Below are 115,343 nucleotides of genomic sequence, written 5' to 3' on the forward strand. Positions count from 1 at the left end.
ACGACTGGACCGTGTGAGGTCTTAGGCGACGCGTAGAAAAAGGGGCCAGAGCCAGAGCCAGAGCCAGAGCCAGAGCCAGAGCCAGAGCCAGAGCCAGAGCCAGAGCCAGAGCCAGAGCCAGAGCCAGAGCCAGAGCCAGAGCCAGAGCCAGAGCCAGAGCCAGAGCCAGAGCCAGAGCCAGAGCCAGAGCCAGAGCCAGAGCCAAGCAATGAGCGTGACTATGAGTTTGACTCCTTCTCACTTGATGAGTTGGGCGAGTTTGGCGAGGATGACGCACTAAGCGCTGCGCTTGAAGAGCAGCGCGAGCTAGAATCTTATTTAGATGAGCAGCAAGAGGGTGACGCCGCCAAGGAAACGGAAACGCCTGAGCGTGATGAGCGAGATATCAGTGATCTCGACGATGACGATCACCAAGTGGGTGGCTTAAACATGGAGGCACTGCTCTCCGAGTCAGACGATGACACGCCACTGGACCTTTCCTCACTGTCCGATGAAGAAGCGGCAGTGTGGCAGGCTGATAATGAACCTGAGCCTGAAGCAGAGAGTGAAGACTGGAGTCAGCAACCCGCAATAGATCCTGCCTCACTGGAAACCTTTGAACTCGAAGAAGCCTTAGACGAGGATCTACTGGGTGAGGGGGAAGCAGAAAGTGAGCTGATTGGTGAAGAGCAAGAAGAAGATGACTACATCAGCATTGAAGAGCTTATGCGAGATGATGGTTCTACGCCAGATATCGATCCTGATAAAGCGGAAATGAACCTGAATGTGGGTTTAGATGAGTTTCCTGATGTGTTAGAAGATATTAGTGCCATTGATGTGGACGGTGATACTGCAAGTACTGAAGCATCAACGAATCTTGACCTCGCCAAAGCGTATTTGGAAATGAACGATGTCGATGGGGCGATTTCTTTGCTCGAAAAAGTGATGCAATCGGGCAACAAGACCTTGCAGCAAGAAGCGCGTCAGTTGTTAGAACAGCTGAGGTAGTGAAAAAACAGGTAGCGAGAGCTGCCTGTTTCTTTATGACGGCAGTGATGGCGAAGCACGCGCTTTTAACCTGCAACTCGAAGGCTTTATGGGTATAATGCGGCGCCTTATTGACGAGTAACGAGAAGGCAGGGCATGAGATTCGCGTTAGGCATTGAGTATGATGGTGCTCAGTTTTACGGTTGGCAGAGGCAACGAGAAGTCACCAGTGTGCAGGAACACCTCGAGCGTGCTTTATCGACGGTTGCCAATCACCCTGTCGCCGTACAGTGTGCGGGACGTACCGACTCTGGCGTGCATGGAACAGGACAAGTGGTGCACTTTGACACTGACAATCAACGTCCTTTAAAAGCTTGGACGATGGGTGTCAATGCGAATTTACCGGATCCGATTGCAGTGCGATGGGCTAAGCCCGTGACAGACGAGTTTCATGCCCGTTTTAGTGCCACTGCGCGACGCTATCGTTATGTCATTTATAATCATCCCTTGCGCCCGGCGATCTTAGCCAAGGGAGTCAGTCATTATCACGCTGAACTTGATGAAACCTTAATGCACCGAGCCGGTCAGTATCTACTTGGGGAGAATGATTTTTCCTCATTCCGTGCCGCTCAGTGTCAATCGAAATCCCCTTGGCGGAATTTGATGCATTTATCGGTCAACCGTCAAGGGCGCTTTATCGTGATTGATATTAAAGCCAATGCGTTTGTGCATCATATGGTGCGCAACATCGTGGGGAGTTTAATGGCGGTCGGTCGTCAAGAGCAGCCTCCTGAGTGGGTGGCTTGGCTGCTGGCACAAAAAGATCGAACCCAGGCTGCTGCGACCGCGAAAGCTGAAGGCTTGTATTTGGTTGAGGTGGACTACCCCGAAACATTTGGGTTGCCTCGCTCACCCATTGGCCCCTTGTTTTTGCCGGATTAGGTGATTGTGTCGGCAAGTACGCTGTACGCATACAGCACGGAGACAGAATAGGTAGTACCAGTTTTTTATCCCAAGTCTGACGGACTTGTGATTTAATTCGGTCTAATTTGTTACGAATCCAAGATAGCTGTCCGTTCGCGAGAGTTATCACTAAGTAAAGGTTGTCCATGAGCTGGCTAGAAAAAATATTAACCAAAAGTAATATTGGTTCATCACGCAAGGCGTCGATTCCAGAAGGTGTGTGGACCAAGTGTACGTCGTGTGATCAAGTCCTCTATCACGCTGATGTCGAGCGTAACTTGGAAGTCTGTCCAAAGTGTGAACACCATATGCGCATGCCAGCACGCCGCCGGCTCGACGTGTTTTTGGATAAAGACGGGCGTGAAGAGATTGCCAGTGAGCTTGAACCTAAAGATGTGTTGAAGTTTCGCGATTCGAAAAAGTACAAAGATCGCTTAGTGTCGGCGCAAAAAGCGAGTGGTGAAAAAGACGCCCTTGTGGTCATGAAAGGCAGCGTGTTTGATGTACCCGTGGTGGCCTGTGCCTTTGAATTTAAATTCATGGGCGGCTCGATGGGGGCCGTTGTGGGCGCTCGCTTTGTTAAAGCGGTGGATGCTGCGATCGAAAACAACTGCGGTTTGGTGTGTTTTTCTGCCAGTGGCGGTGCGCGTATGCAGGAAGCGCTAATGTCACTGATGCAAATGGCAAAAACAAGTGCCGCATTGGAACGCCTTTCTCGCCACAACCTGCCGTTTATCTCGGTATTAACTGATCCGACATACGGTGGTGTGACGGCAAGTTTTGCCATGTTAGGTGATATCAATGTGGCCGAGCCTAAAGCGATTATCGGTTTCGCGGGGCGTCGAGTCATTGAACAGACCGTGCGTGAGAACCTCCCTGAAGATTTCCAAACTAGTGAGTTCTTGCTTGAGCATGGCGCGATTGACATGATTGTCGACCGCCGAGAAATGCGTCAACGCTTAGCGGGTCTGCTTGCCAAATTGAATAATCGTCACTCACCACTGGTGGTCGATGTAGAACAAGGCAAGCCTGATCTTGAGCCTGAAGCGGCACCGCCTTCTCAAGAGCAATAATTGACCGTGTCCCACGGCGCTATCCTTGGTATCATTTACCCATCATGGAGTAACTGACCAAGCCAATGTCTGAACAACAACACCCAACAGCCACGTCCTATTTAACGACGTGGCTGTCTTATCTCGAAAGCATCCATACCAGTGCCATCGATCTTGGCCTTGAACGCGTCGCGGCAGTGGCCGAAAAAGCGCAACTGACTAAGCCAGCGCCGACAGTGATTACTGTCGCGGGAACCAATGGTAAAGGCACAACCTGTGCGCTGCTAGAATCGATTTTGCAGCATGCGGGTTATCGCACAGGTGTCTATAGCTCCCCGCATCTCATTCACTATAATGAGCGAGTACGCATTAATGGCAAATGGCTCGACGATGCTGCGCACAGTAAAGCGTTCGCGACGATTGAAAAAGTGCGTGGTGAGACCAGCCTGAGCTTTTTCGAGTTCGGCACCTTGGCTGCATTGCAGCTGTTCAAGCAGCACGCATTGGACGTCGTGATTTTAGAAGTTGGCCTTGGTGGACGCCTTGATGCTACCAATGTGGTTGAGCATGACGTATCGGTGATCACCAGCCTTGCGCTCGATCACTGTGATTGGTTAGGTGATGATATTAACCAAATCGGCCACGAAAAAGCAGGTATCTTCCGAGCGGATAAACCTGCTGTTTGCGGTCAGCCTTCTCCACCGGCGAGCGTGGCTGCACACGCTGACAGTATTGGCGCCGAGCTACACCAGCTGGGTTATCAATATCACTATACGCTCACTGATGATACCTGGTGTTGGGCGGCAGGGGCGTTTGAACTGACTGCGTTGCCTATCCCTGCAATACCATTACAAAATGCCGCCACTGCATTGATGGCTTTGGGCGTTGCCGATTTGGAGATTGCAGACACGCACATCTCTGACGGGTTAGCCTCGGTGTCGGTACCGGGGCGAATGCAGGTTGTCGCCAAGGCGCCTTACACTGTGTTTGACGTTGCTCATAATCCGCACGCGGCCGCTTATTTGGCAGAGAAGTTGGCTGAGTGCAAAGCGGAACGCGGCGGGCACGTGCATGCGGTGGTGGCCATGTTATCCGATAAAGACATGGCGGGTACCTTAGCCTGCCTGGACGGTATCGTGGATCACTGGTATCCCGCATCGTTATCTGTGCCCCGAGGCGCCCCCGCCGACAGCTTGCCTGTATCGGCATCACAACAGTTTGCGTCACCCAGCGAGGCCTATCAGCAGGCGTTAAAACACGCTGAACCTGCGCGAGACTGTGTGGTCGTATTTGGGTCGTTTCATACCGTTGGACAGGTAATGAGCGAGCTTAACTAAAACGGAGTCATTGTGGCCAGTAAGTTACAAAAAAGAATCGTTGGTACCTTGGTGTTGGTGTCTATCGGTGTGATAGTGCTGCCAGATGTGCTTGATGGCAAAAAAGAGCATTATCAAGAGAGCTATGAGAGTATCCCGCTACGGGATGATTTTGACAGTGAGGTGAGCCAAACACCGATTCAAGCACCACAAGTGGTTGAGGTCGAGGCGCCAGACACCAAGGTTAAAGAGCATCAAACAAACGCAACGGACAGCGAGCCTGCGTCTAAACCGGTGTCTAGTGAAACAGCCTCTTCGTCAGTCAGTGACCAAAAAGGGGCGTGGATGATCCGGCTCGGTACCTTTCGCAACCAAGACAACGCACGACGTTTGGTCAAACAATTACGCGAAAAAGGTTACCAAGCACATATCTTACCCAAAGACATTCAGCCAGATGACTTAGCCAAGGTGGTCGTAGGGCCTCACGTCTCCAAATCGGCGCTAGAATCGCAACTGACTGATTTGCAATCTTTGACAGGATTGAAGGGTCAATTGCGTAAATTTGACCCACTCACCCAATAAGAAAACGTTTGCGTGAGCATTTTTTCTGTTAGAATGCGCACGTCTCGAGCAAGTGAATACGATGAATTGGATTGATTACCTCATTATTGGCGTCATTGGTTTTTCGGCGCTAGTTAGTGTGATTCGAGGCTTTGTTAAAGAAGCATTGTCATTGGTGATATGGTTTGGTGCGTTTTTTATCGCCAGTCAGTTTTATACGCAACTGGCGGTTTACCTGACCAATATCGAAGATGCCGTTATTCGTAATGGTAGCGCAATAGCCTTGTTGTTCATTGCCACCTTAATTGTGGGGGCGGTGGTCAATTATGTGATTGCTCAGTTGGTAGAGAAAACCGGGTTGTCTGGTACCGATAGGGTGCTGGGTATGGTGTTTGGGAGTGTGCGTGGTGTACTCATTATTGCCGCGATGCTCTTCTTTCTGGATGCCTTTACGTCGGTGGCTCACACCCAAGCATGGGGGCAGTCGCAACTTATTCCTAACTTTGCGGTAGTGATTGAATGGTTTTTCCACTATCTCGAGAACAGTTCCAGTTTCTTACCTGAGATCGCCGGATCTTAGGATGATATTCGCGTAACAAGGAATCGCTGACATGTGTGGTATTGTTGGAATCGTTGGTAACACCCCGGTCAATCAGTCCATTTATGATGCACTGACGGTGCTACAACACCGGGGACAGGATGCAGCCGGGATTGTCACTATTGACGACAATCGTTTCCGGCTTAGAAAAGCCAATGGCCTCGTAAAGGATGTGTTTCAACTTAAGCATATGCAGCGCTTACAAGGCCAAGTTGGCATTGGGCATGTGCGTTATCCAACCGCGGGGAGTTCGAGTGCGTCAGAAGCGCAGCCTTTTTATGTGAATTCTCCTTACGGTATTACCCTGGCGCACAATGGCAACCTCACCAACGCGCAAGACTTGCGTCAGTCGCTATTCGAGAAAGATCGTCGCCACCTTAATACCACCTCTGATTCTGAAATCCTTCTTAATGTCCTTGCCCACCAGTTATCAACCGCGACATCGCATCCATTAACGGTTGACGATATGTTTGCCGCGGTAGCGTCCGTGCATCGACAAGTGTCGGGGGCTTATGCGGTCGTGGCCATGGTCATTGGCCACGGTGTGATAGCGTTTCGTGATCCTAAGGGCATTCGGCCACTTTGTTTAGGTAAACGCGATACGGAGGCCGGCACTGAATACATGGTGGCGTCGGAGACAGTGGCGTTGGATGCGGTCGGGTTTGATTTTGTCCGTGATGTGGCACCCGGTGAAGCTATCTATATCACGCTGGATGGACAACTGCATACCAGTCAATGTGCGGATGCGCCGAGTTTAAACCCCTGCATCTTTGAATTTGTCTACTTCTCTCGCCCGGACTCCTTTATAGATAAGGTTTCCGTATACGGTGCACGCATCCGTATGGGACAAAAACTGGGGGCTAAAATCCAACGAGAGTGGGATGATGTTGATATTGATGTGGTGATCCCCATTCCAGAGACCTCCTGTGACATCGCCTTGGAGATTGCCCAAGTGCTCGGTAAGCCTTACCGCCAAGGCTTTGTCAAAAACCGTTATGTCGGTCGGACCTTTATTATGCCCGGGCAACAAATGCGTCGGAAATCGGTGCGCCGTAAACTCAATGCTATTCGTTCTGAATTTAAAGACAAACGCGTTCTGTTAGTCGATGATTCGATAGTCCGCGGCACCACCTCGGAGCAAATTATCGAAATGGCGCGCGAGGCCGGGGCAAAAGAAGTGTATATGGCATCAGCCGCCCCCGAAGTGCGTTTTCCTAACGTCTATGGCATCGACATGCCCAGCGTTAACGAGCTGATCGCCCATGGTCGTGAAGTCGATGAAATTGGTCAATTGATTGGTGCGGATGGCTTGGTCTACCAAGATCTTTCTGACTTGGTGACAGCGGTTGGCGAAGCGAACCCGGCTATTGAGCGCTTTGAGACGTCCGTATTCAGCGGTGAATACGTCACTCAGGATGTCGATCAAGCTTACCTCGAGTATATACAAAGTTTGCGGAACGACGATGCGAAAACGGTACGCGAGCAGCAGCAAGAGCTGGCTAACTTAGAGATACATAACGAGGATTAATTGAAAACGCCGCGATATCTATCGCGGCGTTTTTCAGTGTTAGCCCGTTGAGTGTATGTCGATTAATGGGTAAAGACTGGGCCCATGCCGACATTCCAAAGGATGACAGAGGCAGCAAGGATCGCGACCAGCAGTACTAACCCGCAAGTGACGACAGAGCTCGCATAGATAAACCCTCGTTCTTCAGGGATCTCCATCAATATCGGTACCCCCGTGTAGAGGAGGTAGACAGAGTAGGCAATGCCAATCAAGCCGACGATCATCACAAACCACACCACCGGGTAGAGCGTGGCCAGTCCTACCATAAAAATGGGCGTCGCGGTATAGGCGGCCAGTTCAAGACACTGAGTGTAAGTTGGGGCAGAACCGAACGTGCGACTCATCCACAATGTGAGATAGGCCAACGCGGCCACACCACCCAATAACGCGAGATACATGGCACTGGCGATGAACAGTGCGCTTTGCGGGGTCATAAAGATGGGATCCCCTGCGCCGATCTGCCAGCCAATATGGACGCTCGCGTAATAGGCACAAACAGGCGGGATTAACCCAAGTAACAACGCGTGACCAATGCTGTTTGAGGCGGCCTCGTGCCGCTCGCCAATCGCTTTCCATTCCTTTTTGGGATGGGTATATAACCCCAATAAATGACTCAATATCATAGTAACCCCGCTCGTTATTCCCTCAGTGAAGTCAGGTGCAACGGTCGGCGCACGACGCCTCAAGTAAAACGTCTTCTCTGCTGGCGTGCGGAGACAGATGCCGTATACACTCTTCTTTAATAAGGAATAGTTGTTGGTGTCTCAATTGGCAAGTTTTCCTCCCGACAAAAAATCGCCTTGCTGCGCTTTTCTGACTGGCTCGATATTAAGACAATACCGATATACATTCTTGTGATAGACATCATGTATTAATTGTTATAAGTCTTACTTTTAATACAGAGTAGCGTACTCTTATAGTGTCATTGATTTTCAAGCCTTTTTTATGCTGCCGATAAATGGCTTTGACGATTCACCTGCTTGAATGCTAAGAAAATTATTATTTTAAACAGCTGTTTATAGAGCGCTACTGAATTAAATCTCATTAGCGGTCACAGGTGTGTCTGAATTCAACTACGATTAGTGCAGTGAGAATGAAAACAGCCGCTGCTTTGCAGTCCTGGAGGAGAGCGTCGTGTTGCATAATAAAGAGATCTTAATCGTTGAAGATGATCCCGTCTTCAGTCGGATGATTGCGTCTTTTCTCGAAAGAGAGGGAGCGGTAGTACGTGAGGTTGAAAATGGTTTAGAAGGGTTGCAAGCGCTAAGACAGTCGATTCCTGACCTATTGATCAGTGACCTGTCGATGCCAGTGATGACAGGCTTAGAATTCGTTGAGGAGGTGAGCCTTGAATATCCAATGCTACCTATGATCGTGATCTCTGGCACCGGGGGGATGGCTGATGTCGCCCAAGCGCTTCGCTTTGGGGTGAAAGACTTTCTGATCAAACCGATTGAAGATATTAATGTGGTTAAAAAAGCCATCGAGACGGTGGTTGATGATGCGAACGACGATGTTCACGCCAGCGATGATTTTAGTCAGCAATGGTTTAAAGTGAGCGAGGATACGGATCGCGGGGCATCAGAGACAGAGCTCAAGTGGCACCTTGATGCCTTACGCCATAACCCAGGCAGCGCACGTGAGTTATTAATGGGGCTGATGCCAGAGCCCGATTCGCAACAAGGTGCTTGGCGTCTTTCTTACCATTCACTGCAATCGGCAGATGCCAACCCCATTGTATTGGATTATGCTTGGTTGATGGGCGGGAAAATGGCCTTTTATGTGGTCGACTCTGCCTCCGCAGAGGAAGACGGCACCGCGACCACCTTGATGATCCGTGCGTTTTTTAATGATTTTGTCCGCTCAGGTGATGTCAATGAAAGAGGATTTCTCACCTTGGTAAAACGGATCGAGGATGCGATTCGAGCCTCAGCCTACACATCGCCGGTTCGTGCGATGTTCGGTGTATTAAACACCACCGATAATCAGCTTGATATTTTACCGGCGGGGATAAAAGCCACGGTCGATAGCTGTGGAGCGACAAGCCTTGTTCACAGTGATCATTGGTTGGGGCGCGATGCGTTCTCGAGCCAATTTCAAAGCGTCGATCTTCAATCAGGTGATGCGCGTGTGTCGCTGAATGAAGTTGGCTTGAACAGTTTTAGCGTCGATATTCAAAAAATCGCCTAACGATTCAGCGGTACCATGTCGAATCGTTAACCCTAAGCAAAGGTGAGTGGCTTTGATTGGCGCTCGCCTTTGTTGCTGTGTGGGCCTAACATCCGTATACTCTCGTCGCTCTGGACAGGCTGCCACTGTCGATAGACATCAGGGACAGAACGACATGAAACATTGGTATTTACTTTATTGTAAGCGCGCGGAACAGCAACGCGCAGAGCAAAATTTGAAGCGCCAAGGCGTTGATTGTTACTACCCGACCGTGACGGTGGAAAAGTTGCGTCGAGGCAAGTGTCAGCAAGTTGAAGAGCCACTCTTCCCCAACTATGTGTTTGCCTGCTTTGATCCCGACCTTGTGCAGTACACAAGTGTTCGCTCCACGCGTGGTGTGGTTGATTTCGTTCGCCAAGGTGCGTACCCGGTCAAGGTCGACTTGGCGTTGATCCAACAGCTGATGACGATGGAAGATTGTGACGAACAACGTGACGCACTCTACCAAGGCTTCAAGCCTGGACAGTCGGTGATGATTGAGCAGGGGCAGTTTGCTGGAGCGGAAGCGATCTTCAAAGAAAAAGACGGCGAGAAACGCTGCATTTTGCTGATAAATATACTTAGCAAGCAAACTGAACTTTGTATCAATAACTCCGATATCAGCGCCTCCAGTTAACACGCTCTCCCGGTTTGGCTGCTACACTCATCAAGGTATAGCTTTGAATGAGGGAGGCAGTCGTTGGAGTCGGTGCTTATCGTTGAAGACAGCCGGTCGTTTCGCATGCTGGCTGAACAACAGGTGAGAAAAGCGGGTTTTGCCACTGTGACCTGTACCTGCCTAGCAGAAACGAGGGATGTGCTAGATCACCACACAACCTTTCTCTGTGCGATCCTCGACTATAATTTGCCGGATGCTCACCACGGCGAAGTCATCGATCTCTGTTTAGCCGTCGGGCTTAAAGTGGTTGTCCTCACCGCCTCGCAAACAGAGAAAACGCGTGATGAGATACTATCAAAGCCCGTTATCGATTATATCCCCAAAGACAGTAGTCATTGTATTGATGCGGTTTGCCGACTCGTTAAGCGATTGGCTGACAATCAAGGGCACCGTGTGCTGGTGGTTGATGACTCTGCCTCGATACGTAAACGCATCTCTGCGTTGTTAGCGCGTCAGTATCTAACCGTATTGGAAGCTGAAAATGGTGAGCAGGCACTTGACGTGCTGGAAAAAACGCCAGATATATCGCTGATTATCACTGATTACGAAATGCCGAAAATGGATGGCCTTCAGCTTGTGTATGCGCTTCGTAAGAAAGATACCGAGTGCTCACAGGCAATCATAGGCTTGTCTGGACATAATGATAGTGCGCTAACGGCACGTTTTCTCAAAGCAGGGGCGAACGATTATCTGCCCAAACCGTTTAATCAGGAAGAGTTCTTCTGCCGCGTGCATAGCTGTTTGAATGCGATTGATACCGAATGGCGGTTATTTCTCTTGGCGAATACAGATTTTCTCACGCAGCTTTGGAATCGACGCTATTTTTTTGAGCGGGGTGACCAGCTTGCAAATGAAGCGCGTAAGCATTTGGCGATTATTGATATTGATTACTTTAAACGTATCAATGATGACTTTGGTCATCATATCGGTGACGATGTGTTGGTTGAGGTCGCGCAAATGCTGGCAGACGCGTTTCCGGAAGACACGGTCGCCCGATTGGGAGGAGAAGAGTTTTGTGTATTATCGCTTCGTGATTTGACGGTGTTTCAGCAATCGCTAGACTCTTATCGCCAATCATTCGCCGAACGCCCCGTACGAGTGTCAGATCAGACGCTGAAAGTAACGGTGAGCATTGGCGTGGACTCTCAAGCGGCCTCTCTCTCACGCCTTTTACACACTGCAGATCAAGCCTTGTATCAGGCAAAAGCATCTGGCCGGAATCAAATGGTGGTGCATCAAGGGTAAATGTCTATTTTGTCTAAAAAGTGACACGAAATAACGCATAAAGTGTGCGATCGGTTGTTGGTGTTGCGTCAAATATCTGCGAGATGTGTGTCATTGTTGAGAAATTTGCGCAATTTCTGTCTACACGCACTCAATTGCCCTTACCCTGTACCGCTTCTTGCCCCGTTGCGTGCATTGTCGCGCAAAATTAACGTGAAGACGTGGTGCGTTGCAGATGGAATATAAAGTGTTGGTTGTGGAAGATAGTCGACCTTTCAGGCGGTTACTTGAAGCCGAGATACGAAAGGCCGGATACATCCCATGTATAGCAAACTCAATCGAACAAGCAGAGACGATCCTCAACCAAGAGACCGACTTTCTTTGTGCTATCCTCGACTACTGCCTGCCTGATGGGCAGGACGGTGAAATCATTGACGTATGTTTGTCGTTGGACATAAAAGTGATTGTACTCACTGCGATGATGGATGCTCGGACTCGGGAACGTGTGCTAGCCAAAACCGTGATTGATTACATCCCCAAAGATAGTCCCTCGTGCGTGTCATCGATAGCGCCGTTACTCAACCGCCTAGAAAAGAACCATCAGCACCATGTGTTAGTTGTGGATGATTCGCTGACAGCCCGTCGTTACGTGCGCAGCTTATTAGAGCGGCAATACCTCAATGTCCTTGAGGCCCAAAATGGCCAAGAGGCATTGGCTATGGTGCGGCGCGATAAGCGAATTTCTTTGGTGATTACCGATTACACCATGCCAGAAATGGATGGAGTGAGTGTGGTTAAGGCATTACGCAAACTGAAAACAGACGGCCAGTTGGCGATTATAGGCTTATCGGGTGAGGAAGATCCCAGCTTAACGGCGCGGTTTTTAAAAGCGGGTGCGAATGACTTTTTGGCCAAACCGTTTAACCAAGAGGAATTTTATTGTCGCTTGCACAGCACACTGAATGCGCTCGATACCGAGCGTCGCCTATTCAATATGGCCAATACGGATTATTTAACCCAAGTGTGGAATCGACGTTACTTTTTCGAGCACCCTCACACACGCTCACACAAGGGACCGAGGAGTTTGGCGCTGGTCGACGTCGATCATTTTAAAAAGATCAATGATCAATTTGGGCATCATATCGGCGATATTACGCTGATTGAGCTGGCAAAGATGATGAAACGCTATTTTCCGGAGGACATGGTCGCTCGCTTCGGTGGGGAGGAATTCTGTATCCTCTACGGCAATGACGAGCAGAGCTTTGTGCGCCGGCTTGAGGCGATGCGAGAAGAATTGGAAAAGACCGTTTGGTCACCCTATGATAAGGCGTTTTCAATCACCATCAGTATAGGGATGGTCCATGCCGATGCCCGTATTGATGAACTTGTTCAGCGCGCAGATAGGTGTTTGTACCAAGCCAAGGCAGGGGGACGAAATCAGCTCATCCAAGATGGACAAACGGATTTAGTATCCTGAAAAAAAAAGAGGGCCAGTTTGACCCTCTCTCATGCTAGTGACCATCGTGGTATTGCTCACAGGCCATGAGCGTATTTTCAATCAAGGTCGCGACAGTCATGGGGCCCACGCCACCTGGGACAGGGGTAATATGGCTAGCCTTTTCATAGGCAAGCTCATATTCGATGTCGCCGATAAGCTTGCCGTTTTCCATGCGGTTAATGCCCACATCAATCACAATGGCGCCGGGCTTGATCCAATCGCCAGGAATAAACTTAGGCTTACCGACCGCCACAACCAGCACATCGGCTTGTCGAACATGGGCTTCTAAATCCTGGGTAAACCGGTGGCACGTTGTGGTTGTACAGCCCGCCAATAGCAGTTCTAACGTCATCGGGCGGCCAACAATATTGGAGGCACCCACGATCACCGCATGTTTACCACGAAGAGGGACATTGTAGCGGTCTAGGAGGGTAATAATCCCTTTTGGTGTGCAAGAACGCAGGGTTGGCATGCGTTGACACAAGCGACCGACATTGTAGGGATGAAACCCATCGACATCTTTGTCTGGGCGGATGCGCTCCAATACGGACGTGGCATCAATCCCTGCAGGTAAGGGCAGTTGGACGAGAATGCCATCAATGCTGTCATCCGCATTTAAGGTGTCAATGAGTGAGAGTAACTCTTGTTGAGAGCACGAAGCCGGGAGGTCGTAAGACCTTGACACAAAACCGACTTCATCGCAGACACGACGTTTACTGCCAACATAAACCTGGGAGGCAGGATCGTCTCCGACCAGAATTACCGCCAATCCGGGGGCTCTACGTCCCGCTTGAGTGCGAGCGGAAACGCGGGCGGCAACCTCTCGACGCACGGTTTGCGCGATCAGCTTTCCATCAATGAGTTGTGCGGCCATAACTATCCTTCGGCTAAAGCAATGTTGGCAATAGTGTGACAAAAAACGCACCTAAAAGCTATTACGCAAACGTTTGCTAATGCAGTTTAATGAGGGGGAAGGCAAAAAAAAGCACTCAGCCGATCATGCTCGCACGATGCTTGACGAAACTGAAACACGAAAAGCATCAATTTCGCGTTCTCGCCTCACCGCGTCGCATGAATACATAGCCAGTAAATGATGTGGTTTTGAGCAACCACGTCAAGATTTTAGGGAAAAGCGTTGACGACGCCTAACGTCGCTTTATAATCCACGCTGCGTAAAGACAGTGCGCCCTTAGCTCAGTTGGATAGAGCAACGGCCTTCTAAGCCGTGGGTCACAGGTTCGAATCCTGTAGGGCGCGCCATTCTGCTTTTTTCCCTGTTTGTCTCACCGAACTGCTCTGAAAATAACCAAACACACATAAAACCGTAAAAAGTGTGATCCCACGCGGTTGAATTGTGAGATATCACCCCAATTTTGATATTGAAACGCCATCGGTCGCCCCTTGTCTCGACTCAGTTGACGGGTGCCGCTATAATAGCGCGTCTTAATTTTCAGTCTCGGATGAGATAGCTCGATACGCCATTTGCGTGTATCCGGATTCGCAGGGGCTATGACGGATTCATAGCTCAGATGATGCCACCAGTAAAACTGGTAAACATCACTCAGTACCCCTGAGTAAATTTGAGGTTAAATTTATAATGCAAGTTACCGTTGAAACCACCGAAGGCCTTAAGCGCCAAATGACCATCACAGTGCCTGCTGCCAACATCGATGACGCAGTCACTAAAGAGCTACGCAATATCGCTAAGAATCGTCGTTTTGATGGTTTCCGTAAAGGTAAAGTTCCATTGAAGATGGTGTCACGCATGTACGGTGACACAGTACGCCAAGACGTGCTGGGCGAAGTGATGCAGCGTCACTTCATCGAAGCCATGATTCAAGAAAAAGTGAACCCAGCAGGGGCGCCAAGCTTTACACCCGTTGAAAACGAAGCGGGTAAAGATTTGGTCTTTAAAGCTGACTTTGAAGTGTACCCAGAGGTTGAGCTTCAAGGCCTAGATGCTATCAGCGTTGAGAAGCCAAAAGCAGACGTTCAAGAAAGTGATGTGGACGAGATGCTTGATACCCTGCGCAAGCAACAAGCGAGCTGGGTAGAAGCAGACGGTGAAGCGAAAGACAACAGCCGTGTCACCTTAGACTTTGTGGGTACCATCGACGGTGAAGAGTTTGAAGGCGGTAAAGCTGAAGGCTTCCAACTAGAAATGGGCCAAGGTCGTATGATCCCAGGCTTTGAAGACGGCCTAGTGGGTAAAAAAGCGGGTGAAGAATTCACTATCGATGTGAACTTCCCAGACGACTACCACGCTGAGAACCTAAAAGGTAAAGCGGCGCAGTTTGCGATTAAACTGCACAAGGTGGAAGAGCAAGAGCTACCTGAGCTGACAGAAGAGTTTGTACAGCGCTTTGGTATTGCCGATGGCAGCGTAGAAGGCCTGAAAGCGGAAGTGCGTAAAAACATGGATCGCGAGCTCAAGCAAGCGATCAAGAACAAGGTGAAAGAGCAGGTACTTGACGGCTTGGTTGAGCAAAACCAAATCGACGTACCGTCTGCGCTGATTGAGCAAGAAATTGGCACCTTGCGTCAGCAAGCGGCACAACGCTTTGGCGGCAACATGGATAGCGCTTCTCAGCTACCACGTGAGCTGTTCGAAGAGCAAGCTAAACGCCGTGTAAGCGTCGGTCTTCTGCTTGGGGAAGTGATCAAGTCAGAAGAGCTTGAAGCTGATGATGAGCGTGTTAAAGCACTGATCGAAGAAATGGCATCTGCGTATGAAGATCCAGCAGAAGTTGTCGCTTACTACGAGAAAGACGAGAAGCTGATGGAAAACATGCGCAACGTCGCGCTAGAAGAGCAAGCGATTGATGCGCTACTGGCAAAAGCCACTGTCACCGAAGCTGAAGTCGGCTTTAGTGACTTGATGAACGCTTCTCAGCAAGCTTAATCAAGGTTAAAAAACGTTTGTGTCGCATTGACACTGCGTAAATGGATTTGCTTACAATGGCCCTAATGACTTGTCATTTGGGCCATTTTTTCCATCTACTGCGTCGCTATATTGGCCGCTTAACCGTCAAGAGTGCGAGACGTTTTAGCCATAAAAAACCTCGCTGGATCATTAAGCTGCGTGCATCGATTTAAGATTTTAGTGACCTGTTACAGCGTTTTGTGCTAAACCTTGGTTAAGGCAAGAGTTATAACGAATTCGATTAGGGATATTACGCTATGAGCCAACAACACAATAATGCCATGCCGCCAATTATGGACGCCCTTGTTCCTATGGTGGTGGAACAAACCTCGCGCGGCGAGCGCTCTTACGATATATACTCTCGCCTGCTAAAAGAACGCATCATCTTCCTCACTGGGCAAGTGGAAGATCAAATGGCAAATTTGATTGTGGCGCAGATGCTGTTCTTAGAGTCAGAAAACCCAGAAAAAGACATTTATTTGTACATCAACTCGCCAGGTGGCGTGGTCACGGCAGGCATGGCGATCTATGACACCATGCAGTTTATCAAGCCTGATGTCAGCACCCTGTGTACGGGCCAAGCGTGCTCAATGGGATCGTTCCTGTTGGCGGGTGGAGCCAAAGGCAAACGTTATTGCCTACCGAATTCACGGGTCATGATTCACCAGCCGCTGGGGGGCTTCCAAGGCCAAGCGTCTGACATTGAAATTCATGCCCAAGAAATGATCAAAACCAAGCACCGCCTCAACACCCTGTTGGCTGAGCACACAGGCCAGCCGATGGAAGTGATTGAACGTGACACCGACCGTGATAACTTCATGGCGGCACAGGAAGCGGTGGACTATGGCTTGGTTGACGCCGTATTAAGTCAACGAGACTAAACCCAACATGCCTTAGGGCGTTGAAATCAAGCAAGCTGCGTGAACAAGCGCAAAGCTTGTCAGTGGTTGGGTCGGAAAAAGTGGCCGATTTGTTGTAAACTCAACATAAGGCAACGACGGGCAAAGGCCCCAAAGAGGTTAGCGAATGACAGACAAGCGAAAAGACGGTGGAAGCGGAAAGCTGCTTTACTGCTCATTCTGTGGTAAGAGCCAACACGAAGTTCGTAAGTTAATTGCCGGGCCATCGGTCTACATTTGTGATGAGTGTGTTGACCTGTGTAATGACATTATCCGTGAAGAAATTAAAGAAGTGATGCCAAAGCGCGAGGGAGATAGCTTACCCGCGCCGAGTGAAATTCGTGCACACCTTGACGATTATGTCATTGGCCAAGAGCAAGCGAAAAAAGTGCTCTCGGTTGCAGTCTACAACCACTACAAACGCTTGCGAAACGGTGACAAAAGCGCAGATGGCGTGGAGCTGGGCAAGAGTAACATCTTGCTGATCGGCCCTACCGGTAGTGGTAAAACATTACTGGCCGAAACGCTTGCGCGCTTTTTGGATGTGCCATTTACCATGGCAGACGCCACCACATTGACCGAGGCCGGTTATGTCGGTGAAGACGTGGAAAACATTATCCAGAAGCTGTTGCAAAAGTGCGATTATGATGTCGCCAAAGCGGAGCGTGGTATCGTCTATATCGATGAGATTGACAAGGTCTCTCGTAAATCCGACAACCCGTCTATTACCCGAGACGTTTCTGGGGAAGGGGTGCAACAAGCACTGCTTAAATTGGTAGAAGGAACAGTCGCGTCGATTCCTCCTCAGGGAGGACGTAAGCATCCACAGCAGGAATTTTTGCAAGTAGACACGTCGAAAATCCTGTTTATCTGTGGCGGTGCGTTTGCGGGGCTCGATAAAGTGGTTGAGCAGCGTGTCGATACAGGCTCTGGCATTGGCTTTGGTGCGCAGGTTAAAGGCGCCACGGACCGTTCAGCCGATGAGTTCTTCGGCAAAGTTGAGCCCGAGGACATGGTGAAGTATGGCCTGATCCCTGAATTTATTGGCCGTCTACCCGTCACCGCGGTGTTGAGAGAGCTTGACGAAGATGCCTTAGTGCAAATTCTGCGCGAGCCGAAAAACGCGTTGACCAAGCAGTATGGCGCGTTGCTTGAACTCGACGGGGTGGAGCTGGAGTTTCGAGACGACGCACTGCGTGCTATCGCCAAAAAAGCGATGGAGCGTAAAACGGGTGCACGTGGCCTACGCTCGATTGTCGAAGCTGTGTTGTTGGATACCATGTACGACTTACCGTCAATGAAAGACGTGAGCAAAGTGGTGATTGACGATTCAGTGATCCGAGGCGAATCTGCACCTCTACTGATGTATGAACACACGGATAACCAAGCGGCGGGTGGCGAGTAATATCGTTACACAAGGTTATCAGTGATATAGAAAAAGGGAGTGACAACTCCCTTTTTTATTTTCTGACGGTTGAGCCGTTGAAACCTGTCCAACAGACCCCATATACTCATAATCAGATTGAACGGAAGAGAGAAGCATATGAACTTGGAGCGTTCCGAGCGCATTGACATTCCGGTGCTGCCACTTCGGGATGTGGTGGTTTATCCTCACATGGTGATCCCGCTTTTTGTGGGAAGGGAAAAGTCGATACGCTGCCTTGAAGCGGCGATGGACAACGACAAACAGATTCTACTGGTTGCGCAAAAAGATGCCGCCACTGATGATCCAAGTATCTCAGATTTATACACCGTTGGGACGGTGGCAACCATTCTCCAGCTTCTTAAACTTCCAGATGGCACGGTGAAAGTGCTGGTTGAAGGGATGCAGCGTGCGCGCATCGATCAGTTTAGTGAAGATGATTTCTTCACTGCGCAGGCCGAGTATTTGACCACGCCAAGCTTGGATGAGCGTGAGCAGGAAGTGTTGGTTCGCACGGCGATCAGCCAGTTTGAAGGCTTTATCAAGCTCAACAAAAAGATCCCGCCAGAAGTACTGACATCCTTAAATGGCATTGAAGAGGCGGCGCGTCTTGCTGATACCATTGCTGCCCACATGCCGCTTAAGCTTGAAGACAAGCAAAACGTGTTGGAAATCGTTGATATTTCCGAGCGTCTCGAATACCTGATGACCATGATGGAGTCTGAGATTGACTTGCTTCAGGTTGAGAAGCGCATTCGTGGACGCGTTAAAAAGCAAATGGAAAAGAGCCAGCGCGAGTACTACCTCAATGAGCAAATGAAAGCCATTCAGAAGGAGCTGGGTGAGCTGGATGATGCGCCGGACGAGTTTGAAGCGCTGAAGCAGAAAATCGAAGAATCAAAAATGCCGCAGGAGGCGCGGGAAAAAACCGAGCAAGAACTGCAAAAGCTGAAAATGATGTCTCCGATGTCGGCGGAAGCCACCGTGGTACGCAGCTATATCGATTGGATGATTAGTGTGCCATGGGCAAAACGCTCAAAAGTGAAAAAGAATTTAGCCCGCGCGGAAGAAGTGCTCAATGCCGACCACTATGGCCTTGAGCGCGTCAAAGACCGTATTTTGGAATACCTCGCGGTACAAAATCGGATGAAGAAGCTGAAAGGCCCGATTCTTTGCTTAGTGGGACCGCCAGGGGTGGGTAAAACCTCGCTAGGGCAGTCTATTGCTCGCGCCACTGGGCGTAAATATACCCGTATGGCGTTGGGTGGCGTACGTGATGAAGCGGAAATCCGTGGCCATCGTCGCACCTATATCGGCTCATTGCCTGGCAAGCTTATCCAGAAGATGTCGAAAGTGGGCGTCCGTAACCCGCTGTTCCTGCTCGATGAAATCGATAAGGTGTCGTCTGACATGCGTGGCGATCCCTCATCGGCGCTGCTTGAGGTGCTTGATCCTGAGCAAAACAATGCGTTTAACGATCATTATCTAGAGGTTGACTACGATCTCTCGGATGTGATGTTCGTGGCCACATCTAACTCGATGAATATCCCCGGCCCACTGCTGGATCGGATGGAAGTGATCCGCCTGTCTGGTTACACCGAGGACGAGAAGCTCAACATTGCTAAGCAGCATTTGATTGACAAGCAAGTGGCTCGTAATGGCTTGAAACCGCATGAGATCACGATTGAAGACTCGGCCATTGTCGGCATTATTCGTTACTACACACGCGAAGCGGGCGTGCGTAACCTTGAGCGCGAGATTTCTAAACTTTGTCGCAAGACGGTCAAAGAAATTCTGCTTAATAGCGAGCTCAAGCAAGTGACGGTGACGGATGAGAACTTGCAAGATTACTTAGGCGTCCGCCGCTTTGATTATGGTAAAGCGGATGAGCAAAACCGGGTTGGCCAAGTGACTGGGCTTGCTTGGACCGAAGTGGGTGGCGACTTGCTCACTATCGAGACCGAAGCGATGCCAGGTAAAGGCAAACTGACGCACACAGGCTCGCTGGGCGATGTGATGCAAGAGTCGGTGCAAGCGGCGATGACCGTGGTGCGTAGCCGTGCTGACAAACTGGGTATCAATAGCGACTTTTACGAGAAGCGTGATATTCATGTCCACGTCCCTGAAGGCGCTACCCCGAAAGACGGACCGAGCGCAGGTATCGCGATGTGTACCGCGTTAGTTTCAAGCTTAACCGGTAACTCCGTGCGTTCCGATGTGGCAATGACCGGCGAGATCACCTTACGTGGTGAAGTGCTCCCGATTGGTGGCTTGAAAGAAAAACTATTGGCTGCGCGTCGTGGGGGTATCAAAACCGTTGTCATTCCAAAAGAGAACGAGCGCGATCTGGAGGACATTCCTGCCAACGTCAAAGAGGACTTATCTATCCATCCAGTGCGCTGGATTGATGAGGTTTTAACCATTGCGCTAGAGAATAATCCGCTCGGTATTGAGCTGGTTAACGCCGAAAAGAGTGACATGCAGCAAAATTAAGCAACGTAAAACGCTGACAGGCAGTAAAAGGCTTGTCAGCGTTTTTTTTGCTCGCTAACGTTGCTTTGACGCATTGCCTGCATGGGGCGGGCAAGCGCGCTTTCAACGTCTTTCGTCGACAAAGCGTCTGTTATTGAATACCGCAACATTGATAGGTTTGCGGAGATGTAATCTAAGGGGATGAAAAAGTGAATAAGTCGGAACTGATTGATCATATTGCAGAAGGTGCGGATATTTCTAAGGCCTCAGCGAACCGTGCATTGGATGCCTTCGTCGAGGCGGTGTCTGACACGTTGAAGTCAGGCGACCAGGTCGCGCTAGTGGGCTTTGGCACCTTCTCTGTACGCGAACGCGCTGCACGCAAGGGCCGTAACCCACAAACGGGCGCTGAAATTGATATCGCGGCGGCCAAAGTACCAGGCTTTAAAGCGGGTAAAGCGTTAAAAGACGCCGTTAACGAGTAATCCTCGTGACTCGCTGCCGAATTATTCGCGTTTGACGGGGCGCTAGAGCTGCAAAGCCACTAACAACCGCGTATAATTCGGCGCACAAGAGCGTAAAGGCGCATCACATGATGCGCCTTTTTAGTTGAAAGACAACCAGCCCAAACCAGTTGGAGTACCGGCCAGTTATGATGGAACGTATACGCGAAGGCACCAATAGTCTTGCGGTGAAGATCATTTTAAGCCTTATCATCTTTTCCTTTGCTTTTGCCGGTGTCGGCAGCTATCTGGCAGGCGGTTCCAACCCGCCCGCTGCAACCGTCGGTGATAAAGAAATCAGCCGTGCAGAGCTCGATCGAGCTTATCAAAACGAACGTGCTCGTATGCAGCAACAAGCCGGAGAGCAGTTTAACCAACTGCTGGGCAACCCAGAGTATGTGAAGCGTTTTCGTCAAAATATCTTAGATCGAATGATCAATGACTTGCTGTTAGAGCAGGCGGCTAGCGAACTCGGTTTACGTGTGAGTGATGCGCAAGTCAAAGCGGCGATTAGAGCGATGCCACAGTTCCGTCAAGGCGGACAGTTTAATAACGATCGTTATCAGGCCGCTCTGCGCCAAACGGGCATGAGTGCCGATGAATTTGCCAACTATATGCGCACAGACTTAATGCGTCAGCAGCTGGTTAATGGCCTACAAGGCTCAGGCTTTGTCTTGCCCAGTGAGTTAGAGAATCTGTATCGCTTAGAGGCGCAAAGCCGCCAAGTGCGCACCATCACGCTCCCAGTGGCTGATTTTGCAGAGCAGGTATCGCTAACGGACGACGAGCTGGAAGCATACTATCAAGCTAACCGAGACGATTATATCCAGCCTCGCATGGTCAAAGTCGCTTATGTAGAGCTCACGGGGGAGGGGCTGGCTAATGAGGTTCAGGTCTCGGATGAAGCCATCGCGACTTATTACCAAGAGAACCAGTCTCAGTATGGCTCACAAGAACGTCGTAAAGTGAGCCACATCCTGATTGAAGGGACAGGTGATGAGGCTAAAGCCAAAGCCCAGCAAGCGCTAGAGCGCCTGAATCAAGGCGCCGCATTTGCTGCTTTAGCGAAGGAAATGTCTGATGACACCTTCAGTGCTGAGCAGGGTGGGTCGCTGGACTGGATTGAACCTGATGTGATGGATCCGGCGTTCGAGAACGCGGCGTATGCGCTGTCAGAGAAAGGCGATGTCTCTGGGCTCGTTCAATCTGACTTTGGCTATCATATTATCCGTTTAGACGATATTGATCCGGCGGATGTGACACCGCTTGCAGAGGTAAAAGACGATATCCGAGCCGAATTGCAACAAGCGCGCGCGGCGGATCGTTTCTACGCGCAGTCTACCACACTGGCTGAAGTCGCTTTTGAAGAGGCGAATGGTTTGGAGCCTGCGGCTGATGCGGTGAACAGCAAGGTGCAGTATACCGATTATTTTGCGTTAGACGCGGCGACTGGCTTGATGGCTCGTCCTCAGATCCAGCAAGCACTTGACAGCTATGACGTACGTGAAAACGGGCTTAACTCAGAGTTGATTGAGTTGTCTGGGGAGCATGCGATTGTTGTGCGCCTTGATGATGTGAAGCCGGAAAAACAGCTTAGTTTTGCGGAAGTGAAAGACCAAGTTCGCGAAACGCTCGCCGCCGAGAAAGGCCAAGAGCAAGCAAAAGAAACCGCCGGTGACTTGATTGCCCAACTCGAAGAAAGCGGTGAGGTAACGGGGAGCGATTACACCTTCAGTGCCCCCATCACACTCAACCGTGTTTCTCAGCAACAAGCCGTCGCTGAGCTGGCGTTTTCTCTGCCACAGCCAGCATCTGACAACGCCAGCTATGGCGTGACGCAAAACCGTCAAGGTGATGTGGTGGTTGTGGCACTGGATAAGGTGATGGTGCCTGAGGTGCCAGATATCAGCCCGCAAAGCCAAATGGCGGCGCGTGTTCAACGCGCGATGAGTAACATGTCACTGTCTGCGACCTTACAAGCGTTGCGCGAAGAGGTGGATGTGACTTACGCGGAGTCAGATACCCAGTAAGCGAGTGGGCAGCAGGAGTTCGATCTCTCTCGCACCCTCTTTGCTTGAGTAAGAAAAACGGCGCTAGGACTTTGTCCTGCGTCGTTTTTCTTTTATCGCTCACATGCAAATAGGCGAGCGCAGACTTAGGGTAAGGCTGACATTTCTACAAGGAGTGAAATCATGAAACACCTTTTATCCTGTCTGTTCTTTGCCCTTGCGTTGGTGACGGCGCCGGTGAGTTGGAGTGCTGATGAAAACGCCGCTCAAGCGACTGAGCAAGTTGAACGTCTTTCCGTTAACATCAATACCGCGAGTGAGCAGCAGTTATCAGAGCAACTCAAGGGGATTGGCCCGGCGAAGGCCAAGGCCATTATTGAGTATCGCCAAGCCCACGGTGAATTTAGCTCGCCAGACGCACTGATGGAGGTCAAAGGCATTGGTCCCTCAACATTGGATAAAAACCGAGACCTCATAAAGGTGTAACCATACTCGCGCAAAGTGGTGTTTGGCGCTTTGCGCGAATAATACTTGTGTCTGCTGGCTTGAATGCACACAATGACAGCGATGTGTAGCATGGTAGCAGGATGCGATGACTCAAAAACAAAGCCACTTTTTTGCCCACCTTGCGCGAATGAAGCTGATTTATCGTTGGCCACTGATGCGCAATGTTTCCGCCGAAAACATCTCTGAACATAGTTTACAGGTTGCCTTTGTGGCGCATGCGTTAGCGTTAATCAATAACAAACGCTTCAATGGTCACTATCAACCCGAGCGTATCGCGGTATTAGCGATGTTCCATGATTGCAGCGAAGTGATCACGGGTGACTTGCCTACCCCAGTAAAGTACTTCAATCCATCCATTGCGGGGGAGTATAAAAAAATAGAGAAAATGGCCGAGAAAAAGCTTATCGCGATGCTGCCGCCTGAGTTACAAGAGGAATATAGCGGGCTAATAGACTCAGACCACATCGCGCCGGATGATTACCAACTGGTGAAACAGGCCGACACCTTATGTGCTTATTTAAAATGCCTGGAAGAGATTGCAGCAGGGAACCATGAGTTTGAGCAAGCGAAGAAGCGGCTGGAAGCCTCGTTAGAGAAAAGGCGCTCTCCGGCGAGCGATTACTTTATGGCCACTTTTGTGGATAGTTTTACACTGTCGTTGGATGAGATCAGTGATGATGGATTTTGACCTATCTGACGCCTGGCAAATTCGCCAGATGACAAATGAGCAGAAAAAGCGTCGTCATGATAAACGCACGGCGTACCAACGCGATCGTGCGCGGATTCTGCACTCAGCTGCCTTTCGACGCTTGCAAGCAAAAACCCAGGTGCTCGGTGCCGAGCACAGCGACTTTTATCGGACTCGGTTAACCCATTCACTTGAGGTCTCGCAAATTGGTACCGGCATCGTCGCGCAGCTCAAAGAGAAACAACCAGCATTTCGCCCACTACTTCCGTCGACCGGTTTGATGGAAAGCCTCTGTTTGGCTCACGATATCGGTCATCCACCTTACGGCCATGGGGGCGAAATCGCATTGAATTACATGATGCGCAATGACGGAGGGTTTGAGGGCAATGCGCAAACTTTTCGCATTGTTACGCTGCTTGAGCCCTATACACAAGCTCACGGGATGAACTTGGCGCGTCGCACCTTACTGGGAGTGATGAAGTACCCTGCGTTGATCAGTGCCGCTCACAATGGCAATCAGCCTGCGCCGGTTAATGACTTTCGCCATCTTAAAGCGCGGGAGTGGCAACCTGCTAAGGGCATTTATGATGATGATAAAGCGCGGCGAGATTGGGTGCTTGCGCCGCTTAATGAAGCGGATCGCGCGTTATTTTTAACGTTTCGTGATCACACGGCCGCCGACCAACACCGCAAAACACGCTATAAATCTCTCGATTGCTCCATCATGGAGCTGGCCGATGATATCGCTTATGGCGTCCATGACTTGGAAGATGCCATCGTGATGGGCCTAGTGACGAGGGAGCAATGGCAAGAGTCAGTAGCAAGCCATTTGGCAGAGTGTGGTGACCCATGGCTCGAGGCCAACATTGGTGAGCTAAGTGAGCAAATGTTTGGTCCTCCGTACGAGCGTAAGGACGCGATTGGCGCCCTGGTCAATACGTTATTGACCTCAGTGGAGGTCGCGCCGACCAATCAAGATGGCACCCACAGTTTTACCTCTCCGCTATTGGCGTGGAATGCCTATTTGACTGAGGTCATGGCCGGTGTTTTGGAGGTGCTAAAGCGCTTTGTCAGTGAATTTGTGGTTAAACAGCCAGAGCTTCAGGTGGTGGAGTACAAGGGCCAACAGTTGGTCATGGAGTTGTTTGATGCCTTTGCCTCTGATCCCGAGCGTTTGTTGCCGACGGATTATCGACGCGACTGGCTGGCCGCCCGAGCGAACGGCCAATCAGGGATGCGAGTGATTGCCGATTACCTGTCGTCGATGACTGACAGCTTTGCGCAAAAGCTCCACAGCACCATGTTTACCGCTGCCAGTAATGGTCCGCTGTACGCGATTCGCTAGCGATCGGGGACGAGCGTGGGTGATGACGCCCTCAGTGTGCGGGACACTAAGCCAGTCGCTCTCTCAGTCGTGGCGCTTGCTCGCATTGGGTATAAAGGCGAGCTGGCGCTGAACGAGAAGGTCAAAACTGTCGAGCAACGGCTGATAGGGTGTGGGGTCGCCACTGAGTTGACTCAGTGCCATATAGCCGGCCTCGAGGGTGGACAGGGCACCCGGCTTCCGACTTTTACGAATCTGATACTGGCTTGGCGCACAGGCGTCAATACGGATACTCGGAAGTGCCTGTAAATTGGTCGACAACTGATACATTTTGTAGGCTTTTTTCCAGGTCCCATCCAGCAAAATAACCCCTTGTTTGGCACTCGCACCTTGGGCCGTCATCTCACTGAGTACCATCGCGTTTTCACCGGGGTAGAGCACGGCATAAGTAATGTCCGGGTCCGCCAATAACGCATTCAGCGGGGAATGCTGGCTAAAATCTTCTCCGACGAAGGTCACGCTATGTTGTAGCGAAAGGCTCAGCAGGCAGGCACTGTTCTTTGGGTGCGAGACTTCATCAGGGTGCTGAAGCAGGATCACGGGATTGGGATTATCAATCTTGGTGATGGCATCGCAAATGCAGATGGCGTGGGCTTTATGGCAGCGAGAGCAGTATCGAGACATACGAATAAGGGCGTTATAAACGGAATACGGTGATCAATAACATAACGCAAGCCGTGTCGCACGTGCTTGCGTTATCGACAGGTAACACCCACTAGCTCTCTTGGCTGTACCCGCTGAGAAAGCGTTCAAAGCGACTGATAGCCATCTCCAAGTCATCGACGCGCGGCAAGGTGACAAGCCGGAAATGGTCGGGTTGGTGCCAATTAAAGCCCGTTCCATGCACCATGAGCACTTTCTCTTGCAATAAAAAGTCGAGCATTAACTTTTCATCGTTATGAATGTTATACCGTTTGGTGTCGATTTTCGGGAAGAGATAGAGCGCGCCTTTCGGCTTTTTACAGCTCACCCCTGGAATTTGGTTGATAAGCTCATAGGCTTTGTCGCGCTGCTCCAGCAACCGACCGCCGGGTAAGATAAGCTCGTTGATGCTCTGGTATCCCCCCAACGCCGTTTGAATCGCATGCTGCATCGGGACATTAGCACAAAGCCGCATCGATGCCAGCATCTCAAGGCCTTCGATGTAACCGCGTGCATGTTGTTTCGGCCCTGTGACCAGCATCCAGCCGGCGCGAAAGCCACAGACTCGGTAGGCCTTGGATAAGCCATTAAAGGTCAAGCACAGTACATCCGGTGCTAAGGTGGCGATAGAGTAGTGCTGCGCCCCGTCGTAGAGAATTTTATCGTAGATTTCGTCCGCAAAAATGATCAGATTATGCTGGCGCGCGATCTCCACCACTTGCAACAAAAAGTCGCGACTATAAACAGCCCCCGTTGGGTTATTGGGGTTAATCAGGACAATCCCGCGGGTGCTGGGCGTGATTTTACGTTTGATATCGTCTAAGTCTGGATACCAGTCCGACTCTTCATCGCAAAGGTAATGGACAGGCTTGCCCCCTGATAAAGATGCCGCCGCCGTCCAAAGTGGATAGTCGGGTGAGGGCACCAGTAACTCGTCACCATTATTAAGCAGGGCTTGCATGGCCATCACGATAAGCTCGGAGGCACCGTTGCCCAAATAGACGTCTTCAACGTCTAAGTCCATCAAGCCGCGCTTTTGGTAGTGTTGCACCACGGCTTTACGGGCGGAGTAGAGCCCTTTTGAATCGCAATATCCTTGCGAGGTGGGGAGGTTGCGGATCACATCCACCAAGATTTCATCGGGGGCATCAAAACCGAACGGGGCGGGGTTACCGATATTCAGCTTAAGAATGCGGTGGCCCTCTTCTTCGAGGCGTTTCGCTTCTTTCATCACTGGACCGCGAATGTCGTAGCAGACATCATCCAGCTTGGCGGACATTCCAATAGGTTGCATTAACGTTCCTGTAAATAAAAAGGTGAAAATTGTTATTAGGCTTTTTTGGTAACTTACACTATTTGTTTGCCAATTCGAAAGACTTGGGCAGATAAAGTTTCACTGCTAGGAATGGCGCAAAAAAATCGACCAAGTTTGACAGATAACTGATCTAGCGCATATTTGTAAAAGACGCTCACAGGTAGACTGATAAGCAAGAATAACGTGCTACATAAAAGAGTACGGATTGACTTGCAAAGAGCACTGCCGCCTAGGCGGTTGGAGGATGTCGTGACTACCTTGATTCAAGCGGCTAATCATTTACAAAGCCAAGTAGCGATCAGTCAAGCGCCTGCACAATTGACCATGGCGTTTACTTGGCCAGGTGATTTGTCGCCCGTTGCTTGGTTGGATGCACAGCCTATTTACCCGAAAACCTACTGGCAATCACGCGATGGTCGTGAAGAGGTATTGGCACTGGGCGCTAGCCATCAGTTTTCTCAGCTTCATGCGGCCCAAGCCAGTCTGTTGCCTGACCAGCGCATTTGGGGCTGTGTGGCCTTTGATGATGCACCCGGCTGTGGTGATTTTTTCTTGCCAGTGGTTGAGCTCGTCAGGCGTGACCAGCAATGGCAGCTGAGTATTAATCTCACCACGGCGTGTGACAGCCAAGCGGTACTTAATCAGGTGATTTGGCAAGGCCGTCCTTTGGCAGCAGGGCAAGCGGTTGTCCGTGAAGAGACACATACCCCCAACCACGCTCAGTGGTGTCAATCTGTCCGTTGTGCGTTGACACACATGGAGCAGACCGCACTACAAAAAGTGGTGCTGGCACGTCAAACGCGTCTGTCGCTCAATGCGCCGATCAGTGCCGGCCAGCTGTTACAGCATAGCCAACAGCACAATGTCGAGAGTTTTCACTTCCTTTTTGCAACCGGCCCTGATGACGCTTTTGTTGGCTCAACCCCAGAGCGGCTATACCGCCGTCGCGATTGTCGTGTGACCACAGAAGCGGTAGCAGGGACAGTTCGTCGTGGCGCAAGCTTTAGTGAAGATCATCATCTTGGCGAGTGGCTATTAAGTGACACGAAAAACGTGCACGAGAATCAGCTGGTGGTGGACGATATTTTCGCCGGACTTCGCCGTCATGCGTTAACCATTACGGTTGACCCTGAACCGCATCTGATTGTGCTTCGCCATCTTCAGCATTTACGTCGTCGAATCAGCGCCATCATCGGGCCTGGTGTTGATGATACTGTGCTGCTCAGTGCCTTACAGCCCACCGCCGCGGTGGCCGGATTGCCCCGTGAAAATGCGCGTACCTTTTTAGCCGAGCAAGGCATTGCTCGTGGCCGTTATAGCGGTGCGGTCGGTTATCTTTCTCAGCGTGAAAGCCAGTTTTGTGTGGCAATACGCAGTGCACAAGTGACAGAGAATACCGTGGACTTATATGCCGGCGCCGGTATTGTCCCTGGCTCGGATCCGGATGCTGAGTGGCAAGAGCTGGACAATAAGCTCACGACTCTCCGTCAGTGTTTGCCTGCTTGCACGGTGCCTGAAAAAGACGCCATCAGACTCGGAGCCTGCTAATGTCGCTTTCTCTCACACACACCTGGGCAGAGGTTGTGATAGAAGAGCTATCGCGCCTAGGCATCAGGCATATTTGTGTCGCGCCCGGTTCACGCTCCACACCCTTGACGCTGGCCGCGGTGAAACAAAGTCAGCATCCCCAACGTCCGGTGACAATCCACCGTCACTTTGATGAGCGCGGGCTGGGTTACCTTGCCCTTGGTTTGGCCAAGAGTATCTGTGAGCCTGTCGCGGTGATTGTGACCTCAGGCACTGCGGTGGCAAATTTGCTGCCTGCCGTGGTAGAGAGTGGCTTAACCGGTGAACCGTTAGTGATTCTTTCTGCTGACCGCCCGTTTGAATTAATGGATTGTGGCGCGAACCAAGCGATTACCCAATCAGGCCTGTTTTCTTCTCATGTGACCGCTGAATTGGCGCTTCCGGCGCCGACCGCTGAGATCCCTTTGCCGGCGTTACTCACCAAAGTGGATCAGCTACTTGCACGTCAGGCTGAGCAAGGGGGGAGCGTCCATATTAACTGTCCGTTTCGTGAGCCTTTTTATGGCAATCGCGATGAGACAGAGGAGGAAAAGCTTCGCGAGTCTGTTGCCCACTGGTGGCAAAGCGGCCAGCGTTATACCCGCCACCATCAAGCTCGCTGTTCTGCGATGCCTGAATGGCCGCCTTGGTGGACGCCGACTGATGGAGGACCACGAACGGTAATTGTACTTGGTGCCGTGCCAGAGGGGCTGTCCGAGGCCGTGGAGCGGTTAGCGAATTCGCTTCATGCCATTATCTTGGCCGATCCACAGGCAGGGGTGGCGAGCAGTGCACCTGGCTACGATCTGTGGCTTAACCATCCCGATCTTTTCCAGCAATTGAATCAAGCCCAATGGGTGATTCAGCTCGGTGGGCGGTTGGTGTCTAAACGCCTTGGCCAATGGCTGGCGCAAACGCAAGCTCACTACTGGCTGATCAGCGAACACACACAGTCACTTGCCCCTCATCATTTGTCTGTCGAACAGTTTGTCGTGCCGCCGTCCCAGTGGCGGTTGTGGTTAAATGCACTGACTGATGCCGTCGACAGTGCACATTCTGACGCGATAGCTGATTCGACGCATGTGAGCGCGTGGCAATGCGCCCTAGTCAACGGTGCCAAGTATCAAATGCAACTGGCGGCCGCCGCCATACCGACTTCCCCTTTGTCGGAACACAATGTCTTTCAAACTCTGCCGGCGATGTTGCCTCACCACGCGGATGTTTTTATCGGTAACAGCTTGGCGATCCGCTTAGCGGATATTTGGTCTCACCTTGCTCACCATCGGGTATTTGCCAACCGTGGCGCCTCGGGCATTGATGGTTTACTCGCCTGTGCCGCTGGGGTGCAGCGATACCGCGCTCAGCCAATGTTAGTGGTGTTGGGTGATACCAGTGCACTTTACGATCTTAATAGCCTCGCATTATGGCGGGAGACGTCTGCGCCGGCCGCCATCCTTATCCTGAATAACAATGGCGGTGGCATTTTTGATGCGCTGCCGGTTGATCAAACCCTTTGTGATACCTACTACCGGATGCCGCATGATCTAGGTTTTGAACACATCGCGGCGCAATTCTCTTTGGGTTTCCATCAACCCGTGACCCCAGATGATCTCGTGCGAAGCGTGAGTCAGGCACTCACCACCCCTGGGGCTGATGTGATTGAAGTGGTGACACCGGCCGGAGAAGCGGGACAGGTACTCAGCGAGTGCTTAGCTGCCATGGCAGCCAGGGGGACACATGCTTAGTTACCAACAAGGCGGCGATCGGCATGGAAAGAAAGTGGTGTTTCTCCATGGTTTTTTAGGTAGCGGAGAAGATTGGCGTACGGTGACCGATAAAATGCACCATTGTCATTGGCTGTGCATTGATTTGCCTGGTCATGGTAGCAGTGTGAGCTATCAAGCCGTTGACTTTGCCACGACAGTCGCAGCAATACGACAAACGTGTTACCAGGTGTGGGGGCATCAAAAGGCATGTTTAGTCGGATACTCGCTCGGCGCGCGCCTTGCCATGCATCTTGTCTGCACTCAACCCAGTCTTTGGCGCGCGGTCTTCTTGGAAGCGGGTCACCCAGGTTTGGCGGATAGCCACCAACGACGCAAGCGGCTGACACAAGATAGCCAGTGGGCGGCGCGCTTTGCGCATCAAACCCTGTCAGAGGTGTTAAATGATTGGTACCAGCAAACCGTCTTCCAGTCACTCACGTCTGACCAGCGTACCGCTTTAGTGCTTGAGCGGGGAAATAATCACGGCCCCGCCGTGGCGAAAATGCTATTGGCGACCTCTTTGGGTCGCCAGGCGAATTTACGCGCGGGGCTGGGTGAAGCCTTTCGACAAGGCGTCACGATTGACTACCTTTGTGGAGAGCACGACAACAAATTTACCTCACTTGCACATTCACTATGGCAACACACCGGGATCCCCGCCACGCCGATAGAAGGGGCAGGGCACAACAGCCATGTTGAAAATCCAGATAGGTTTGTGCAGGTACTCACGCAAAGTCACGCACTCGCTTGACTTTTTATCTTTATGACGGGCTTTGTCCCAAGCAACCGAGGAAGGGGAGACACTATGGCTGTCACGCCGGGAATGACAGAAAAAGAGCTTTACGCGCCGATTGAGTGGGAACCGACTGAGCATGCGTTTAGCGATATCCTATACCATAAATCCACCGATGGTATCGCTCGGATCACCATTAACCGCCCTCAGGTACGCAATGCATTCCGGCCTCAAACGGTAAAAGAAATGATGCAAGCGTTGGCTGATGCGCGCTATGACAGCCGAGTGGGCGTGATTATCCTCACTGGGCTGGGAGAGAAGGCGTTTTGTTCCGGCGGCGATCAGTCCGTGCGGGGCGACTACGGCGGGTATCAAGATGATGAAGGCACGCACCATTTGAACGTGCTGGACTTTCAGCGTCAGATCCGCACCTGCCCCAAACCCGTCATTGCCGCTGTTGCAGGCTATGCCGTCGGTGGTGGCCACGTATTGCATATGATGTGTGATTTAACCATCGCCGCCGACAACGCTCAGTTTGGGCAAACGGGTCCCAAGGTCGGCAGCTTTGACGGTGGCTGGGGGGCGTCTTATATGGCACGGATTGTGGGGCAGAAAAAAGCCCGTGAAATCTGGTTCTTGTGCCGTTTCTACAATGCGCAAGAAGCCGTAGACATGGGATTGGTGAACACCGTCGTGCCACTGGATGAGCTTGAGCGAGAGACAGTGCGTTGGTGCCGGGAAGTGCTCCAACACAGCCCCATGGCGTTGCGCTGCTTAAAAGCGGCGTTGAATGCAGACTGCGATGGGCAGGCGGGTCTACAAGAACTGGCCGGTAACGCCACCATGATGTTTTACATGACCGATGAGGGGCAAGAAGGGCGCAATGCCTTTAATGAAAAACGCCGCCCTGAATTTGATCGTTTCCCACGTAATCCATAGAGGTCACTATGAGACAGGCACGGATTTATCACTACACCTTGCCAGTCAATGCCGGTTTATTTGTCCGTGATCAGCCGTTAACGGAGAGAGAGGGCTTGGTGGTTGAATTAAGCGAGGGAGCACAACGTGGTTGGGGCGAAGTGGCGCCGCTCCCCGGTTTTAGCCAAGAAACCTTTGCTGAGGCACGTCATGCGTTAATTGCTGCCACCGCGGTTTGGTGTGATCATCGTAATATTGCCATGCCACAACTGCCTCCTTCTGTGGCATGGGGGCTAAGTATCGCGCAAGCCGAGTTAGACAAGCGTTTGCCCACTCAGTCAGGCTTTCGTCATGTGCCCGTGTGTACGGGGGATCCTGATGCCTTGTTGGTGACGCTGGGGCAACAACCGGCGGGCCAGCCTTATGAGGCAAAAATTAAAGTGGGGGAGTATGAGGTCGCCCGCGATCGGTTAATGATCGCGACCATGTTAGAGGCGTTGCCGGATTTGAGGCTGCGCCTTGACGCGAACCGTCGTTGGCAACCTGAGCAACTTGCCAGCTTTTGGAATGGGCTCAGTGAAGCCCACCAAGCGCGAATTCACTGGATTGAAGAGCCTTGTCGCGATCCTAACCAATCGCTCGTACAAGCACAGGCATTAGGCTACCCCCTGGCGTGGGACGAGAGCCTAATCGATAGCCAAAATATGGCGTTGCTTGAAAACGATCGGGTCTCGACCTGGGTGATTAAGCCCAGTTTACTCGGCGATCTGGCCACCATTGAGCAATGGGTGAGTCGGGCGCATGCGTTGGGCAAAACGGCGGTGATTAGCTCGGCATTAGAAACCAGTTTGGGCTTAACGCAATTATCACGATTGGCCGATTGGTTGACCCCAGGTGTCGTGCCAGGACTTGATACATTGGGGATTTATCAGCATCAACTCGATCGCACCTGGCCAGGGGCGTCGCAGCCCTTGATCCCACTCCACGATCAGCCACTCGTGTGGATAAACACCTTGTGAGTCAACGCATGTTTGGGTTTGATACGTGGCCATGGCGCCATTGGGCGGCTGTAGCACCGAACGCGAAAGCGATTGATAGCGAGACGCCGCTCACATGGGATGCACTCAGTACGCTCGTGGATGGCCAGCAAGATCTACTGGGTGAGGCGCCCATTGTGGTGCTCGACAGCGCATTGTCACAAAGGGAGCTGATTGTGGGGATGCTCGCGGCTTGGCAGGCGGGGAAAAAAACGCTGGTATTGAATCAAGCTTTAAGTGACGAGGTGCAAGCCTCCGTGCTGAGTCAACTTGGCGTCTATCAATTTTTGCCTGACCGCTCGCGCCAACCGCGTGTCAATGTGCTGCCCATTGCAACCCATTGGCAACCCGATAAGCCTCTAACCTTAACCTTAACTTCCGGGTCAACCGGTACGCCTAAGGTGATTGCTCACGCGGCTCATCAGCATCTCGCCAGTGCTGCCGGTTTAACCCAAATGCTGCCTTTTTTGGGCTTGGCGGATAAGACGACCTCTCTAGAAAACCGCGTCGATCGTTGGCTCTTATCGTTGCCACTGTTTCATATATCCGGCTTAGCCATTGTATGGCGTTGGTTGTATAAAGGCGCACAGCTGGCTATCTATCCATGTCGTGGGGAAAGCATGGCATCGGCGCTCACACATGTTAGCCACGCCTCGTTAGTGCCCACGCAGCTCTATCGCGTGTTGCCTGCACTGAGAAAATGCCCAGATACTTCCACCTTATCTCACGTGTTGCTCGGTGGCGCTGCTATTTCAAGTGCACTGACGGAGCAGGCAGAACAACAAGGGATAAGCTGTTGGTGTGGGTATGGGATGACGGAAACGGCATCGACGGTCACTTTAAAGCGAGCCGATGGACAGGATGATGTGGGCACCACCTTGCCGTATCGCGATGTGATGGTGGCGGATGACGGTGAGGTAATCCACCGCGGGGAGACGTTAGCCTTAGGGGTTTGGCAAGCGGGCGCATTGCAACCGCTTGATGCGTCCAAAGGGCTGGCCTCGCGCGATTTAGCGAGTTGGTGTACAGACGTTCACCCGCCGACGCTACGTATCATCGGGCGTAAGGATAATCAATTTATCTGCGGTGGGGAGAACGTTCAGCCCGAGGTGATTGAGGCACACTTGCAACAGTGTGCCGAAATTCGTCAGGCCATGGTCGTTCCGGTTAACGATCGCGAATTCGGGGCGCGTCCGTTGGCGATTATCCAGAGTCGGTGCCTTCTCAACGCCCAGCAGCTGGCTGACTATTGTCGGCGCTTGCCCGCTTATCAACGCCCGGTCGCGTTCTTACCTTGGCCATCGTTATCGCCCGAGGCGGGGATTAAACCGTCTCGAGCGCAATTAACCCAATGGGCTCAACGCCAAGCGATTAACTAAGGCCGGTCGGCGCGCAGGCGAATGACTTCATTGCGCATATGCTCTGAGGTCGCTTGCTCAGGCTCAACGGCTGGACCGGCGACGACGGTGACTTTAGACCAAAACCGCTTGGGCAGTTTTAACATGGCTTTCCCGCCATGACGGCTAAAGTAGCTGCCCCAAAGGCCCTGTAACGCCATCGGTACCACAGGCACCGGAGAGCGTTGCAAAATCATATCCATCCCGCGGCGGAATTGGTCGATTTCGCCGTCATAACTAAGATGCCCTTCTGGGAAAATCAGTACCACTTCGCCATTATCAAGCGCCTTTTGAATCTCGTTCATGGCGGCCCGGATCGTGCGGCCCCGATGGCTAATGGGGATCACTTTTGAGGTACGGAAGAACCAATGTAGCACGGGCAATTGATATAAATCTTCAAACATTACAAAGCGGATAGGGCGATGACACGCGCCAGCTAACAAGAGCGCGTCCATATAGCTGACATGGTTACAAATCAGCAAGGCACCGCCTTTTTCAGGAATATGGTGTAAGTCTTGGTGTTTTACTCGATACAGGGTATGGGTGACCATCCAGGTAAAAAAGCGCAAGGCGAAAATCGGTACCAGTTTGCTGACATAGATAGCCACCAAGAAGTTGAGCACCGCCAATACTAAGAAGAATTCCGCGATAGATAACTCAACCACGACCAAGAGAGTGATACCGAGTATCGCACTGGCCACCATAAACAAGGCATTGAAAATATTGTTGGCGGCAATCACACGCGCACGCGCGGCTTTATCGGCGCGTTGTTGCATCAGACTGTACAGTGGCACAATAAAAATCCCGCCACACACGCCAATCATCAATAGGTCGATAAACACCCAGGTCAGGGCTGGATCAGTGATAAAAGCAAGCAGGTTGCTATGAAGGGTCGGGGCCGCCGGCGTGGCAAAAAACAAATGTAAGCCAAAGCCGGTTAATCCTAAACTGCCCAAGGGGACAATGCCGGGCTCGATACGATGACCAGAAAGCTTATCACACAGCAATGCCCCCACAGCGATGCCAACAGAAAACAAGGTGAGCAGAAATGATACGCCAATTTCACCGCCACCGATCGAGGCGGTGAATTTGGGAAACTGGGTTAAATAGCTGGCACCTAGAAACCAAAACCAGCTGATCCCGAGAATCGCTTGTAAGGTGACCTTGTCTTTACGCGCGAAACGCAGCGTTTGTCGCATTAAAGCAACGGGTCGGTAACGTAAATTGAGTCCAGGGTTACCCGCGGGGGCGGGAGGGATGGCATGGGCAGACATGACGCCGAGCAACGCAAAACTAAATACGGCTATCCCAGATATCAGGTTAGAGTCAGGGTGATGGGCAATAAAGCCCGCCAGCAAGGTACCGAGCAGAATCGATAAGAAGGTGCCGGTTTCCACCAAGGCATTGCCTGAAACAAGCTCTTTGTCATTGAGCGTTTGTGGTAGTAATGCGTATTTCACCGGGCCAAAAAAAGCCGATTGGGTGCCCATCAAAAAAAGTAAGCCGAGTAACACATTCCAAGCGTGAAAATACAGCGCGACAGCGGCACTCGACATGATCACCACTTCTAACCATTTCACCCGTCGCATAATAAGGGCTTTGTCGTATTTGTCTGCAAGCTCGCCAGCAAAGGCAGAAAACAAGAAAAAAGGCAGAATAAACAGCCCAGCAGCGGCGTTGATAAACAGCGTGGCGTCCATCGGCAGTTGATCGGCCGAGGCGAACGCGACCATGATCACCAACACATTCTTATAAACGTTATCGTTAAACGCGCCCAATGCCTGGGTAATGAAATAAGGCAAAAAACGTCGCTCGCGTAAAAGCTGAAACTGTTGGCTCATTTAGGCAGATCCATTTCGCGTTGCAATAAGCGACTTATACTAGCAGCGAGCGAGGTATGCGCAACCTTGAATACGTTGCGCATCATTCAGTTAGTTGTCAAACAAAGAGGACTAAGAGAATTTTTGCATGTTTTTAATCGACACTTGCTCATTGAGTGTCCAAAAATCATACAGCACACCAATTAAGAAAAAGCCACCGGTAAATAGATAGATAAAGCCGGTGATCCATTTACCCATGTACATACGGTGAATGCCAAACACACCCAGAAAGGTCAGTAATAGCCAGGCAATGGTAAAATCCGTGGGGCCACTGCGAAAACGGAGATCGGCTTCTTTATCCATGGAAGGAATCAAGAACAAATCCACAATCCAGCCAACGAAGAACAGGCCTAGGGTGAAAAACCAGAGGGTGCCAGTTACCGGTTTTCCATAGTAAAACCGGTGGGATCCGAGAAAACCAAAGATCCAGAGTAAGTAACCAACAAATTTACTGTGGGTATCATTCATGGCTTGGTCCTATTGCAGTGAAAAGAATACTAATGGCTTGGAGTGCCTGCGTGGCAAATGGTTCCTACTGACGCCAAAACAGTGGTGTTTGGATGACGTTTGGTAACAATTATTCCCGCTCTGCCAATTGACTTCACCACCAGAGACTCTAGCATGATAACGGTCTTAAACCACAGATGATGCGATGATGAAAAAATTACTCTCTGTTGCAGCCTTGATGGTTGTCTTTGTTGTGACAGCGCCTTACGCAGAAGCGAAACGCTTCGGCGGCGGCAAGTCTTTTGGTAAAAGCTTTAAAACCGCGCCTGCGCCAAAAAATACCACCACTAACACCAACACCCTCAAACAGAATACCTCGAAAACAAGTAAAAAAGGGCTCGCCGGTGGTTTACTCGGCGGTTTGCTCGCCGGTGGTTTGTTGGCCGCATTCTTCGGCGGGGCGTTTGAGGGTATCCAATTTATGGATATCTTGATTCTAGGCCTGATCGCCTACTTCGCCATGAAGTTTCTCCGCGGGCTCACCCAAGCCAAAGCAGGGGCTCAGGCGCAAGGGCCGGCCTACGCGGGGCAACACAAAGGTTATTATCATGAAAAGCCTCATGCATTTCGACAAAACGCGGCAGGCACAGGCGCGACGTCAGGTGGATTTGGGGGCATGCAAAACGATGTGCCATTTAACTTTCCGCCTCAGTTCAACATGCAAAGTTTCTTGAGCGGAGCCCGTGAGCATTATCGGATTTTGCAAGGCGCATGGAACCATAACGAGCTTGAGAAAATTCAAGAGTATGTGACGCCTGAGCTTTATAACGATCTCGCCGCCGAGCGTGCACGATTGGGCAGTGAGCAACACACTGAAGTCATGTATGTGGATGCCGAGATTGTTCGCGCCGATTATGACAGCCGCAGGGCACAATTGAGCTTAAAATTCACCGGTCGTTATTGTGACCGCGTGGAGGGGGTCGAAGAAGACATTACGGATATTTGGCACTTAGAACGTGACTTAAGCCAGCCCAATGCGCCTTGGTTGATTGTGGGGATTCAAAGCTAACAAGCTCGCGGTGAAAACACGCTGATAGATAAAGCGCTGGCTAAGATAAGCCAGCGTTTTTTATGTCGCCGCTTCCAGATAAATAAGGTTATCGAGCGCTTGCTGGTACGTATCACCACATACCTCGGGATCTGCATCGAATGCGGCACACACCTCGGGGCGGGCGTCGGATCCAAACAGCTGACAGAGGTTGCGTTCATCCAGCTGTACACAACGGGTGTTAGCAGGTTTACCGTTTGGCATACCAGGGATCGGTGACGAAATGCTAGGCGCGATACAGCAAGCGCCACAGCCAAGACGGCACGAAAATGGCGATGCAGTTGGCATAATCATGGCCTCCGTCAACGTGCAAAGTCGGGCACTCTACCACTCACTTTTGGACTATCCAACCCACACAAAGGCTTGCTTGCACTTTACGGCTATGATGGTTATAACAAGCGCGCAATGTCGTTGCCGTGAAAAGGCGGCAATAAAAAAGAGATTAAACACCATGAGCACGCCTTTTTGGCAACAAAAGACCCTGGCACAAATGAGTGATGAGGAGTGGGAATCACTCTGTGACGGCTGTGGCCGCTGCTGCCTACACAAATTGATTGATGAAGAGACAGACGAGCTTTACTACACCAATGTCGCCTGTAGTTTGCTCGATGATAAAACCTGCTCGTGCAAAGATTATCCCAACCGCTTTTCGTATGAAGAGTCATGTTTGAAGCTTACCCGCGATAAGATTGATGAGTTTTATTGGTTGCCGGAAACCTGTGCCTATCGCTTGCTGGCTGAACATAAACCCTTACCCGAGTGGCATCCGCTGATCACAGGATCAAAGGCGGCGATGCATAAAGCGGGGATCTCGGTAAAAGGCAGCGTGGTGTACGAAATCGATGTGATTGATTGGGAAGATCATATCCAGCTGACTCAGCAACTGCGGTAACCCCAGCACATTGTCACCCTATGGCGCAGACTCCCCATTGTTTAATTTCTGTTGTTGGGCATAATGATGGCCAACTCGACAGGAGGTGACATGCAAAGGTACACGCGTCGTTCAAAAGCTGGCTGGGCCCTCGCCATTGCGCTTTGGGTACTGGCCGTGTGTGCTTTGCAAAACCAACTGAGTTGGCAATCAGGGGTACAAGCGACTTGCCAAGCAGTCAATATTGGTGACGCCGAGGAAGCAAAAAGCGCACTGGGTAAAAAATGTTCGCTTTCTGAGCAGTTGATGCATCCGTCTGCGTTGGCGTTAGACTGGCTACCGTCACCACTTTGGTGGCTGATTGTGCTACTTGCGGTGATGGCGACCGTTAGTGTATCGATCACCTTACCCACTCACGATCCACCGACCTATCGACGACGGCATCTTTGCTTTTGTGTGTTCCGAGAATAAAGCGCCTGCTTCCTAAATAGCGTATTTATTCTTAACAAGGAACAGACTTATGAATCGACTCAATGACTATTGGCACGCTTTTAAACACGGTCATGTTTGGCAAGGCGTTGCTTTACTGCCGCTTTTGTTTTTGTGCTTACTGCTACTCAGCCCGGCGGTACGGGCCACTGCGCCTGATACAGGTTGGCTCAGTAACCCCGACCATCCACCCGTTAAGGCGCGCCTCGCCTTAACCGGACAAGGTCATCCACAGACTCAGCATCTCGATGGGTTGCTCTCTATCCGTTTACAAGGTGACTGGAAAACCTATTGGCGCTCGCCAGGTGAGGGCGGAGTCGCACCGGAACTTATCATCAACGACAGCCAAAACCTGGGTGATATTACCTGGCACTGGCCGGCCCCTAGTCGACATGAGCTACTTGGCCTGACCATGCTGGGCTACAAAGGGCAGGTGACTTTCCCGCTGACCTTTGAGGTTGAAACCTGGCAACAGCCGGTTTCGCTCGATGCCACCTTGCGCTTGTCCTCGTGCACCAGTGTGTGTGTGATCACTGATTACCCTATCTCGCTCGACTTTACCCCGAGCACGCTTGAGGCGGATGGCGAGCGGATGTATCAGTTCAACCAAGCGATGAGTCAGGTACCTAAGCCACTTCCCAGTGTGCAGATTGAATCCGCGGTGTGGGATGCCAACCAGCAACAGATCGCGGTCACTGTGACTGGGAGCCAAGCTTGGCAGCAACCCGATATGCTGGTGGATGGTGATGCCGTTATCGATGATACCTTTGGCGTGCCCAGTATCCACCGTGATGGCGATACCTTGACCGCCACGTTTGACGTGACCAATTGGATTGAGCCCCCCAACCTTACCGATAAACCCATTCAAGTGACTGTCATGGATAAGCAGCTGCTGGCTGAGCACAGCACTACCGTGCGGGCGGGGAGTGTGGTTTCGCAAAGCGGATTATCGTTCTGGATGATTGGCGGTATCGCACTGCTAGGGGGATTGATCCTTAACGTGATGCCCTGTGTGCTCCCGGTGCTGGGCCTTAAGCTCAACAGTATCGTTGCCAACCCAGATGCGACACGTGGCACCATTCGTGGTCAGTTTTTGGCGTCAGCCGCTGGGATTCTGGTGTCCTTTTGGGCGATTGCTGGGTTGTTGATGATCTTAAAACTGACGGGGCAAGCCGTGGGTTGGGGGATCCAGTTCCAAAGCCCGATATTTATTGGGGTGATGACGCTGGTGATTTGGCTGTTCGCCCTGAGCTTATTTGATGTGCTGCGTATTGATTTACCGCCCAGTTGGCAGACGTGGCTAGCGACACGTGGTGGTCACACCCGTAGCGGGCATTTTGTTCAAGGCGTGTTTGCCACATTACTGGCCACACCGTGTTCGGCCCCTTTCCTCGGCACGGCCGTGGCGTACGCGCTGGGTGGGTCGTTGACGCAGCTTTGGCTGATCTTTACCGCGCTCGCGGTTGGTATGGCGCTACCGTGGCTGCTGGTCGCCGCTTTTCCAGGGCTGACGCGCGTATTACCCAAGCCTGGCCCGTGGATGAATCATGTCAAACGGGTCTTTGCGCTGTTGCTGGCCGGCACCACGGTGTGGCTATTCTGGCTGTGGATGCCGTACCTCGGTGTGTTAGGCGCAATCGTAATGGGGACGCTGTTGCTGGCTGCCAGTATCTGGCTGACGTATCGTGCCCTCGGCAAGATGGCTGCGATTAAAGGCGCGGCAGGACTGCTGCTGGTTATCGTGCTGGGGCTTATCGGTGCATCATTGACAGCACAGCGGTGGGCAACGCCGCTCAATCCTGACCCGGATTGGGTGAGCCTGGATGAAGCCGCGATCGATCAAGCGGTGGATCAGGGTAAGTTGGTGTTTGTTGATGTCACTGCGGATTGGTGCATTACCTGTCATGCCAATAAGGTGGGGGTGATTTTACAATCGCCCGTGTATGACACCATTACCGGAACGAATGTGGTGACGATGCAAGGAGATTGGACCCGTCCGAGTGATAGCGTGACTCAGTATTTGCAAAAGCACCAGCGTTATGGCGTACCGTTTAACATTGTCTATGGTCCCGGTGCACCAGAGGGGATCCCCTTACCCGTCATTTTGACTGACAAGGCGGTGATGGCGGCCATTGAGCAGGCGAAAACGCCATGACGGCCAAGCAAACAAAACGGTCTTGGCGTATGCGGGTCAAACGCGGTGCCCGTGACCTGTGCTGGCTCACCGTGTTTGTACTGATATCTAGCACCACGGTGGATTGGTGGCGAAGCCGCGATATCGATACCAGTGAGGTCCCTGTCGCGTCAATGCGTCTGCTGGATGGCCGCCAACAGGATTTGGTGGCGATGTCGCAACACGAACCCGTGCTTGTCTATGTATGGGCAACCTGGTGCGGTGTATGCCGTTTTGTGACCCCCTCGGTAGATTGGTTAAGTGGTCATGCGCAGGTGGTCTCGATCGCGTTACGCTCAGGCTCAAACAAACACATTGCCGGATACCTTGCGCATCATGGTTATGATTTTCCTGTAGTGAACGATCAAAGCGGGGCGCTTTCTAACGCATTTGCGGTGAAAGTGACGCCTACCGTGATGGTGGTCGAGCAAGGAGAAATCACATCAATAACAACAGGCTTCACAACACCGTTTGGCCTATGGTTAAGGCTGGTGTTATGAATTTACATTTATCAAAAGGAAACCCAATGTCCTTATCTCGCTATATCGCCCCAATGTGGGCTCTACTGCTTTTAGCGCTGCCGGTCAGTGCCCACGCGTTGTCGGATACGGAGCAAGCACAACTGGATGAGATTGTCAGCTTGTTAGAAGAGAACCCCAAACTGATCGCCAACCTCAACCAGAGTTTGCAAAAGTTTGTTGAACAGCAAAAAACGTTAAAGGAAAACCTTGCCGCACGTCGTGACTGGTTTGAATCGGACACCCACAGCTGGATTGGTGCTGAGAACCCTGAGGTCACCGTGGTGAACTTTATGGATTACAACTGCCCATACTGTAAAAAACTGGAAGAAGAATTGCAGAAACTGGTGGCCGCGCATGACGATGTCAAGGTGATTAATATTGCTGTACCACTCAAACAGCAGAGTATCGAATCGCTCGGCACTAATTCCGCGGTGTATGCGATGAACGTGTGGCTAGAACAGCCACAGACATTTGCGCAGGTCCATGAATTATTGATGAAAAAGCGCGGTATGCATGATGCGCGCTCGTTAGAGAAAATCGCGCAGAAAACCGGTACCGAAGCATTGCTTGCCGGCAAAGAAATGACCGGAAAAGCGGTCGCTGAGAACTATCGCGCGTTTGTTGAGCTAGGGCTAAGAGGTACGCCCGCGATGATCATTGGCGATCAGGTCGCGCCCGGCTATTTGCCGTACCCACAGCTCGAAGCCATGGTTGAAGCGGCGAGAGCTGAAGGCTAAGCCCTTATCGGCGTCGCTAATGCGTTGAAAGCCAGTCCTATTGCGACTGGCTTTTTTTGTTAGCTGCGCTTTGGTGGAAAAGCTGGCAAAATAGCGCGCCTTAACGGTAAAGGTACGGCATGAGTCACACGAATTATCAATCCCCACGCATTGTATTAGGCCCGATGGAAGGTGTCCTGGACCCCTTAATGCGCAAGCTGCTCACGGAGATTAATCACTACAGCCTCTGTGTCACTGAGTTTGTGCGCGTGGTTGACCAACGCTTGCCGGAAAAAGTCTTTCATCGCTTTTGTCCTGAGTTAGTGCATGGGGGCACCACGACGGCGGGGACCCCGGTTCGTGTACAGCTATTGGGCCAAGATCCAACGGCGATGGCGAGCAATGCCGTCCGCGCGATCCAACTGGGCTCGCAAGGCATTGATATCAATTTTGGTTGTCCGTCGAAAACGGTGAATGGCAACCGTGGGGGCGCGGCGTTGCTCAAAACCCCGGAGCACATGTTTGATGTGGTTAAAGCGGTGCGCGATACGGTGGATCCTGCCTATACGGTGAGCGCCAAAATACGTCTTGGCTTTAATGATCTTGATGATTACTTGTTCATTGCCGAGGCCGTGGCAAAGGCAGGCGCTGATGAGTTAGTGGTTCACGGACGTACCAAGCGCGATGGTTACAAAGCGGGTACCATTCGTTGGGATTTAATTGCTGACATTAATCAACACGTGCCCATCCCAGTCACGGCCAATGGCGATATTTGGCACCGTGAGGATGCACTGCGCTGCCAAGCAATGACCGGCTGCGACACCTTAATGGTGTGCCGTGGGGCGTTAAACATGCCCAATCTGGGTCAGCATATCCGTGATAACGTCGTGCCCATGCCTTGGCCTGCGGTGCTAGCATTGCTGATTCGCTATACCGATCAAGAACGCCAAGGTGATAAGGCGCAGTATTTCCCCAACCGCATCAAGCAATGGTTCAAGTATTTGCGCCAATATTATCCCCAGGCGGATGCCTGCTTTAAGGTGATTCGCGTTCTTAATCGCGCCGATGAGATAGTGCGTGCACTCGATAAAGCACGTGAACAAACAGAATTGATGACACAGGAAAGTTTATGTCAACACTAATGACGCTCTCTGAGCACTGGGACGGTATGCCTGCCAGCTTTGTGGAAGGTGCACTGCTGGCCGCGAACATTTGTCCGGCTCCTTTAGACCCTGACACTTGGCTGTCGGTATTAGTGACCGCAGGGGTAGAAGACGACGAGGAGGCGGCCGGTCTCCATCCAGACGATAAACAGTCAGTGCTGGCGCACCTCGAGCAGCAATATCACGCCTTGATGCGTAATGATTATGTATTGCCGGATAGCTTAATGTTGTCGATGCGCGGTGAGCACGCCCAAGCTTTCGCCGAGGGTTTTTTAGCGGTGTGGCCCTATGTTGAGCCGCACTGGCACGATGTGAGCATGAATGATGGCAGTCGCCGGATGCTATCCGCCTTAGTCACTAGCATGCTGCTGCTACACGATGAAGCAGGCACGTTAGCGCAGATGAAAGAGGTTGGCATTGATGTTGAGCCGGGCCAATATATGGATCAACTGGATTTAATGATCCAAGACGTGGCGAAAGCGGCGGATGAAGCGCAACAAGGCACGCATGGTGCGCACCAGGTTAACCCATTTAAGTCGATAGGTCGCAACGATCCTTGCCCATGTGGCAGTGGTGCCAAGTTCAAAAAGTGCTGTGGGCGTTAATGACATGAAATCGTTAAAACAATCCTCGCCAATACGTGTTGTGGCCGGCGTTGCCATGCGCGACAAGCAAGTGCTGGTGGCCCAACGGCAGCCAGATGGGCAGTTTATTAGTTGGTGGGAATTTCCCGGCGGCAAAGTCGAGCAAGGCGAGACTGACCAGCAGGCTCTCAAACGCGAGTGGCGTGAAGAATTTGGGGTAGAGATCCATGTCGGGGCACCGATTGTGGAAACCGAATTCGATTACGGCGACAAGGTGATCTTATTGTGCAGTTTTTGGTGTGACATCCTTGATGGGCCGCCCGTGCTACACCAACATCAGGCCATCTATTGGAGTGAGCCTCATCGCCTTGATGCTGGGGTTTTTAGTGGCGCAGATCGCCCTTTAATCAAGGTGCTTTGTGAGCGGTTCAACCACGTCGCAAGGAGCGAAAGCGCCGATGAAGTCGACGCTATCTTGCACGATCCGTCACCCGCCATTATGAAAAAATGCGGCGTGGGGGACGGCCAATAAACTGGGCAATTACCACTAGCGTCCAGACAACTAACATCGCGGAAAAGATCCCCACTAGCCATTGGGGCATCGACCAGCCTAGCCACTGCCACACCACTTTGCTGCAATCACCGTAGGCTTCAAAGACGGATGGCAGCCATTGGTTGAGTGGCGCCCAAGTAGGGAAGTTCACCGCCACATCGCAGGTGGCACCGAACAGTTGGTTCGGATCAGGAAATTGATAACTGACGTGCTCTAATGAGAGCTTGAGCGCCCATCCAGCTGTGACGCCATAGCCAAGCAAGCCGAGAGTACGCCAAAAAGGGTCGTTGGGCGCGATTAAACCAAGCAAGGCAGCCACGCCAATTCCAAATAGGGCAACGCGTTCATAAATACACATCACACAAGGTGCCAGCCCTTGATAATGTTGAAAGTAAAGCGCGGTGGCTTCCAGCCCCACAACGCATAGAAGCAACAACAGCCAGGACGCTCGGCTGCGAGAAAACTGGTTTAAGGCGCGCCACATAACTCACTCCTGATAAAAAACAAGGCCCTATATTGAGAGCCTTGCTATTCAATCGTTTGTTGAGACGAAGGTCAATGATAGAAGTGCGTTAGTGAGCGCTCGGTATGGCTTGCTGGCCCATGTGGATGGTTTCGGAAATCCAACCTTGGTGTAGCATCCACTCGGTAGCGGGCACCAAGAAAAACTCAATGCCAATCACCCCCAGTACCCCCATGACAATGGTATAAGGCAACGCCATATATACCATGCGCCCGTAAGAAAGGCGCAGCAGCGGCGCGAGTGTGGAAGTCAGTAAGAATAAGAAAGCCGCTTGGCCATTGGGCGTGGCGACCGAGGGTAAGTTGGTGCCCGTGTTAATCGCAACCGCCAACATATCGAATTGCTCGCGGCCAATCACGCCATTGAGCAGGGCGGTTTTCACCTCGTTGATATACACGGTGCCGACAAACACGTTGTCTGACACCATGGAAAGCAGGCCATTGGCGATATAAAACATGGTCAGTTGCAGGTGACCTTCCAGCGACAACACCATGTCGATGACAGGTGCAAACAGGTGTTGGTCGATGATCACTGCCACCACAGAGAAAAAGACCGCCAATAGCGCAGTAAACGGTAGCGCTTCCTCAAAGGCTTTGCCGATATGGTGTTCATCAACAACGCCCGTAAACGCGGTGGCAAGGATAATGATACTTAGGCCAATTAAACCGACCGCGGCCAAATGTAAAGCCAATGCGGTGATTAGCCACACCGCAATCAGCGCTTGCACCACCAACTTGGCGATGTCTTGAGGCGTGCGTTTTGCTCGCTGTGCGTTATCGTACTCCACCAATATTTTTAATACATTTTGCGGCAGATGTGCGCCATAGCCAAACAAGCCAAACTTCTCGACCAGCGCACATGTCAGCAAGCCGGCAAAGAAAACCGGCAGCGTGACCGGTGCCATACGTAAAATAAACTCACCAAAATGCCAACCAGCTTGGTCGGCAATGATCAGGTTTTGCGGCTCGCCGACCATGGTCATTACCCCGCCTAGTGCGGTACCCACGCCAGCATGCATTAGTAGGCTGCGCAAAAACGCTCGATAGTTTTCCAAATCGTTGCGACTAAGCTCGTCGCTTAAGCTTTCATCCGAGGTATGATCATGGTTAGCGCCGAACTCTTTTCCGGACGCCACGCGGTGGTAAATGGCGTAAAAACCGACGGCAACACTGATCACCACGGCAATCACGGTTAAGGCATCCAAAAAGGCAGAGAGCGCCGCCGCCGCGCCACAAAAGGCCAATGATAAGGCGATTTTCGATCGGATGCCCAATAGGATTTTGGTGAAAATAAACAGCAGTAGCTGTTTCATAAAATAGATCCCGGCCACCATAAAGACGAGGAGTAGTAGAACCTCAACGTTGGCCACTAATTCATGTTTGATTTGTGCGGGACTGGTCATGCCGATGGCGACCGCTTCAATCGCTAATAAGCCACCGGGTTGCAGCGGGTAGCATTTCAGAGCCATCGCGAGGGTGAAAATAAACTCGACCACCAGTAGCCAGCCAGCGATAAAAGGGTCGATCGCGAAAACAATTGGGTTAAGGATCAAAAAGCCAACAATGGCTAGTTTGTACCAATCGGGTGCTTTGCCGAGAAAATTCTTAAGAAACGCAGTTCTGAGTGTCATGGTCTTCGCCATAGTGAAAGTCTCATTGTTATCTATGCCTACCTAGCGCGCGGATGGGCGAGTAACGTGCACCAACACAAACGCGCCATCGGCGAACGGCTGCATGGGCACAGTAAGAGGGTGACAGATATCAGTGACGAAGGGTTATCGAGACGCATGGTTCACAATGCGTGGATGGATAGCCTTGTCACGAATAAGTGTGCGCTAGTTTGCCTAAGACATATTTTGTTACATCTTGTATGGGTTAGTTTTGCGATTTATGCCCAGTTTTTCATTGATCTGGTACAAAAGGATAGCAGATGTCACGCGATATCCGGTGATCTCACTCAGCGGTTTCTGCTGATGGCGTCTGGTGGTATGATGAGTTATTAATCAGAGCAAGAAGCAAATTGGAATTTAGATTCAATGGTTATAAAGGCGGATAGCCCAGCAACATTTGCTGAAAAATATATAATTGAAAGTATTTGGAATAATCACTTTCCTAAAGGCTCCATTTTACCTGCAGAGCGTGAACTGTCTGAACTGATTGGGGTCACTCGCACCACCTTACGTGAAGTGTTGCAGCGCCTGGCGCGTGATGGCTGGTTAACCATTCAACATGGCAAACCCACACGCGTAAATGATTATATGCGTACGTCAGGACTGAGCATTCTTGATACGCTAGTCACCCTAGAAGGGCAAGATGTGCATGGTGTGCTTGAGGACTTACTCGCGGCACGCACCGACATCAGTGGCGTGTACATGCGTTATGCAGCGAAAAACCGAGCTGATGACTGCTTAAACCTTATTGACCATGTGATTAAACGTTGTGAGCAAGTGCTTGAGTGCGAAAGCTTTGAGCAGTTCTTGGGACTTATCGATGAACAAGGTGAAGTCTTAAAAGACGTTAAAAAGATCCAGGACAAATACGGTAAGCAAGATCCCGCCTTGTGCGAGCGCATTTGTATGGGTCGCGCGTTTAATCACTTTGACTATCGTTTGTTCCAAGGGATGGCGCATTTTTCTGGCAACAAGGTGTATGTGTTAACCATTAATGGCATGCGTCAGATTTATTCGCGTGTGGGCGGATATTACTTTATGGATCGCCGCGCCTGTGAAAATGCATTGAGCTTTTACAATGACTTACGTGATATGATAGCCAATAATCAGCACCCAATGATTGGCGATCGAGTCAAACAATACGGACGTGAGTGCGGTGGCTTGTGGTTTAGTAACCGTGAAACAATTGCGGCACATATGGCTGAAGAAGAAGCCTAACGCGATCCAATGAGTGAAACCATGTGTATCAAGAAAAGCCGCCATGCTGATGACCATGGCGGCTTTTTTTATGGATGGCTCGACAAGGTTAGTGGCTGCCCATCAAAATGTCAGGATCAAACTGCGGCCGCTTGGGGCAGCTACTCAGTATTTTTCCGCGTCCTTCATTGGTTTCCTCTTCGAGGATCACTTCAAACCCCCACAGCCGATGGACGTGCTTGAGCACCTCTTCATAAGACTTCGCGAGTGGGATCCGGTTATGAGGGACATAGCGAAGCGTGAGTGAACGGTTGCCACGTAAATCGACATCGAAGACTTGAATATTCGGTTCGCGATTACTGAGATTGTACTGCGCGGAGAGATCTTCACGTAATTGGCGATAACCTTGTTCATTATGAATACTGGTCACTTCAATGTAGCTTTGCCGGTCATCGTCATTGACGGCAAAAAACTTCATATCCCGCATTACTTTAGGCGAGAGAAACTGACTGATGAAACTTTCATCTTTAAAGTTGGCCATCGCAAAATGAACGGTGTCGAGCCAGTCTTTCCCGGCGATATCAGGAAACCAGTACTTATCCTCCTCAGTGGGATTTTCGCAAATGCGACGAATATCTTGGAACATGGCAAACCCGAGTGCGTAGGGGTTAATGCCGGAATAGAACTGACTGTTGTAAGGCGGTTGTGCCACCACATTGGTGTGGCTATGTAAAAACTCCATAATAAAGCTATCAGTCACCAGCCCCTCATCATAAAGGTGATTCAGGATGGTGTAGTGCCAAAATGTCGCCCAGCCTTCGTTCATCACCTGAGTTTGCTTTTGCGGGTAAAAATACTGGCTGACCTTGCGCACTATCCGCACGATTTCTCGCTGCCATGGCTCAAGCAGTGGAGAGTGCTTTTCAAAAAAATACAACAGGTTCTCTTGTGGCTCGGCAGGAAAACGGCGTTTTTCTTCTTCTTGCTCTTTTTGGCCACTCGGGATGGTACGCCAGAGTTCATTGACTTGCGTTTGCAGGTAGTCTTCTCGGGCTTTTTGGCGTGCTTTTTCTTCGGCAAGAGAGATCTTTTGTGGTCGCTTATAGCGATCGACCCCATAGTTCATCAGGGCATGGCAGGAATCGATCAGGTTTTCTACTTCTGCCAGGCCGTACTTTTCTTCACATTCACTGATGTAATTTTTTGCAAACAGCAGGTAATCAATAATGGAGCCTGCGTCTGTCCAAGTTTGAAACAGGTAATTGCCTTTGAAAAAGGAATTATGGCCATAACAGGCGTGTGCCATCACCAGCGCTTGCATGGTGATGGTGTTTTCTTCCATCAAATAAGAAATACACGGATTGGAGTTAATCACTATCTCGTACGCGAGCCCCATGTACCCGTGTTTGTAGTTGCGTTCGGTCTCGATAAATTTTTTACCAAACGACCAATGATTGTAATTGATGGGCATCCCGACGCTTGAGTAAGCATCCATCATTTGCTCAGCGGCAATGATTTCGATTTGGTTTGGATAAGTATCCAGCTTGTAGTGTTCAGCGACGCGTTTGATTTCCTTGTGATACTGCTCGAGCAGGTCAAAGGTCCAATCGGGTCCATCATGAAGTGGAGTGTTACGTTTACCTTTGGTGACAGCCATACCATGTCTCCCTGATAAAATACGTCTATGCCGGTATGGCGTCAGGCTTCGACCTGACGCTTAAACAATTCGCGGAACACGGGGAAAATTTCCTCCGCTGAGCGAATGTTTTGCATTGCAAAGTTGTCATGGCTTTGCGCCAACGCCTCATATTCACGCCACAGTGTTTGATGCGCGCGGCGGGTGATTTCGATATAGGCGTAATAACGGCTGACCGGCAACAGAGTGTTTTGCAGTAGTTCTCGGCAACCGGGTGAGTCATCGGCCCAATTATCGCCATCCGAGGCTTGTGCCGCATAGATGTTCCATTCTGTCGGGTCATACCTATCTTTGATGATTTCATCCATCAGACGTAGGGCACTGGATACAATGGTGCCGCCGGTCTCCTGTGAGTAAAAAAACTCGTGCTCATCGACTTCTTTCGCCTGCGTGTGGTGGCGAATAAAGACCACCTCCACGTTTTTATAGGTGCGTGTAAGGAAAAGATAAAGCAGGATATAAAACCGTTTCGCGATATCTTTGGTCGCTTGATCCATCGAGCCGGACACATCCATTAAGCAAAACATCACGGCTTGGCTACTTGGCTGTGGCCGCTTTTCGTAGTTTTTATACCGTAAGTCAAAGGTATCGATGAACGGAACCGCGGCGATTTTACGCTTCAATGCCGTGATTTCTTCTTCGAGTCGTTTCACTTCAAGCGGTTGTGCAGGCTCGGCCTCGCGCACGCGCTCAAGCGCCTCTTCAAGCTCTGCCAGCTCTCGGCGTTTGCCGGCTGACATCGCCGTGCGTCGTGCCAGTGAGTTTTGTAGTGAACGTACAATGGCAATATTCGAGGGCACCCCATTTGAGGTGTACCCCGCGCGATGCGTTTTGTACTCCACCATTTTATTCATTTGGTTTTTCTTCAGGTTCGGAAGCTCAAGATCCTCGAACAAGAGATCCAAATATTCGTCTTTTGATATTTGAAAGACGAACTCATCTTGACCTTCGCCATCAGGGCTGGCTTGTCCTTCTCCGGCACCGCCCCCTTCGCCACCAGGGGGACGAGCGATACGATCCCCTGGGCTAAACTGATCATTACCAGGGTGGACAGCATCACGCTGTCCCCCTTTGCCTTGGTGGAAAGTCGGTTCACGAATGTCACGAGAAGGGATAGAAATATCCTCTCCACTTTCAACATCCGTGATCGAGCGGTTGTTGACGGCGTCAGCAATGGACTCTTTAATTTGCCGCTTGTGTCGGCGTAAAAAGCGTTGTCGATTGACAGTGCTTTTATTTTTGCCATTGAGACGACGATCAATAAAATGCGCCATATCTCTCTCCCGTCATCTGCGTCAGCCCGAGGGCTACGATGATTTACGCACGCGCAAATACCACTCTGCGAGCAAGCGAACTTGCTTGCGGGTATAGCCTTTTTCCATCATACGAGCGACAAAGTCGTCGTGTTTCTTCTGCTCTTCGCTCGACGTTTTGGTATTGAAGGAAATCACTGGAAGCAAATCTTCGGTATTGGAGAACATCTTCTTCTCAATGACGGTTTTCAACTTCTCATAGCTGGTCCATGCCGGATTTTTACCCTCATTATTGGCGCGTGCACGGAGGACAAAGTTGACGATTTCGTTGCGGAAATCTTTTGGATTACTGATACCAGCGGGCTTCTCGATTTTTTCCAGTTCCGCATTGAGCGCCGAGCGGTCAAACAATTGACCTGTGTCTGGATCGCGAAACTCTTGGTCTTGAATCCAGAAATCAGCATAGGTGACATAGCGGTCAAAAATATTTTGCCCGTACTCTGAGTAGGACTCGAGATACGCGGTTTGAATTTCTTTGCCGATAAACTCGATATATTTGGGGATCAAGTAGCCTTTGAGGTGCTCAAGATAGCGTTCAGCGATCTCTTGCGGAAACTGCTCACGTTCAATTTGCTGTTCCAGCACATAAAAAAGATGTACGGGGTTTGCGGCGACTTCTGCGTGGTCAAAGTTAAAGACTCGCGACAAGATCTTGAACGCAAAGCGTGTCGAGAGCCCGTCCATCCCTTCATCGACCCCAGCAAAATCGCGATACTCCTGATAGGACTTGGCTTTGGGATCCGTATCTTTCAAGGTTTCGCCATCATACACGCGCATTTTTGAATAAATGCTAGAGTTTTCAGGATCTTTTAGCCGTGAAAGCACAGAGAAGCGTGCCAATATATCCAGTGTGCTGGGTGAGCAAGGTGCATGGCGTAGCTCACTGGAAGACAGCAGCTTATTGTAGATTCGAATTTCGTCTGACACGCGCAAGCAATAGGGCACTTTGACGATATAGACACGGTCGAGGAAGGCTTCGTTGTTTTTGTTGTTGCGGAATGATTGCCACTCGGACTCGTTTGAGTGTGCGAGAATGATGCCATCAAATGGCAGAGCCGATAGGCCTTCTGTCCCGTTATAGTTGCCTTCTTGGGTGGCGGTCAATAACGGGTGGAGCACCTTTATAGGCGCCTTGAACATTTCGACGAACTCCATCATCCCTTGGTTGGCGCGACACAGCGCACCAGAGTAGGAGTAGGCATCAGGATCGTCTTGTGAATAGTGTTCAAGCTGACGGATATCAACTTTACCCACCAGTGAAGAAATATCTTGGTTGTTTTCATCCCCAGGTTCTGTTTTGGCCACCCCGACTTGGTTGAGAATCGATGGGCGCAGTTTCACCACTTTAAACTGGCTAATGTCCCCACCAAACTCTTTCAACCGCTTCGCCGCCCAAGGTGACATAATATGGCGAATATAACGATGGGGAATATCGTACTCTTTCTCGAGTAGATGGCCGTCTTCTTCGGCATCAAACAGACAAAATGGGTGATCGTTCACTGGACTACGTTCGCCGTTCGCCGTCAGCACGTAGATAGGCATTTGCTGCATCAAGCTTTTCAGTTTTTCAGCCAAGGACGACTTACCGCCCCCGACCGGGCCCAGTAAATAGAGAATTTGTTTACGCTCTTCCAACCCTTGGGCGGCGTGCTTGAGGTAAGAGACGATTTGCTCAATCGAGTCTTCCATGCCATAAAAGTCTTCAAAGGTTTTATAGCGGGAAATCACTCGGTTGGAAAAAATACGGCTGAGTCGAGGATCAAGCGAGGTATCAATCTTTTCAGGTTCGCCAATTGCCATCAGCAAACGCTCTGCCGCGTTGGCATACGCGCCGCGATCCTCTCGGCAAAGATCCAAGAATTCCTGAAGGCTCATTTCCTCGTCTTTCGCTTCTTCGTAACGCTGACGATAGTGATCGAAAATAGTCATGGTCCTGCCCCCTAAATCGTCTAATAACTCAAAAAGAAAAGGTGCAAAATTGGCTGAATGGTCCCTTTCCTTTTAATAAGGTTAGACCTGATTTGCCGATTTTGCGTGAAAGAATTGTTTGTTTTTTCGATAATTTTTGTTGCCGTATCCGTACACTTGTCTTGTCAATATATTGACAGCTGGCGTTCAAGCGAGTGAGGTATGCTAACGGTGATAGTTTTACCCGTTAGGGCGATTAGGCTGACGGTTGCCAGCCGTCAAACAAGAAGGGAATAGATGATGAACATAGCGAGAGAAACGGCTTGGGTCGCTTGCGCCTTTATGCTAGCCACCGGCAGTGCTTACGCGGAGACGCGTGTTTCTGCTGGTGTGATAGGCGCATTTTCACCTCAGGTCTATAAAGACACGGATACCGACCCGCTTGTGGTCCCCACGGTCAATGTTGATACCGACCATTTTTATTTTCGCGGGCTGACGGCAGGTGCAAGGCTAGCCCCGAAAGATTCAACACACAATCTTGTTTTATCAGCGACCTATGATCCACGCCGTTTTGACCCCGCCGATACCGATGATCCGCAACTGAGCCAGCTCGACAAACGTGATACGTCGATTGTGGCGGCGTTAGCTTATCAGTACCACTCGCCGATAGGTCGTTTCCAGGTGCTGGCTGGGGAAGGCGTCACGCATGACAGAGACGGGGTGTATGGCGAAGTAAGCTGGAAATATGGCTTTAACCACGCTCGTTGGGGCGTATCACCGGAAGTGGGTTACTCCTATAACAGCCATGAGCTCAATCAGCACTTGTATGGGATCAGCGAAGACGAAGCGGCACGGTCGGGGTTATCTGCTTATGAGCCGGGTTCGGCTGGCCATTATTTTATTGGTGCCAGTGGTTATTTTATGCTGACCGAGCGTATTCAGCTAATGGGTGGTGTGCGCTACACCAATTTGGATGATGATATTGCCGATAGCCCAATGGTGGATCAATCTACCGCCGCGTCGGGTTACTTGGGGGTAAACTACATTTTTATGTAGTTTTACCCATTTAAACAGGCCGCTTGGGTGTAAAGCGGCCTGTGACGCGCGCTTAGCTTGAGTAGCGCTCATCCATTAACCGGGTTGCTAACGTGTAGCTTTGTCCTGGATGGACAACTTGTGTGGGCTGCTCAATCGCCGCTTCAACACAGACAAATTTAAGGTATCCGTTATCGTCCATATCCGCCATCTGAATGGACGCCGCTTGGCCTGGATTCCAGACGACGGCGCTGGTTGCCCCTTGGTTGTTGACCTTGAGACGGCGGTTTCCCACTGGATCGGTTAAGGTGAGGGTGTCGTTAGCCCCCGTATAAATCCTATCAACTGGCTCCTCGAAGGTCACTTTCCCCGTCGCTGGCACGGCGTTGCCTGCCGCAAAGTTATCAAGATACTGACAACCGAGCCCTTCCACGTTGGCTTGCTCGCTGTCTTCTACCGCAAGGTAGCTGTGCAAGGCGCCACCCATGGTCCAAGGGTGTTGGTCTGTATTGGTCACGGTTAGGGCGATGTCGGCGTGATGAGTGAGCGTAAAGGTCACTGTCGCCTGAAAACAATGTGGCCATAGTGCTCGCGAAGCGTCTGAGTCGGATAACTGCAGTTGAATGGTGACGCCTTTCGCTGTTTCTTCAATGTTCGCTAACTGCCACATTTGACGACGAGCAAAGCCATGAGAAGGTTGCCCGGTGTGACCAAACCATGGCCAGCAAATGGGTACACCACCTCGTAAGGGGGTGTTGGCATCATAGATAGCGTTATCACTCATCCAAGTCAGTGACTTTTCACCTGCAGGAGCAAACGTGATGAGGTGTCCGCCGAATAGGCTAATAGTGGCTGAACACGCAGGGTGAGTAACACGAAGAATCGGAACGGACTGGCGATAGCACAGATCGACAGATGCAGAAAGTTGACGCTCAACATGCAGAGTGGGAGAAGTCATAGCCTGATCCTCTTGGGTAAGTGTTCCTTAATCAGTTATCGAAGACACGTTCACAGAAAGCGCGGTCCCGAGTCATGGGGCCTGATAAACAAAAGGCGGCCAATGGCCGCCTTTACGTTGGATAGGGTTACATGCGCATTACTTAGCGATGTGTGCAACCAGATCCAATACTTTGTTTGAGTAGCCGATTTCGTTGTCGTACCAAGAAACCACTTTCACGAAGTTGTCGGTCAGTGCGATACCTGCTTTGGCATCAAATACTGATGTTTGTACTTCGCCGATGAAGTCTTGAGAAACTACGGCATCTTCGGTGTAACCTAGAACACCTTTCAGCTCACCTTCAGACGCTTCTTTCATCGCCGCACAGATTTGGTCGTAAGACGCTGCTTTGTCAAGGTTTACAGTCAGGTCAACAACAGACACGTTGGCAGTTGGTACGCGGAACGCCATACCAGTCAGTTTGCCGTCTAGTACTGGCAATACTTTACCAACCGCTTTTGCAGCACCGGTTGAAGATGGGATGATGTTCTGAGAAGCACCACGGCCGCCGCGCCAGTCTTTCGCAGACGGACCATCAACGGTTTTTTGCGTCGCAGTAGTGGCGTGAACGGTGGTCATCAGGCCAGATACGATACCGAACTTGTCGTTCAGTACTTTCGCGACAGGTGCTAGGCAGTTGGTGGTGCAAGAAGCGTTAGAAACGATGTCTTGACCCGCGTAGTCGTTGTGGTTAACACCCATAACGAACATTGGCGTCGCATCTTTAGATGGGCCGGTTAGAACCACTTTCTTCGCACCCGCTTGGATGTGTTGACGCGCGGTTTCGTCAGTTAGGAAGATACCGGTTGCTTCAGCAACAACGTCAACACCCACTTCATCCCACTTAAGGTCTGCTGGGTTGCGCTCTGCAGTGACGCGTACGGTTTTACCGTTAACGATAAGGTTACCACCTTCTACTTCAACTGTGCCGTTGAAGCGACCGTGGGTTGAATCGTACTTCAGCATGTAAGCCATGTACTCAACGTCGATAAGATCGTTGATTGCTACTACGTCGATGTCGTTACGCTCGACAGATGCACGGAATACGAAACGGCCGATACGGCCAAAACCGTTAATACCTACTTTGATAGTCATTATGTTGCTCCACAACTTAATTTCTAGTGAGATGAAACTGGTAGTAAAATTACAGAATAGGACCCCGCCATGCAAGGGTAATCGCAGCCAAAATTGTTTAAAGTCAAAAAAAAGTACGGATTTTTTTTACATCGCCTAAACATTTGACGCCCTTGCGGCCATGTCTGTATGCGCTTTAACCGCGAGCGATTAACGCATCGGCTGCAGACACGGAGCGACTGCTGGTAATTGTTAGCGTAGAAGTAGAACCGCGATCGTGAAAGTTAAACTGGTATGACAAGCGATAGTCGGGAACAAAGGCGGCCTCATCCGTGCAGCATGCGGGTACAAGGGCTGCACGGAAGTGGTGAGGCTAGCTGTCTACGAGGATGCTTGAGTCTCTTTGTCGATTGCTTGTAGCAAGGTTGCTTCGAACTCACCGTCTTCGATGGCGGCGGCGATCTCGAACGCCAGACGTTGTAGCGATTTTTGCTGCTGCTCTGTCAATGGATAGAGCCGAGCGAGGCGATCACCGCGCGCAATCGGAAGATTGTAACTTTCCCCCACTTTTGCCCACAAGTAAGCATGTTCAAAGCGTTTTAGCGCATGATTAGTGGTCGCCAGTGACTTAATTGCTTCTGGGATCACCTCTTTGCGAACCGTGTCATTCTCACCGTCATAAAGCGACAATGCATGGAGTAGGATCTCTACCGTTTTCGCTTTGTTGCGTGACACATAATAGGTGGCAAGTCCGAGCTGCAATTGTGGCGTTTCGAGGTGGCGTGTTCCCTCTAGCTTTAAAAACTGTGGTAACGCACTGTTATCGCCTTGAGACCAGCGATAGTAAATCACGGGCGGTTGGTAAGATTCTTTCAGTTCGTTCTCTAGTCGCTCAATGGCGTCGTAAGCATGATATACCGCCTCGGTACGCTTAGTTTTGCGCTGTTTTAAGGTGGTGGGCTCAATTTCTGCCACCAGTTCCATGCAGCGCAGGTAGACTTTGGTTTGTTTAAGCTCGGCCAGCTTGTTCATATCGGTGGGGTTTTGATAGACAGATAAGCGATCGAAAATCAAATCAGAGCGCTCAAATCGGCATTGCCCATCACCGGTGTTCAGTCCTGCACATAGCTCTGGGTGGGTTTCGCAGACTTGATTCGTGGTCGGTTCACCTTCACAGCCGGCGAGTAGCAGTAAACTCGCAATCAGACCCAATGGGTAAAAACAACGCGTGAGTAATCGTAAATCCATGGTTTATCGTATCCTGAGTCAGTTGCGATGAGTATACGTGATCTTTGAGTGTAGTTGATGGTCTAAAGCGTGATAAAGCGCACTGAACCAAGCATGCCGTCCACCCACCAAGTTCAGGCATAATAGTCTAATGAGGATCGCCAAGAGGTAATCATGGATATTGAACAAGTGTTAAAGGCAATGACGCCTGAAGTATATGATCGGTTGTGCTATGCCGTGGAGACGGGCAAATGGCCAGACGGTACCAGCTTAAACCAAGCGCAACGTGACCAGGCCTTGCAAGCCGTTATGTTGTATCAATCACGTCACAACAGCCAGCCCCAACACATGACCGTCGCGAAAGGGGGCAATGTGACGTGGAAATCGAAAGCGGAACTGAAGCGTGAATTCGCTCGTCCAGACGAAGCTCGAATTGAGGTTACGACTCAGGACAGTCACACAAAGCACTAGCGATCAGCGATCACGGCGATGGCCGCATCTATCATTGAATCGGCCATTAGCATGCTGATACCTAGATTGTCGCTAGGCTAATCGGGCTGGCGAAAAACGGCGTTAATTGATGATTTTCTTCCTGCGCATAGGCATCGAACAAAGGGTGTTGGTCGAGGGCTAAGAGGTAATCACTCAGTGCGGCGAATCGGTCGTCCAGCACCAATCCTGCCATTTTTGCGCAACGAAACAGACTCCACACACTGATACTCGCCATCGTCACTGTCTGGGTGGGCATTGCCTTTACCTGCTCACCTAAATATTGGCAGCATGCGGGTAATGTTTGCAGGGCTTGGTTCACCGCTTGGTGATCCACCGTTTTGTCTAAAATATGCCCGCGTACTACCCGCTGATAAAACAAGGTATCTGTGATTAAGGGATCAAGCTGATAGCGACAAAACCATTCAATCCAGCGAATCTCGGCGCGATGGGTGGGGTTACCGGGATAAAGCAGCGGATCAGGATAGGCATCATCTAGGTAGGCCGTAATCACTGTGTCTTGGTAAATGGTATGTGATGCTTCGGCGAGCGCGACCACCGTTTGCATCGGTGGGTGATGAATGACACGTTCATGCGCCTCAAAGGGCGAGGTAGGCGCGAGTTGATAGGTGAGATGTTTCAATCTCAATGCGAGTGCGATCTTCCTTGTATGCGGCGACAATGAGTCACCATGTAATACCCTCATTTTGCGCTCCTTTGAGTGGCAACCAATATAAAATGATTGGCTCTGTCTATACGTTAGCAAATAAAAACGCCGGCAACCTTGCCGGCGTCACACACTGAGTGATTTGCTTGGATAGCAACGCATCAGTAATAGCTGAGTTCACCGCGGAGATCTTTTTGTACAAAGGTACGTAGGGTCTCAAACGGCAAGGACTGACTAAGCAGGAAATGAAGCTTAGCCAACGCCGCTTCTGGCGTCATGTCGTAGCCGCTCAATACGCCAGCGTCAGCCAATGCACAGCCTGTGGCATAACCGCCCATATTCACGCGTCCCGCCAAACACTGGGTCAAGTTAAGCACCAAGACGCCACGATCGGTGGCTTGTTTGAGCAAGTCCAGAAGTTCGGGCTGCTGGGGCGCATTGCCCACCCCAAAGGTTAACAAAATCATGGCATTGACCGGCTGCTTGAGTGCGTTTTTCACCACATCGGGAGAGATGCCGGGGTACATCATGATCACCGCAACCGGTTGATCATTGATGGTATGCACTTTAAACGGGCCGACGGATGGCTGGTTAAGCTTATCTGCTTTTACCTCGATATGAATGCCGGCTTCAAGCAGCGCGGGTAGGTTGGGCGAGGTAAAGGCATTAAAGCCATCGGCATGGGACTTGGTACTGCGATTGCCACGTAATAACTGGTTATTGAAAAACAAGGTCACTTCATTGACCGGATAATTGGCCGCAATATGAAGTGCATTTAATAGATTGGCTTGCCCGTCTGAGCGTAACTCTGCGATCGGAATTTGCGAGCCGGTCACGATCACTGGCTTTTCTAGGTTTTCAAGCATGAACGACAGGGCTGACGCGGTGTAAGCCATGGTGTCGGTACCATGTAAGATCACAAAGCCATCGTACTGATGATAATTCTCGCCAATATCGTCCGCAATCCGTTGCCAATCCGTTGGCGTCATATCCGATGAATCAATGAGTGGTTCGTACTCATGAATAGTAAAAAGCGGCATTTCTGGACGATGGAATTCGGGCATTTTCTCCAATTGTTGTTGAAGAAAACCTGACACAGGGACATACCCATGATCGGATTTTTGCATACCGATCGTGCCGCCTGTGTAAGCGATATAAATGTGTTTACGTTCCATCATGTCAAATCTGCATTAAATGAGCGTGGGCACAGTATACATGTAACGATTACATCGATAACACCGAGCGGCACACAGAATAGAAGAAAAACAGGAAAAAGCCCTGACTGTATGGTCAGGGCTAGTCGATTTTATTGGTACTGACAGTTCAAGCAGAATAAGTAACGCCCTTGCGGGTCGTTAAATTTTTCCAACAAGGTCAATGACTGCCACTGTGGTGACGACGCCAGTTGTTGCGCTATCGATGGCATGTTCGCCTGGACCGTCTTGCCAAGCACACTCGCACTTTGTCCGAGCATGTCATTAATAAACTGCTCGAAGGGTGTGAGTGGCTGTTGCATCCAATCGAGCTGGTAGCTCTCAATGCCAGCGAGTTCGGCAGCGGTTGATACCGCATCGTCAAAGTCACCCAACTTATCCACTAAGCCGAGATTCAATGCGTCTTGTCCCGTCCAGACGCGGCCTTGCGCGACCTGATCGGCTTGTTCCATCGACATGTTACGGTGGTTACTGACAACGGAGAGGAAGCGGTGATAGCCGTGCTCGATGCCGAGTTGCATGATTTCTCCTACCTCATCAGGGAGCGCGCGAGTCAGCCCCACTCCGGCAAACGGGGTGGTGCCCACACCATCCGACTGGATACCCAAATCATCTAGCGTGTTCTCAAAGGTGGTGAATAGGCTAAAAATACCAATTGAACCAGTGATCGTCGTCGGTTGGGCAATGATTTGGTCGGCACTGGCCGATAACCAATATCCACCGGAAGCGGCGACGCTTGACATGGAAACCACCACGGGTTTGCCTGCCTCACGCAATGCATCCACCTCATTACGAATGACTTCAGAGGCGAAAGCGCTACCTCCAGGGCTATCAACACGTAGCACCACGGCTTTAACACTGTTGTCTAGACGCGCATCGCGAAGCAAGGCTGCGGTGGTATCCCCCCCCACCGTACCCGGGCGTTGTTGCCCGTCCATGATGGGGCCGCTGGCGACGACGACGGCAATGTTATTGTTACCTGGCAAGCTAAACCCATTTTGTATCTTCGGCAGGTAATCGTAATAACCTGTGTATTCAAAGCTGTCTTTGCCATCGCTCCCGAACGTCTCGGCGAGATAGCGACGGATTTGCTGGCGCGTCATTAATTTATCGACGATTCCCACGTCTTTAGATAACGCGGCGAAGTCACCTTCGAAACGGCGTAATCGCGTGAGGAGTTGCTCAGCGCTGGGAGACAGCATATCGGCTTGGATACCGCGGTTCTCCGCGACATCGCGCACATAAGCATCCCACAGCTGAGATAGCCAGGCTTGATTCGCCTCGCGGGCGGGATCAGACATGTTGTTGCGCGTGTAAGGCTCAACAAACGATTTATACGTCCCCACACGGAACACATGGGTAGAGACATCCAATTTATCGAGTAAGTCTTTCCAGTAAAGGTTGTAGCTGCCATAGCCTTGCAGCATCACCATGCCATCAGGTGACATCAACACTTCATCGGCATAGCTCGCCAAATAGTACTGGCTTTGGCTATAGGTGCCGCCGATGGCAATCACGGGTTTGCCACTCTCTTTAAACGTATTGATGGCTTTGGCGATATACCTCAGCTTGGTCAAGCTGGTGGACGGCATGTCGCCTAGGCTGAGTACAATCCCATTGATCTGCTCGTCGGTGGCGGCATGGCGTATGGTGTCGACAATGTCAAACAACACATTTTCACTTTCAACCGGCTGGCCGAGCGCGTTGCGCGACAGCGTATCAATTGGGCTAAGCCGTTGACGCTGTTCAACAATCGGGCCATCAATATTCAGTAAAAGCGCGCGTGGCTCGGGATCAGACTGTGCCACCTTCACGGACTCTGCCTCTTTTTTGGGCGTTAGGGGTGTTTCTGAGGTGAGCGCAAAGTAGATGGCAACAATCACGCCTATGAAAAGGACGTTTAACAAAAGCTGCCGCGCGAAACTGAGCGCACGCCACAGCCATTTAAAAAGGGATGCAATAAAGCGGAACAGTTTTTTCATACTTGAGTCCATCGGTGCATGTCGCTGATATCCTAGCTGATCAGAGCCCAGAGCGATAGGTGCTAGCGATTGTCGATATACGCTAATACTGGGTGAAAGTCCTACCTAGATCATAAATCGCGACACCATGTTGCTAACTTGTAAACGAATGTTTGAAATCACGTATCTGTCAGCGCTATAGTCTGGTCAGACCACAAACAATAAGTGAGCAAGCAATGAAACAGCACCCTTATCCCCACATGCTAGCCCCACTCGACCTTGGGTTTACCACCCTAAAAAATCGGGTCCTAATGGGCTCTATGCATACTGGGCTTGAAGAAGCAAACGATGGTTTTAAAAAGCTAGCGGCCTTCTACGCCGAGCGTGCGAAAGGCGATGTAGGGTTGATTGTCACAGGTGGCTTCTCGCCCAATTTTCGCGGTCGCTTGACCCCATTTAGCGCGCAATTTAGCTCCGGACGCGCGGCACGTGCACATCGTGCCATCACTGAAGCGGTCCATGCCAATGGCGGGAAAATTGCGCTTCAGCTTCTGCATGCGGGGCGTTATGCCTTTCATCCTTTCGCGCAAAGTGCGTCAGCCATTCGCGCACCTATCAGTAAATTCACCCCGTTTGAAATGAGTGAGCGGGCGATTTGGCGCACGATTAAAGCCTTTGGTCGCAGTGCCGCGCTCGCCCGAGAAGCGGGCTATGATGGCGTCGAGATCATGGGATCGGAAGGATACCTCATTAACCAATTTTTCTGTCACCGCGCTAATCGTCGGTATGACCAGTGGGGCGGGGCGGTTGAAAATCGAATGCGCTTTGCCGTTGAAGTGATGCGTGCGGTCCGTCAGGCTGCTGGCGACGACTTTATCGTGATATTCCGCCTATCGATGCTGGACTTGGTCGAGCAAGGCAATACCTTCGAGGATGTGGTTGCCTTAGCCAAAGGCCTTGAACAAGCGGGCGTGACCATTATCAATACGGGGATCGGTTGGCATGAAGCGCGCGTGCCCACCATTGCCACCCAGGTACCACGTGGTGCGTTTAGCTGGGTGACCGAAAAACTTAAAGGTGAAGTGTCGGTGCCCCTAGTCACTTGTAACCGCATTAATACACCGGAGGTCGCCGAATCGATTTTGGCGAGCGGGCAGGCGGATATGGTATCGATGGCACGACCCTTTTTGGCCGATGCGGAGTTTGTTGCCAAAGCTAAGGCGGGACAGCCGGATGACATCAATACCTGTATTGCTTGTAACCAAGCCTGCTTAGATCACGTGTTCAAAGGAAAACGGGCAAGCTGCCTGGTGAACCCGAAAGCCTGTTACGAAACGGAACTAGTGGCGACGCCTGTTCGGCAAGTGAAACGAGTAGCGGTGATTGGGGGAGGCATGGCGGGGATTAGCTGTGCCACCGAAGCGGCTGAGCGGGGTCATGACGTGACCTTATTCGAAAAGTCGGATCGTCTAGGCGGGCAATTTAATTTGGCGATGGCCATTCCAGGAAAAGAAGAGTTTAAAGAAACCATTCGCTATTACCTTCGAAGGCTAGAAAAAGCGGGGGTGACGGTGACACTCAATCAGTCTGTGGATGTGGACGCCTTGCGCGAATTCGACGACATTGTTATCGCAACAGGCGTCAAACCGCGCCGCCCCGCGATTGAAGGTATCGACCATCCAAAAGTGATTGATTACCAAGCGTTTATTCGCGAGAAGCCAGCCCTTGGCAGCCATGTTGCCATCATTGGTGCGGGAGGCATTGGGGTCGATGTTGCCACCATGATCACCGAGCCCAGCGATCAAAGCTTGGATGATTGGCTTAAAGAGTGGGGCATTGATAAAACCATAAGCCACGAAGGCGGCTTGTATCCTGGCCATGATACCCATAGCGATAAGCAGGTGTGGGTGCTACAGCGTCGCGAGGGACGTGTTGGCAAAGGGCCGGGCAAAACCACTGGCTGGATCCATCGTAAAACCTTGCAAAAACGGGGTGTGAATCTTGTAGGAGGGGTGACCTATCACAAAATTGATGATGAGGGGCTGCACGTCAGTATCAAAGACGAGGCGCACTTGATTCCTGCCACTGAGATCATCTTGTGTGCAGGGCAAGAGTCCGTTAACCAGCTCTCTGAGCAGTTGGATGAGGCGAAGGTGTCTTACCATTTGATTGGCGGCGCAGAGCATGCGGGCGAATTGGACGCGAAACGCGCGATTCGCCAAGGGATTGAAACGGCGTTGGCACTCTAAATCCATACACATTGCACGATTTTATCTGTTCACAGCTGTGTTAATCTATTGTAACCGAGTTATACATGGCCGTTTAACGGCAAAAAGGATGAATCATGGACGCACTTGAAATGCTCTTACAGCGTCGCTCGATACCGCGTCTTGCCGCGCCTGCACCGAGCGGTGACGTGCTTGAAAACATCATTCAAGCAGGACTGCGCGCCCCTGACCACGGCGCGTTGACGCCATGGCAATTTGTGATCTGTGAAGGTGAGGGGCTCACCCGGCTTTCCACCATTCTTGCCGACGCCGCACAAACCAATGGCGCGGATGAGGCGGCGATTGAGAAAGCGCGTAATGCCCCGTTTCGAGCGCCTATGGTGGTCGCAGTGATTGCCCGTACGCGTCCGCACGATAAAGTTCCTACCATTGAGCAACATATCTCGGCGGGATGTGCCACGCAAGCGATGCAAATGGCCGCTGTCGCGCAGGGCTTTCAAGGGTTTTGGCGCACTGGCGCCTTTGCTTATCACCCTGCTGTGCGCGACGCGCTGTCGGTAGAAGGTGACGATCAGATTGTGGGCTTTTTATACTTAGGAACGCCAGATTGCGCCCCAGCCAATGCCCCAAAGCGCGATGCCAGCAAGTATGTCACTTATCTCTGAGTGAATACCCATCGCGCTCACCTCGAAAAACCTGTGCATATGTACAGGTTTTTTATTGCGCCCTGATCGGCCTTTGCATACCATGCGCTCAGCGACGGTTAAAAAGGCTTTGTCATGGCACGATTGTTTATAGCGGAAAAACCCAGTCTCGGACGCGCAATTGCGGCTGGATTACCCAAACCGCACAAAAATCACAAAGGTTACATCGAGACCGCTCAAGGCGACGTGGTGACCTGGTGTATTGGCCATTTACTGGAGCAGGTTGAGCCGGATGCGTATGACAGCCGCTATAAAAAGTGGGATCTGGCTGATCTGCCTATTGTGCCTGAAAAATGGCAGCTCCGTCCTCGTCAAGCCGCCGCGGCGCAACTGGCTATTGTTAAAAAGCTGATCAAGCAGTTTGACCAACTGGTGCACGCGGGCGATCCCGATCGAGAAGGGCAGCTGTTGGTTGATGAAGTGATTGATTACGCCAAGGTCAGTGCTAACAAAAAAGCTAACATTAAGCGCCTTTTAATCAGTGACTTAAACCTTTCTGCGGTGAAGAAAGCCCTCGCGCAACTGCAAGACAACAAAGCCTACATGCCACTGTCCGTATCTGCCTTAGCGCGCTCACGGGCCGACTGGTTGTATGGGATGAATTTGTCTCGTGCGTATACCTTGTTAGGGAAACAGGCCGGCTACCAAGGCGTGTTATCAGTCGGACGTGTGCAAACGCCAGTGTTAGGGCTGGTGGTGCGCCGTGATCAGGCGATAGACAGCTTTGTGCCACACCCATTTTTTCAACTGGATGCGATCATTGCTCATCCAGAGGGAGAGATACGGGCACGTTGGCAGCCCAGTGAGGCATGTGCAAAGTGGCAAGATGAACAGGGACGCGTCCTGTCTCGTCCCTTGGCAGAAAATGTCGCACAACGCATCGCAGGACAAACCGCGACCGTCACTGAAGCGGAGCGTCAACAACGCAAACAGACCGCGCCGTTGCCGTACAATTTGTCGGCATTACAAATTGACGCTTCAAAGCGGTTTGGTTTTAGTGCGCAAAAAGCACTGGATGTGTGCCAACAGCTTTACGAACGCCACAAACTGATCACTTACCCGCGCTCAGACTGTCGTTATTTGCCCAAAGGCCACTTCGCCGAGGCAAATAAGATACTCGGTGCCATTAAGCAAGGCTGTGAGGCGCTTAGCCAGGCGTGTGATGAGGCTGATCCTCAGCGTAAAGGTAAGGCATGGAACGACAGTAAAGTAGGCGCTCACCATGCGATCATCCCCACGGCGAAAGTCGCGCCGACAAGCTTGTCAGCCGATGAAGCAAAGATTTATCAGCTCATCGCATGCCAATACGTGATGCAGTTTTACCCTGCTGCCGAATACGCGGAAGGCAAGCTCATATTTGATATCGCAGGCGGCTGTTTTATCGCCAAAGGGAAGGTGCTGACGTTAGCAGGCTGGCGTGCTTTGTTGCCGACTCGACAAACGGCTGACAGTGACGCCGCCCCCTTGCCGCTGATGAATAAAGGCGATCAAGAACGCTGTGAACGCGGTGAGATTAAAGATTGCATGACAGAGCCGCCTGCGGCGTTTACGGAATCGACCCTGCTGCAAGCGATGACAGGCATTGGTCGCTATGTACAAAACAAAGCCCTGAAAGAGATATTGCGTGAGACTGACGGCTTAGGCACCGAAGCAACCCGTGCGGGTATCATTGAGTTATTGGTGAAACGTGGGTTATTAACGCGGCAAGGAAAAACGTTACACGCCAGCGCCAGTGGTAAAGGGCTTATCGCCGCACTGCCAGACAGTGCCACGTATCCGGATATGACGGCGGATTGGGAGCGGCAACTGCAAGATATGGCGGATCGTCAGTGTGGATATCATCCTTTTATGCAAGGATTAACGGCACAAGTGACAGGCTTAATTGAAACCGTGAAAACATCGCCACCGCCGGCCTCGTTAAGCGACTTGCCTGCCGCCCCCTCTAAATCTTTCACGCGTAAAGGGCGGCGTACGTCCGGCTACCGAAAGCGAACAACGAAAGCAAAGCCGGCTGCTAATCAAAAGTCAACGGCGACATCAACGCGTGCCACAAAACGCACACGCAAAGCCACGAGATAGCCTCATGCAGCGGCATATTGCGTAGCCGGTGAGCAAGTGTCGCGCCTGGTCATGCGGCCACCTGACACACAGGCCGGGCGTTAGAACGCATAGGCGGCGATGCAGCCGATCAAGGTCATCACAAATAAGAAGGTTTTTAGCACCTTGGGGTTGGCGGAAATGGCAAAGCGTACCGCAACCCGTGCCCCTAGCATGGCGCCCAATGCCAATATTAATCCGGGAACCCAACGCACCAGGTCATCGGCAATAAACACCACTAAGGATAACGTCGTAAAAGCGAGCGTACAGGCCAGCTTGAGCGCATTGCCACGCACTAAGTCGTAGTGCAGTGTGCCGCACAGCGCTGCCAGTAGTACAAATCCTACCCCGGCTTGCACGAAGCCGCCATAGAAGCCAGCCAGTAAGAGACCCAACCAAGCCATGGGCGTATCTTTCACGCGTTTTGTCGGTGTTCCCTCTGGGGGGCCAAAGGTCGCGGGTTTAATCAGCATCACCAGCGTCATGGTCAGTAAGGTACCAAGCAACAAGGGTTTCACCCAGCTGGTCGGGAGCCAAGCGGCGGCTAATGCACCGCAAAGGCCACCGAGTAAATTGGGGATCAAAACGGGGATAATGTCTTGTGTCTCTAGCTTATTGTGTTGGCGAAAGCCTGACATGCCAGATACACACTGTAACCAAACCGCTACACGATTGGTGGCGTTAGCAACATCAGCCGGCATGCCCATCACCATCAACGCGGGTAAGGTTAAGTTCGAGCCGCCGCCCGCCAACGTATTAATAATCCCTGCGACCAGTCCTAAGCTGACCAGTAGCAGACCATACTCGATGGTCATTGCCATGCACACTCCTTGTTTTGCATCGCTGCGTTGGTGTGGTTACCTTGAGTGAAAGGGGTAACCGCTTGATAGAAAAGCCCCATCAAGCATACTGTTTATGCGCAATGTTGTGAAACCTAATAGTAATACTGGCGAAACTATTCACGCCCTTTATAATCACGTGCTACACCTGAAGTTTGGTTATTTTCGCCCTATTAGTCGTGCGAAATAAGGTTATATCACGTCATGCAGCAAGCTGTTCCATCCGCGCTTGATAAAGTCGCGCGCCGCTCCGCGCGAGTGGGGTTTGTTTATAATGTGCTTATCTCCATCATGGTCTTTGCTTTCTCTGTGGTCTCGGTGGAGTTTTGGCTTTACCAGCAAGCGCATGACCAAGAGGTGAAAGAAGTGCAGCGTGCGCTATTGGCCTATCGCTCTCGTATTGAGCTGAAAGTGACGCAGAATTTGGATTTAAGCCACGGGCTTGCCACCTACATCAGCCTTAATCCGGATTTGGACCAAGAGGATTTTTCTCAGTTTGCGGGCCAGCTTCAAGACAAAACCCCCTATATTCTTAATTTTGGTGCCGCGCGAAACTGGGTGATCAGCCACGTTTACCCCAACACGTTAGAAACTTCCGTATTGGGTACCCATTATCATGATATTCCCGAGCAACTAGAGAGTGTTCGTGCCGCCTATGGCTCGAGACAGCCGGTCATCTCCGGCCCTGTTGAGCTTATACAAGGCGGGACGGCGTTGATTGCCAGGCAGTCAATCGTTAACCAAAACACCGGTCTGCCTTGGGGGGTGTTATCCACGGTGTTAGATATTGATGGTTTGTTCTCCGCCAGTTTTAAGCAAGGTGAAAACTATCCTGTCCGCGCGGTATTACAAGAAAAACGCGAATCAGAATCAGTATTCACGACGGTTTATGGTGACACGTCAGTACTCAGCCAGTCGCCTGAGACGGTCACGGTCAATTTGCCCTCGGGGGATTGGCGTTTACTGGGGGTACCGCAATCGGGGTGGAAAGGGTTGCATCCTCACCCCACGGTCTGGGTTGTGGGTACGATTATTTTGCTTTTTTGGCTGGGTGGCCTGTATGGCCGTTACAATGCGGGGCGCAGTTTTGCCCAATCGATCGGGCGTGTGGTGGATGATAGCTACCGCTTTAGAAGCATTTTTAAACGTCACGATGCGGCGATGATGCTCCTCGATGCGAAAACGGGCGATATTCTTGATGCCAATGACAGTGCGCAGCAGTTCTATGGCTATGACCATGCTGCTCTGACGTCGATGCAGATCAGTGATATCAATACTCAAACCGATAGTGTCCTCAGAGAAAGCCTCTCGCAGGCACAACAGCGCGCGAAAAATTGTTTTATCTTCTCACATCGGCTGAAAAGTGGTGAGGTGCGGCAAGTGGAAGTTCATTCTTCACCGATCACCATTGGCCATGCCAAGCTGCTTTTTTCTGTCATTCATGATGTGTCAGAACGTCTTGAAGTAGAGAGAAAGCTCATGCTGAATGCAAAAATATTTGAGCAGTCCAGTGAAGGGGTGCTGATTACCGATGCGGCGGGAAGGATTGTCACGGTAAATGGCGGATTTAGCGCGATTACTGGGTATAAAGAGGAAGAAGTGCTGGGTGCCACGCCAGCCATTTTGAACTCAGGGCGTCATGATCACGCGTTTTTCAGTGAGATGTGGCAACAAATCGCCGACGAAGGGCGTTGGAAAGGCGAAATATGGAACCGACGTAAAGATGGCGTGGTATATCCCCAATTGCTTTCTATTAGCGTAGTGAAAGACGAGAGCGGAGAGGCCGTTAACTATATTGGTGTCTTCTCTGACATCACTAAGCTTAAGGACTCGGAGAAAAAGTTGATTGATTTGGCCCATTATGACGCGCTGACCGGGTTACCGAATCGTCTGTTGCTAACATCCCGTGTTCGTCAAGCGATGAACATGCAGTCCGTTCAGCGCAATCAGATAGCCTTGATGTTTCTGGATCTCGACCAGTTTAAATTCGTTAATGACAGCCATGGCCATGCGGTGGGCGACGCACTATTGAAGTTGGTCAGTGAGCGCCTGCATGGTTTGCTTGATGAAGGTGACACCTTGGCACGTTTGGGGGGCGATGAGTTTGTCATTCTTCGTTTGATTCACACTGATGACACCGCGTGTATTCGCTTGTCTGAAAACGTGATCCATGCCATGAACCGTTTGTTTGTCCTCGATGGTGGCATTGATGCGCAAATCGGGGTAAGCATTGGTATTGCGCAATACCCAGACGATACGTCGAGTACCGAAGAGCTCCTCACATTCGCCGATTCGGCCATGTATCACGCCAAAAAATCGGGCCGCAACACCTATGCGTTCTATGATGATGCGTTGACCATTGATGCCAACCACAAGCTACGTTTGGCGGTGGAGTTACGCCAATGTGTGCAAAATGAAGAACTGGAGCTCTTTTACCAGCCGCAAGTGGATCTGATGACGGGGCTGATTGTGGGTGTCGAGGCATTATTGCGCTGGCATCATCCTGAGCGCGGCCTGCTGTCTCCCATTGATTTTATCGAGGTCGCCGAAGAGCGTTCAATCATTCATGATATCACGCGATGGGTGGTGGAAACCGGCTGTCGCCAACTAAAGGCTTGGCATGATGCGGGGGCGCCGATCTCCATGGCCGTGAATATTTCACCGCGTAACCTCGCGGATGTCACTTTCACACAGGTGGTGGCCGAAGCCATCGCACGCACCGGCGCCGATCCACGCTTTTTAGAGCTGGAAATAACGGAAAACACCTTGATCGAAAACCAAGCCAATGCGCTGCGTGTTCTCGAAAAATTGCGTGAGAAAGGTGTCGGGATAGCGATCGATGATTTTGGTACGGGCTACTCGTCCATGGCGTATCTAAAACGTTATCCGATCTCGAAACTAAAAATTGACCGTCACTTTATCAAAGATATTCAAAGCCAGTCTCCCGACGAAGAAGAAGTCGCGATTGTGTCAGCGATGATAGCGATGGCGGATAGTCTCGGGATCGGCGTGGTGGCAGAAGGAATAGAAACGCTACATCAACAAGCCATATTGCATGAGCTAGGCTGCACCTTTGGGCAAGGTTATTTATATCGTCGTCCAGCCCCTGCTGCCGATATTGGCGAGCTTTTGGGGGTGGATAATGATTAATATCTCACTATGCGGTTGCCGATTACGCGCGCAAGGGATAACTGGCTTAGCTCATCCTTTGATGGTCATGGCTCACAGTTTTAGGGCGCAGAAGCAGGAATGATGTCAATCGCTTGCGGTTTTTTTACCCTAAAAGAAAATCGCAAGGAGCACGATCATGACCCCTGTTTTTACTTGGCAGCGGCTCGCTATCGCGATAGCCGCTTCGCTGTCAATGACAGCCGCAGCCTCTCCCCATATCACAGTGACCACCTCAACCACACAAGCCGATAAGCCACTCAACGCAGACGCACCGGCGGTCTTTGCATTGGGAAAAACCACTTACCAAATCACGGTGGACGGTGTGGATGGCGAGTGCCAAGCGAATACACCCTCGAGCGCCAAGTTTAATACGCCGATACCGCTGGTGTGCGGCACGGCCAGCACCTTTGATCTCACCATTCGTTTTGCCGGTGACTATGGGTTTTATTATCAATCGGATACGCGCACATTACGGGTAAAACGAGAGCCGAAAAAGACGGCCTCCACCTTTAAACGGCCTTTGCCGGATGTGCAATGCCAGCAGTATCAAGGCGGGCCTGTCACTTTGCAGCTTGGCGATAGCTTTGCTGAAGGCACTCAGCTAAAAGAAGCACTCAGTGGCCAAGTGGTGCGTGTAAAGGATCACAGTGTCACGCTGACGCCGGCAGCGAACAGCGGTGGCTTGGTGCTGCTGGCCCCCGTTGACGCGCCTTCTTCTGCGTTTAGTTATCGGAATGCCAATATCTATTTTGTGATGGTAGACAGGTTTAACAATGGCGATCCGAGCAACGATCACAGTTATGGGCGTCATCAAGATGATGCACAGAACATCGGCACTTTTCATGGTGGGGATTTGCAAGGCGTGATTGATAAACTGGATTATATCCAGTCGCTCGGCACAGATGTGATCTGGCTATCCCCGATTGTCGAGCAAGTGCATGGCTTTGTCGGCGGTGGTAGCCAAGGCAGTTTTCCTTTTTATGCCTACCACGGTTATTGGTCACGTGATTTTACTCAAGTGGACAACAACTTTGGTGATGATGCCGTGCTCAAAACCCTCGTGGATGAAGCGCATCAGCGCGGCCTAAAAGTGTTCCTAGACGCTGTGGTCAACCATCCAGGTTATGCCACGCTCGCGGACTTACAGCAAGATGGGATTAACGTCGTCAATGACGCTGAGTTGCCAGAGAAATGGCAAGATTGGCAGCCCGATAAGGGGCAAAGTTGGCATGACTTTCATGAGGCCATTGACTACAAGAGCACCCACTGGCACCAATGGTGGGGCAAAGACTGGGTGCGTGCGGGGTTACCGGGTTATGATCAGCCCGGTAGCAGTGATAAAACCCTGACATTGGCCGGGCTACCGGATTTTAAAACGGAATCCGATCAGCCAGTGACGCCACCGCAATGGTTGCTAAACAACCCAGGTACCCGCGTTGAAGCGCGCGATAACTATACCGTGAGTGATTACTTACTTGAATGGCAAACCCAATGGGTAGAGCGTTTCGGTATTGATGGTTTTCGGGTGGATACGGTCAAGCATGTCGATGGCGAGGTTTGGCGAGCATTGAAATCGCAAGCTTCGGCGGCGCTAGAGACTTGGCGGCGTCAGCATGACAAAACGGGAGAGCCGTTCTGGATGATGGGAGAAGTATGGGGCCACCGTGCTTATCGCAGCCCTTACTTTGACCAAGGCTTTGATGCGTTGATTAATTTCGATTTGCAAAAGCAGATGGATAAGGGAGCGTACTGTTTGAGTGAAATGCAAGACACTTATCAAGCGTATGCAGACACCATGGCAAAAGAGGCGGATTTCATACCGGTAAGCTATATGTCTTCCCATGATACTGAGCTATTTTTCAGTCGCTTTAAAGACGCCAGCATGCAGCGTGGTGCCGCCAACGCATTGTTGCTAGCGCCCGGTGCGGTACAAGTGTTCTATGGTGATGAAGTCGGGCGTGACTTGGGCCCTTACGGGGACGATTTCCATCAAGGCACTCGTTCAGACATGATATGGCAGCGCAACGCTATGCAAGCTGACTTGCTGAACCATTGGCGTAAAGTGGGCCAGTTTAGGCAAGATCATCCGGCGATTGGTGCAGGCAAGCATCAAGCCATCCCCCAAGCGGGTGCCTATGTGTTCTCTCGTCAACTAGGCGAAGATACCGTGGTTGCGGCATTTATCGGGCGACAAGCGAAGTAACCGCCTTTAATTCGCACACACGAAAAAGCCCACCGTTCGATGAACGGTGGGCTTAAATATTGGTCGGTCTGACTGGATTTGAACCAGCGACCCCTGACACCCCATGACAGTGCGCTACCAGGCTGCGCTACAGACCGACTAAGCGCTATATTACGAATCGGCCTAGTGGGTGTCAATTGCCAAGGGGGATTGTTTTTCGGTTTTTCAACCGTTTGGCTATTAAAGCGTCAACATAGCATGGCGAAGTGACGTTTTCCTCTGCGCCTTGCTAATCACGACGACGGCTCTTCGGGATAATAAAAGCGTTTCAGTTCATGCATCACCTGCATCAGCAGTGACAACTGCGGTTTCCCCTCTGGCAGCGGGGTGTAGTGCTTATCAAACACTTTATAGTTGCCAAACTTATCCACCACAGTGGTTTTTTGCGGTTGTACCACCACGATATCTCGGCTATCGCCAGCAAGTACCCACTTGCGTGGACGGTTTTTAAGCTCGAACAAGTTGGTTCCACTGCTATACGTCTCCGCCGGAGAGCTGACCGATAGCATTGACTCCATCAATGTAGGGGCCACGTCTAGGTGGCTGCTGTAATGCGCAATTTGCTCCGCATCTTGGTTGGGCCAATGCATAATCATAGGGACTTGTAACTGATATCGGCTGTAGTTTGAGTTTGAGCCCCAGCTGTTGAGTCCGGTTTCGTTAAACTCCATTCCGTGATTGGCGGTGATCATCACCACGGTGTTGTCCAGCTGCCCTGCCTGGTCTAGGTGCTCAAGCAAGCGGCCAAGCTGCTCGTCAACGTAATGTGCGGCGTTATTATAACTGTTTTTTAGTACCAAGCTTGTCTGGGTATCGACCCCTGCCATGGCACTGTCAAGCGCCGGCTGAAAAGGCTGTGGGTAGTCCCCACCTTGCTCGTATTCATTCACCGTTGCCAATTCCAGGTAACCAAACCATGGCTTGTCGGTTTCGCGGTGCGCCAGCCAGTTGCGCATCGAGGCAACCGCGTTGGCGTCCGCCTGCCAAGCGGGTTGATCCGATTGGCTGTCGCGTTCAAGCGCTTGGCTGAAAATGCTTTGATAATAAATGGGGTTGGCAAAATGATCGCCACTAAACAATCCCCATTGATAGTCTCGCTGTTTGAGTGTTTCTATCAGTACGGGGCGCAGTCCCTCGGTACGGGCACTTTGCGCATAACTGCCAGGCAAGCCGTAGAAAAAGCCAAACAACCCCGCCATGTCATCATTGCTGCTGCTAAAGTGATTTTTAAACCACAGGTTTTGATTGGCAAACTGGTGGAGGTGAGGCATGGTTACCGGGTTTACCATGTCCGCACGCAGCCCCTCTACCATCACCATCAGTAAGTTTTTCTGATACTTGTTGGCATCCGGGGCGAACGCAAGTGGTTTGAGAGGGTAGCGGATTACTTCGCTGGTTTCCTGCCCACGTTGTTCGCGCAAACGTTGATACTCTTGCCTGTCGAGTAAGCCGTACTTTTCCATAAAGGTTTTCGCGGTCATCGGATAGGAGACCGGGAAGGTAGAGCGCTGTGCGGTGACCGGGCTGTATATGAAGGCATCCGCCCAAATATGGATAAGGTGGCTAGAGATAAAGCAAAGCGCAAAGACGGCAGCCACGGGGATACCGATACGTTTACGCGTCAGTTTACGCAGTTTGCGCCACACCCATTCAGCAATAATCAGCTCTAAGATAAAAATAGCAGGCACGGCAATAAACAAGTACTGCCAATGCGCATTCATATCGGTTTTTTCGCCACTTAACAGCAGCTCCCACACCAATGGGTTAAGGTGAAGGTGCAGGGTTTGGTAAGCGTAAATATCAAGCAGCAGCACCATCATCCCAATGGTGGCAACCAGTACGGCAAACAGCCGCATTAACCGCTGGGAGGGGATAAGAAAACTGGCCGGGAAAATAATCAGAATATAAAGCGCAAACACCAGAAAGCCAAAGTGCCCAACCCAGTTGAACACCAAGTAGCTTTGCCCTAATAGCGTTTCAGGCCATCCTGATTGGCTGATGTAGCGCGTGCCCAGCAACATAGCGGCAATGATGTTAAAAAAGCTAAACCAATGCCCCCAACTGATTAGCTGGGATACTTTGTCACGATACGATGTTCCGCTATCAACCATACAAATTTATTCTTCTCTTATTAGCGACTGCTGCTTTTTGCATTATTGCTTATCGATGGATGCCATTAATGCCTGGGCAAACTTGTCGGCAAATGCCTGGCGTTGGGCGGCAGGAATATTGTGATTAAGGATGTTAGTGGCGACATTCCCGATCACCATCAGCGATAAATCCGTAGAGGCATCGTGTTGTTCTAACACGTTGACAACATCACTGATAATACGTTCCACTTGCTCGTCGTCATATTTTGAAGTTACAGGCATAAATTCGTCTTTTCTTCTTAAAACCAAAGCAGCGTATAATAACTCACACTTTAGTCTTACTGAAAATCTTTTCAATCATGACCCTCACGCTTTCTAACGTAATATTGCATCAAATCGTTAAGCAAGATGATGATTCGCTTAACGTTCACCTTCGAGACGGCCCGTTGCCGCTCACCGAGCAGACGGAAAACCTGATGGGAGATATTCATCGGGTTTATCATGCAAAAGCAGGCAAAGGGTTTGCTTTGTTTGACACCGAGAGTGACTTCCAGCAGTGGTTAAAGGCCTATCGCGCCGACACGCTCGACTTTCAAGCGTTGTCCGAAAGAGCGGTGGAGCGCTTGCGCGCTGAATTAGCAAAATACCCTTTTGCCGACAACGGTACCCTGGTGATGGCGCACTACCGAGCGCTCGCGACGGACTATCTGTTTATCGGCGTGCTCGAGTCGAAGCACAGTTTACGTGTCACTGATGAACTGGAGGTGAATGCCACCGAGTATCTCGATGTGAGCAAGATGGATATCGCTGCGCGCATTGACTTATCGACGTGGGAGACAGATGCCGAATCAAATCGCTATCTTTCCTTTATCAAAGGCCGCGTGGGGCGCAAAGTCGCTGATTTCTTCCTCGACTTTCTGCAAGCGGAAGTGGGAATGGATAGTAAGCAGCAAAATCAGGTGCTGATGCAAGCGGTAGAAGACTACTGCGACGATGCCCGCCTCGACAAGGAAGAAAAGCATAATACCCGTAAGCAAGTGTTTGATTATTGTAATGATCAGCTCAAAGCCGGTGATGAAGTGGTGGTGAAAGAGCTGGCCGGTGAACTGCCAGCGACGCCTGACGGCACTGACTTTTATCAGTACGCTAACCAGCAAGGGTATGAACTTGAAGCGCAGTTCCCGGCTGATAGAACCACGATGCGAAAGCTCACCAAGTTTGTCGGGGCCGGCGGTGGTTTGTCGGTCAACTTTAACGCCATGCTGTTAGGAGAGCGTGTGTTTTATGATCCAGAGACAGATACGCTGACCATTAAAGGCACGCCGCCGAACTTGCGTGACCAGCTTCAGCGTCGTTTATCGAGCCGAGATGATGACTAGCGTCTAGAGCATTGACCATGGCTGGGTCAGTGTGGTCTATATGATAAAAAGCGGGACACCTGATGGTGTCCCGCTTTTTCTTTACTTCACTTAGCGACGCATTGACCACAATATGTGATCTGCGTTTTCATGCGCGCTCGGGCGCGGCGTCTAGGGTCGCTGCGTCGTCAGTGTGCGCGTTCTGTGCTGGCTCGACTTTGTCGACAAACCAACCCATGTAGCTAGTTACGATAGTTACAGCGATACAAACAAAGCTTAGCCACATAAACGGCGCATACGACAAGGTGGCGACCCCTAAGATGCTTGCCATATAAATGCCGTTGTCACTCCAAGGCACCATCCCGGATGTCAAGGTACCACCGAACTCGGCGTTACGGGATAAGTTCTTGCGCTGATAACCCAAGCGGTCGTAGTTTTTCGCACAGATTTTGGGGGTTAAGATCAGTGATACATACATCGCTGAGCCAAAAATGTTCCCCATAAAGGCCGTACCAATGGTGGAGGTGGCCAAGCTTCCAGCACTATTGACGCGGCGCTCAAAGAGATTAGCGATGGTATGGAGTACGCCCACTTTTTCCAACAAGCCACCGAAACCGAGACCAAACACAATCACGGCCACAGAACCAAGCATGGATGACATACCGCCGCGATTGAGAATGGCATCAATGAAATCCACTCCTGACGCGACAGAGAAGGGGGCCCAGGCGGTATTAATCGCCGCAACAGGGGCCATGTCTTGCAGCATGACTGCCCACACCACGCCCAGTAACGAGCCAAAGCTGATCACCGGGAAGGATGGAAGGCGCATGGCGAGCAGGGCAAGGACAATGAGGACAGGAATAAATGACATCGGGGTGATGACAAACTGATCTTGCATCGCTTGTTTCACCATTTCTACCTGGCTCATATCCACATTGCCGGCATAGTGCCAGCCAACAAGGGTAAACAGAATGCCGGTAATGATGTAGCTGATAAGCGCAATCGGAAGCATGCCTTTAATATGCTCGACAATTTCCACCCCTGACATCGATGATGCCAGGATCACCGAATCAGACAGCGGAGACATTTTGTCACCGAAATAACACCCTGACAGCACCGCACCCGCAGTCATTGGCGCTGGAATGCCTAGGCCTTGACCAATGCCCATCATTGCAATCCCCGCAGTACCGGCTGCGCCCCAAGAGGTTCCTGTCGCCAAAGCGGTTAATGAGCAAATCAACATGGTCGCTAAAAGGAAGATAGAAGGGTGGATAGCTTTCAGACCATAATAAATGATGGTGGGGACAATGCCGCCTGCAATCCAGGTACCCACGAGAGCGCCCACGGACAGGAGGATTAACACCGCCCCAAGACCGTTGGAAATACCTTTGGTTGCTGCCGATTCAAGGTCTTTGTATTGGTGGCCTAATTTGAGCCCCAAGCCCATGATCACAAACCAGCCAATAAATAATGCCAGTTGGATGGGTAAATCGAGTTTTGCGGTAAACGAAAACGCGAGCGCCAAAAATGCACCAAGCGCCAGAATGACCTGAACGATGGATGGTAATCGAATTTGATGTGTTGTCATAACTGAACCTTCTTCACGTCGCACTCGGTGACAACCGATAGGGCGAACGTATCAATATCATTATCGGAAGGTGGATCGTCTGTGATTGCGCGACTACTCCCTGCGCGATTTAGCGATGCAACTAGCAACAACCAAACTCACATCACTGTCCGTGTGTCAGTATCCTTTGTTCCATTTGTGAGGCGTCATACTCTAGCTAACAGAACAATGAGATGGGAAACATTTTTGTCGCTTATGTGAGTCGAACGCGAGCGAGGTTAATGGCCATTGCTATATGTTGTTTCATCGTGTCTTTAAGGTTAATTATCTGTTTTATATTGATGATTTTTATGTGTATGAGGGCAGTGTTTTTCGACGTATGTACGTTAAACCAAGTAAGGGATCAGTGACGGAATGTTTAAGAAATGGTGGATAATTGAGCAGAAAAAGGGGCTAACCTGACGACTGAGAAAAGACGTGTTAGTATCAAAAACGTTTTTTCACTGACTGTCGAACTTTATACGACGGTCACACAACATGGAGTGTGAAAATTATGATGCGAGTAGGTTTAGTTGGCTGGCGTGGCATGGTGGGATCTGTGCTGATGCAGCGTATGGTAGAAGAAAAAGATTTCGACCATATCGAACCTGTCTTTTTTAGTACCTCTCAAGTGGGTATCGACGCACCTAACTACGGTAAGGATGCGGGCACGCTAAAAGACGCTTACGACATTGAGATGCTAAAAACCCTCGATGCTATTATCACCTGCCAAGGCGGAGACTACACCAACGATGTTTACGCAAAGCTGCGTGAATCAGGTTGGAAAGGCTATTGGATTGATGCGGCGTCATCACTACGAATGGCAGATGATAGTATCATCACCTTGGATCCGATTAACTTCAAACAAATCCAAGCGGGAATTCATAAAGGCACGCGCACCTTTGTTGGTGGTAACTGCACCGTGAGTTTGATGCTGATGGGCTTGGGTGGCCTATACCAAAATGGCCTAGTCGAGTGGATGACCGCCCAGACTTATCAAGCTGCGTCAGGCTCAGGCGCCAAGCACATGCGCGAGCTGATCAGCCAAATGGGCGTGATTAATGATGCTGTCAACACTGATTTGGCCAGCCCTGCCACTTCTATCTTGGACATTGACCGCAAAGTTGCGCAAACCATGCGCTCGAGTGACTTCCCAAGTGACAACTTTGGCGTGCCGCTTGCCGGTTCACTGATCCCTTGGATTGACGTGAAGCGCGAAAATGGTCAGAGCAAGGAAGAGTGGAAAGCCTCGGTTGAAACCAATAAAATCTTGGGGTTAGACAATAACCCAATCCCTATCGACGGTACGTGCGTTCGCGTGGGAGCGATGCGCTGTCATAGCCAGGCATTGACCATTAAGCTGAAAAAAGCAGTGCCAATGGATGAAATTGAAGACATGATTGCATCTCATAACGACTGGGTCAGTGTTGTCCCTAATGAACGCGATGTGACCATGACGGATCTGAGCCCGGCGAAGGTGACAGGCACCATGTCTGTGCCTGTGGGTCGTTTGCGTAAACTGGCGATGGGTGACGATTTCCTTAATGCCTTTACCGTGGGTGACCAGCTGCTGTGGGGCGCGGCAGAGCCTCTACGTCGTACGTTGCGCATTATCTTGTCGGAAAAAGAGCAAGGCTAATGGCCGTGTAATAGCCACATTAAGCCGTCAACGGAGTTGGCGGCTTTTTTGTGTCCGATGTTCTGTATCGCTTAGTCCTAGCGTATCAAGCGTGCATAAAAAAGGAGGCGATAGACGCCCCCTTAACTTCACGCTTTTTCGTAAGCTGACTTAACCTGCGAAGTTTTTCGCAACAAAGTCCCAGTTGACCAACTTCCAGAAAGCAGCCAGATAGTCTGGACGCACGTTGCGATAGTCGATGTAGTAAGCGTGCTCCCACACGTCCACGGTCAGTAGTGGCGTTTCACCGTCGTGAGTCAGTGGGGTTTCAGCGTTTGATGTGTTGACGATCGCCACTGAACCATCTGCTTTTTTCACCAGCCACGTCCAGCCTGAGCCGAAGTTAGTGACCGCGGCGTTGGTGAACTGAGTTTTAAACTCGTCAAAAGAGCCAAAGGCTTTAGTAATTGCCTCTGCAACGTCACCAGTAGGCTCGCCGCCACCGTTAGGGCTTAGGCAGTGCCAGTAGAAGGTGTGGTTCCACACTTGCGCAGCATTGTTAAATACACCGCCTGAAGAGGTTTTGATGATCTCTTCCAGTGATTTACCTTCAAAGTCAGTGCCTTCAATCAGACCATTAAGCTTCACCACATAGGTGTTGTGGTGCTTGTCATAGTGATAGTCCAGCGTCTCTTTTGAGATATGTGGCTCTAGCGCATCTTTTGCGAAAGGGAGTTCAGGTAGTTGGAATGACATTGCTTATATCTCCGTTTTTATCGTGAGAGTGCTTCCTGTAGTCCATCACCGGCCGCTCAAGCGTGTCGTTTGTCATCAATGAGCACATCAACAACTCACCACCTAAGCATCGGGTGTGGCTACTATTTTCGTTTTGCTGAGTGTAGTTTAGCAAGTTTTTACTTTATTAAAAGGATCGCAGTAAAATTTTTATGCCTAATCCCACAAAAGATTTAGGCATTTTTTTCCGGCCTGTTAACCAGTAGAATCAAGGCAAGATTCACAGACAGTGTTCGAGGAAGCAATGGAAACAACGGACAAAATCAAGCAGCAAATCGAAGAAAATGCGATTCTGCTTTACATGAAAGGGTCGCCAAAACTGCCAAGCTGTGGTTTTTCTTCACAAGCCTCTCAAGCGCTTATGTCGTGTGGCGAGAAGTTTGCTTATGTAGATGTCTTACAAAACCCAGATATCCGCGCAGAGCTGCCTGTATACGCGCAGTGGCCGACCTTCCCTCAGCTTTGGATTGAAGGTGAATTGGTCGGCGGTTGTGACATCATTCTGGAAATGTTCCAAAAAGGTGAGCTACAGCCATTGGTCAAAGAAGCGGCTGAGCGCCGTGATGCGAGTGACAACGAATAACGCGGTTATTGATGTGACAAACATTGAAAAGCCACGTCCTGGACGTGGCTTTTTTGTATTCATCTATGTCTGACATTGCGCGTTACGTTTGTTTAGCGTACCCGCTCAGAGCACCATGGCCGCTAGCCAGCCAAACGCAATTAATGGCAAGTTGTAGTGAATAAAGGTGGGTACCACAGTATCCCAAATATGCTCGTGCTGACCGTCGGCATTCAGCCCCGATGTGGGACCCAAGGTGGAGTCAGATGCCGGCGAGCCCGCGTCGCCCAATGCGGCTGCCGTGCCTACCAAGGCAATCGTCGCCATCGGTGAAAAACCAAATGCCAGTGAGAGGGGGACATAAATAGTGGCAATAATGGGAATGGTTGAGAATGACGAGCCGATCCCCATGGTGACCAAAAGCCCCACCACTAACATTAAAAAGGCTGCAAGCGGCTTGTTCTCACCAATTGACCCCGATAGGGACGCGACCAAGGATTCGACGCCCCCCGTGGCTTTCATGACGGCAGCAAAGCCCGCGGCGGTGATCATGATAAAGCCAATCATCGCCATCATGTGCACCCCTTTGGTAAACACATCCTGGGTGTCTTTCCAGCGGATCACGCCACCAAAGGTAAACACCATAAAACCAGCCAACGAGCCCACAATCATTGAGCCTGCCATTAGTTGCACGCTTAATGCGGCGACAATGGCAATCGCGGCGACCCACAAGTTGCGCGATTGAATGCCTTGGTTTTCCGGCTCAGCGCTCAAGACGTCTTTTTCACTGTATTGGCGCGGCTGACGGTAGCTAATAAAGGTGGCGATCAACAGGCCAACCACCATACCCGCTGCAGGCAATAACATGGCGGTAGGAACCTGGCTCGCGACCACATCTAAGCCATTGTCATTGAGGTTTTTGAGCAAAATGTTGTTCAAAAAGATGCCGCCAAAGCCGACCGGTAACACCATATACGGCATGATTAAGCCAAAGGTGAGTACACAGGCGACCAGACGACGGTCGAGCTTTAGGCGTTGGAACACATGCAATAGTGGGGGGATCACGATAGGGATAAAGGCAATGTGGACCGGAATCGCATTTTGCGACGAAATCGCTAACAGCCCTAAAAGGACTAAAACAACATATTTAAAGGTGGCGGTGTTGGCATCGGTTGGACGCGCGTTTAACTTGCGGATCACCGAGTGCGCAAGCACATCCGTGATCCCAGAACGGCTGATAGCGACCGCAAAGGTGCCGAGCATCGCATAGCTCAGGGCAATGGTGGCGCCGCCACCCAGTCCGCCCTCAAAGGCACTAATGGTGTCGGAAATACTAAGACCACCGACCAAGCCACCAAGGACGGCGCTGAACGTGAGCGCGACAACGACATTTACACGCATAAGCGCCAATGCCAGCATGACGCAGACTGAAATGACTACCGGGTTCATTAAACATTCCTGTTATGGGTGTGGTGACTGCAGCTTCACTGCAGTAATTATCTATGGTTTTGTAATTAAGCTACCCAGTTTGCGCAAAATTTTGTCTGTGTCGAGGGGTAATCGGTTTTTTTTGGTTACTTTCTTTCATGCTTGTCAGCGTTGCTGAAAGTCGCGACCAGTAAAGTAGGCAAAAAGGGCGCGGCGGCGGCCCCAAGGATGGGTTCACGGCATGTCTGTGTGCGGGGCTTGGTCGCGTTATTCCATCATAGCGGCCAGCCATCGCTTTTAATGTCATTCAGGATGGGACAATAAGATCAAAAAAGCCGACCTTAATAGGCCGGCTCCTTGGGTTTAGGTTAAGCAGTCGGGATTAGAACAAGTAGTTCAGCTGCAAACCATAGATGTAGGCATCGCCACCGGCTGAAAAATCAGTATCTGATGGTTGTAAATCAGTTAAAGCTTCAGTACCACCGACTTGATCACCATCGAGGAAGGCAAACCCGGCATCGATAGAAAGGTTTTCATTAGCAGTATAAGTAGCACCTAAGCTCCACCACTGGCGGTCAGAGTCTGGGATGCTTAACGTACGTTTTTCCGCCGGTACTGGGCTCTCATCGTGAGCGTAACCAGCTCGGAATGCCCAATGCTCATCCATGGTGTAAGTGGCGCCTAACGCATAACGCCAGCTGTTATCCCAACCTTCGTCTTTTTGGAAGCAGGTGTTATCGCTACATTGAGAGCCGGTTGCTTTAAGCTCTTTTAGGCTATCCCAGCCGGTGTACATGGCGCTGTAATGGACGGCGAATTGTTGGTTTAACTGATGGAAACCCGAGAATTCGATGATTTCAGGTAGGTTAAGTTCTAACTCACCGTCAACGGTTGAGCCCGGGACGCCTGTTTTAGTGCCTGTGCCATCTGTGAACTTACCATCAAGCGTGACATCGGTTTGTGACCGATAGGTGAGACCAAAACGGTTATTTTCGTCCAATTCCCAAAGAGTGCCGAGATTCCAGCCAAAACCCCAACCATCGCCGGTTAGTTTTGCCGCCTGATCGGTTGCAGATGCTCCTCCCAATGCCCCTTTTTGACGTTTTAGCTCTGCATCAGCATAAATAGCACTGATCCCCGCACCAATACTCCACTGATCATTAAGCTTGTAGGCAATATTCGGGTTGAAATTCATGGTCACCAGTTCGGTTGACCCTGCAATGGACCCCGCGTAAAAGTCTTTTGGATAGTCGGTGGATAGACCAAAATTAGAGAAGGCAGAGAAGCCCACGGCTAATTTGTCATCAATCGGCTGAATAATATGAATATTAGGCACATACTCAGTCGGCGCAATATCTTTTGCGTCCGTTGTGAGTGGTGAGGTTGCCTCCACATCCGCATGCACATCTGGGTCAATGATGCTTAAGCCGCCCGAGAAAGCGGTGGTGTTAAAACGGGTTAGGGCAGCGGCGTTACGTGCGCCCACTGCGGCATTATCTGCGATAGCGGCTTCACCGGCAAAAGCACGCCCCAAACCGGATACCGAGGTTTCTGATACTTGGAAGCCGGCACTGTGTGCTTGCACGGCTAACAAAGATAAACTGGTTGCCACTAGCGATTTCTTAAATAGTGATGACATAACGCGCCTCACTCCTTTGTTAATTAGCTTCTTGTTCTTTGGGGCCGCCGCTTCAGTGCCCATCTTACGTGGGCGTGAGAAGTGGTCGGATGTTCTACAGGTTCAATAGTGGCACCAATTTCACGTTTGTTAAAGGTTGGTTTCAAAACGGGTAACACAATATTTCACCTGGTTGGGCTGACAATGTTTCTATCAGTTGTTTTAAGTAAATACTCTATTTGAGTTATACCTATGCTCAGCCCCTATTTAACGTGATTTTCACACTCGTTTTTTGTCGCTCACTCCTTATGTGCCTGTTTAATAGTGGTTAGTCTGATAACGAAATAAAGACCAAAATAAGATCACAAAAATGTGACCGCAAACAAATTGTTAACAACTATAAGCTGAACTTTTTGTGGTTTGTGAACACGTTTGGCGTCAAGCATGCAGGGTCGGTAGCAACGCAAAGGTTGCGTTGCTACCGACCTGACTGTGCGTATACGGTCTTTACACCAGCGTGATTAGGTAGAGGGGGACGCTGTGCTCTCCGAGGTGGAAGGCAGGGGCCAACCGCCCAAGCGTTTCCAACGATTGACGATTTCACAGAATAGCTCAGCGGTACGCTCGGTATCATAGAGCGCACTGTGCGCCTCTTTATTATCGAACGGGATTTGCGCCGTTTGGCAAGCTTTCGCCAACACGGTTTGACCGAGCGCCAGTCCGCTCAGGGCGGCGGTATCAAAGGTGGCGAAAGGATGGAACGGGTTACGTTTTAATTGCGCCCGCTCGGCGGCGGCCATCACAAAGCTGTGATCGAAATTAGCATTGTGGGCGACCATAATGGTGCGTTGGCATTCCGCTGCTTTTTGTTCTTTACGGATAAGCTTAAAGATTTCCCGCAAGGCCTCGCCTTCATCAACCGCGCCGCGTAGTGGGCTATAAGGGTCACGGATACCGGTGAACTCTAGGGCGGCGGGTTCAAGGTTAGCGCCCTCAAACGGGGTGACATGAAAGTGCAGCTTTTTGTCTGGCGATAGCCAGCCTTGCTCGTCCATTTTTAAGGTGACAGCACAAATCTCTAGCAGTGCATCGGTTTGGGCATTGAAGCCGGCTGTCTCAACGTCGACAACGACAGGGAAATAACCACGGAATCGGGCTTTGAGACTATTTGGATCACTTGCTTGGCTCATGCTGATGTCACTTTACGAATAATAAGAAAAGGGTGATTATCGCAAATAGTGGCGTTAAGCTAAAGTCGGCGTGTAACGTGTCGATAACTTTATAACCATTTGTTTGTGTCTAAGCCATGTTTTGGTCACTGCAGCAGCGGTGACTCGCGCAACCTTTCAAGCAGTAAACTGTGCGTGAAGACAGAATCACGCGACGTACGGAGTCTGTAATGGCGTTTTGTCCTGTTGATTTAATGAAATGGCGCTTTATCCCAGTGGTGGTGTCATGTGTTGCTCTTCTTTTGCCCAACCAGGCGTCTGCTAACAAGCAATACGTGGCATCGTTGGGGGAGTCGAGCTGGACCGTGACAATTGATACGCCCATTGAGTGCCGTCTAGAGCATGACGTGCCAGGGTACGGGCAAGCATCGTTCACATCACGAGCCAGTAAGGACATGAATCTCGATTTCTCACTCGATATGCAGCGGCCTATGGGTGAGACCGCGCAGGTGTCACTGCTTTCCATGCCCGCTGACTGGATGCCCGGAGAGCCGGCACGCTATATGGACCAACTCCAGTTCTTCAAACAATTTGATGGCTATGTGGGCGGTCAAACGGCTTGGGCGATGCTGAGCGAGCTAGAGGCGGGACGATTCCCCACGTTTAGCTTTAAAGACTGGCAGCGTCAGCAGCGACAGGTGGATGTGGCGTTATCGGCGGTGGCATTTGGCTCGCCATATAATGAATTTAGCCGGTGTCTGAATAAGTTATTGCCGTATGCGTTTGAGGACATTTCCTTTACCGTCTTGCGTTATCAAGAAAACAGCGATGAGTTGACCAAAGCAAGCCGCCAACGATTGACGCAGATAGCCGAGTTTGTTCGTTACAGCGATGATATCGATTTGGTGCTAGTGGCGACCTACTCTGATGCGCGTGGCACCCGTGAAGCCAATCAGCAAATGTCAGAGCGACGAGCGAAGAAATTGCGCGACTACTTTACCTCGCTGGGCTTACCTGAAGATCGGATTACCGTTGAGGCTTATGGCGAACGCCGTCCGATTGCTGACAACGACGACCCAATTGGGCGCAGTAAAAACCGCCGTGTGGTGATTTCGTTAGGAAGAACCTTGTTATAGGCGACAGCCACAGAGGTTATCACAGACAGTGTATGCCTCCGATACAACATAGACAGCACGAAAAAGCCCGGCATCGAATGCCGGGCTTATTTTTGTGACGTGTCTTGCTGTGTTAGCCGTTCAACCCCGCAGAGGCACTTTTGTTTTGGATAAGCTCCAATTTGTAGCCATCAGGGTCAGTCACGAAGGCGATTTCAGTACTACCGCCTTTGACAGGGCCTGGCTCGCGGGTGATATTGCCGCCCGCTTGACGAATTTGATCGCAGGTCGCGTAAACATCATCCACACCGATCGCGATATGGCCAAAGGCGTTACCGTGATCGTACTCGCTTTCGCCCCAGTTGTAGGTCAGCTCAATCACGGCGCCTTCTGATTCATCGCTATAGCCGACAAACGCCAAGCTATATTTGTACTGCTCGTTTTCATTGGTGCGTAACAAACGCATTCCCATTACTTCGGTATAAAACTTGATAGCACGGTCTAGATCACCGACGCGGATCATGGTGTGTAGAATTCTGCCGTTTGACATGACGTTGCTCCTTTTTGGCTTGCCAGTGCTCGCCGTTGACGGCGTTAGCTATCTGGATAAACTTTTTCTTTGTACTCACATAAATCTTCAATGATACAACTGCCACAGCGAGGTTTTCGTGCGAGGCAGGTGTAGCGTCCATGCAGAATTAGCCAGTGGTGCACATCGACCTTAAATTCTTTAGGCACCACCTTGATCAGTTTTTCTTCCACGTCATTGACGTTTTTACCCATCGCGAACTTGGTACGATTGGACACGCGAAAAATATGGGTATCCACGGCGATAGTGGGCCAACCAAACGCGGTGTTGAGTACCACATTGGCGGTTTTGCGTCCCACGCCGGGCAGGGCTTCTAGCGCCTCTCTACTTTCTGGTACCTCGCCATGGTGTTGTTCAATCAAGGCGCGGCAGGTTTTAATCACGTTTTCCGCTTTGGAATTGAATAAGCCAATATTTTTGATATATGACTTCACCCCATCCACGCCCAATGCCAGTAGCCCTTCGGGCGTATTGGCCACCGGATACAGCTTATCGGTGGCTTTATTGACACTCACATCGGTCGCTTGCGCAGACAGTAACACCGCGATCAATAACTCGAAAGGGGTTGACCAATTGAGCTCCGTTTGCGGATTCGGGTTGTTATCGCGCAGGCGCTCCAGAATTTGTCGTCGTTTTTCTTTATTCATTTACCCTATCCTGTGGATCATTGATTACCCGTCACCCGTGCGCGCTCAATCACCGGCTTGTCGTCTTTTTCTGTTTTACTGGCAAGGTGTGTATCAATGATGTTCTTCAACGCGATAAGAAAGCCGACCGCGAGAAACGCGCCCGGTGGTAATATGGCTAACAGAAACTTGGTGTCGAATTGAAAAATCTCAATCCTAAGCGCGGCAGCCCAGTCGCCGAGCAAAAGGTCGGCACCATCAAACAAGGTGCCATTGCCGATAATTTCGCGAATAGCCCCTAATATCACCAAGGCTACTGTCATACCGGTGCCCATCCAAAAACCATCACTCACCGACAAGCCGACAGGGTTTTTAGAGGCAAAGGCTTCGGCGCGGCCGATGATGATACAGTTGGTGACAATCAATGGGATAAAAATACCGAGCGATTGATAAAGGCCGTAAGCATACGCGTTCATGACCAGTTGCACGCAGGTCACCAGTGAAGCAATCACCATCACGAAAATAGGAATGCGCACTTCTTTGGGTACCCAGTCCCTAATCAGTGACACAATCAAATTGGAGCCGACGAGTACGGCCAAGGTCGCGATCCCAAGGCCAAGTGCATTGGTGACGGTAGCGGATACCGCCAACAGTGGGCACAAACCTAGTAGCTGCACAAACGCTGGGTTATTACTCCATAAGCCATTTTTCATTAGCTCTTTGTGGGCGCTGTTCATGACGCTCCTCCGCAATTAACCGGTTGGTTGATCAGCGCGTCTTGGTGTTGACTCACAAACCAAGCCGCTTTTTTGACGGCGCCGACAACCGCGCGCGGGGTAATGGTGGCGCCGGTAAACTGATCAAACTGCCCGCCGTCTTTTTTGACCGCCCAACGCGCATCGTCTTCGCTGGTGACGGTTTTGCCGCTAAAGCTACGGATCCAATCTGACACCCGCAAACTCACTTTATCTCCCAGTCCTGGGGTTTCGTTATGCTCGAGAACCCGCACACCCAGCACCTGATGGCTGGTCGCATCCATGCCAATTAATACCTTAATGGCACCATTGTAGCCATTAGGGGCAATAGCTTGAATAGCAACGGCAATGACCTCACCGCCTAGGGTGGCAACATAAAAAGGCTGGGCGTCATCGGTGCCCAGTGCATCCTTATTTTCGATAAGGCGGCAGCTTTGATGCAGCGGATTATCGTGCCTGTCTTCAGGGATCACCTGATTGAGCGCCTTTGATAATTGAATTTGCTGCTGCTCTTTAATGGTGTCTTCGGTCAGCGCGTGAGTGACCGCCACCAGTGCTGTCGACAAGAGGGCTGCGATTGCGAGAATGCCCCCATGTTTTTTTATAGTATCAATCATGACTTTGACTTCTTCTCCGCACGGTTTGTGGCATGCCCATACGTTCTTGGTTTGGTGTAATAATCAATCAATGGAACGCACAAGTTGGCAATGATCACCGCAAACGCGACACCATCTGGGTAGCCGCCCCAAGTGCGGATTAAATACACCAACACCCCAATCAGGCCACCAAACCATAAGCGGCCACGGTCGGTGGTGGAGGCCGACACCGGATCGGTGGCGATAAAAAACGCCCCGAGCATGGTCGCGCCAGACAACAAATGAATCAGGGGCGACGCGAGTTGATCCGGTGCGACCAAGTGGCCGAGTAATGAACAAGCAAACAAGGCGACGAGTACCGCGACAGGAATATGCCAATTGATAATGCCACGTTGGATAAGCACCAAACCACCGAGTAGGTAAAGCGTGTTTACCCAAGCCCAACCTTTACCGCCTAGCACTGAGAAAATGGGCTGTTGCAAGGCTTCACTGACGGTTTGACCGCCTGCGAGCGCAGTTTTAATGGTATCCAGAGGCGTCGCCATGGTGGCGCCATCCACGGTCATACGCAATTGGTTGACACTAAAACCATCTAAGGTATAGCCGCCAAAAATCGCCGCGAGGGTATCGGTAATGGTCAAACTATGGGTGGCGAGACTCTCGGGCGGTAACCAGGTGGTCATTTGCACCGGAAAAGCGATGAGGAGTACCACATAGCCAACCATGGCTGGATTGAAGAGGTTCTGTCCTAATCCGCCATAGATATGCTTGGCAACAATAATAGAAAACGCGGTACCAATGACGATCACCCACCAAGGCGCCATCGGTGGGATCGCGACGGCCAATAAAAACGCTGTGAGTAGGGCGCTATTATCGCGAAGGTAAGCCATCACGGGGCGATGACGTAATCGCATGACCAATGCTTCGGTTGACCATGCCGTGATTACCGCCAAGGTTAATTGAACCAGCACGCCCCAGCCGAAGAAATACCACTGTGCGGCCAAACCGGGCAGGGCACAGAGAAGCACCGTCAGCATAATATGGCTGGTGGAACGTTTGTTGTGGGCGTGTGGTGAACTTGCAATGAAAAACGCCACGTGGGTTATTCCTTATCTTCTTGTGATTGTTGTGCGGCTTTACGCGCCTTAGCACGCGCGACGGCGGCTGCGACAGCGGCTTTTTTGTCGTTCGCTTCGTCGGTTGCAGTCGCGGTGTCTGCAGCGTCGGATGGCGTATCGGCAGCCGTCTCAGGTTGTGCCTTGGTGTCGCCTTGCTGGGCCGCTTTACGTGCTTTGGCACGGGCAACCGCGGCGGCGACTGCGGCTTTTTTATCGCCAGCGTCATCCGTTTGTGCCGTCGTGTTTTCTGCGGCGGATGATTGCTCGGCCGCCGGTGTTGGCTCTGCCTTGGCATCGCCTTGCTGGGCCGCTTTACGTGCTTTGGCACGGGCAACGGCGGCGGCGACAGCCGCTTTTTTATCGCCAGCATCATCCGCTTGTGCCGTCGTGTTTTCTGCGGCGGATGATTGCTCGGCCGCGGGTGTTGGCTCTGCCTTGGCATCGCTTTGCTGAGCGGCTTTACGTGCTTTGGCACGGGCAACGGCGGCGGCGACAGCCGCTTTTTTATCGCCAGCGTCATCCGTTTGTGCCGTCGTGTTTTCTGCGGCGGATGATTGCTCGGCCGCGGGTGTTGGCTCTGCCTTGGCATCGTTTTGCTGAGCCGCTTTGCGTGCTTTGGCACGGGCAACGGCTGCGGCGACTGCGTCTTTCTTGCCGTCTTGACTCTCGGTGCTGTCGGATGTTGCCTGTGAATCAGCAGCTGCTGAAGCTTTTTGCGCCTCTTTGGCCGCCTTACGCTCTCGCGCTTGACGCTTACGCTCTTCGCGCAATTTCATCATTTCACTGTTGTCTGGCTCATCACTGCCGGTTTTTGCCGCTTCGGCTTGTTTCGCTTTGGCCCGTGCGATCGCCGCCGCAACAGCAGGTTTGACATCACTCGATGCCGATTGCGCGGCTTTTTTCGCCTTCACGCGCTCTACCGCAGCGTTAAGGGCATCACCCGAGCCAGTGTTTTGTTGCGCCGCTTGCTTGCGACGCTCGGCCGCTTTGCGATGTTTTTCTTCTCGTTCCTGTTTTTCACGTTCCATTCGCGCTTTTTTGGCTTCAAAACGCTGACGTGCGCGCTCCGCGGCTTCTTTTTCCGCTTCAATTTCACGAATTTCTGCTTTGGCCTGGCGGTAGTATTGCACCAGTGGGATCTCACTCGGACACACATAGGCACAGGCGCCGCATTCAATACAATCGAAGAGATCATAGTCTTGGCACTTGTCGTAGTCCTGATCTTTGGCATACCACTGCAATTGTTGGGGCAACAGGTGAGCGGGACAAACATCGGCACAGGCACTGCAACGAATGCAGGCCATCTCTTGCTTGGCAGGCGCAATTTCCTTGCGCGTTGGCACCAGTACACAGTTAGTGGTTTTAGTCACAGGCACTTGTGTATGTGGGACGGTAAAGCCCATCATCGGGCCACCAATAATCACCCGAGACAGTTTTTTCTCAGCCTTGTAACCATGATGCGCCAACAATTCGCCAATTGGCGTACCAAGTAGTGCCCACCGGTTCTGCTGGGTTTTGAGTGTTTTCCCTGTCAAAGTAACCACACGCTTGATCAGCGGCTCGCCATCTAGCACGGCGCGTTTGATCGCATAAGTGGTCCCGATGTTTTGCATAAGCACACCAATACTGGCGGGAAAGGCTTTGGCTGGGACTTCTTTGCCGGTAATGATTTGAATCAGCTGCTTTTCACCGCCAGATGGGTACTTGGTAGGTACTACCTGGATGAGTATGTCCTCATCGACGGCTTTCACCGCTGCTTTAAGCGCAGCGATAGCCTCTGGCTTATTATCTTCAATGCCAATCACGGTCAGCTTAGGCTTAACAATGTGATTAAGAATTTGTACCCCTGCGATGATTTCATCGGCGCAATCTTGCATCAGCCGATCGTCGGCGGTGATATAAGGCTCACATTCTGCGGCGTTGATGATAAGTACTTCAGTACGCGCCAAGCCACTTTGCAGTTTTCTTGCGGTTGGAAAGCCAGCGCCTCCCATTCCAGCAATGCCCATAGAGCGGATATGATCGATCAATTGCTCTGGCGGCTGGGTTTGATAAGCCGGTAGGGCAGGTTTAGGTCCCCACTCATCTTTTCCATCGGGCTGAATCACCACGCAACGGTCGGACAAGCCTGAAGGATGCGCGATGGTTCTATCTTCGATGGCAATCACGGTGCCCGATGTCGGCGCATGTACCGGCACACATTGTTGAATATCCGTCTCAGTGAGGGCTTGCCCCGCGAATACCCGATCGCCCTGGCTCACGCATAATTTTCCCTTGCTGCCAATATGTTGCTTTAGCGGGATAACCAGCTCGGTAGGGAGTATCTTTTCTAAAATGGCGCCGTGATTCGACTGAGTTTTATGCTCAGGCGGGTGAATGCCGCCATGGAAATCCCAGATCTGGCCATGTTTTATTTGTTCTATAAGGCTGTCCATCAGGCGCGTGCTCTCTGACTCTCAGTGACATCTACAACGGGAATTTGTTCAAGCTTCCATTTCCAGGTTTCAGGGGTGTCCTGAACGGGGATCATTTCAATACAGTCGGTCGGACAGGGGGCAACACATAAATCACACCCAGTACAATCTTGCTCGATCACGGTATGCATCGCTTTGGTACTGCCGACAATCGCATCGACCGGACAGGCCTGAATGCACTTGGTGCAGCCGATGCAATCTTCTTCATGAATGAAGGCAACGGTTTTGATACTTTTTTCTTCATCGTGGGCGAGTTCGGTCGCTTCGACGCCCATCAAATCAGCCAAATTTTCAATCGTTTGCTGGCCACCTGGCGGACACTTGTTAATCTCGTCACCATTGGCAATGGCTTCGGCATAGGGGCGACAGCCAGGGTAACCGCATTGGCCACATTGCGTTTGCGGCAGAATGGCATCAATTTGATCGACAATCGGATCCGCCTCCACCTTAAAACGAATCGAGGCGAAACCTAGGATTGCACCGAATATGGCGGCGAGCGCGGCAAGCACAACCACCGCTATCACTATTCCACTCATGATAAAGTCACCAGTCCTGTAAAGCCCATAAAGGCGAGCGACATTAATCCTGCGGTAATCATTGCCACTGACGCGCCTTTGAAAGGCGCGGGTACGTCAGCGGCTGCAATACGCTCGCGCATTGCAGCGAATAAAACGAGAACCAGCGAGAAACCACAGGCCGCCCCAAAACCGTAAATAATCGATTCGATAAAGCTGTGCTGTTGTTTCACATTGAGCAAGGCCACCCCGAGTACCGCACAGTTTGAGGTAATCAAAGGTAGGAATACGCCCAATAGTCGGTGCAGTGTTGGACTGGTCTTATGCACCACCATTTCCGTAAACTGCACCACCACGGCAATCACTAAGATAAAGCTCAGTGTGCGCAGGTATCCGAGATCAAGTGGGATAAGAATATAGGTTTCAACCAGATACGAGCTCACTGATGCCAAGGTCAACACGAAGGTTGTGGCAAGCCCCATCCCAATTGCTGTTTCCAGTTTTTTTGATACGCCCATGAATGGACACAAGCCCAAAAACTCCACCAGTACGAAGTTATTGACCAATACTGTGCCCACCAGTAGCAACAAATACTCAGCCATGCTGTTTAATCATTTAATGTTTTTGTGATCTGCCTATTATCGACCTTTGAGGCGGCTATAACAACCGCCATCAAGCAGGGTTTTTGCTTGGTTCGCTGTAAGCTGTTAGTAACGCTTTACGCGCGCACCTTATTCTAGGGGTAGTGGCAGCATAGCGTGTTCGATCACGGTAAGAGTGTGTGATGAGATCACGGAGAAAGTAGGATAGGTCAAGGAGAAGAGAGACATAGAATTGGCTCCCCCAACTGGACTCGAACCAGTGACATACGGATTAACAGTCCGCCGTTCTACCAACTGAACTATGGGGGAATCGTGTCGCTATTGTGTTCTGTGATGTCTCAAGATAGTGGCTCCCCCTGCGGGATTGGACGGGGACGCCATGTAATGGACGCCTAGTCCTGCGACATATTCTGCGCAGCAGAACGGGTGCTCACTTTTGCAATGTCTATCTTATCTCAAGATAGTGGCTCCCCCTGCGGGATTCGAACCTGCGACATACGGATTAACAGTCCGCCGTTCTACCAACTGAACTAAGGGGGAATTGCCTTGAGAACGGGGCGAATGTTAGCGAGCACCTCGAAAGGTGTCAACTGATGAAAAGCAATAAAATCTGTCTTTTCAATCGACTGCTGAAAAGCTAGCCAGCGACGCTGATAAAAGCATCATAGTGGCGAGTGATTGAGCATAGAGGCTATTCTTTTCTTGACTTTTTACACGGCCGGTTATGAAAGGGCTCTCAGCGGTTACCCACAGATTCTGTGGATAACCATGTGTGTGGATCTTGATCAACTGATTATGTGACTGATTTTATACCAGCTTGACGCAGCCATTGTCGGCATGGGAATGACTGTAAGGTATTGATTTTTAGTGTTTGTGCTTTTTTTTAAACACAATCAGTTTGAAAAAAAAGATCGTGGATTATGCACAGGTCGCTATTTGTTCAACCCTTGAGTATCGGGGATAAAAAAGTGATAAGAGAGGATATTCAGCAGAAATACGCGCGAAAACGCATGATTTAGAGGCTTTATCTTTATTGCACTCTATGCGCTTTGCACTTGATTTGCTTCGTGCTCGATGCGTTTAGTGCTTTGTTCTAGCTTAGAGCTCGTCTTCGCTCAGAGCTGTCTTTGCTTAGAGCTTTGTTTTCGCTTGGACAAGCTGGCTGCAATGGCTGCATACCAAAAGAGGAACGATAGGTTACCTAGACACCTTCATGAGATCAAGCGTCCAAGACGAAAAAGATCGCAATTGGCAGTTTATCAGTAGTTAACCGCAATCGTTGACTCCGCAGGGCGAGTCAGGACAATAGACTTTTCGCGTTAGCGCCCCAAGCTGGACATCGTGGTCAGCCCCAAACAGGATAGGTTCATGAGTAAAACATTTACGCTGCATTCTGCTTTTAAACCATCAGGTGATCAGCCTGAGGCCATCCACCGCCTGTGTGAAGGGTTAGAGGCCGGTCTTGCCCACCAAACGCTGCTGGGGGTAACAGGGTCGGGAAAAACGTTCACCATGGCCAATGTCATTGCTGAACTTAATCGTCCGACGATGATATTGGCTCCCAATAAAACATTGGCGGCGCAGCTTTATGGGGAGATGCGCGAGTTTTTCCCTGACAATGCGGTGGAGTACTTTGTTTCTTACTACGATTATTATCAACCAGAGGCATATGTGCCTTCGACAGACACCTTCATAGAAAAAGATGCGTCGATTAATGATCACGTTGAGCAGATGCGTTTGTCGGCGACAAAAGCGTTGATGGAACGCCGTGATGTGGTGATTGTGGCGTCGGTCTCTGCTATTTACGGCTTGGGTGACCCTGATTCGTATTTAAAAATGATGCTTCACATTCGCCGCGGTGACTTTTTAGACCAGCGTACCATTTTACAACGCCTCGCTGAGTTGCAATACACCCGCAATGATATGGCCTTTGAGCGCGGAACTTTTCGCGTTCGCGGTGAAGTCATCGATATCTTTCCGGCTGAATCGGACAAAGATGCCATACGGGTGGAGCTGTTTGACGACGAGGTGGAAACCATCAGCGTATTTGATCCCTTAACGGGGCAGGTGAGTGTCAAAGACATGCCTCGTTGCACCATCTACCCTAAGACGCACTATGTCACCCCACGAGAGCGTATTCTCGAAGCAGTGGAGCAGATAAAAACGGAGCTATCGGCACGTAAAAAAACACTGCTTGAGCATAATAAACTGCTGGAAGAGCAGCGCATCACACAGCGAACGCAGTTTGATATTGAGATGATGAATGAGCTGGGCTATTGCTCGGGTATCGAAAACTACTCGCGTTATTTGAGTGGTCGTGCAGAAGGCGAACCACCACCGACCTTGTTTGATTATTTACCCGCCGATGGACTGTTGATCATCGACGAGTCGCACGTCACGGTGTCGCAAATTGGTGCCATGTACAAAGGCGATCGCTCGCGTAAAGAGACCTTGGTGGACTATGGGTTTCGGCTGCCTTCAGCGTTGGATAACCGACCGCTAAAATTTGATGAGTTTGAGGCACTCGCGCCACAAACCGTGTATGTTTCCGCCACGCCGGGTAACTATGAAGCTGAGAAATCGGGCGCGGATATCATTGATCAAGTGGTGCGTCCAACGGGGCTTATCGATCCTGAAATAGAAGTGCGTCCGGTCGCGACTCAAGTGGATGACTTGCTCTCTGAGGTGCGTGCTCGTCGTGAGCGAGACGAGCGCGTGCTGGTGACGACCTTGACCAAGCGTATGGCAGAAGACTTAACCGAATACATGCAAGAGCATGATGTGCGAGTGCGTTACCTTCATTCTGATATTGATACGGTGGAGCGCATGGAAATTATTCGGGATCTCCGTCTTGGTGAGTTTGATGTCTTGGTCGGGATTAACTTGCTTCGTGAAGGGTTAGACATGCCTGAGGTGTCTTTGGTCGCGATTTTGGATGCGGATAAAGAAGGCTTTTTGCGCTCTGAACGTTCATTAATTCAAACCATTGGCCGTGCAGCACGTAACCTTCACGGTAAAGCGATTTTATATGGCGATTCGATCACCAAGTCGATGAAACGCGCCATTGATGAAACGGAGCGACGCCGGGCGAAGCAAATTGCACATAATGAGGCGCATGGTATCACGCCACAGAAACTGAATAAGAAAGTGATGGACGTGATGGAGATAGGCACGGGTAAACGGGGTAAAAGCGCGAAACCAGCAGTCAAATCGTTGCGTGCCGTTGCCGAGCCTGATGCGGACTATGCGTTGAAGTCACCACAACAAATTGATGCTGAAATCAAAAAACTGGAAAGTCAGATGTTTGAGGCAGCGCAGAACCTTGAGTTTGAAACCGCGGCACAATTGCGAGATCAGTTACAAGCGCTGCGCGAGCAGTTTATTGTAAACAGCTAATGGGATGAAAAAGCACCGCGTGAAGTAAAAAAAAGCCAACCTAAATGACAGGTTGGCTACAGTGTTTCAGTGAGTGAAAACTCACAAACAACGTCAGTTGGCTAGGTGACCCCTGAGGATCACTGGAATGGATGCATTTGGCGTGCCAAAAATAAAAGATAGCCATTACATCGACAAAACGTGTGGTTTTAACGGACTCGCCCAGCTACAATGAGGGCACAATTGCATAATGCAACGCATTTCGCATACGCTCGTGCAACTGAGTGAGTTATCGCTACACGCCGCGATGCGATTCTTGGAGGATACATGCCAGCACTATCACCCAGTAAACGAATATTGATGGTGGAAGATACGGCGTCGGTGGCGGCGTTATATAAATCCTACCTTAACCCCTTAGATGTGGATGTCACCATTGTAGGGACGGGTCAGGATGCGATGGCTTTTTTCGAGCAAGAAGGCGATCAGTTAGCACTGATGATCTTAGATCTACGCCTGCCGGATATGTCGGGCATTGATGTGCTTGCCAAAGTGCGCGCAGTCGCGCCCGATTTACCCGTGATTATTATGACCGCTCATGGCTCGATTGATGCCGCTGTCGATGCCATGCGTCATGGTGCCAATGACTTTTTGATCAAGCCTTGTGAAGCCGATCAGTTGCGTGTCACCGTCAATAAGTCGCTCAAACCCAAGCCGAGTCATCCGGGGAAAGCGACTAAACAGGAAAGTGAATACCACGGGTTTATTGGTCGCAGTCTGCCGATGCAGGCGGTGTACCGTGTGATCGAATCGGCTGCGCCCAGTAAAGCCACGGTGTTTATTACCGGTGAAAGCGGGACCGGTAAAGAGGTATGCGCAGAAGCGATTCATGCTGCCAGTACGCGAAGTAACAAGCCAATTATTGCACTGAATTGCGCGGCTATCCCGAAAGATTTGATTGAAAGTGAGTTATTTGGTCATGTGAAAGGAGCCTTTACTGGCGCTGCGTCCGAGCGTGAAGGGGCCGCAGAAATGGCCAATGGTGGCACCTTGTTCTTGGATGAAATTTGCGAAATGGACATGGATTTGCAATCCAAACTGCTACGTTTCATTCAAACGGGGAGTTTTCAAAAAGTCGGCTCCTCGCAAGTGAAGTCGGTGGATGTCCGGTTTGTCTGTGCCACTAACCGCGATCCCTGGCTCCAAGTACAGCAGGGGAAATTCCGGGAAGATCTCTACTACCGCTTGCACGTTATTCCACTCGAGTTGCCGCCTTTAAGAGAGCGTGGAGACGATGTGATTGCCATTGCCAACGCCTTACTCGCGCTGTTTTCCGCTGAAGAAGGCAAAGATTTTTGTCGTTTTAGTGACGAAGTGACCACTCAGCTCCTTCGATACGACTGGCCAGGCAATGTTCGGCAGCTGCAAAACGTGATCCGTAACATAGTGGTGTTGCATAACGGCGAAGAAGTCAGCAAAGAGATGCTACCATCGCCAGTCGCTCGCGTTTCTGGTGCTGAAATTGCATCTACAGGGGATAACACGCGATCGGAAGCGGCGAACAGCGCATCAGCAACTCACGAGCCCGTCAAGCCAGCATCGCCAGCGGTGATGAAAGCCGATATAGAACCATTATGGAAAACGGAAAAACGTGCTATTGAAGTCGCGATCGACGTGTGTAATGGCAATATCCCGCAAGCGGCGGGGTTACTTGAAGTTAGCCCTTCAACCTTGTACCGAAAACTACAAGCTTGGCAAAAATCTGCGGCGCATGAATGATAGGAATGGATGTATGGCCACCACAGTAAATACTGAAACATTACGTCGACTGAAATCAGAAGTAGGCGAGGATACGGTGACGGTTTTGCTCACTGTATTTAGCGACGAGCTATCGCAATACCATTCTCAATTGTCTGGTTCGCCATCGATCGAGCAAGTTCGTGAGATCAGCCATGCGATCAAAAGCAGTGCTGCCAGTTTTGGTGCGGATGATCTGGCCGAGATGGCGCGTGAGTGTGAATCACGCGTCAAGCAAGGGCAACAGGAGTGGATGACACATCATTTAGATGAGCTGACCGAGATGTTACGAGGAACGGCCTCTACCTACCGAGAAATGGCCGTCGAGCAAAACTTCATCAACAGCTTGACGTAGTTTATCCCTGTCATGACGCCAATGATGATTTGAGGAGGCCAAGCTGGCCTCTTTTTGTTGGTAACATGTGGCGAGCTGCGACGCATTTTGTTCTCCGATCACAATGTCGATTTCTTTCCCACCCATTGCACGCTCGCACCAAGCAAGCATAGTGGCTAATGACATGTCACCCGCCGGCCCGATTTCCTTGCCAAGGTTTCTAATAAACGCCAGTTTAGCCTGTGTATGTTTCAACGCACGACTGAGTTCGGGGACGAGCAGCGGCGGCATTACACTGGTTAAAAAACTGCCAGGGCCGAGCAAAATCAAGTCAGCCTGCTCGATAGCCTCAATGGCTTCGCGGGTCGCGGGGACGGTTGGGGACAAAAAGAGACGCGTCGGGGGAGCGCTTAGCTCATCAATGTGTGTTTCCCCCGACACCGTCTCACCCTCTGGCGTTAACGCGGCAAGCTCAGCAGGGTGCTCGGACATCGGCAGTAAATTAGGGCGGATATCTAGCAGATCGCGAATAAGTTGGATGGCTTCAAGCGGACGGACTGAGAGGTTATCCAGTGCCGTAAGGATCAGGTTGCCTAAATTATGCCCGTTCAGCTCACCTTTCCCTTTAAAGCGATATTCAAACAGCATGGAGCCGACCGAGGGCTCGGTGATTAATTGGTTGAGGCAGTTACGAATGTCGCCCCAGGCTATCCCACCTTGGCATGCACGGATACGGCCAGTGGATCCCCCATTATCGGTTGTGGTGACAATGCCTGTTACCTGCTCGCCATATATTCCCAATGCCGATAAGACGCGCCCCAGACCATGCCCGCCACCGATCGCGACGATACGTTGTGAATGTTGATCTGAAACCTGTTGGATCATTGCGTCGTTTCCTGAGAAAAAATCAATGTGCCTAGTTTACCTGAAGCTCAAGCGACTAGGTATTTACCGGAGCAGTAAAGTGTGAGCAAGTCAGGAAAGTGGGACCAAAGGGTGAAGGCAAAAAAAAGAGGTAACGCGTCGCGTTACCTCGCCCAATCAAGCAGATGTATAAAAAGGGCAAATAGCAAGGCAGCAATAAAAACGGTTTAATGGGGATCTTGCATCATGCTCAACAGATAATCCCGTGTGGCGACACAGGAGCTGTTCGCCATTAACTGTTGTTTTTCCCCGGTGGGGAGCGGCAGCAGCTCTAACCAGCGCTGGCATAACCACGCCAAATTGGAGAACTCGGTCTCTCGGTGCATTTGTTGTAGTTCAGGGTAGCGCTCAAACATCGACTGTAAGCGCTCCACGAGAGGCTCGCTTTGTTTGTCGACGTGGCAATCAGGCCACCGAGGTAATGCGTTGACCGAGGCAAACAAGATGTGGTTGTGCTGCTGGTTAAACGCATGAATCGCAAAGCGTGCGGTTCCCCGTGCCGTGATCACTAAGCAGCCATCTTCTTGGCTTCGGGTATAGTCCTCAATTTCTATAAAGGTGCCAATATCCACGTGAGAGCGCTGGGCTTGTGTTTCCGCCATACACACTCCGATAGGGAGTCCATGCTTTAACGCGAATACGAGTGTGTCTAACGAGTCGCCTGCTGGGATCCGAAGAGGTATCCGGCCCCCGGGCAAGATGTGACGATCATTAAACAAAATTGGTGTGGATTGTCCCATGTGACACCCCCTGACAAGCAATGGCGTTGGTCTAGTAATCTAGATATTGCAAAAGGGGTGCCTACTTTTTGAAACGCCCGTATACCAGCGGTTCGGCATGGTGATGTCGCGATTGCGTAGCGCTTGAGGGCGAGAACTCGCAATTTGCAACGCAAATCCGCTCGCGATAACGCATTGTGCAAACGCTAACTTGCTCGCGTTGCGGTCGCCCGTGAGTAGGATTACGCCCTGACTCGTCGTCAGCATCGCGATATAAAGACAAAAAAATAGCCTCCATTTGGAGGCTATTAAAGAGGTGTTTTTAACATCAACACCGCGTTAGCGGTTAACCTGTGGTTTTTTTCCTTTATTTGGGTTGTAACCATGGCGAACGCGTGCGCATAAAGGGCGCGAGGTTGAGCTTTGTGGTCTCATAGTCTTGCTTTTTACTCTCTTGTCGGAAGAAAAATTAGGTTGATGATCGGGAACAGCTCATCAACAACACAATGATGGGGGATAGAGCGCCGAATAACAACATCGTTTGTTTAAAAAAGCGTCAATATTGGTATTTCGTCTAAACAGCCGCTTATTATCAGCAAATGTTATTAAACTAAGGCAAGAGCGGGCCGATATCCGCTATGGCTCTGGGTTGAGACGTCGAGATGTTGTGGAGGCGAAGATGTTTGGCGTGCCTTTTCGGCAATATTTTGCTTTATTGACGATGAGGGTGTAGCTTAAAAATTGCACAAGCGGTTTGTACTGGCGTAACAGCCGAGTGGACTCGGTCGTTGTTCTGCGAGTGACTGTGCCAAATACTGATGAGTTCAGGAGGACACAATGAAACACAAGCGCTATAGCAACAAGAAAATCAAAGAAATGCTTAACGAGGTCATGCCAGAAATGGAAAAAGCACGTGAGGACAACCGTGTTCTGCGCGATCAGGCGAATGATCGTTCATCCGATAGTGGCCCCATTTTTAGTCCCGACGATGCCAAAAAATAGTGGTTTATAGAACAAAGCCAGCCTGCGAAGCTGGCTTTGTTGCGACATTATCACCATTCAAGCCTACCGAAGCAGCCGTTTCTACGTTCTCCCTCCGTTCGACATCCGTGCCTGATCCTCGCATCTATTCGCGGTGAGCGTTTCCTCTGACAGACACCATTACCGCTTATTCAATTCAGATTTTGTGACCGTGATAGCTGTCTGACATCACGTGCATGTGTTTCTGTTGAGTTTTTTTGACAAATAACGTTTAGTATCGGCTTTACAATTAAGTAACATTTGACGCATATTGGCAGTCAAAGTCACTGAGATTGCGAAGATAGAGAGAGGCTTGTGTGTTTTTTCGACCGCAAGCTAGTTCAGCATTAGTGCCAATGCCCCCAGATTCAGTATAAATAGCAATTTGTTCCGTATTTTGTTTCTTGTGGTGAATAAAGCGCTAATGCGGCCTCGTCTTACCAGCTTGAAATTCCTTTATGCGACTTTTAAGTAGTGAAAGATGAGTTTTTAATCTCATTCTATGGCAAAATACTTCAGATTTATGGCAAAACACAGCGTTGCTTGGTAATGTTTTGCCTCTAATCGCGCAGCGAGGCGTAGTACATCTTTTTAGATTGTGCAAAACGGATTCCCCCGCCACGTGGCGTCGATTGTCATGGATGCAATAGCGATTGTTATGGAGTTACACGATGAAGCTAAACACGATCACCCGAACCCTCTTTATGGGCGCTGGCCTTTCTCTGGCTCTAGCAGGATGCAGCGAACCAGAGCAAAAACAGACCTCTCAATCTAACCCTGAAACCAAACAACAAGCCGAGTCCGCGACAGGCGAGCCGCAACTGGCGGCAGAGCAAGAGCTCGTGCGTGGTAACGGTGCCGAAGTGGCGTCGTTGGATCCACATAAAACTCAAGGCGTGCCTGAGTCGCATGTTATTCGTGACCTGCTAGAAGGCTTGGTCAACCAGGATGCAGACGGCAATGTTATCCCTGGCGTCGCTTTGCGCTGGGAAAACGAAGACAACAAGGTGTTTACCTTTTATCTCCGTGAAGACGCCAAATGGTCTAACGGTGATCCTGTTACTGCGCAAGATTTTGAGTACAGCTTTAAGCGCGTGGCTGATCCGATGACAGCGTCACCTTACTCTTGGTACCTTGGCTACACCCACATGGAGAATGCCAAAGCCATTATTAAAGGTGACAAAGATAAAGACACATTGGGCGTTGAAGCGCTGGACGATCACACCCTTCAGGTAACGTTAGATACCGCCGTGCCTTACCTGGTGAAGATGATGGGCCACACCACCATGAAGCCGGTGCATAAAGAAACGGTAGAAGAATATGGCGATCAGTGGACCAAGCCTGAAAACTTCGTCGGTAATGGTGCGTATGTGGTCGACGAATGGGTGATAAACGAGCGCCTTGTATTAACGCGTAATGAGCAATATTGGGACAATGAAAATACCACGCTCGATAAAGTGACCTATTTGCCGATTGAAAACCAAGTATCGGAAATGAACCGCTACTTGGCGGGCGAAATCGACATGACGTATGAGATCCCTAACGAGCATTTCCGTCGTCTTAAAAAGGAACATCCTGAGGATCTTTCAATCGTCGGCAACCTGTGTAGCTATTACTACATCTTCAATACCAAGCGTGAACCTTTTGATGATGTCCGTGTGCGTAAAGCCTTATCTTACGCGATTGACCGTAACGTGGTCACTGATGCTTTGCTGGGTCAGGGACAAAAGCCGGCGTACTTCTTGACGCCTGAAATCACTGCTGGATTTGATCCTGAGCTGCCAGCGTACGCCAAGATGACACAAGAAGAGCGTGATGCAGAGGCCAAGCGTCTGCTCAAAGAAGCTGGGTTCGGTGAAAATAATCCGCTCGACTTCTCACTGCTTTATAACACCAGCGAAAACCACAAAAAGCTTGCCGTCGCAATCGGTCAAATGTGGAAAGACAAGCTGGGTGTGGATGTTGCACTTAATAACCAAGAGTGGAAAACCTACCTGAACACCAAAGATGAGGGGAACTTTGATGTGGCACGTGCCGGTTGGTGCGGTGATTACAATGAAGCGTCTACCTTCCTCAGCTTGATGCGTAGCTCTAACACATCAGGTGGTGTGCATTATGACAGTCAAGCTTATGATGCCATCATGGAAAAGGCCATGACCACCACAGACGACGACAAGCGCACACAACTGTACTTGGATGCGGAAGCCCAGATGGCAAAAGACATGCCGATTGCGCCGATTTACCAGTATGTAAAAGCGCGTCTGCTTAGCCCACAAGTCGGTGGCTTCCCTGCCAATAACGCCGAAGAGAAGATCTACTCAAAAGATCTTTATATCAAGGCGGAGTAACGCCTGATTCACAGCTGATAAGGGAGCTGCATCATGCAGTTCCCTTGGCCAGTTGTCGCTATGTAGGTATCGCCTAGGTAGCGGACGCTGTGAGGCTCAAAACGAAACGGTACAGTTATGTTGAAATTTATCGCCAAGCGCCTTTTGGAAGCTATTCCAACCTTGTTGGTCTTAATTACTATCTCTTTTTTCTTGATGCGGTTTGCGCCAGGCAACCCTTTTTCAAGCGAACGTCCATTGCCCCCTGCCGTAATGGAAAACATTAATGCCAAATACGGCCTCGATAAGCCTGTGTTTGAGCAATACACCACCTATTTGGGCAATATCCTACAAGGGGATTTTGGTCCCTCATTCAAGTATGTGGACTACTCGGTGAACGAGTTGATCGCGGGCTCACTCCCCGTATCAGCGCAAATTGGTGCGGTCGCATTTATCTTCACACTCTTATTCGGCGTGACGATTGGCACCATTGCTGCGCTCAAACAAAACACCTGGATTGACTACACCATCATGTCCACGGCGATGTTAGGGGTGGTGATGCCATCCTTTGTGCTCGCGCCAGTGCTGATTTATATCTTCGCCATTAATCTTGGTTGGTTCCCCGCCGGTGGCTGGCAAGGCGGTGGTTGGCAATTCATGGTGTTGCCAATGATCGGTATGTCCTTGCTGTATGTGGCCACATTTGCGCGTGTGACCCGCGGTAGCATGATCGAAACTCTAAACAGTAACTTTATTCGCACCGCGCGTGCCAAAGGGCTCAGTTACCCTAAGATTATTGTTAAACATGCGCTCAAGCCTGCGATGCTACCGGTTGTGTCCTACATGGGACCCGCGTTTGTGGGCATTATTACTGGGTCGGTGGTGATCGAAACCATTTTCGGCTTGCCTGGTATCGGTAAGCTGTTTGTGAACGCCGCGTTTAACCGTGATTATTCATTAGTGCTTGGCTGTACCATTTTGATCGGTACGCTGACCATTCTTTTCAACGCGATCGTCGATATCCTGCTGGCGTATATCGATCCTAAGATTCGTTACTAGGGGTGACATGATGCTGACGAAAAAAGAAAACATTGACGCCCTCGAAAACTTTGCTGAAGAAGTCGATGTCAAGGGGCGTAGCCTTTGGCAGGATGCGGCGATTCGTTTTAAACGAAACCGTGCCGCGATGGCGAGCTTGGTGATTCTGGTATTGATTGGTTTGAGCGTGATCCTTGGGCCGTATATCAGTGCCTACGCGTTTGACGCGACCGATTGGTATGCCATTCATGCGGCGCCTTCATTGGGCGTAGACGGACATTGGTTTGGTACCGATGCGTTAGGCCGAGATCTCTTTACTCGCACCATGATGGGCGGGCGTATATCGATCATGGTAGGCGTCATGGGCGCCTTTGTCGCCGTCTTGATTGGTACCTTATATGGTGCCACATCAGGCTTTATTGGCGGCCGCACCGATGCGGTGATGATGCGCTTGGTGGAAATCCTCCAATCGATTCCGTTCATGTTCTTCGTGATTGTATTGGTAACCTTCTTTGGCCGTAATATCGTGCTGATCTTCGTGGCCATTGGCTGTATTGCTTGGCTAGACATGGCACGTATTGTGCGCGGTCAAACACTCAGCTTACGCAGCAAGGAGTTTGTCGAAGCCGCGCACGTTTCAGGGGTGAGCACGCGCCATATCATTACGCGCCATATCGTGCCAAACGTACTTGGGATTGTTGCGGTTTACTCGACCTTACTAGTGCCGAACATGATCTTGTTTGAGTCTTTCTTGAGTTTCTTGGGCTTAGGTGTGCAAGAGCCAATGACCAGTTGGGGCGCCTTACTACAAGAAGGCTCGCAAACGATGGAAATTGCGATTTGGCAGCTACTGTTCCCTGCCGCCTTTATGGTCATGACATTGTTCTGTTTTAACTATGTCGGCGATGGGCTTCGTGATGCCTTGGATCCAAAAGACAGATAAGCGACGTTTTTTGTCATCGTAAAAAACGCAATAATATGAAAAGCGCAGGTTTATTTCCTGCGCTTTTTTGTTACTGTTAAATGCGTGTTTCAAGGATGAGAATCGATAGCAGTGGTGGCTGTCGATAGAGTGACAAAGGAGCTGTCATGCGATCCCTCTCAATTCAATGGAAGGTCACCCTCGTGGCCAGTTTGTGCGTTGCTGTGACCGCGGTGACGTTATTAACCTTCTCAACCTACGTTAATAACCAGTTTCAGCAAACGGTCGGTCAAGCGAGTACCCAAACGCTGCGTAGTGCTGCTCAACGTCTTGCGACCAGTCAAGCCCAAGTTCAAGCGACCCATGTGCAACGTTCTTTAGATGAGGCGGTGTACCGCGCGCAAATGCTGGCGCAAAGTGTGGTGTACCTACAGTATAACGCTGAGCAAAACTTTACCGACAGTGGCGAACTTCGCGGCTCAATCAATGAGCTGGTGCGTCGCTCAGTGGAGAACTTCGATACGGTTCAAGCTGCGTTCGTGGTGTTTAAACCCAATGCGCTTGACCAAGAAGATGACTTTTATCAGCTCGATACAGAACGGGGCGCGAATGCCGCAGGACGTTTTGCCAGCCGCTGGCAAAAGCGGGATGGCGAGCTGCAAGGTACCGTGCTGAGCGAGAAGCAAATTAACAACGGCAATAAAAATGGCAATGGGCAAGCGGCGAATCATTGGTATCAGTGCCCATTGAACCAAGGCGCAGCTTGTGTATCTGCGCCCAAACAAGCGGGCAGTAGCCTGAGTGTCACCATTTCCTCACCGCTGATGCGCGACGGACAAGTGCTGGGGGTACTAGGCATTGATATTGCGCTTGGCGGGTTACAGTCAGTGATCTCAGAGGCGGATAAAGCCCTATTTGACGGCGCTGGCAATGTCAGTGTATTGAGCCAAGGTGGCCGTTTAGTGGCGTCTGATAACGCCCAAGTGAGCGGCGGCACTGTCGACGATTTATCCACCAGCCCTGATGCGATGAGCTCCTGGCTGATGCAGGGACAGCCACAGACCGTGTGGGAAAAAAGCCAGTTGATGACCTACGTGCCGATTGCCTTGCCAGGCACCACGTGGGGAGCTCTTATCACCTTGCCGGAAGATGTCTTGCTCTCTGAGGCAAACCAATTAAGCCAACAAATTACCGCGCAACGCAGTCAAGCCGCGTGGACAGAACGTAGCTTAGGGGTTGTGGCAACCCTGCTTGCCTTGGTTATCGCCGGATTAGCGGCGCGCCAAATCGTTAAACCCCTGAAGCTACTGGCGGAAAGACTGGCAGAGATTGCCGACGGCGATGGCGATCTCACGCAGCGTATCCAGCTTAAAAATCGTGATGAAATTGGGGTACTGGCGGGGCGCTTTAACCGCTTCCTCGATAAGCTTCAGCCTATTATGGCGAATGTGATTAATAGCGTTGAAGAAGCGGAACATACAGCCAAGGAAGCCGCACGCGTGGCCGTGCAAACCCGAGATGGTAGCCGTGAACAAGTATCAAGCTTGGATGCAGTAGCGACAGCATCCGAAGAGATGACGCAAACCGCCTCACAGGTTGCCAGTCATACCGAATCGGCGCTAACTGCGGCCACCGCGGTGAATACAGCGACGGAGAAGGGTGAAAAAATTGTGACTGGTTCGTCGCAAGCGATGACGCGTTTGGTGGAGACGCTGAATGGCGCGACCCACGATGCGCAAACCTTACAAAAGAGTAGTCAGGATATCACCGAGATCCTGACGGTGATTGACACCATGTCAGAGCAAACCAACTTACTTGCGTTAAATGCGGCGATTGAAGCGGCGCGTGCGGGTGAGCAAGGGCGCGGGTTTGCGGTGGTCGCTGACGAAGTCCGTGAACTATCACAGCGTACTAACCAGTCAATCACCCAGATCCGTACCGTGATTGATTCGTTGCAGTCGGGGGCAGAGTCAGTGGTAGCAGCGATTCATGAAGGGAATCAGTTAGCGGATGACACCGCTGAAAAGGTGCAAGAGACGGTGGCGAGCTTGGACCAGATTCGTACCGCGATGCAAGACATGATGGGGCTTAACAGTGAAATTAGCGCGGCGGCGGAGCAACAAAGCGCGGTATCAGGCGATGTGACGCAAAACGTGACCCATATTCGTGAGCGCAGCGATGAACTCTTGTCGCATGCCGAATCGGCGGCGAGTATTGCCAGCCAATTGGAGGCGCTGGCTGGCCGTCAGCGTGCTCTAACGGCCCAGTTTAAAGTCTAATCTTGGTGATGCGCGGTTACTCTGGCGCTTCCTCGAGGGGATACCAGTAGCCGCGATTGACCCACAGCGTCAGCATCGGCCAAAACAGGCTATGGTCGGCGGCATCGCCGAGGATTTCCCAATCAATAAAGCGTTGATTGCATAACGCTGGGGTGAGTGACTCACATCCTGTGGGTAAATCAAAGCTTTCACCCAGCATAAAAATCATTTCAGGCTGGTCTGGGTGATAAAACGCACGCAACCCACTGAGTTTTTCCAGACAAAGCCCGTCTTGCATCGCGGCTTTGAGACTATCCGGTTGCCACTGTGGATCGGGGCTGAGTAAGTCGAGCTCATGCCGGGCTTGAGAGAGAAACTCGCCAATCCAGCGCTTTTTGCGGGTCTCGTCGTGCATGAGTGCGATCATCATCTCGTTCATTTGCGCGAGATGTTGTGGATCCAATGCCGCAGGCGCATCGGCTTGCGCTGGCATGGCTGGCCAATGGAAATGATTGTCTCCGGCTTCGTCGACAATCACTTGGTCAGCATAACTGCTCAGTAGCTCGCGGGCTTTTGGTGAGCGATAGCCAATCGAGTAGCTGAGCGAGGGCTCCAGCGTATCGCCTTCGTGTGGAAAGCCTGGCGGGATATAAAGAATATCGCCTGGTTCTAGCTCCACATCGATAATGGCGTCAAAGCCGGTGATCTGCTTGAGCCCGGTGTCTAAGTTAGCTTCTTGGTAATCACCTTTTGGCCCCACACGCCAACGGCGACGCCCTTGGCCTTGCACAATAAACACATCATACTGATCAATATGAGGCCCAACGCCGCCCTGAGGCTGGGAATAACACACCATGACATCATCAAATAGCCACTGTGGTAGCGAGGTAAATGCCTCAGCGAGATCACGCACGCCTGGGTGCCAGTGGTTAGCGGCTTGTACCACCAGTTGCGCATGCGTCGCTGGGAAATCATCGAAGTGCTCGAAAGGACCGTTCGCGACTTGCCACTTGCCGTTGGCTTGGGTCACGAGACGTGAGTCAATGTCTTCTTCCATCGCGAGTCCTGCGACTTCTTCAGGCTCAATGGGGTCGTTAAAATCGACTAACCCCTGGCGGATAACGGTGGGGCTTTGATGCCAATGTGTGGCCATGAATTCGGTGAGCGAGAACTGAAACTGATACATAACGACTTAGTTTACGAAATTTGCGGCAGTATAACGTGACGAGCAGGGTGGTGCGAGTGGGATAAAAAAACGGCCCCCATTATGGAGGCCGTGAGCATTGGACGCATTTTGCTTACAGTTTGTCAGTGAGCTTGACCGCATCGCCAATGTAGTTAGCCGGTGTCATTTGCTTCAAGCGTGCTTTCTCGTGCTCAGGCAAATCAAGGCTATCAACAAAGGTACGCATCCCCTCGCCATCAACTCGTTTGCCACGTGTCAGCTCTTTGAGCTTCTCGTAGGGCTTTTCTATCCCATAACGACGCATCACGGTTTGAATAGGCTCGGCAAGGACTTCCCAGTTCTGATCCAATTCCGCTTCGAGTGCGGCTTGGTTCACCTCCAGCTTGCTGATCCCTTTAAGGGTCGACGCATAAGCAATCATGGTGTAGCCCACACCCACACCGAGGTTACGTAATACGGTGGAGTCAGTCAGGTCACGCTGCCAGCGAGAAATCGGCAACTTTTGCCCAAGGTGAGAGAAAATGGCATTGGCTAGGCCGAGGTTACCTTCCGAGTTTTCAAAATCAATCGGGTTAACCTTGTGCGGCATGGTCGATGAGCCAATTTCACCCGCGATGGTTTTTTGCTTAAAGTGGCCCAGCGCAATGTAGCCCCAGATATCACGGTCAAAATCGATCAAAATGGTGTTAAAACGCGACACGGCATCAAAAAGCTCGGCAATATAGTCATGCGGCTCAATTTGGGTGGTGTACGGGTTCCAGTCAATACCTAATGAGGTCACAAAGGCTTCGCTGTAGGCATGCCAATCGATCTCTGGATAGGCCGACAAGTGCGCATTGTAGTTACCCACAGCGCCGTTGATTTTACCTAGGATTTCGCTACTTTGAACCTGCTTGATTTGGCGCGCCATGCGGTACGCCACGTTTGCCATCTCTTTACCCATGGTCGATGGAGACGCAGGCTGACCGTGGGTGCGTGAAAGCATGGGTACGTCGCGGAATTGTTGCGACAGGTCTTTGACGGCGTCCGCCAGACGTTGCATTTCTGGCAAAATTACCGTATCGCGTGCTTCTTTTAGCATCAGTGCATGCGACAGGTTATTAATGTCTTCAGAAGTGCAGGCAAAGTGAATGAATTCACTGACTGCGTTGAGTTCTGCGTTATCGGCAATCTTTTCTTTTAGAAAATACTCAACGGCTTTGACATCATGATTGGTGGTGCGCTCAATCTCTTTAATACGTGCGGCATCTTGTTCATCAAACTCAGCAGCAATGCGGTCGAGTTGGGCATTGGCGTCATGACTAAAAACAGGCACTTCTGCGATGCTGTCTGTCGCTGCCAGTTTTTGCAGCCAACGGATTTCCACGATGGTGCGGTATTTAAGCAATCCAAATTCACTAAAAATCGATCGCAACGCAATCGTTTTCGTACCGTATCGGCCATCGACCGGTGAAACAGCAGTCAGCGCTGACAGTTCCATTTTTTGTCTCCTGAGTTCAATCTGATTAGCTTCGGGCTAGAATGAGTTTGGCCTGCTCAACCATTTGTTTGCGACCAAAGATAAGGTGCCGGCGCTTACCGCCTACTTGACGCCATAGGACAGCACTGCGGATACCGGAAAGCAAGATGGCACGCACACGGTGTTGCACGCCAGTTTGCTGTAAATGTTGTGGGTCACCAGACACTTGAATGCGCGGTCCGAGAGGACTGATCACGTCGAGATAAATGCTGGCGAGATTGCTGATCATTTGCTCATCAAGCAAATCAAAATGGCTTACTTGACGCTCAATCGTTTCAATGCGATCGCCCAGTTGTGCCATGGCATCACGGCGGCTGGACAGTTTACGCTCCAGCGCCAACAAATTAATCAGGTAGCGCATGGTTTCGCTACCATTGCGGCTATTATCGAGTTGGCCAATGAGGGTTTCTAAACCAACATGAAGGCCCGACTCACCGCCACCGGTGACATTCCCTACTTCTCCACGAAATACGTCTAGGGTAGAAGAGGGATTGGTGATGATAATGCTACTCAGGCTCGTATTTAACGCGTCTTGGTCACAATATCCATTTCGAGATACGTCTTGCACCAGTTTTGCTGCCTGACAAATGCTGGCAAAAGCCAGGGTGCGATCATAAATCGTCTCTGCCACTGATCACGGCTCCTTAAATACGTTGCTCGATAATGCCACCGCCTAGGCACACATCGCCATCGTAAAAGACAGCGGATTGCCCCGGCGTTACCGCAATTTGCGGCTCGTCGAAGATAACTTTCACTGTATCATCACCAACGGGCGTGATAGTACACGATATATCGTGTTGACGGTATCGGGTTTTTACCGTGCAACGGCGGGTCTCGGTCACAATCTCACGATCGACCCAGTGCAATTGCGCCGCGATGAGCCCTTCTGAATAGAGTCGAGGATGATCATGGCCTTGACCGACGAGCAATACATTACGCGCGACATCTTTATCGACCACATACCAAGGGGCTTCGCTACCGTTGCCCCCCTTTAAGCCACCAATCCCTAAGCCTTTGCGCTGACCCAAGGTGTGGTACATCAAACCTTGGTGTTCACCAATGACGTCGCCCTCAGTGGTTTCGATAGGGCCGGGCTGCGCGGGTAAGTACTGCGACAAAAAGTCAGTAAACTTACGCTCGCCGATAAAGCAAATGCCGGTTGAATCTTTTTTCTTCGCCGTCACCAAGCCTTGCTCTTCCGCAATTTGGCGTACCTGCGGTTTTTCTAAATCGCCCACAGGGAACAGGCTACGTGCCACCTGATCGTGGCTGAGGGTATAGAGGAAGTAGCTCTGATCTTTGTTATTGTCCAAGCCGCGCAGCATTTGCGCTTTTTCGCCTTTTTCAGGGAAGGTGCGACGGACATAATGCCCCATGGCAATATAATCGGCATCCAGCACTTCGTCGGCAAACTCGAGAAACGCCTTAAATTTGATTTCTTTGTTGCAAAGAATATCAGGGTTGGGCGTACGACCTGCTTTGTATTCGGTTAGAAAGTGCTCGAAGACATTGTCCCAGTACTCAGCGGCAAAGTTAATGGTGTGGAGCTCGATGCCAAGCTTGTCACACACATCTTGCGCATCAGCCAAGTCTTCTGCAGCAGAGCAATACTCCTCGTTGTCATCCTCTTCCCAGTTTTTCATAAACAGGCCTTCTACCTGATAACCCTGTTGTTTCAACAAGTAGGCAGAAACGGAGGAATCAACACCGCCGGACATTCCGACAATCACTTTTTTGCTGCTGTTATCTGACATGGTGATCACAAATGCTGCTATCAATAAACGGACGCTGAGTTTAACAGAATCAAATCGCCGGATACAGATGTGATAGGGCTCACATGTTAGCCGTTATCCAAAGTGAGTAGATGAGTGGGTAGATGGTCGCGTGCCCTGCGACCGATGCAGCTTATATTAATACTATTGCTATCAATGGGGGTAAGTATTTGTGATTGGGTGCCGCGCAAAGACTTGTGAACCCCTTAGGTTTATCGACCGACTCCCGCACGCAGACACGCCGTATACCCATCCCTGGGGGCTCCGCCGCGCCATCCTTGGCGCGGAGGGTCTGTGTGCGAAAATCGGACGATGGTATGTTCAGGTATTCCTAGCGCTTATCTCGTTTCTTTGACGGTGCGCGCTTGGACGAGCGAGTGCGCCCACGCGGTGCTTTCCCTTTTGCGCCTTTGGGTTTAGGGGTGAACTGCTCGAAGCCTTTCGGGGGCGCAACCTCACGCCACTGGCCCGGTTGCAAATCATCCAGCTGCCATGGGCCGAGTTGGGCGCGAATCAAGCGCAATGTCGGGTGGCCGATGTGCGCGGTCATCCGGCGTACTTGCCGATTTCGCCCCTCTTGTAGCACCACCTTTAACCAAGTGGTGGGAATGTTAGCGCGATAACGCACCGGAGGGTGGCGTTCCCAAACGGCGGGTGGTGCCATTTTGGTGACATCGGCGGGCAGGGTGAGACCATCTTTCAGTTCGACACCGTTACAGAGCGCCTGAATTGCTTCATCGCTAGGCTCGCCTTCGACTTGTACCCAATAGGTTTTGGGCGACTTGGATGAAGGCTGGGTGAGTCTGGCTTGTAAAGCGCCGTTATTGGTGAGCACCAGCAACCCCTCGCTATCTTTATCAAGTCGACCAGCCGGGTACACATCTTTTACCGATACAATGTCGGCCAATGTACTGTCGCCTGGTTCGCCACTAAACTGGGTCAACATGTTATAAGGTTTGTTAACAAGTATCACTTTTGTGGCGAGGGCGGCCGCTCGGGGAGCCTTTCCACCCTTGGCCGATGGCGCTTGGGTGTTTGAAACAGCCTTTGACGCTGGCTGGGGGCGGGCTTTATATGGCATGAGGGCTGTCAAATAGATTAAACGGCAAATGAGACTTCCGTATTATACACGTAATAATCTGTTTGGCGTGTTGTATGAATTCGAGTATCCTCGACTCGCATCTTACACAAAGATAACAAATGGACGCTAGGAGATTAAAATGGAAAGTAAAGTAGTTGTACCGGCGGAAGGTCAGAAGATCACACTCGACGGCACAAAACTGGTAGTCCCTAACCACCCTGTGATCCCTTACATTGAAGGGGATGGCATCGGGATGGATGTTAGCCCTGCAATGATCAAAGTTGTTGATGCAGCTGTTGCTAAAGCCTATAACGGTGAGCGTAAGATTTCATGGATGGAAATCTACACCGGTGAGAAGTCCACCAAGGTATATGGTGACGATCAGTGGCTGCCAGCTGAAACCCTCGACTTTATTCGCGAATACAAAGTGGCAATCAAAGGGCCACTGACGACCCCAGTTGGCGGTGGTATTCGCTCATTGAACGTGGCGCTTCGTCAAGAACTCGACCTCTACATTTGTGCGCGTCCGGTACGTTACTTCACTGGCGTTCCTAGCCCACTGAAAAAGCCAGAAGATACTGACATGGTGATCTTCCGCGAAAACTCAGAAGACATCTACGCGGGTGTTGAGTTTAAAGCCGGCACGGCCGAAGCGGATAAAGTGATTAAGTTCCTGCGTGAAGAAATGGGTGCCAACAAAATCCGTTTCCCTGAGCAGTGCGGTGTAGGCATTAAGCCAATCTCAGAAGAAGGCACCAAACGTCTGGTTCGCGCCGCTATCGAGTACACCATCGATAACGACCGTGACTCACTGACTATCGTCCACAAAGGTAACATCATGAAGTTTACCGAAGGGGCGTTTAAAGATTG

98 protein-coding genes and 4 tRNA genes (1 of these 102 running past the window's edge) are annotated in these 115,343 nt (G+C 50.9%); 57 read left to right on the forward strand and 45 right to left on the reverse strand.

Annotated features, from left to right (window positions below):
* A partial coding sequence (locus EHW58_RS07010) for a hypothetical protein (RefSeq protein ID WP_194163211.1) occupies nucleotides 1–209 on the reverse strand: 209 nt, incomplete at its 3' end.
* A 40-nt stretch (nucleotides 210–249) separates the two neighbouring features.
* Between EHW58_RS07010 and EHW58_RS07015 the strand changes: the two genes are divergently transcribed.
* From EHW58_RS07015 to purF, 7 genes are all read left to right on the forward strand, one after another.
* A complete protein-coding gene (locus EHW58_RS07015; RefSeq protein WP_077638777.1) occupies nucleotides 250–987 on the forward strand; it encodes a FimV/HubP family polar landmark protein in 738 nt (245 codons plus the stop codon).
* 135 nt (nucleotides 988–1,122) lie between these two features.
* Nucleotides 1,123–1,908, forward strand: coding sequence for a tRNA pseudouridine(38-40) synthase TruA (gene truA / locus EHW58_RS07020; protein ID WP_077638778.1), 786 nt, complete (start codon nucleotides 1,123–1,125; stop codon nucleotides 1,906–1,908).
* 167 nt (nucleotides 1,909–2,075) lie between these two features.
* A complete protein-coding gene (gene accD, locus EHW58_RS07025) occupies nucleotides 2,076–3,002 on the forward strand; it encodes an acetyl-CoA carboxylase, carboxyltransferase subunit beta (RefSeq protein ID WP_152795637.1) in 927 nt (308 codons plus the stop codon).
* A gap of 65 nt (nucleotides 3,003–3,067) precedes the next feature.
* Nucleotides 3,068–4,318, forward strand: a complete 1,251-nt coding sequence (gene folC, locus EHW58_RS07030; RefSeq protein ID WP_152795640.1) for a bifunctional tetrahydrofolate synthase/dihydrofolate synthase — start codon at nucleotides 3,068–3,070, stop codon at nucleotides 4,316–4,318.
* A gap of 12 nt (nucleotides 4,319–4,330) precedes the next feature.
* On the forward strand, nucleotides 4,331–4,879 hold the full coding sequence (locus tag EHW58_RS07035) for an SPOR domain-containing protein (protein ID WP_077665876.1): 549 nt from the start codon (nucleotides 4,331–4,333) through the stop codon (nucleotides 4,877–4,879).
* Nucleotides 4,880–4,940: 61 nt separating this feature from the next.
* Nucleotides 4,941–5,438: a CvpA family protein gene (locus EHW58_RS07040; protein WP_069362063.1), complete on the forward strand. Its 498-nt coding sequence runs from the start codon at nucleotides 4,941–4,943 to the stop codon at nucleotides 5,436–5,438.
* A gap of 31 nt (nucleotides 5,439–5,469) precedes the next feature.
* Nucleotides 5,470–6,984: an amidophosphoribosyltransferase gene (purF, locus tag EHW58_RS07045; protein ID WP_152795642.1), complete on the forward strand. Its 1,515-nt coding sequence runs from the start codon at nucleotides 5,470–5,472 to the stop codon at nucleotides 6,982–6,984.
* Nucleotides 6,985–7,046: 62 nt separating this feature from the next.
* On the opposite strand, the gene EHW58_RS07050 is transcribed toward purF, so the two are convergent.
* Nucleotides 7,047–7,646 (reverse strand): Yip1 family protein, encoded by a 600-nt coding sequence (locus EHW58_RS07050; protein WP_152795643.1) that lies wholly within the window; start codon nucleotides 7,644–7,646, stop codon nucleotides 7,047–7,049.
* A 511-nt stretch (nucleotides 7,647–8,157) separates the two neighbouring features.
* Between EHW58_RS07050 and EHW58_RS07055 the strand changes: the two genes are divergently transcribed.
* The 4 genes from EHW58_RS07055 (at nucleotide 8,158) to EHW58_RS07070 (ending at nucleotide 12,611) form a co-directional block, all read left to right on the forward strand.
* Nucleotides 8,158–9,213 (forward strand): response regulator, encoded by a 1,056-nt coding sequence (locus EHW58_RS07055; protein ID WP_172970021.1) that lies wholly within the window; start codon nucleotides 8,158–8,160, stop codon nucleotides 9,211–9,213.
* A 154-nt stretch (nucleotides 9,214–9,367) separates the two neighbouring features.
* A complete protein-coding gene (rfaH, locus tag EHW58_RS07060) occupies nucleotides 9,368–9,868 on the forward strand; it encodes a transcription/translation regulatory transformer protein RfaH (RefSeq protein ID WP_152795645.1) in 501 nt (166 codons plus the stop codon).
* Nucleotides 9,869–9,940: 72 nt separating this feature from the next.
* On the forward strand, nucleotides 9,941–11,155 hold the full coding sequence (locus EHW58_RS07065; RefSeq protein ID WP_370517149.1) for a diguanylate cyclase: 1,215 nt from the start codon (nucleotides 9,941–9,943) through the stop codon (nucleotides 11,153–11,155).
* Between the two features lie 214 nt (nucleotides 11,156–11,369).
* Nucleotides 11,370–12,611: a response regulator gene (locus EHW58_RS07070; RefSeq protein ID WP_046075251.1), complete on the forward strand. Its 1,242-nt coding sequence runs from the start codon at nucleotides 11,370–11,372 to the stop codon at nucleotides 12,609–12,611.
* Nucleotides 12,612–12,645: 34 nt separating this feature from the next.
* Here EHW58_RS07070 and folD read toward each other — a convergent pair whose 3' ends face one another.
* The gene (gene folD, locus EHW58_RS07075) at nucleotides 12,646–13,506 is read right to left on the reverse strand and encodes a bifunctional methylenetetrahydrofolate dehydrogenase/methenyltetrahydrofolate cyclohydrolase FolD (RefSeq protein WP_046075252.1); all 861 of its coding nucleotides are present in this window, start codon (nucleotides 13,504–13,506) and stop codon (nucleotides 12,646–12,648) included.
* 309 nt (nucleotides 13,507–13,815) lie between these two features.
* Here folD and EHW58_RS07080 point away from each other — a divergent pair.
* The 10 genes from EHW58_RS07080 (at nucleotide 13,816) to EHW58_RS07125 (ending at nucleotide 25,401) form a co-directional block, all read left to right on the forward strand.
* A tRNA-Arg gene (locus EHW58_RS07080) sits at nucleotides 13,816–13,892 on the forward strand.
* 337 nt (nucleotides 13,893–14,229) lie between these two features.
* Nucleotides 14,230–15,534 carry a trigger factor gene (tig, locus tag EHW58_RS07085; RefSeq protein ID WP_152795647.1) on the forward strand — a complete coding sequence of 435 codons (1,305 nt, stop codon included), beginning with the start codon at nucleotides 14,230–14,232 and terminating at the stop codon, nucleotides 15,532–15,534.
* Nucleotides 15,535–15,812: 278 nt separating this feature from the next.
* Nucleotides 15,813–16,436, forward strand: a complete 624-nt coding sequence (gene clpP / locus EHW58_RS07090; protein WP_046075254.1) for an ATP-dependent Clp endopeptidase proteolytic subunit ClpP — start codon at nucleotides 15,813–15,815, stop codon at nucleotides 16,434–16,436.
* A 145-nt stretch (nucleotides 16,437–16,581) separates the two neighbouring features.
* Nucleotides 16,582–17,859 (forward strand): ATP-dependent protease ATP-binding subunit ClpX, encoded by a 1,278-nt coding sequence (clpX, locus tag EHW58_RS07095; RefSeq protein ID WP_046075255.1) that lies wholly within the window; start codon nucleotides 16,582–16,584, stop codon nucleotides 17,857–17,859.
* A gap of 138 nt (nucleotides 17,860–17,997) precedes the next feature.
* Nucleotides 17,998–20,370, forward strand: a complete 2,373-nt coding sequence (gene lon / locus EHW58_RS07100) for an endopeptidase La (RefSeq protein WP_152795649.1) — start codon at nucleotides 17,998–18,000, stop codon at nucleotides 20,368–20,370.
* A 188-nt stretch (nucleotides 20,371–20,558) separates the two neighbouring features.
* On the forward strand, nucleotides 20,559–20,834 hold the full coding sequence (locus tag EHW58_RS07105) for an HU family DNA-binding protein (protein ID WP_046075257.1): 276 nt from the start codon (nucleotides 20,559–20,561) through the stop codon (nucleotides 20,832–20,834).
* 167 nt (nucleotides 20,835–21,001) lie between these two features.
* Nucleotides 21,002–22,882 carry a peptidylprolyl isomerase gene (ppiD, locus tag EHW58_RS07110; RefSeq protein WP_152795651.1) on the forward strand — a complete coding sequence of 627 codons (1,881 nt, stop codon included), beginning with the start codon at nucleotides 21,002–21,004 and terminating at the stop codon, nucleotides 22,880–22,882.
* A 162-nt stretch (nucleotides 22,883–23,044) separates the two neighbouring features.
* Complete coding sequence (locus tag EHW58_RS07115; protein ID WP_108744016.1) at nucleotides 23,045–23,347, forward strand: helix-hairpin-helix domain-containing protein; 303 nt, start codon at nucleotides 23,045–23,047, stop codon at nucleotides 23,345–23,347.
* A 106-nt stretch (nucleotides 23,348–23,453) separates the two neighbouring features.
* On the forward strand, nucleotides 23,454–24,056 hold the full coding sequence (gene yfbR / locus EHW58_RS07120) for a 5'-deoxynucleotidase (RefSeq protein WP_046075260.1): 603 nt from the start codon (nucleotides 23,454–23,456) through the stop codon (nucleotides 24,054–24,056).
* Nucleotides 24,043–25,401: an anti-phage deoxyguanosine triphosphatase gene (locus EHW58_RS07125; protein ID WP_152795653.1), complete on the forward strand. Its 1,359-nt coding sequence runs from the start codon at nucleotides 24,043–24,045 to the stop codon at nucleotides 25,399–25,401. Before yfbR ends, EHW58_RS07125 begins: the two co-directional genes overlap by 14 nt.
* A gap of 63 nt (nucleotides 25,402–25,464) precedes the next feature.
* On the opposite strand, the gene EHW58_RS07130 is transcribed toward EHW58_RS07125, so the two are convergent.
* On the reverse strand, nucleotides 25,465–26,064 hold the full coding sequence (locus tag EHW58_RS07130) for a tRNA-uridine aminocarboxypropyltransferase (protein ID WP_152795654.1): 600 nt from the start codon (nucleotides 26,062–26,064) through the stop codon (nucleotides 25,465–25,467).
* A gap of 91 nt (nucleotides 26,065–26,155) precedes the next feature.
* Nucleotides 26,156–27,376 (reverse strand): pyridoxal phosphate-dependent aminotransferase, encoded by a 1,221-nt coding sequence (locus EHW58_RS07135; protein WP_077578044.1) that lies wholly within the window; start codon nucleotides 27,374–27,376, stop codon nucleotides 26,156–26,158.
* 270 nt (nucleotides 27,377–27,646) lie between these two features.
* Between EHW58_RS07135 and EHW58_RS07140 the strand changes: the two genes are divergently transcribed.
* Genes EHW58_RS07140 through EHW58_RS07165 form a run of 6 tightly spaced genes read left to right on the forward strand, consistent with a single transcriptional unit; the run spans nucleotide 27,647 to nucleotide 34,796 of the window.
* Entirely contained in the window at nucleotides 27,647–28,945 is a 1,299-nt protein-coding gene (locus EHW58_RS07140) for an isochorismate synthase MenF (protein WP_370517148.1), read from the forward strand.
* Entirely contained in the window at nucleotides 28,945–30,708 is a 1,764-nt protein-coding gene (gene menD, locus EHW58_RS07145; RefSeq protein WP_077665870.1) for a 2-succinyl-5-enolpyruvyl-6-hydroxy-3-cyclohexene-1-carboxylic-acid synthase, read from the forward strand. The genes EHW58_RS07140 and menD overlap by 1 nt, the downstream gene beginning before the upstream one ends.
* Complete coding sequence (gene menH, locus EHW58_RS07150) at nucleotides 30,701–31,480, forward strand: 2-succinyl-6-hydroxy-2,4-cyclohexadiene-1-carboxylate synthase (protein ID WP_152795656.1); 780 nt, start codon at nucleotides 30,701–30,703, stop codon at nucleotides 31,478–31,480. Before menD ends, menH begins: the two co-directional genes overlap by 8 nt.
* Before the next feature lie 54 nt (nucleotides 31,481–31,534).
* Complete coding sequence (gene menB, locus EHW58_RS07155; protein WP_077638789.1) at nucleotides 31,535–32,401, forward strand: 1,4-dihydroxy-2-naphthoyl-CoA synthase; 867 nt, start codon at nucleotides 31,535–31,537, stop codon at nucleotides 32,399–32,401.
* 8 nt (nucleotides 32,402–32,409) lie between these two features.
* Entirely contained in the window at nucleotides 32,410–33,399 is a 990-nt protein-coding gene (gene menC / locus EHW58_RS07160; RefSeq protein ID WP_152795658.1) for an o-succinylbenzoate synthase, read from the forward strand.
* On the forward strand, nucleotides 33,396–34,796 hold the full coding sequence (locus tag EHW58_RS07165) for an AMP-binding protein (RefSeq protein ID WP_152795659.1): 1,401 nt from the start codon (nucleotides 33,396–33,398) through the stop codon (nucleotides 34,794–34,796). Before menC ends, EHW58_RS07165 begins: the two co-directional genes overlap by 4 nt.
* Here the strand turns inward: EHW58_RS07165 and EHW58_RS07170 are convergent.
* The gene (locus EHW58_RS07170; RefSeq protein WP_152795660.1) at nucleotides 34,793–36,655 is read right to left on the reverse strand and encodes an MFS transporter; all 1,863 of its coding nucleotides are present in this window, start codon (nucleotides 36,653–36,655) and stop codon (nucleotides 34,793–34,795) included. The genes EHW58_RS07165 and EHW58_RS07170 overlap by 4 nt on opposite strands.
* A gap of 111 nt (nucleotides 36,656–36,766) precedes the next feature.
* Nucleotides 36,767–37,162 (reverse strand): TM2 domain-containing protein, encoded by a 396-nt coding sequence (locus tag EHW58_RS07175; protein WP_046075271.1) that lies wholly within the window; start codon nucleotides 37,160–37,162, stop codon nucleotides 36,767–36,769.
* A gap of 187 nt (nucleotides 37,163–37,349) precedes the next feature.
* Here EHW58_RS07175 and EHW58_RS07180 point away from each other — a divergent pair, with 187 nt between their 5' ends.
* Nucleotides 37,350–38,210 carry a Tim44 domain-containing protein gene (locus tag EHW58_RS07180; RefSeq protein ID WP_152795811.1) on the forward strand — a complete coding sequence of 287 codons (861 nt, stop codon included), beginning with the start codon at nucleotides 37,350–37,352 and terminating at the stop codon, nucleotides 38,208–38,210.
* A gap of 60 nt (nucleotides 38,211–38,270) precedes the next feature.
* Here EHW58_RS07180 and EHW58_RS07185 read toward each other — a convergent pair whose 3' ends face one another.
* Nucleotides 38,271–38,537: a YkgJ family cysteine cluster protein gene (locus EHW58_RS07185; protein ID WP_152795662.1), complete on the reverse strand. Its 267-nt coding sequence runs from the start codon at nucleotides 38,535–38,537 to the stop codon at nucleotides 38,271–38,273.
* 163 nt (nucleotides 38,538–38,700) lie between these two features.
* On the opposite strand from EHW58_RS07185, the gene EHW58_RS07190 reads away from it, so the two are divergent.
* From EHW58_RS07190 to EHW58_RS07225, 8 genes are all read left to right on the forward strand, one after another.
* Nucleotides 38,701–39,141 (forward strand): YcgN family cysteine cluster protein, encoded by a 441-nt coding sequence (locus EHW58_RS07190; protein WP_077665865.1) that lies wholly within the window; start codon nucleotides 38,701–38,703, stop codon nucleotides 39,139–39,141.
* Between the two features lie 90 nt (nucleotides 39,142–39,231).
* Nucleotides 39,232–39,591, forward strand: coding sequence for a hypothetical protein (locus EHW58_RS07195; RefSeq protein ID WP_152795664.1), 360 nt, complete (start codon nucleotides 39,232–39,234; stop codon nucleotides 39,589–39,591).
* Between the two features lie 49 nt (nucleotides 39,592–39,640).
* On the forward strand, nucleotides 39,641–41,764 hold the full coding sequence (locus tag EHW58_RS07200; RefSeq protein WP_152795666.1) for a protein-disulfide reductase DsbD: 2,124 nt from the start codon (nucleotides 39,641–39,643) through the stop codon (nucleotides 41,762–41,764).
* Nucleotides 41,761–42,282: a protein disulfide oxidoreductase gene (locus tag EHW58_RS07205; protein WP_077667708.1), complete on the forward strand. Its 522-nt coding sequence runs from the start codon at nucleotides 41,761–41,763 to the stop codon at nucleotides 42,280–42,282. Before EHW58_RS07200 ends, EHW58_RS07205 begins: the two co-directional genes overlap by 4 nt.
* Nucleotides 42,283–42,308: 26 nt before the next feature.
* Nucleotides 42,309–43,040 carry a DsbA family protein gene (locus tag EHW58_RS07210; protein ID WP_227486514.1) on the forward strand — a complete coding sequence of 244 codons (732 nt, stop codon included), beginning with the start codon at nucleotides 42,309–42,311 and terminating at the stop codon, nucleotides 43,038–43,040.
* Between the two features lie 119 nt (nucleotides 43,041–43,159).
* Complete coding sequence (dusC, locus tag EHW58_RS07215) at nucleotides 43,160–44,161, forward strand: tRNA dihydrouridine(16) synthase DusC (RefSeq protein ID WP_152795668.1); 1,002 nt, start codon at nucleotides 43,160–43,162, stop codon at nucleotides 44,159–44,161.
* Nucleotides 44,149–44,787 carry an SEC-C metal-binding domain-containing protein gene (locus EHW58_RS07220; RefSeq protein ID WP_077578058.1) on the forward strand — a complete coding sequence of 213 codons (639 nt, stop codon included), beginning with the start codon at nucleotides 44,149–44,151 and terminating at the stop codon, nucleotides 44,785–44,787. The genes dusC and EHW58_RS07220 overlap by 13 nt, the downstream gene beginning before the upstream one ends.
* A gap of 4 nt (nucleotides 44,788–44,791) precedes the next feature.
* Nucleotides 44,792–45,298, forward strand: coding sequence for a (deoxy)nucleoside triphosphate pyrophosphohydrolase (locus EHW58_RS07225; RefSeq protein WP_152795670.1), 507 nt, complete (start codon nucleotides 44,792–44,794; stop codon nucleotides 45,296–45,298).
* On the opposite strand, the gene dsbB is transcribed toward EHW58_RS07225, so the two are convergent.
* Nucleotides 45,264–45,803, reverse strand: a complete 540-nt coding sequence (gene dsbB, locus EHW58_RS07230; RefSeq protein WP_077606901.1) for a disulfide bond formation protein DsbB — start codon at nucleotides 45,801–45,803, stop codon at nucleotides 45,264–45,266. The two genes, EHW58_RS07225 and dsbB, sit on opposite strands and share 35 nt — an antisense overlap.
* Before the next feature lie 88 nt (nucleotides 45,804–45,891).
* The gene (nhaB, locus tag EHW58_RS07235) at nucleotides 45,892–47,472 is read right to left on the reverse strand and encodes a Na(+)/H(+) antiporter NhaB (protein ID WP_152795672.1); all 1,581 of its coding nucleotides are present in this window, start codon (nucleotides 47,470–47,472) and stop codon (nucleotides 45,892–45,894) included.
* A gap of 405 nt (nucleotides 47,473–47,877) precedes the next feature.
* On the opposite strand from nhaB, the gene fadR reads away from it, so the two are divergent.
* Nucleotides 47,878–48,729 (forward strand): fatty acid metabolism transcriptional regulator FadR, encoded by an 852-nt coding sequence (fadR, locus tag EHW58_RS07240; protein WP_046075282.1) that lies wholly within the window; start codon nucleotides 47,878–47,880, stop codon nucleotides 48,727–48,729.
* 88 nt (nucleotides 48,730–48,817) lie between these two features.
* On the opposite strand, the gene EHW58_RS07245 is transcribed toward fadR, so the two are convergent.
* From EHW58_RS07245 to EHW58_RS07255, 3 genes are read right to left on the reverse strand one after another with little or no spacing between them, the layout of a single operon-like run.
* The gene (locus EHW58_RS07245) at nucleotides 48,818–50,365 is read right to left on the reverse strand and encodes a SpoVR family protein (RefSeq protein ID WP_152795674.1); all 1,548 of its coding nucleotides are present in this window, start codon (nucleotides 50,363–50,365) and stop codon (nucleotides 48,818–48,820) included.
* Between the two features lie 41 nt (nucleotides 50,366–50,406).
* Complete coding sequence (locus tag EHW58_RS07250) at nucleotides 50,407–51,678, reverse strand: YeaH/YhbH family protein (protein ID WP_152795676.1); 1,272 nt, start codon at nucleotides 51,676–51,678, stop codon at nucleotides 50,407–50,409.
* A gap of 33 nt (nucleotides 51,679–51,711) precedes the next feature.
* Nucleotides 51,712–53,646 carry a PrkA family serine protein kinase gene (locus EHW58_RS07255; RefSeq protein WP_046075285.1) on the reverse strand — a complete coding sequence of 645 codons (1,935 nt, stop codon included), beginning with the start codon at nucleotides 53,644–53,646 and terminating at the stop codon, nucleotides 51,712–51,714.
* A gap of 276 nt (nucleotides 53,647–53,922) precedes the next feature.
* Between EHW58_RS07255 and EHW58_RS07260 the strand changes: the two genes are divergently transcribed.
* Entirely contained in the window at nucleotides 53,923–54,681 is a 759-nt protein-coding gene (locus EHW58_RS07260) for a MipA/OmpV family protein (protein WP_046075286.1), read from the forward strand.
* Nucleotides 54,682–54,733: 52 nt separating this feature from the next.
* Here the strand turns inward: EHW58_RS07260 and EHW58_RS07265 are convergent, their stop codons facing one another.
* The 3 genes from EHW58_RS07265 to EHW58_RS07275 all read right to left on the reverse strand — a co-directional run bounded on the left by EHW58_RS07265 (nucleotide 54,734) and on the right by EHW58_RS07275 (nucleotide 57,979).
* The gene (locus EHW58_RS07265) at nucleotides 54,734–55,618 is read right to left on the reverse strand and encodes a D-hexose-6-phosphate mutarotase (protein WP_152795678.1); all 885 of its coding nucleotides are present in this window, start codon (nucleotides 55,616–55,618) and stop codon (nucleotides 54,734–54,736) included.
* A gap of 138 nt (nucleotides 55,619–55,756) precedes the next feature.
* On the reverse strand, nucleotides 55,757–56,752 hold the full coding sequence (gene gap / locus EHW58_RS07270; RefSeq protein WP_046075288.1) for a type I glyceraldehyde-3-phosphate dehydrogenase: 996 nt from the start codon (nucleotides 56,750–56,752) through the stop codon (nucleotides 55,757–55,759).
* Between the two features lie 360 nt (nucleotides 56,753–57,112).
* Entirely contained in the window at nucleotides 57,113–57,979 is an 867-nt protein-coding gene (locus EHW58_RS07275; protein ID WP_152795680.1) for a DUF2989 domain-containing protein, read from the reverse strand.
* Nucleotides 57,980–58,132: 153 nt separating this feature from the next.
* Here EHW58_RS07275 and EHW58_RS07280 point away from each other — a divergent pair, with 153 nt between their 5' ends.
* Entirely contained in the window at nucleotides 58,133–58,429 is a 297-nt protein-coding gene (locus EHW58_RS07280; RefSeq protein ID WP_046075290.1) for a YeaC family protein, read from the forward strand.
* Nucleotides 58,430–58,490: 61 nt separating this feature from the next.
* Here the strand turns inward: EHW58_RS07280 and EHW58_RS07285 are convergent, their stop codons facing one another.
* The 3 genes from EHW58_RS07285 to sppA all read right to left on the reverse strand — a co-directional run bounded on the left by EHW58_RS07285 (nucleotide 58,491) and on the right by sppA (nucleotide 62,310).
* Nucleotides 58,491–59,153 (reverse strand): glutathione S-transferase family protein, encoded by a 663-nt coding sequence (locus tag EHW58_RS07285; RefSeq protein WP_152795682.1) that lies wholly within the window; start codon nucleotides 59,151–59,153, stop codon nucleotides 58,491–58,493.
* A 122-nt stretch (nucleotides 59,154–59,275) separates the two neighbouring features.
* A complete protein-coding gene (gene ansA / locus EHW58_RS07290; protein ID WP_152795813.1) occupies nucleotides 59,276–60,289 on the reverse strand; it encodes an asparaginase in 1,014 nt (337 codons plus the stop codon).
* Between the two features lie 131 nt (nucleotides 60,290–60,420).
* Nucleotides 60,421–62,310: a signal peptide peptidase SppA gene (gene sppA, locus EHW58_RS07295; RefSeq protein ID WP_077578063.1), complete on the reverse strand. Its 1,890-nt coding sequence runs from the start codon at nucleotides 62,308–62,310 to the stop codon at nucleotides 60,421–60,423.
* A gap of 215 nt (nucleotides 62,311–62,525) precedes the next feature.
* Here sppA and EHW58_RS07300 point away from each other — a divergent pair, with 215 nt between their 5' ends.
* The 3 genes from EHW58_RS07300 (at nucleotide 62,526) to EHW58_RS07310 (ending at nucleotide 67,300) form a co-directional block, all read left to right on the forward strand.
* A complete protein-coding gene (locus tag EHW58_RS07300) occupies nucleotides 62,526–64,538 on the forward strand; it encodes an NADPH-dependent 2,4-dienoyl-CoA reductase (protein WP_152795684.1) in 2,013 nt (670 codons plus the stop codon).
* A 95-nt stretch (nucleotides 64,539–64,633) separates the two neighbouring features.
* A complete protein-coding gene (locus EHW58_RS07305) occupies nucleotides 64,634–65,182 on the forward strand; it encodes an NAD(P)H nitroreductase (RefSeq protein ID WP_046075294.1) in 549 nt (182 codons plus the stop codon).
* Between the two features lie 114 nt (nucleotides 65,183–65,296).
* Nucleotides 65,297–67,300 carry a DNA topoisomerase III gene (locus EHW58_RS07310; RefSeq protein ID WP_152795686.1) on the forward strand — a complete coding sequence of 668 codons (2,004 nt, stop codon included), beginning with the start codon at nucleotides 65,297–65,299 and terminating at the stop codon, nucleotides 67,298–67,300.
* Between the two features lie 80 nt (nucleotides 67,301–67,380).
* On the opposite strand, the gene EHW58_RS07315 is transcribed toward EHW58_RS07310, so the two are convergent.
* Nucleotides 67,381–68,139, reverse strand: coding sequence for a sulfite exporter TauE/SafE family protein (locus EHW58_RS07315; RefSeq protein ID WP_152795688.1), 759 nt, complete (start codon nucleotides 68,137–68,139; stop codon nucleotides 67,381–67,383).
* Nucleotides 68,140–68,361: 222 nt separating this feature from the next.
* On the opposite strand from EHW58_RS07315, the gene EHW58_RS07320 reads away from it, so the two are divergent.
* A complete protein-coding gene (locus tag EHW58_RS07320) occupies nucleotides 68,362–71,307 on the forward strand; it encodes an EAL domain-containing protein (RefSeq protein ID WP_152795690.1) in 2,946 nt (981 codons plus the stop codon).
* Nucleotides 71,308–71,464: 157 nt separating this feature from the next.
* Complete coding sequence (locus EHW58_RS07325; RefSeq protein ID WP_152795692.1) at nucleotides 71,465–73,531, forward strand: alpha-amylase; 2,067 nt, start codon at nucleotides 71,465–71,467, stop codon at nucleotides 73,529–73,531.
* A 60-nt stretch (nucleotides 73,532–73,591) separates the two neighbouring features.
* Here the strand turns inward: EHW58_RS07325 and EHW58_RS07330 are convergent.
* The 3 genes from EHW58_RS07330 to EHW58_RS07340 form a co-directional block, all read right to left on the reverse strand.
* Nucleotides 73,592–73,668: transfer RNA gene (locus EHW58_RS07330), tRNA-Pro, on the reverse strand.
* A gap of 135 nt (nucleotides 73,669–73,803) precedes the next feature.
* A complete protein-coding gene (locus tag EHW58_RS07335; protein ID WP_152795694.1) occupies nucleotides 73,804–75,681 on the reverse strand; it encodes a DUF3413 domain-containing protein in 1,878 nt (625 codons plus the stop codon).
* 42 nt (nucleotides 75,682–75,723) lie between these two features.
* Nucleotides 75,724–75,942, reverse strand: a complete 219-nt coding sequence (locus EHW58_RS07340) for a YejL family protein (protein ID WP_046075299.1) — start codon at nucleotides 75,940–75,942, stop codon at nucleotides 75,724–75,726.
* Between the two features lie 77 nt (nucleotides 75,943–76,019).
* Here EHW58_RS07340 and yejK point away from each other — a divergent pair, with 77 nt between their 5' ends.
* Entirely contained in the window at nucleotides 76,020–77,039 is a 1,020-nt protein-coding gene (gene yejK / locus EHW58_RS07345) for a nucleoid-associated protein YejK (RefSeq protein ID WP_152795696.1), read from the forward strand.
* A gap of 127 nt (nucleotides 77,040–77,166) precedes the next feature.
* On the opposite strand, the gene nhaC is transcribed toward yejK, so the two are convergent.
* Nucleotides 77,167–78,606, reverse strand: a complete 1,440-nt coding sequence (nhaC, locus tag EHW58_RS07350) for a Na+/H+ antiporter NhaC (RefSeq protein ID WP_046075301.1) — start codon at nucleotides 78,604–78,606, stop codon at nucleotides 77,167–77,169.
* A 535-nt stretch (nucleotides 78,607–79,141) separates the two neighbouring features.
* Here nhaC and asd point away from each other — a divergent pair.
* A complete protein-coding gene (asd, locus tag EHW58_RS07355; RefSeq protein ID WP_102505349.1) occupies nucleotides 79,142–80,263 on the forward strand; it encodes an aspartate-semialdehyde dehydrogenase in 1,122 nt (373 codons plus the stop codon).
* A 150-nt stretch (nucleotides 80,264–80,413) separates the two neighbouring features.
* On the opposite strand, the gene sodB is transcribed toward asd, so the two are convergent.
* A complete protein-coding gene (sodB, locus tag EHW58_RS07360; protein WP_046075303.1) occupies nucleotides 80,414–80,998 on the reverse strand; it encodes a superoxide dismutase [Fe] in 585 nt (194 codons plus the stop codon).
* A 283-nt stretch (nucleotides 80,999–81,281) separates the two neighbouring features.
* Here sodB and grxD point away from each other — a divergent pair, with 283 nt between their 5' ends.
* Entirely contained in the window at nucleotides 81,282–81,620 is a 339-nt protein-coding gene (grxD, locus tag EHW58_RS07365) for a Grx4 family monothiol glutaredoxin (RefSeq protein WP_046075304.1), read from the forward strand.
* A gap of 105 nt (nucleotides 81,621–81,725) precedes the next feature.
* Here grxD and EHW58_RS07370 read toward each other — a convergent pair whose 3' ends face one another.
* The 3 genes from EHW58_RS07370 to rnt form a co-directional block, all read right to left on the reverse strand.
* Complete coding sequence (locus EHW58_RS07370; RefSeq protein WP_046075305.1) at nucleotides 81,726–83,048, reverse strand: Na+/H+ antiporter family protein; 1,323 nt, start codon at nucleotides 83,046–83,048, stop codon at nucleotides 81,726–81,728.
* A gap of 361 nt (nucleotides 83,049–83,409) precedes the next feature.
* Nucleotides 83,410–84,666 carry a porin gene (locus EHW58_RS07375; RefSeq protein WP_152795698.1) on the reverse strand — a complete coding sequence of 419 codons (1,257 nt, stop codon included), beginning with the start codon at nucleotides 84,664–84,666 and terminating at the stop codon, nucleotides 83,410–83,412.
* Between the two features lie 500 nt (nucleotides 84,667–85,166).
* Nucleotides 85,167–85,835 carry a ribonuclease T gene (rnt, locus tag EHW58_RS07380; RefSeq protein ID WP_046075307.1) on the reverse strand — a complete coding sequence of 223 codons (669 nt, stop codon included), beginning with the start codon at nucleotides 85,833–85,835 and terminating at the stop codon, nucleotides 85,167–85,169.
* Between the two features lie 233 nt (nucleotides 85,836–86,068).
* Between rnt and EHW58_RS07385 the strand changes: the two genes are divergently transcribed.
* On the forward strand, nucleotides 86,069–86,950 hold the full coding sequence (locus EHW58_RS07385) for an OmpA family protein (RefSeq protein ID WP_077606926.1): 882 nt from the start codon (nucleotides 86,069–86,071) through the stop codon (nucleotides 86,948–86,950).
* Nucleotides 86,951–87,062: 112 nt separating this feature from the next.
* Here EHW58_RS07385 and gloA read toward each other — a convergent pair whose 3' ends face one another.
* The 10 genes from gloA to EHW58_RS07435 all read right to left on the reverse strand — a co-directional run bounded on the left by gloA (nucleotide 87,063) and on the right by EHW58_RS07435 (nucleotide 94,744).
* Nucleotides 87,063–87,479 (reverse strand): lactoylglutathione lyase, encoded by a 417-nt coding sequence (gene gloA / locus EHW58_RS07390; protein ID WP_046075308.1) that lies wholly within the window; start codon nucleotides 87,477–87,479, stop codon nucleotides 87,063–87,065.
* A gap of 44 nt (nucleotides 87,480–87,523) precedes the next feature.
* Nucleotides 87,524–88,165: an endonuclease III gene (gene nth, locus EHW58_RS07395; protein ID WP_046075309.1), complete on the reverse strand. Its 642-nt coding sequence runs from the start codon at nucleotides 88,163–88,165 to the stop codon at nucleotides 87,524–87,526.
* 17 nt (nucleotides 88,166–88,182) lie between these two features.
* Nucleotides 88,183–88,881 carry an electron transport complex subunit E gene (locus EHW58_RS07400; protein ID WP_152795700.1) on the reverse strand — a complete coding sequence of 233 codons (699 nt, stop codon included), beginning with the start codon at nucleotides 88,879–88,881 and terminating at the stop codon, nucleotides 88,183–88,185.
* Complete coding sequence (gene rsxG, locus EHW58_RS07405; RefSeq protein ID WP_152795702.1) at nucleotides 88,878–89,516, reverse strand: electron transport complex subunit RsxG; 639 nt, start codon at nucleotides 89,514–89,516, stop codon at nucleotides 88,878–88,880. Before rsxG ends, EHW58_RS07400 begins: the two co-directional genes overlap by 4 nt.
* Complete coding sequence (gene rsxD / locus EHW58_RS07410) at nucleotides 89,513–90,592, reverse strand: electron transport complex subunit RsxD (protein ID WP_172970020.1); 1,080 nt, start codon at nucleotides 90,590–90,592, stop codon at nucleotides 89,513–89,515. The genes rsxG and rsxD overlap by 4 nt, the downstream gene beginning before the upstream one ends.
* 5 nt (nucleotides 90,593–90,597) lie before the next feature.
* Nucleotides 90,598–93,048, reverse strand: a complete 2,451-nt coding sequence (gene rsxC / locus EHW58_RS07415; protein ID WP_152795704.1) for an electron transport complex subunit RsxC — start codon at nucleotides 93,046–93,048, stop codon at nucleotides 90,598–90,600.
* Nucleotides 93,048–93,623, reverse strand: a complete 576-nt coding sequence (gene rsxB, locus EHW58_RS07420; protein WP_046075314.1) for an electron transport complex subunit RsxB — start codon at nucleotides 93,621–93,623, stop codon at nucleotides 93,048–93,050. Before rsxB ends, rsxC begins: the two co-directional genes overlap by 1 nt.
* Nucleotides 93,620–94,204 (reverse strand): electron transport complex subunit RsxA, encoded by a 585-nt coding sequence (gene rsxA, locus EHW58_RS07425; RefSeq protein WP_046075315.1) that lies wholly within the window; start codon nucleotides 94,202–94,204, stop codon nucleotides 93,620–93,622. The genes rsxB and rsxA overlap by 4 nt, the downstream gene beginning before the upstream one ends.
* 233 nt (nucleotides 94,205–94,437) lie before the next feature.
* Nucleotides 94,438–94,513, reverse strand: a tRNA-Asn gene (locus EHW58_RS07430).
* A 155-nt stretch (nucleotides 94,514–94,668) separates the two neighbouring features.
* Nucleotides 94,669–94,744, reverse strand: a tRNA-Asn gene (locus tag EHW58_RS07435).
* Between the two features lie 828 nt (nucleotides 94,745–95,572).
* Here EHW58_RS07435 and uvrB point away from each other — a divergent pair.
* The 3 genes from uvrB (at nucleotide 95,573) to EHW58_RS07450 (ending at nucleotide 99,728) form a co-directional block, all read left to right on the forward strand.
* On the forward strand, nucleotides 95,573–97,600 hold the full coding sequence (gene uvrB / locus EHW58_RS07440; protein ID WP_046075316.1) for an excinuclease ABC subunit UvrB: 2,028 nt from the start codon (nucleotides 95,573–95,575) through the stop codon (nucleotides 97,598–97,600).
* Between the two features lie 306 nt (nucleotides 97,601–97,906).
* Nucleotides 97,907–99,355: a quorum-sensing sigma-54 dependent transcriptional regulator LuxO gene (gene luxO, locus EHW58_RS07445; protein WP_227486512.1), complete on the forward strand. Its 1,449-nt coding sequence runs from the start codon at nucleotides 97,907–97,909 to the stop codon at nucleotides 99,353–99,355.
* A gap of 13 nt (nucleotides 99,356–99,368) precedes the next feature.
* Nucleotides 99,369–99,728: an Hpt domain-containing protein gene (locus EHW58_RS07450; RefSeq protein ID WP_046075318.1), complete on the forward strand. Its 360-nt coding sequence runs from the start codon at nucleotides 99,369–99,371 to the stop codon at nucleotides 99,726–99,728.
* Here EHW58_RS07450 and yvcK read toward each other — a convergent pair.
* Entirely contained in the window at nucleotides 99,660–100,592 is a 933-nt protein-coding gene (yvcK, locus tag EHW58_RS07455) for a uridine diphosphate-N-acetylglucosamine-binding protein YvcK (RefSeq protein ID WP_152795706.1), read from the reverse strand. The two genes, EHW58_RS07450 and yvcK, sit on opposite strands and share 69 nt — an antisense overlap.
* Before the next feature lie 206 nt (nucleotides 100,593–100,798).
* Nucleotides 100,799–101,371: an LON peptidase substrate-binding domain-containing protein gene (locus EHW58_RS07460; protein WP_077578076.1), complete on the reverse strand. Its 573-nt coding sequence runs from the start codon at nucleotides 101,369–101,371 to the stop codon at nucleotides 100,799–100,801.
* An 816-nt stretch (nucleotides 101,372–102,187) separates the two neighbouring features.
* Between EHW58_RS07460 and EHW58_RS15660 the strand changes: the two genes are divergently transcribed.
* From EHW58_RS15660 to EHW58_RS07480, 5 genes are all read left to right on the forward strand, one after another.
* Nucleotides 102,188–102,352, forward strand: coding sequence for a hypothetical protein (locus tag EHW58_RS15660; protein ID WP_172970019.1), 165 nt, complete (start codon nucleotides 102,188–102,190; stop codon nucleotides 102,350–102,352).
* Between the two features lie 689 nt (nucleotides 102,353–103,041).
* Nucleotides 103,042–104,718, forward strand: coding sequence for an ABC transporter substrate-binding protein (locus EHW58_RS07465; RefSeq protein WP_152795708.1), 1,677 nt, complete (start codon nucleotides 103,042–103,044; stop codon nucleotides 104,716–104,718).
* A gap of 117 nt (nucleotides 104,719–104,835) precedes the next feature.
* Entirely contained in the window at nucleotides 104,836–105,756 is a 921-nt protein-coding gene (gene oppB, locus EHW58_RS07470) for an oligopeptide ABC transporter permease OppB (RefSeq protein ID WP_077771405.1), read from the forward strand.
* Nucleotides 105,757–105,766: 10 nt separating this feature from the next.
* Entirely contained in the window at nucleotides 105,767–106,678 is a 912-nt protein-coding gene (oppC, locus tag EHW58_RS07475) for an oligopeptide ABC transporter permease OppC (RefSeq protein ID WP_152795817.1), read from the forward strand.
* A gap of 146 nt (nucleotides 106,679–106,824) precedes the next feature.
* The gene (locus EHW58_RS07480) at nucleotides 106,825–108,936 is read left to right on the forward strand and encodes a methyl-accepting chemotaxis protein (protein ID WP_152795710.1); all 2,112 of its coding nucleotides are present in this window, start codon (nucleotides 106,825–106,827) and stop codon (nucleotides 108,934–108,936) included.
* A gap of 16 nt (nucleotides 108,937–108,952) precedes the next feature.
* On the opposite strand, the gene EHW58_RS07485 is transcribed toward EHW58_RS07480, so the two are convergent.
* The 5 genes from EHW58_RS07485 to EHW58_RS07505 all read right to left on the reverse strand — a co-directional run bounded on the left by EHW58_RS07485 (nucleotide 108,953) and on the right by EHW58_RS07505 (nucleotide 114,338).
* Complete coding sequence (locus tag EHW58_RS07485) at nucleotides 108,953–110,101, reverse strand: cupin domain-containing protein (RefSeq protein WP_152795712.1); 1,149 nt, start codon at nucleotides 110,099–110,101, stop codon at nucleotides 108,953–108,955.
* A gap of 112 nt (nucleotides 110,102–110,213) precedes the next feature.
* Nucleotides 110,214–111,581: an adenylosuccinate lyase gene (gene purB, locus EHW58_RS07490; protein ID WP_152795714.1), complete on the reverse strand. Its 1,368-nt coding sequence runs from the start codon at nucleotides 111,579–111,581 to the stop codon at nucleotides 110,214–110,216.
* A gap of 25 nt (nucleotides 111,582–111,606) precedes the next feature.
* Nucleotides 111,607–112,251, reverse strand: coding sequence for a high frequency lysogenization protein HflD (gene hflD, locus EHW58_RS07495; protein WP_046075327.1), 645 nt, complete (start codon nucleotides 112,249–112,251; stop codon nucleotides 111,607–111,609).
* Between the two features lie 13 nt (nucleotides 112,252–112,264).
* Nucleotides 112,265–113,374 carry a tRNA 2-thiouridine(34) synthase MnmA gene (mnmA, locus tag EHW58_RS07500; RefSeq protein WP_152795716.1) on the reverse strand — a complete coding sequence of 370 codons (1,110 nt, stop codon included), beginning with the start codon at nucleotides 113,372–113,374 and terminating at the stop codon, nucleotides 112,265–112,267.
* A gap of 349 nt (nucleotides 113,375–113,723) precedes the next feature.
* Nucleotides 113,724–114,338, reverse strand: a complete 615-nt coding sequence (locus EHW58_RS07505; RefSeq protein WP_370517147.1) for a pseudouridine synthase — start codon at nucleotides 114,336–114,338, stop codon at nucleotides 113,724–113,726.
* A gap of 274 nt (nucleotides 114,339–114,612) precedes the next feature.
* Here EHW58_RS07505 and icd point away from each other — a divergent pair, with 274 nt between their 5' ends.
* Nucleotides 114,613–115,343, forward strand: partial view of an NADP-dependent isocitrate dehydrogenase gene (gene icd / locus EHW58_RS07510; protein WP_077638817.1) — the 5' portion only. Its footprint extends 520 nt past the window's final position; the window shows 731 of its 1,251 coding nt (coding positions 1–731); its start codon is at nucleotides 114,613–114,615; its stop codon lies beyond the right edge, outside the window.

Source organism: Salinivibrio sp. VYel1 (assembly GCF_009377945.1).
Classification (GTDB): Bacteria; Pseudomonadota; Gammaproteobacteria; order Enterobacterales; family Vibrionaceae; genus Salinivibrio; species Salinivibrio siamensis.

Excerpts from the sequence above, each read along its gene's own strand:
- gloA (WP_046075308.1), bottom strand. The coding sequence starts at position 87,479 with ATGTCAAACGGCAGAATTCTACACACCATGATCCGCGTCGGTGATCTA.
- EHW58_RS07385 (WP_077606926.1), top strand. The coding sequence starts at position 86,069 with ATGAAATGGCGCTTTATCCCAGTGGTGGTGTCATGTGTTGCTCTTCTT.
- rfaH (WP_152795645.1), top strand. The coding sequence starts at position 9,368 with ATGAAACATTGGTATTTACTTTATTGTAAGCGCGCGGAACAGCAACGC.
- menH (WP_152795656.1), top strand. The coding sequence starts at position 30,701 with ATGCTTAGTTACCAACAAGGCGGCGATCGGCATGGAAAGAAAGTGGTG.
- EHW58_RS07375 (WP_152795698.1), bottom strand. The coding sequence starts at position 84,666 with ATGTCATCACTATTTAAGAAATCGCTAGTGGCAACCAGTTTATCTTTG.
- EHW58_RS07325 (WP_152795692.1), top strand. The coding sequence starts at position 71,465 with ATGACCCCTGTTTTTACTTGGCAGCGGCTCGCTATCGCGATAGCCGCT.
- EHW58_RS07320 (WP_152795690.1), top strand. The coding sequence starts at position 68,362 with ATGCAGCAAGCTGTTCCATCCGCGCTTGATAAAGTCGCGCGCCGCTCC.
- menC (WP_152795658.1), top strand. The coding sequence starts at position 32,410 with ATGAGACAGGCACGGATTTATCACTACACCTTGCCAGTCAATGCCGGT.
- EHW58_RS07220 (WP_077578058.1), top strand. The coding sequence starts at position 44,149 with ATGTCAACACTAATGACGCTCTCTGAGCACTGGGACGGTATGCCTGCC.
- EHW58_RS07315 (WP_152795688.1), bottom strand. The coding sequence starts at position 68,139 with ATGGCAATGACCATCGAGTATGGTCTGCTACTGGTCAGCTTAGGACTG.
- EHW58_RS07225 (WP_152795670.1), top strand. The coding sequence starts at position 44,792 with ATGAAATCGTTAAAACAATCCTCGCCAATACGTGTTGTGGCCGGCGTT.
- EHW58_RS07275 (WP_152795680.1), bottom strand. The coding sequence starts at position 57,979 with ATGGATTTACGATTACTCACGCGTTGTTTTTACCCATTGGGTCTGATT.
- EHW58_RS07070 (WP_046075251.1), top strand. The coding sequence starts at position 11,370 with ATGGAATATAAAGTGTTGGTTGTGGAAGATAGTCGACCTTTCAGGCGG.
- oppB (WP_077771405.1), top strand. The coding sequence starts at position 104,836 with ATGTTGAAATTTATCGCCAAGCGCCTTTTGGAAGCTATTCCAACCTTG.
- EHW58_RS07170 (WP_152795660.1), bottom strand. The coding sequence starts at position 36,655 with ATGAGCCAACAGTTTCAGCTTTTACGCGAGCGACGTTTTTTGCCTTAT.
- EHW58_RS07180 (WP_152795811.1), top strand. The coding sequence starts at position 37,350 with ATGAAAAAATTACTCTCTGTTGCAGCCTTGATGGTTGTCTTTGTTGTG.
- gap (WP_046075288.1), bottom strand. The coding sequence starts at position 56,752 with ATGACTATCAAAGTAGGTATTAACGGTTTTGGCCGTATCGGCCGTTTC.
- dsbB (WP_077606901.1), bottom strand. The coding sequence starts at position 45,803 with ATGTGGCGCGCCTTAAACCAGTTTTCTCGCAGCCGAGCGTCCTGGCTG.
- EHW58_RS07485 (WP_152795712.1), bottom strand. The coding sequence starts at position 110,101 with ATGTATCAGTTTCAGTTCTCGCTCACCGAATTCATGGCCACACATTGG.
- EHW58_RS07280 (WP_046075290.1), top strand. The coding sequence starts at position 58,133 with ATGGATATTGAACAAGTGTTAAAGGCAATGACGCCTGAAGTATATGAT.
- ansA (WP_152795813.1), bottom strand. The coding sequence starts at position 60,289 with ATGGAACGTAAACACATTTATATCGCTTACACAGGCGGCACGATCGGT.
- menD (WP_077665870.1), top strand. The coding sequence starts at position 28,945 with ATGTCGCTTTCTCTCACACACACCTGGGCAGAGGTTGTGATAGAAGAG.
- yfbR (WP_046075260.1), top strand. The coding sequence starts at position 23,454 with ATGACTCAAAAACAAAGCCACTTTTTTGCCCACCTTGCGCGAATGAAG.
- EHW58_RS07245 (WP_152795674.1), bottom strand. The coding sequence starts at position 50,365 with ATGGCTGTCACCAAAGGTAAACGTAACACTCCACTTCATGATGGACCC.
- rsxG (WP_152795702.1), bottom strand. The coding sequence starts at position 89,516 with ATGATTGATACTATAAAAAAACATGGGGGCATTCTCGCAATCGCAGCC.
- accD (WP_152795637.1), top strand. The coding sequence starts at position 2,076 with ATGAGCTGGCTAGAAAAAATATTAACCAAAAGTAATATTGGTTCATCA.
- rsxC (WP_152795704.1), bottom strand. The coding sequence starts at position 93,048 with ATGGACAGCCTTATAGAACAAATAAAACATGGCCAGATCTGGGATTTC.
- oppC (WP_152795817.1), top strand. The coding sequence starts at position 105,767 with ATGCTGACGAAAAAAGAAAACATTGACGCCCTCGAAAACTTTGCTGAA.
- sodB (WP_046075303.1), bottom strand. The coding sequence starts at position 80,998 with ATGTCATTCCAACTACCTGAACTCCCTTTCGCAAAAGATGCGCTAGAG.
- EHW58_RS15660 (WP_172970019.1), top strand. The coding sequence starts at position 102,188 with ATGAAACACAAGCGCTATAGCAACAAGAAAATCAAAGAAATGCTTAAC.
- menB (WP_077638789.1), top strand. The coding sequence starts at position 31,535 with ATGGCTGTCACGCCGGGAATGACAGAAAAAGAGCTTTACGCGCCGATT.
- EHW58_RS07135 (WP_077578044.1), bottom strand. The coding sequence starts at position 27,376 with ATGCAACCTATTGGAATGTCCGCCAAGCTGGATGATGTCTGCTACGAC.
- EHW58_RS07460 (WP_077578076.1), bottom strand. The coding sequence starts at position 101,371 with ATGGGACAATCCACACCAATTTTGTTTAATGATCGTCACATCTTGCCC.
- EHW58_RS07400 (WP_152795700.1), bottom strand. The coding sequence starts at position 88,881 with ATGAACAGCGCCCACAAAGAGCTAATGAAAAATGGCTTATGGAGTAAT.
- rsxA (WP_046075315.1), bottom strand. The coding sequence starts at position 94,204 with ATGGCTGAGTATTTGTTGCTACTGGTGGGCACAGTATTGGTCAATAAC.
- EHW58_RS07205 (WP_077667708.1), top strand. The coding sequence starts at position 41,761 with ATGACGGCCAAGCAAACAAAACGGTCTTGGCGTATGCGGGTCAAACGC.
- truA (WP_077638778.1), top strand. The coding sequence starts at position 1,123 with ATGAGATTCGCGTTAGGCATTGAGTATGATGGTGCTCAGTTTTACGGT.
- mnmA (WP_152795716.1), bottom strand. The coding sequence starts at position 113,374 with ATGTCAGATAACAGCAGCAAAAAAGTGATTGTCGGAATGTCCGGCGGT.
- rnt (WP_046075307.1), bottom strand. The coding sequence starts at position 85,835 with ATGAGCCAAGCAAGTGATCCAAATAGTCTCAAAGCCCGATTCCGTGGT.
- nth (WP_046075309.1), bottom strand. The coding sequence starts at position 88,165 with ATGAATAAAGAAAAACGACGACAAATTCTGGAGCGCCTGCGCGATAAC.
- fadR (WP_046075282.1), top strand. The coding sequence starts at position 47,878 with ATGGTTATAAAGGCGGATAGCCCAGCAACATTTGCTGAAAAATATATA.
- EHW58_RS07505 (WP_370517147.1), bottom strand. The coding sequence starts at position 114,338 with ATGTTGACCCAGTTTAGTGGCGAACCAGGCGACAGTACATTGGCCGAC.
- EHW58_RS07305 (WP_046075294.1), top strand. The coding sequence starts at position 64,634 with ATGGACGCACTTGAAATGCTCTTACAGCGTCGCTCGATACCGCGTCTT.
- EHW58_RS07190 (WP_077665865.1), top strand. The coding sequence starts at position 38,701 with ATGAGCACGCCTTTTTGGCAACAAAAGACCCTGGCACAAATGAGTGAT.
- EHW58_RS07255 (WP_046075285.1), bottom strand. The coding sequence starts at position 53,646 with ATGACTATTTTCGATCACTATCGTCAGCGTTACGAAGAAGCGAAAGAC.
- folC (WP_152795640.1), top strand. The coding sequence starts at position 3,068 with ATGTCTGAACAACAACACCCAACAGCCACGTCCTATTTAACGACGTGG.
- luxO (WP_227486512.1), top strand. The coding sequence starts at position 97,907 with ATGCCAGCACTATCACCCAGTAAACGAATATTGATGGTGGAAGATACG.
- folD (WP_046075252.1), bottom strand. The coding sequence starts at position 13,506 with ATGGCCGCACAACTCATTGATGGAAAGCTGATCGCGCAAACCGTGCGT.
- ppiD (WP_152795651.1), top strand. The coding sequence starts at position 21,002 with ATGATGGAACGTATACGCGAAGGCACCAATAGTCTTGCGGTGAAGATC.
- purB (WP_152795714.1), bottom strand. The coding sequence starts at position 111,581 with ATGGAACTGTCAGCGCTGACTGCTGTTTCACCGGTCGATGGCCGATAC.
- EHW58_RS07195 (WP_152795664.1), top strand. The coding sequence starts at position 39,232 with ATGCAAAGGTACACGCGTCGTTCAAAAGCTGGCTGGGCCCTCGCCATT.
- yejK (WP_152795696.1), top strand. The coding sequence starts at position 76,020 with ATGACCCTCACGCTTTCTAACGTAATATTGCATCAAATCGTTAAGCAA.
- yvcK (WP_152795706.1), bottom strand. The coding sequence starts at position 100,592 with ATGATCCAACAGGTTTCAGATCAACATTCACAACGTATCGTCGCGATC.
- grxD (WP_046075304.1), top strand. The coding sequence starts at position 81,282 with ATGGAAACAACGGACAAAATCAAGCAGCAAATCGAAGAAAATGCGATT.
- EHW58_RS07185 (WP_152795662.1), bottom strand. The coding sequence starts at position 38,537 with ATGCCAACTGCATCGCCATTTTCGTGCCGTCTTGGCTGTGGCGCTTGC.
- clpX (WP_046075255.1), top strand. The coding sequence starts at position 16,582 with ATGACAGACAAGCGAAAAGACGGTGGAAGCGGAAAGCTGCTTTACTGC.
- uvrB (WP_046075316.1), top strand. The coding sequence starts at position 95,573 with ATGAGTAAAACATTTACGCTGCATTCTGCTTTTAAACCATCAGGTGAT.
- EHW58_RS07465 (WP_152795708.1), top strand. The coding sequence starts at position 103,042 with ATGAAGCTAAACACGATCACCCGAACCCTCTTTATGGGCGCTGGCCTT.
- EHW58_RS07300 (WP_152795684.1), top strand. The coding sequence starts at position 62,526 with ATGAAACAGCACCCTTATCCCCACATGCTAGCCCCACTCGACCTTGGG.
- EHW58_RS07200 (WP_152795666.1), top strand. The coding sequence starts at position 39,641 with ATGAATCGACTCAATGACTATTGGCACGCTTTTAAACACGGTCATGTT.
- EHW58_RS07340 (WP_046075299.1), bottom strand. The coding sequence starts at position 75,942 with ATGCCTGTAACTTCAAAATATGACGACGAGCAAGTGGAACGTATTATC.
- nhaB (WP_152795672.1), bottom strand. The coding sequence starts at position 47,472 with ATGACACTCAGAACTGCGTTTCTTAAGAATTTTCTCGGCAAAGCACCC.
- EHW58_RS07050 (WP_152795643.1), bottom strand. The coding sequence starts at position 7,646 with ATGATATTGAGTCATTTATTGGGGTTATATACCCATCCCAAAAAGGAA.
- EHW58_RS07370 (WP_046075305.1), bottom strand. The coding sequence starts at position 83,048 with ATGAACCCGGTAGTCATTTCAGTCTGCGTCATGCTGGCATTGGCGCTT.
- nhaC (WP_046075301.1), bottom strand. The coding sequence starts at position 78,606 with ATGACAACACATCAAATTCGATTACCATCCATCGTTCAGGTCATTCTG.
- EHW58_RS07115 (WP_108744016.1), top strand. The coding sequence starts at position 23,045 with ATGAAACACCTTTTATCCTGTCTGTTCTTTGCCCTTGCGTTGGTGACG.
- EHW58_RS07310 (WP_152795686.1), top strand. The coding sequence starts at position 65,297 with ATGGCACGATTGTTTATAGCGGAAAAACCCAGTCTCGGACGCGCAATT.
- EHW58_RS07335 (WP_152795694.1), bottom strand. The coding sequence starts at position 75,681 with ATGGTTGATAGCGGAACATCGTATCGTGACAAAGTATCCCAGCTAATC.
- asd (WP_102505349.1), top strand. The coding sequence starts at position 79,142 with ATGCGAGTAGGTTTAGTTGGCTGGCGTGGCATGGTGGGATCTGTGCTG.
- EHW58_RS07125 (WP_152795653.1), top strand. The coding sequence starts at position 24,043 with ATGATGGATTTTGACCTATCTGACGCCTGGCAAATTCGCCAGATGACA.
- EHW58_RS07480 (WP_152795710.1), top strand. The coding sequence starts at position 106,825 with ATGCGATCCCTCTCAATTCAATGGAAGGTCACCCTCGTGGCCAGTTTG.
- EHW58_RS07210 (WP_227486514.1), top strand. The coding sequence starts at position 42,309 with ATGTCCTTATCTCGCTATATCGCCCCAATGTGGGCTCTACTGCTTTTA.
- EHW58_RS07285 (WP_152795682.1), bottom strand. The coding sequence starts at position 59,153 with ATGAGGGTATTACATGGTGACTCATTGTCGCCGCATACAAGGAAGATC.
- EHW58_RS07250 (WP_152795676.1), bottom strand. The coding sequence starts at position 51,678 with ATGGCGCATTTTATTGATCGTCGTCTCAATGGCAAAAATAAAAGCACT.
- rsxB (WP_046075314.1), bottom strand. The coding sequence starts at position 93,623 with ATGAGTGGAATAGTGATAGCGGTGGTTGTGCTTGCCGCGCTCGCCGCC.
- EHW58_RS07265 (WP_152795678.1), bottom strand. The coding sequence starts at position 55,618 with ATGACTTCTCCCACTCTGCATGTTGAGCGTCAACTTTCTGCATCTGTC.
- tig (WP_152795647.1), top strand. The coding sequence starts at position 14,230 with ATGCAAGTTACCGTTGAAACCACCGAAGGCCTTAAGCGCCAAATGACC.
- EHW58_RS07040 (WP_069362063.1), top strand. The coding sequence starts at position 4,941 with ATGAATTGGATTGATTACCTCATTATTGGCGTCATTGGTTTTTCGGCG.
- EHW58_RS07130 (WP_152795654.1), bottom strand. The coding sequence starts at position 26,064 with ATGTCTCGATACTGCTCTCGCTGCCATAAAGCCCACGCCATCTGCATT.
- sppA (WP_077578063.1), bottom strand. The coding sequence starts at position 62,310 with ATGAAAAAACTGTTCCGCTTTATTGCATCCCTTTTTAAATGGCTGTGG.
- clpP (WP_046075254.1), top strand. The coding sequence starts at position 15,813 with ATGAGCCAACAACACAATAATGCCATGCCGCCAATTATGGACGCCCTT.
- EHW58_RS07450 (WP_046075318.1), top strand. The coding sequence starts at position 99,369 with ATGGCCACCACAGTAAATACTGAAACATTACGTCGACTGAAATCAGAA.
- dusC (WP_152795668.1), top strand. The coding sequence starts at position 43,160 with ATGAGTCACACGAATTATCAATCCCCACGCATTGTATTAGGCCCGATG.
- lon (WP_152795649.1), top strand. The coding sequence starts at position 17,998 with ATGAACTTGGAGCGTTCCGAGCGCATTGACATTCCGGTGCTGCCACTT.
- EHW58_RS07175 (WP_046075271.1), bottom strand. The coding sequence starts at position 37,162 with ATGAATGATACCCACAGTAAATTTGTTGGTTACTTACTCTGGATCTTT.
- purF (WP_152795642.1), top strand. The coding sequence starts at position 5,470 with ATGTGTGGTATTGTTGGAATCGTTGGTAACACCCCGGTCAATCAGTCC.
- EHW58_RS07260 (WP_046075286.1), top strand. The coding sequence starts at position 53,923 with ATGATGAACATAGCGAGAGAAACGGCTTGGGTCGCTTGCGCCTTTATG.